This is a genomic window from Streptomyces cyaneofuscatus (assembly GCF_042718795.1).
GTDB lineage: Bacteria > Actinomycetota > Actinomycetes > Streptomycetales > Streptomycetaceae > Streptomyces > Streptomyces cyaneofuscatus_A.
Genome location: NZ_JBHXOX010000011.1, coordinates 57,672 through 171,169 on the forward strand (window position 1 = coordinate 57,672; position 113,498 = coordinate 171,169).

Genomic DNA, 113,498 nt, shown 5'->3' on the forward strand with positions numbered 1-113,498 from the left:
CATCAACGCGGGCGCGTCCGTCGCCGTCGTCTGCTCGATCACGCTGTTCGGCTTCACCGTGGCCACCCAGTTCATCTGGTTCGGCTTCCTCGGCGCGCTGCTCGCCGCCCTCCTCGTCTACGGGGTCGGCTCGCTCGGGCGGGAGGGGGCGACGCCCGTGAAGCTGGCCCTGGCCGGGGCCGCGACCGCCGCCGTCCTCTCCTCCATCACCAGCGCGATCCTGCTCCAGGACCGGGGGAGCTACGACCAGTTCCGGTTCTGGCAGCTCGGGGCGCTGACCGCCCGCTCCTCCGAGGTGCTCTGGCAGGTCTCCCCGTTCATCCTCGTCGGGGCCGTCCTCGCGCTCGCCCTCGGGCCGCAGCTCAACGCCCTCTCGCTCGGCGACGACCTCGCGCGCGGCCTCGGCCAGCGGGTCGGGGTCGCGCGGATGGTCTCGGCCGGTGCCGTGGTGGTGCTCTGCGGCGCCGCCACCGTCGTCGCCGGGCCCATCGGCTTCGTCGGCCTCGCCGTCCCGCACGCCGCCCGCCTCATCACCGGGCCCGACTACCGCTGGGTGCTGCCGTACAGCATGGTGCTCGCCCCGATCATGCTGCTCGTCGCGGACATCATCGGCCGCGTGATCGCCCCGCCCGGCGAGGTGCAGGTCGGCGTGATCACCGCCGCGATCGGCTGCGTGCCCTTCATCTGGCTCGTCCGGCGCAGGAAGCTGGTGGAACTGTGAGCCTCGTCGCCAAGGACGCCGGCGTGGACCGGCTCGCCGACGCCGTACGGCAGGTGAACGCCGTACGCGGACGGGGGCGCCGGCGGTCCGTCACCGTCGCGGCCGCCCTGTTCGTCGCCGTGGTCGCCGTCTTCGGCCTCTCGCTCAGCGTCGGCGACATGGTCATGCCGATCGGGAAGGTCGTCGAGACGCTCCTCGGCGGCGGCGACGGCGGCTCGCAGTTCGTCGTCCTGGAGCTGCGACTGCCCCGCGCCCTCCTCGCGGTCCTCGTCGGCGCCGCGTTCGGCCTCTCCGGCGGCGTCTTCCAGACCGTGCTGCGCAACCCGCTCGCCAGCCCGGACCTCATCGGCATCAGCGCCGGGGCCAGCGCCGTCGCCGTCACCGCCGCGCTGCTCTTCCAGGTCAGCGGACTCGCGCTCTCCGTGAGCGCGCTGACCGGCGCGATCGGCGCCGGCGCCGCGATCTACCTGCTCGCCTGGCGGCAGGGCGTCGCCGGGCAGCGGCTCGTCCTCGTCGGGATCGGCGTCGGCACGGGCCTCTCCAGCGTCGTCTGGTACGTGATGGCGCGCTCCGACGTCACCGACGCCCAGGAGGCCTTCCGCTGGCTCGCCGGCAGCCTCAACGGGCGCTCCTGGGGCCAGTTCTGGCCGATCCTCGGGGCGCTCGCCCTCCTCGTCCCGCTCACCGCCGTCGCCGCGCACGCGCTGCGGCCCCTCCAGCTCGGGGACGACGCCGCCGCCGGACTCGGTACGAAGGTGGAGCCGAGCCGGCTCGCCCTGCTCGGGTGCGCCACGGCGCTGGCGGGGGTCGCCACGGCGGCGGCCGGGCCCGTCGGGTTCGTGGCCTTCGTCTCGGCGCCGATCGCCCGCCGCCTGGTCCCGGGCCGGGGCGCCGCCCTGCCCCAGGCGGCCCTGACCGGCGCCCTGCTGGTCCTCGTCGCCGACTTCGCGGCCCAGCACCTGCTGCCCTCCGTCCAGCTACCGGTGGGCGTGGTCACCAGCATCATCGGGGCGCCGTACCTGCTGCTGCTCCTGGCCCGCGCCAACCGCGTGGGGAGTGGCGGCTGAGATGACGGCGTACGAGAAGAACGAGACGCAGGACGACAACGAAAGGCATGGCCCGGTCGTGGCTGAGCACACTCTTCAAGCCCGGGACGTCCGGCTCGGCTACGGCGACCGGGAGATCGTCCCCGGCCTGAGCGTCACCGTCCCGCCCGGCAGGATCACGGTCATCGTCGGCCCCAACGCCTGCGGCAAGTCCACCCTGCTGCGGGCCATGGCCCGGCTGCTCGCCCCCTCCGCCGGCGCGGTGCTCCTGAACGGCCGGTCCATCCAGGAGATGCCGACCAAGGAGGTCGCCGCCGTCCTCGGCATCCTGCCGCAGAGTCCCACCGCGCCCGAGGGCATCACCGTCTCCGACCTGGTCGGCCGCGGCCGCTACCCCCACCAGGGCTGGTTCCGCCGCTGGGGCGCGGAGGACGACGAGGCGGTCGCGCAGGCGCTGCTCTCCACCGACGTCCTGGAGCTGGCCGACCGGCCGGTGGACGAGCTGTCCGGCGGTCAGCGCCAGCGGGTGTGGATCGCGATGGCGCTGGCGCAGCGTACGGACATCCTGCTGCTGGACGAGCCGACGACGTTCCTGGACGCCAGCCACCAGCTCGACGTCCTCGACCTGCTCACCGACCTCAACCGCGAGCGCGGCGTCACGATGGTGGCCGTCCTGCACGACCTGAACCTGGCCTGCCGGTACGCGGACCACATGATCGCCATGAAGGCCGGGCGGATCCTGGCCGAGGGGCGGCCGGTCGACATCGTGACGGAGGAGCTGGTCGGCGAGGTCTTCGGGATGCGCTGCTCGGTGATCGAGGACCCGGCGTCGGCCACCCCGATGGTGGTGCCGCTGGGCCGCCACCATGTGAAGGACCCAGCGGCCTGATTCCCGTACGCACGCGGGAGGGCCGACCCGATGGCACCGTTGTCATAAGGTGAGGCTAACCTAAAGGGTATGAACCCCTCCGCTTCCCGGCGCCCCCGCCGCACCCCCGTCCTGATGGCCGGCGCCGTCGCCGCCCTCCTCGTCGGCGTCTCCGCCTGCGGTACGTCGGACGACTCCTCCGACACGTCCGGCTCCGCCTCCTACGCCGCCTCCGAAGGCGCCTTCCCCGCCAAGGTCGCGACCAAGTTCGGCGAGGTCACCGTCGACAAGCAGCCCAAGCGCATCGTCGCGCTCGGCTGGGGCGACGCCGAGACCGTGCTCGCGCTCGGCGGCCAGCCGGTCGGGGCGAGCGACTGGCTGCCGTTCGGCGGCGAGGGCGTCGGCCCCTGGGCCAAGGGCATGTACGACAAGGCCCCCGAGCTCATCGGCACGATGGAGCCGGAGTTCGAGAAGATCGCCTCTCTCCAGCCGGATCTCATCGTGGACACCAAGTCCAGCGGCGACCAGACCCGTTACGACACCCTGAAGAAGATCGCCCCGACCGTGGGCGTGCCCAAGGGCGGCGACCAGTACACGATCTCGTGGGAGCAGCAGACCACGATGATCGCCGCCGCCATGGGCGTGCCCGAGAAGGGCAAGGAGCTGATCGCGGAGACCGAGAAGAAGTTCGAGGCGGCGGCGAAGGCGCACCCCGAGTTCAAGGACGCCACGATCGTGCTCGGCTCGCGCACCTCCGAGGGCTACGGCGCGTACGTCGGCGGCACCGGCCGCGTCAACTTCGTGGAGCGCCTCGGCTTCAAGAACAGCCCGGCCGTCGAGGCCGAGGCCGGCGAGGGCTTCTCCGTCTCCATCTCCAAGGAGAACCTCGAACTCCTCGACGCCGACCTCACGGTGATGACCCCGATCGGCATCCCCGCCACGGACATCAGCAACGACCCGCTGTACAAGGCGGTCCCGTCGGTGAAGGCCGGGAACTCCCTGATCTTCGACGACCAGATCATCTCGCAGGCGTTCGCCACGGACTCCGTGCTCTCCGTCCCGTACGCCCTGGAGAAGGTCGTCCCGCTCTTCGCGGAGAAGGTCAAGAAGTAACCCCCGTACGCCCGCAGTCCCGTACGCGTATGTACGACAGCGCGCCCCGGACCTCCGGGGCGCGCTGTTTTTTTGCGTACGGCCCCGGATCAGCCGGCGTGAGCCAGCGCGTACCCCCACCACACGCCGTGCTCGCGGGCCAACTGGACGCGGAGGTGCTTGCCGTCGGCCAGGGTCAGATCGGCCTGCGAGGTGCCTCCGCCGGGCGCCTTGAGCCGCTGGGGCAGTGACCGTGCGTCCTCCACCCCGGCCACCTTCGCCGTGACCTTCCCGGCCGCCGCCGACGCGGCGAGCGGACGCAGGAAGTCCGAGGACTCCCGCGTCGCACCGGACCCGTCCGGATAGCCGTCGGCGAGGGCGTCGACGCCCTTCACGTCCCCGGCGGCCAGCCGCTGGACGAAGACGGTGAGGAACGTGGCGACGTCGTCGTCCGGCCGCTCGCCGTCGTAGGCGAGCGTCACCCGTGGGCCGTCGGCGGAGACGGCGTACGGGGCGTCGTCGGTGCGGTCGAACCACCACAGGGCGGTGGCGCACAGGACGACGAGAACCAGTGCGGTCCCGGCGAGAAACGCCGTGCGCTTACCAACGCGGAGTGACATGGGCGATCCAGACCTTGCTCGGACGGTTGCGGCTGCGTGCGGACGACATGGTGGTCGTCCGGTGCTTGCTGGTGTGCTGGGCGATGGTGACCTTGCTGCCGGACTTGGCGATGACCATCGAGGCGTGCTGGATGGGCTTGTTGCTCTTCCACTGCCAGAACACCACGTCACCCGGGGTGGCCTGGGTGTCGTACTTGCGCCACGTCACCTTCGCCTCCTTGTTGAAGAACGAGTAGAGGTGGTTGGAGGCCGCCCAGGAGAACGTCTGGTTCCCCAGGAAGCCGTACGAGCGCCACCAGTAGTGGTCGCTGCGATACCAGCCGGGCCGCTTCATCGCCATCTTGCCGCCCCGGTTGAGGGCCTTGGAGACGAAGTTGGTGCAGTCGGCACCGAACTCGTCCTTGTCCTTGGCGTGCTTCTTGGCCCACGCGGCGGCGCCGGAGCGGTTGAGCGAGGCACGGGCCGCGAGGGGCGCCGGGGACGGGTCGGCGAGGGAGAACCCGTCGGCGTCCATGGCGACAGCCGGCGCGTCGAAGGCCTCGGGCACGTCCGCACCGTCGGCGTTCTCCGACGTCACCGCGGTCCGTACGCTCTCGTCGGACGGCAGTTCGCCGTAGACGTCCCGGTCGTCGCTGATCCGCTGGAGGACCGGCGGCTTTCCGCCGCCCGGCAGCGAGAACACGTACTCCTCGTCGGTCTCCTCCTCGATCGGCTCGGACGGCGTGCCGTCCGCCACCTCCGTAAGGGTTCCGGTCCGGGTGAGCCGCAGCGTCGCGGTGGAGCCGGAGCCGCTGATCACGGCCTCCGCCAGGGAGCTGGTGAAGTCCCGGTAGGCGAGGCCGTGCCGGTTGTTCGCGGCCCGGTCGGCCAGGATCGAGGCGGCCCGGGCGCGCAGCAGCGTCTCGAAGGACGCGGCACGCGGAGCGGCCGCCAGAGCCGCGTCGACGGTGGAGTAGGTGCCTGAGAGCAGTCCGTCCGAAGCGGTGGTGAACTGCTTCACCACCTCCTTCAGCACCGTGGCGTCCGCCGCCGCCGCGCCGGGGCGGACCAGGGAGGACCTGGTCTGCGGACCGGTGGCGTGCGGGTTCACCGCGGTCACCGAGACGGTGTAGCCGGTGCCGTTGGCGAGGGAGCCGAAGACGGCCCGCCGGTCGGCGGTGGTGACCTCGGCCACCTGGGCGTCACCGCTGTCGCGGACGGTCACCCGGTAGGTGAGCTCCTCGGGGACGGAGGTGCCGGTGTCCTGCGGGGCGTTCCAGGTGGCGACCAGGCTCCGGTCGCCCGGCACGGCCTGCACGCCGGACGGCTTGCCCGGGGCGGCCGCCGGAAGGTAGGCGACCCGGAGCCGGGGCCGGGTCTGCGGGGCTTCGGCGGACCGCGAGGAGCGGTAGGCGACCCCGGTCCCGGTGTCGCTGTCCTCGTCGTCCGCGCGCAGGGCGAGACCGTGGTTCGACTCGGGGTCCGAGAACCAGTGCGCCACGGCCTCGGTCACATCGAGTGCGGCCGGGTCGGCGGCGGAGGTCGCGTGGGCCTCCACGCTCTCCACCGAGTTCAGCGAGTCGAAGTCCCCGGCGGCCGAGTCCCATGCCTCGTTGAGCGGGTGGGCCTCGATCTGGTGGGCCTCGCACGCACCGAGGCAGCGGTCCGCGTCCAGGGACAGCGTTGCGCCGGTGATGCGGGCCCCGGTGGGCAGCGCGGACAGGTCGGGCTTCAGATACGACCGCCAGCGGTCCGTGCCCTCGCCGCCGACGCGCAGCAGCTCGTCCCGGACCGGCGCCGGAGCCCCGCTCCGTACGGCGGTGTCCTCGGCCACCGGCAGGGTCACCGTCACCGGCGACGGGTCGGGCAGGGGAGCCGGCACCCGGACGGTGAAGGCGGTGGGAGCGGTGTAGGCGGAGCAGCCGCCGGCCGTGCACGCGCGCATCTGCCAGGTGTACGAACCCCCGTCCACGACGGTGCCGTCACCGATCTCCAGCGCCGCGCGCTTTCCGCTCTCCACGTCGACCGAGCCGAGCGGGTTCGAGCCGACCACCGCGCCCGCCGCCGTCCGCAGGACGAACTCGGCGGTGGGCGAGCCGCCCCCGGGAGCGGTGATCACTCCGGACAGGATCGGGTTGACCGTCTCCGTGCCACCGGTGAGCGGCGCCTGCGGCAGGTCCGCCGGGGCCGGCGGCGCCTTGGACAGGTCGACCTCGAACGCGGTGGAGGCGGACCAGGCCGAGGTGTCGGTGCCGTCGGACGTGCGGACCCGGAAGCCGTAGCTCCGGCCGTTCACCAGCTTTCCGGCCGGGATCTTCACGCTCACCGTGGAGCCTGCCGCAGTGGAGGCCGTCGTTCCGGTGGCCACGGAGGCCGATCCCTCGGTGACCTCCCAGGAGCCGGTCAGCGCGTTGTTGTCGGCGTCCGAAGTGCGGAAGGTGAAGGTGGGCGTGGTGGAGGTGACGTACACCTGGCTGCCCGCCGCGCCGCCCGGCGTGGGCGCGCCGACGGCGGGAGCGCCGGGCGCGGTGTTGTACGTGACCGACAGATAGGGGTCGTTGCTGGTGGCGTCCGAGGAGTTGAACCGCTTCCAGCCGTACGAGTCCTTCTCGTCGGCGGCGCGCAGGCCGAGGGTGCCGACGGTGACGTTCTTGGCGGCCCACTCCTTGACGAGCGCAGTGGTGTCGGCGCTGACGTAACCGGCCGCGCACGAGGAGGAGAACCCCTTGGTCGCCGTCGAGGACGCGAACCTGGCGTTCAACTTGGGCTGGTTGGCCCAGCGGGTGGCCGCCGAAGCCGCACCGGCCGACCACACCTCCCAGGCCTGCGGGGAGCAGGACCAGGAGTGGTACGCGTACAGGCTCAGCGAGGAGGACAGGATGTGTTTGCCGCGCAGGCTGCCGGTCGGGAAGCTCATGAACGAGCGGGCGACCTGGCCGGAGCCGTTGTTGCCGAGCTTCAGCTCGGTGGTGTGCGACTGGTCGGTGCCGTAGCCCTGCTGCACGAAGGTGTCGAAGGTGTCGCCCAGCTTGACCGCCGGGTCGATGGTGACCGGGTAGCGGGTCCGCTCGTCCTTCAGGAACGCCGGGTCGGCGGTGAACTTCAGCTCGACGCTGTCGCCGTTCTGCACGACGTCCATCGTGACCTCGCCCCGGCGCAGATGGTCGCCGGAACGTTCGTCCTTGGAGGCGTCCCACATCACCGGTGCCGGGACGGAACCGACCGGCAGACCGCTGGTGCGGTCCAGGAAGGAGACGCTGCCGTCCAGCCCGCGCCGGGCGGTCAGCCCCGGGGCGTCCAGCGGGAGCGTGAACGTCCCGTTCTCCGTGGCGGTGCGGTCCTTGAGGACGACGTACTGCTCGGCCCCGGTGCGGGTGGCCTCCACCACGACATCCGTGGCGGGCAGGGCGTCGCTGTAGGTGGCGGTGTCACCGTCGATCGACGGCTCGGGCAGCGGGCCACGCCAGCCCAGGGTCAGCGACTGGTCGCCTGAGCCCATCCGGATCAGCGGGGCGGTGCCCCGGCCGGTGTACTTGCCGGCGAGCCGCAGCTCGGCCGGGTGCGCCTTGGCGGCGAAGGTACCCCTCGCGGCGCGGACCAGGTTCGCGTCCACCGGACGCCAGCCCCCGGCGGCGTCCTCGTCGGGCAGCCGGACCGGTGCGCCGTGGTAGTCCACGGTCACGGTGCCGTCGGCGTTGGCCCAGGTGGTGGTCGTCGCGGTGCGTTCGCCGACCGCCTCCGCCCGGTGGCCGCTGCGGGCCGCGGTCTGCTGGGCCGAGGCCAGTCCGTCGACCGGCACGGCGGCCGCGGTCGGCTCGGCGGCGCGCTCCGGCCGGAGCGCGGCGGCGGATGGGGTGGTGCCGATGAGGCTCATGGCGCAGGCCGCTATGAGGGCGGCGCGGAATCTTCGTCTGGTGAGCATCGTGCTCTTCCCCCGGATGTCTGTCATGTCCCCCCATATGGGCGGGCGCTGGAATCTAACAGTCCGGCGGGCCGCCGATCCGACGGGAAGTTCCGGTCTGACCAGGCGTTACGTGTTCGCCGGGTGACCTGCGGACAGTTGTTACACCTTCGCCGGGCCACCGAAACACCGCACGGGCGGCCCGGCCACCCGAAGGTGCCGAACCGCCCGTGCGGTGATGATTCGTGGTGCTGCGGTATTGCCGTCGCGGTCAGGTGCGGGTCACGCCTGCGGCGCGGCCGCCTTGATCGCGGAGATGTCGAAGTTCAGCTTGACCTTGTCGCTGACCATGACCCCGCCGGTCTCCAGCGCCGCGTTCCAGGTCAGGCCCCAGTCGGAGCGCAGGATGTCCGTGCTGCCCTCGAAGCCGACGCGCTCGTTGCCGTAGACGTCGGTGGCGGCGCCGTTGAACTCCAGGTCGATGGAGAGCGGGCGCGTGACGTCCTTGATGGTCAGGTCGCCGGTGACCCGGTACGCCTCGCCGCCGAGCTGCTCGGCGCGCGTCGAGCGGAACGTCATCAGGGGGAACGTCTCGGCGTCGAAGAAGTCACCGCTGACCAGGTGGCCGTCGCGGTCGGCGATGCCGGTGTCGACGCTCGCGATCTTCACGTCGATGGCGGCGGAGGAGTTCGCCGGGTCGGTGCCGTCCAGGGTCAGGGTGCCCTCGTGCTCACCGAAGGAGCCGCGGACGTTGGTGACCATGGCGTGCCGCACGGTGAAGCCGATGCTGCTGTGGGCCGGGTCGATGGTGTAGACGCCGGTCAGGGCGGCCAGTGCCGGGTCCACCGCGGGGGCCTCGGCGACGGTGGTCGGGGTGGCGGCGGTCGACTTGCGGGTGAACAGAGCCATGGCTCCTCCTCGGGGGACGTGTGCGAGCGGTGCTGTGCGGGGGTGGCACAGGTGCAAGCGGTGTGCGGTCGGTGCTGTCGTCGATGTTGTTTAACCTTCAACGAGATTGACTCTAACTCCATCTTGTTCAAGTTTCAACCTTTCCTCGCGCCGGGTGTCCCGATCCCCGGATCGCCCTCTGGCGGACGCGCGTAGAACTCGGGCACTATCTCCCTGCCCGGCGTGCGCGGCCCCGCGCCCGTACGCCCTCTGTTTTGTCATGAGCAGGAGGAAAATCCCCCATGGTGAACCGCCCACGACTCCGCTCCGCCCTCACCGCCCTGGCCCTCGTCCTCGGCGCCCTCTTCGTCCCCGGCGTCGGTGCCCTCGGCAGCGGCGCCACCGAGGCGCACGCCGTGACCAAGCTGACCCACGCGCAGGCGACCTCCCGGTTCAGCTCCTCCGGGATCACCTGGTCGTCCTCGGGCGGCTGCTCCAACCGGAACAACCCCACCTGCACGTCGTTCGACCAGCTCAACCTGCCGACCGCCCAGGGTGCCCAGACGCTCAAGAGCGCCACCGGCTGCGCGCTCAGGATCACCGGCGGTACGGAGACCGGGCACGCCGGCGGCACGTACTCGCACTGGAACGGCTACAAACTCGACTTCGCCAAGAGCACCTGCCTGAACAACTACGTCACCGGCGTCTTCACCTACATCGGCGTACGCGGCGACGGCGCCCGCCAGTACCAATCCGGCTCCGGCAACATCTACGCCGACGAGGGCAACCACTGGGACGTGACCTACTACAACTGCGGAGGCTGCTGACCCCCTCGGTGCGGGCCGCCCCTCCGAAGGGGCGGCCCGCACACCCGGGCGGCCCGCTCACTCCCGAGGACTCAGTCCACCGGGTCCACCGTCGGCCCCTCCCGCTCCAGCAGGTCCCGGGCGAAGCCCTCCCACTGCGCGTACCGGTCCGGGTGCGCCGACCGCTGCACCGCCTGGCACGCCTTGCCCGGCTCCATCGACTCCCAGCCCTCGATCTGGAGCAGCCCCGGGTTGCTGGTCGGCGACGGCAGGCCGTAGAAGGACTTCGACGCGGTCGGGACGTGGGTGATCTGCTTCGCCGTGCCCCAGCCCATGCTCGGGCGCTGCTGGAAGATCCCGAGCGAGTCGTGGTCCACCGGGGTCGTGTAGTTGACGAACGTCGACTCCTGCATGGCCGTCATCAGGGCGATCACCTGCCCCTCCTCCGGGATGTCCGCCCCCTTCCCGACGCCGATGACCGTACGCGCGTGCGCGAGCTGTTCCGGGCCGAGGTCCGACGGGTCGGCGAAGGCCGCGCGCAGTTCGCCGTCCGGGGCCGTCCTGAGGAGGTGGGCCGTCGCGGTGTCCACCTGGCCGGTGGGGGCGAGCCCGTAACTCTGCTGGAAGGCGCGCAGGCCCTGGGCTGTGGCGGGCGGCGGCGGGGGTGCGGTTGCGGCGTGGGCGGTGGTGGGGGCCGCGAGCAGGAGTACGGCGGCGAGCGCCGCGAGCGTACGGCGGGGGAGTCCGGCCTTTCGGCTGCGGATGTTCTTTCGCATACGGAACGGTTCCGGGACACCGAAGCGAAAGTCAAGAATGCCGCGAATAGTATGAATTGATGGTGTGTCGCGATTCTGAGGGCCGCCCACCCCAGGATCGTCGGACACACGCGTGCCCTCCGCCGGCCGGGTCCGGCGAAGGGCACGCACCCGCTGGTCGCGACGGCCGTCAGGCCCCCACGCTCACCGTGAAGCGGCGCGGGTTCCCGTCGTGCGCCGCGCCCGAGACGTCGGGCTCACCGTCCGGGCGGACGTCGTCGTACGGGAACGCGTAGCCGATCGGGCTGTTGGCGTGGACCACGCGGGACCAGTGGTTGGTCACCGGCGTCCTGTAGTAGTCCGACACCGACGTGCCGTTCGGCTGGCTCGGGTGGCTCAGCATGATCGACCGGTTGAAGCCCGCCGCCAGCCGGGCCAGGATCGCCTTCTTGTCGTCGGAGTCGCCCGGGTTGTTGGTGAACGGCCCGTGGTTGCAGGTGAAGATGTCCTTCGACTCCGGCTTGGTGAACGTGTGGCCGCCCTCGAAGGTGAGGGTGTCACCGCTGACCCGGCCTGCCAGCGTGCCCCGGCCGCCCTGGAGGTCGATGCGCAGGTCCTCGGAGCGGTACTTCTCCCAGACCTCGTCGATCTGGGCGGCGAACAGGTCCCGGAACGGCATCTCGGCGGGCCGGTCGAAGTACGGCGCCATGATGTTCTGCGGCGAGACGACCCGCAGCACCTTGCCGTCGTCGCTCCGGGTGACCAGCTTGTCCCACGGCTGCCCGTCGGCGGCGGCCTGGGCGACGAGGTCCTCGGCGATCCGCTCCGCCGCGCCCTCGGGGTGCGGGGCCACGACATGCGTCCCGTCGCCCTCCAGCGTGATGCCGATGGGGAGGGCGGTGATCAGGTCCACGTAACTGATGTTGGAGTACAGCTGCTCGGTGTTGAAGGTGAACTCGGCGAACGCCCAGGTCCGCCCGTAGTTCGGGTCCGTCGGCGTCGCGAAGGCGGGCTCCACCAGCGAGGGGCCCGGGTTGAGGAAGAAGTCCAGCTTGTCGTCGCGGACGAAATAGACCCGCGCCCCGTACATCTGCGGCAGGGTCAGCACCACCGGGGCCGCGCCGGCGCCGTTGAGCGGGATGGCGCAGTCCACCGGGAGCGGGGTCTGCGGGGCGCCGGGGGAGTCGGGGCGGTACACCTCGCCGTTCGGCCGGAGCAGCACCCAGCGGTCGGTGCCCAGCTCGTGGCCGGTGACGTACGCGTGCACCGTGCCCGGCAACGACTTGTTCTCCAGGGCGATTTCGCAGGTGGCGGGCGCGGCCGAGGCACGCGGGGAGAGGGCGGTGCCCCAGGCGGGGTACGTCAGCGCGGCGGCCGACGCGGCGGCGCCGGTCAGGAACATTCGGCGTGAAATCACGAGGGAACTCCCGAGTGTGTGGGGGCCGCAGACAGGTCGTGGGGTCAGGTCGTGGGGTGGGGTGGGGAAAGACCGGACGGTGGGGTGTCTGCGGGAGTGCGCACCACTCTCGCCAGGGGTGCAGCGGCCGTCAAGACTTAGGGCTGAGAGCGCTCTCAAAAACTCCGGGTCTTCACAACTCGACGCCCGGAAGCGGTACTTGCCGGAACCGAGCGGGTGCGAACCGTGACTGTACGGAGGCGGCGGCGGCCAAAAGGTGAACGGGAAGCCGGTCGTGGCCGACGCCCAGGCCACTTGGACTAACGGACCACGGTTGTTGGACGGAGACGGCCCCCGGGACCGCCATGCGTTGACGGTGTCCCGACACGGCGACTACTCAGGGGCCATGTCGCCAAGATTCCCCTCCGCCGGCTCGGTCGCCGTCGCCTCAGCCGCCGTCCTGGCGTTCGTGGGGACCGCCCTCCCCGCCGCAGCCGCCGATCCGTCCCCCACACCACCGGCCGTGGCGGCGAAGCCCATCGGCTCCGCCACCATCGGCTCCCCCCACCTCACCGTCGCCGTGGCCGACGACTTCCCGCGCGTCCTCTCGTACACCGACCGGGCCAGTGGCAAGAGCCTCCTCGGCAGTACGCGCCCGGTCACCGCCGTCACCCTCAACGGCACCGCCCACCCGGTGAAGCTCAAGGCCGCGCCGAAGGTCGACGGCTCCTCCGCCCGCTACACCCTCACCTTCCCCGGCCTGCCCGGCGTCGAGATCGACGCCGCGCTCTCCGTCTCCGGCCGGACCATCACCTTCAAGGTGACCGCCGTCCGCGACACGGCCGCCTTCCGGGTGGGGACCATCGACATCCCCGGGCACGACCTCATCTCCGTCGGCTCCACCGATCCCGGCGCCGCCACCGCGTTCACCACGCTGGACCCGGACTCCACCCGTACCGCCGACGTCTTCGGAAAGGTCACCGCCGCCACCAAGCCCGACCCCGCCCCCGTCGGCGCCACCTACGCGATCCTCAACACCTCCACCCTCGCCGCCGCCGTCGAGTCCAACTCCTCCTACGACAAGCCCTCGGGCCCCACCGGCGGCGACGACGCCCGCCTCTGGCGCCAGGCCCGCACCGAGGCCGACGGAAGCGGAGTGCGGGTCGGCGTCAGCTCCGGCCAGTGGACCTACCGGGGCGAGGGCGCACCGAAGCCGGAGAGCGGCGAGGACCTGCCCTGGGCCAAGGTCGTCATCACACCGGACGCCAACGGCGACCGGGCCGTCGACTGGCAGGACGGGGCCATCGCCTTCCGCTCCATCGGCATCACCGCCCCGGGCAGCGAGGAGACCGCCGACCGGGTCGTCACCCACATCCCGTTCAACTTCGCCAGCCAGGCCACCCACCCCTTCCTGCGCACCCTGGACGACGTCAAGCGGATCGCGCAGGCCACCGACGGCCTCGGCCAGCTCGCCGTCCTCAAGGGGTACGGCTCCGAGGGCCACGACTCCGCCCACCCGGACTACGGCGGCAACTACAACAAGCGGGCCGGCGGGCTCAAGGACCTCAACACCCTCCTCAAGCAGGGCGAGAAGTGGGGCGCCACCTTCGGCGTCCACGTCAACGCCACCGAGTCCTACCCGGAGGCCAAGGCCTTCAGCGAGCAGCTCGTGGACAGGACCAAGCCCGGCTGGAACTGGCTCAACCAGAGCTACTACATCGACCAGCGCCGCGACCTCAACAGCGGCGACCTGGCCAAGCGCTTCCAGCAGCTCCGCGACGAGACCGACAAGAACCTCGGCTTCCTCTACATCGACGTCTACTACACGCACGGCTGGATCGCCGACAGGACCATCCGGTCCGTGCAGAAGCAGGGCTGGACCGTCGGCACCGAGTGGGCCGACAAGTTCGAACGCGCCTCGCTCTGGTCGCACTGGGCGAACGACCTGAACTACGGCGGGGCCACCAACAAGGGCCTCAACTCGCAGATCATCCGCTTCATCCGCAACGGCGAGAAGGACATCTGGAACAACCACCCGGTCCTCGGCCAGAGCGTCCTGGAGGAGTTCGAGGGGTGGACCGGCGAGACCGACTGGAACGCCTTCACCGCCGCCATCTGGCAGAAGAACCTCCCCGCCAAGTACCTCCAGCAGCAGCGGATCACCCGCTGGGACGGCAACGACATCACCTTCACCGGCGGAGTGCGCGGCACGGTCGAGGACGGCAAGCGGACCTTCTACGCCCAGGGCCGCAAGGTGCTCAGCGGGACCGACTACCTGCTGCCGTGGGACGGCGGGAAGAAGCTCTACCACTACAGCGAGACCGGGGGCACCAGCACCTGGGAGGTGCCCGGGAAGGGCCCCTACACGGTCTACGAACTGACCGACAACGGCCGTGAGAAGACCGCCACCGTACGCCCGTCCGCCGACGGGACGATCACGCTCACCGCCACCGCCGGACAGCCGTACGTCCTCTACCCGGACCGTGCTCCGAAGAAGGCCTCCGCCGAATGGGGCCAGGGCACCCCCCTCAAGGACCCCGGCTTCAACGACCGTGACCTCACCGGCTGGACGAAGACCGGCACGGTCGTACGGGACACCGACGACCAGGGCCGCAACAGCGCCGCCCTCTCCGGCACCGCCACGGCCGCGCTCTCCCAGCCCCTCACCGGCCTCAAGCCCGGCACCCGCTACACCGGCTCCGCCCTCATCGAGGTGGAGCCCGGACGGTCCCGCCGTACGGTGCTGAGCGCGGGCGGGATGTCCGTGGCCGTCGAACGCTCCACGGCCGAGGACTTCGTCGCCGCGTCCGACTGGCACGGCACCCGCTTCCAGCGCGCGAAGGTGAACTTCACCGCCCCGGCGAACGGCCGCACCACCTTCCGCATCGAGGCGGCGGCGGGCTCCCCGGCGACCGTCCGCGCCGATGACGTACGGATCGTCGAGAACGCCCCCGCGACCCGACCCGGCACAGTGGCGTACGAGGACTTCGAGGCGGTCGACCAGGGCTGGGGCCCCTTCCTCAAGGGCGACGCGGGCGGCTCCACCGACCCCCGCACCCACATCTCCCAGCTGAACGTCCCGTACACGCAGTCCGGCTGGAACGGGAAGCTGACCGACGACGTGCTCGGCGGCAAGGAGTCCCTCAAGTCCCACGAGGAGAACACCGGGCTCGTCTACCGCACCGCCCCCTGGACCGTCCCGATGAAGGACGGCCACCGGTACGCGATCGCCTTCGACTACCAGTCCAGCCACGCCGGCGCCTACACCTGGGTCGACGGCTACGACCGCGTCGCGGACGGCAAGGCCACCTCCACCGAGACCCGCGCCACGCCCATCGGGCAGCAGCGCACCACCGGCCGCTTCACCCAGACCCTCACCGCGGGCTGCGGCGACACCTGGACCGGGCTGCGCAAGCGGGCCGGAGCCCCCGAGGGCGCGGACTTCGTCCTCGACGGGTTCACCGTGACCGACCTCGGGCCCGCACCGGCCGGCCAGGAGGCGGTCTGCGGCACGCTCGGGGTGGCCGCCGACGCGGAGACCCTGGAGCCGGGCGCCCCGAACACCGTGAAGGCCACCTTCGGCAACGGCGAGGCGAGCGCCGCCACCGGAGTGAAGCTGGCGCTGACCGTGCCGGAGGGGTGGCGCGCCGAACCCGCCGGTCCGGTGGACTTCGCCTCCGTCGCCCCGGGCGCCGAGGTCACCGGTAGCTGGCGGGTGACCCCGCCGGTGGACGCCCCGTACGAGACGTACCAGCTCGGCGCTCAGGCCGCGTACGCCGTGGCAGGCTCCCCGCGCACGCTCGGCGCGCAGACCTCCGTACGGACCCTGCCGCCGCCGCCCACCAAGGACAGTTGGGCCAGTGACCTCGACTGGACGGCCTCCCAGAACGGCTGGGGGCCCGTGGAGCGCGATCAGTCCAACGGGGAGACCGGGACCGGCGACGGCAGGCCGCTGACCATCGGCGGGGTCGCGTACGCCAAGGGGATCGGCACCCACGCCCCGGCGAAGATCCGCTACTACCTGGGCGGGACGTGCACCTCCTTCACCGCCGAGGTCGGCGTGGACGACGTCCAGACCACGCGCGGCAGCGTGCGGTTCTCCGTCACCGCCGACGGGACGGAGAAGGTGACGTCACCGGTCCTGGGGGCCGCCGACCCGGCCTGGAAGCTCACCGCCGACGTCACCGGAGCGCGGTACGTCGAGCTCGTCGTCGACGACGGCGGTGACGGCAACGGAAACGACCACGCCGACTGGGGCAACGCCCGCTTCCACTGCGGAGGTTGAACCTCCGCCGCCTGGACGCGACGTGGCGGTGGAGCCGAGCCGAACAGCGCTGGTCCATACTGAGGGGGCCTTCGGGCCCCCTCAGGCGCATGTGGCCCACAGCACATCGCCCCTTTGTGGGCTTCCCACAACGTGGAGCGGCGTTTCGCTGGTGGATCGCGTGCCCGGCGGGATGGTTCTGTTCACACCCACCACGAAACCGGGCAGGAGACTGTACGGAGTCGACGGCACGATTTCTGGGTCGGGGTTCGTAGGGTCGATGCATGACCGTTGTGGACGAAACCCAGGGTGAGCCGAGCGACACGCGTGGCCGGGTGGCCGAACTGCTGGCCCTGCGCGAGGAGGCCCGGCGCGGCCCCAGCGAGCGCGCCACCCAGGCGCAGCACGCCAAGGGCAAGCTGACCGCGCGCGAGCGCATCGAGCTGCTGCTGGACCCGGGCTCGTTCAAGGAGGTCGAGCAGCTCCGCCGGCACCGCGCGACCGGGTTCGGCCTGGAGACCAAGAAGCCGTACACCGACGGGGTCATCACCGGCTGGGGCACGGTCGAGGGCCGCACGGTCTTCGTCTACGCGCACGACTTCCGGATCTTCGGCGGGGCGCTGGGCGAGGCCCACGCCACGAAGATCCACAAGATCATGGACATGGCCATCTCGGCCGGTGCCCCGCTGGTCTCCCTGAACGACGGCGCCGGCGCCCGTATCCAGGAGGGCGTCTCGGCGCTCGCCGGCTACGGCGGCATCTTCCAGCGCAACACGCGCGCCTCCGGTGTCATCCCCCAGATCAGCGTGATGCTCGGCCCGTGCGCGGGCGGCGCGGCCTACAGCCCGGCGCTCACCGACTTCGTCTTCATGGTCCGCGAGACCTCGCAGATGTTCATCACCGGACCGGACGTCGTCAAGGCGGTCACCGGCGAGGAGATCACCCAGAACGGCCTCGGCGGCGCGGACGTGCACGCCGAGACGAGCGGTGTCGCGCACTTCGCGTACGACGACGAGGAGACCTGCATCGCCGAGGTCCGCTACCTCATCGGGATGCTGCCCTCCAACAACCGCGAGAACCCGCCGACCGCTCCGAGCGACGACCCGGCCGACCGGCGCGGCGACGTGCTGCTGGACCTGGTCCCGGCCGACGGCAACCGCCCGTACGACATGCACCAGGTGATCGAGGAGCTCGTCGACGACGGCGACTACCTGGAGATCCACGAGCGCTGGGCTCGCAACATCATCTGCGCGCTGGCCCGCCTGGACGGCCAGGTCGTCGGCATCGTCGCCAACCAGCCGCAGGCGCTGGCCGGGGTGCTGGACATCGAGGCGTCCGAGAAGGCCGCCCGCTTCGTCCAGATGTGCGACGCCTTCAACATCCCGATCATCACCCTTCTGGACGTCCCCGGCTTCCTGCCCGGCGTGGACCAGGAGCACGGTGGGATCATCCGGCACGGCGCCAAGCTGCTGTACGCCTACTGCAACGCCACCGTGCCCCGGATCTCGCTGATCCTGCGGAAGGCCTACGGAGGCGCGTACATCGTCATGGACAGCCAGTCCATCGGGGCCGACCTCACCTACGCCTGGCCCACCAACGAGATCGCGGTGATGGGCGCCGAAGGTGCCGCCAACGTCATCTTCCGCCGCCAGATCGCGGACGCCGAGGACCCCGAGGCCATGCGCACCCGCATGGTCAAGGAGTACAAGGCCGAGCTGATGCACCCCTACTACGCGGCCGAGCGCGGCCTCGTCGACGACGTCATCGACCCCGCCGAGACCCGCGAGGTGCTCATCGCCTCGCTCGCCATGCTCCGCAACAAGCACGCCGACCTGCCGTCCCGCAAGCACGGCAACCCCCCGCAGTAGTCGCCCTCCCGCAGCGGCGCGATCCGCCGCACGGTCCACGACAGCCTGCCGAGAAGACGGAGACACCCCACATGAGCCTCACTGCCGCCGAGTCCGTCCTGCGCGTCGAGAAGGGGCACGCCGACCCCGAGGAGCTGGCGGCCATCACCGCCGTCCTGATGGCCCGCGCCGCCGCCCAGCCGTCCGCCCCCGCCCACCGCGGCCGCGACACGGCCGGCTGGCGCCGCCTGGAGCGCACGCCGGGCTTCCGCGCGCCGCACAGCTGGCAGGGCTGACCCGCCGCACGCCTTATGCGCGAAGGGCCCCGCACTCCTCAGGAGTGCGGGGCCCTTTCGGTACGTCCTAGCGCAGGCGCGCCATCAGGGCGTGCTCGACCAGCGTGATGAGCGCGCTCTTGGCGTCGGCGCGGTGCCGGGCGTCCGTCGTCAGGATCGGGGTGTCCGGCCCGATCTGGAGCGCCTCACGCACTTCGTCGGGGGTGTAGGGCTGGTGTCCGTCGAAGCCGTTGAGGGCGATGACGAAGGGGAGGCCGCTGTTCTCGAAGTAGTCGACGGCGGGGAAGCAGTCGGCGAGGCGGCGGGTGTCGACGAGGACGACGGCGCCGATGGCGCCGCGGACCAGGTCGTCCCACATGAACCAGAAGCGGTCCTGGCCCGGCGTACCGAACAGGTACAGGATCAGGTCCTGGTCCAGGGTGATACGTCCGAAGTCCATGGCCACCGTCGTGGTGGTCTTGTCCCCGGTGTGGGTCAGATCGTCGATGCCCGCGGACGCGGACGTCATCACGGCTTCGGTGCGCAGCGGGTTGATCTCCGAGACGGCACCGACAAACGTGGTCTTACCCACGCCGAAGCCCCCTGCCACCACGATCTTCGCCGAGGTAGTGGAGCGGGCCGCTCCGCCGCTAGAGCTTGCGAAGTCCACTGAGCACCCTTTCGAGCAGTGTCACATCTGGCTGGCCGCCGGCGGCCTCGTCGCCGCCGGGCTGATGGATAGCGACGAGTCCGGCCTCGGCCAGGTCGGCGACGAGGATCCGGGCAACGCCGAGGGGGATCGAGAGAAGGGCCGAAACCTCGGCGACCGACTTGATCTCGATGCAGAGCCGGCAGATCCGCTGGTGCTCGGGCAACTGCCCTTGCAGCCGGGACGGATCGGCCGTCGTGCTGACCAGCGCCTCGATGGCGAGCTGGTAGCGCGGCCGGGTCCGGCCGCCGGTCATGGCGTACGGGCGGACCAGCGGATTGTGCGCCGCCGGCTTGGCGGGCTCGGGGGCCCGCCGCTGCTGCACCGGCTGGACACGCTGCTGGTGCTGCTGCGGCGCGTCGTACCTCTGCTGTGGCTGCTGCTGGGGCCACGGCGAGCCCGGCTGCTGCTGGGGCCACTCGGACCCCTGCGCACCGTGGGCGCCGTGCTGCTGCTGCGGCTGCTGGTATGGCTGATATGCGTTCCCCGGGGCCTGGCCGCCGGATCCTGCGGGGTAGCCGAACCGGTTGTCACCGTGCTCACCCGGAACCCTCTGTTCACCCTCGTAGGGGTGTCCGCCTGTGGGTGCTGTCACGTTTCCTCCTCCGACTGCCGGTCGCCGATCCCAGTGGGGCCGCGCCACCGCACCTTATGGCGCGGTGGCGAGAAACGCACTGTCTGTCTACTAGTTAAGAAGACTTCCCTGAAGTTCGGCGCGGAGATCCGGGGTCAGGACACTGCCCGCGCGGTCGACCAGAAGTGCCATTTCGTACCCGACCAGACCGATATCGGCATCCGGGTGGGCGAGAACGGCGAGTGACGAACCGTCCGAGATGGACATGATGAAGAGGAATCCCCGCTCCATCTCCACCACGGTCTGGTTCACCGCCCCGCCCTCGAAGATCCGCGAGGCGCCCGCCGTCAGTGACGTCAGACCGGAGGCCACGGCCGCCAGTTGGTCGGCGCGGTCGCGCGGGAATCCTTCGGACATCGCCAGCAGGAGTCCGTCGGCGGAGACCACCACCGTGTGCGACACCCCGGGGGTGTTGTCCACGAAGTTGGTGATCAACCAGTTGAGATTCTGCGCCGCCTGGCTCATCGGGCTCACACTAACGCTCCTGGTTGTAGGTGGTACTGGTGTCCGACCCCGCGTTGCGTCCCCGCTGGACACCGCGCCGCAGCTTGCTCAGCCTGCCGCGGACGTCCTCGGGAGCGCGGGAGACCTGTGGGCCGCCCTGCTGGGTCTGCTCCGCCGTGCCCTCGACCAGGTTGGCCTTGGGCACGCGCCGGGGGAGACCGGAGGGGGTGATTCCGCCCGCCTTCGGCTCACGGAGCTTCTCGGCCCGCTCCCAGCGCTCGTCATTCGTCGAGCGCCAGTCATCGGTGCCGTCCCCGTCCGGCTGCGGGGCCTGCCGCTCCTGCTGCTGCGGCTGCCGCTGCGGAGCCGGAGCGGGCTGGTCGTTGCCGCGGCCGCTCGGCTGCCAGTGCTGCGCACCGCCACGGCGAGGCAGACCGGCTTCGGTCAGCTCGTGGCCGACGTTCGGGGCGGACCCCGGACGGTCGAAGCCTACGCGCTCCTGCGACGGTGCGGGAACGCTCGGAACAGATTCCGCCTCAGCCTGCCGAACCGGCTCAAAAGTGTTCTGCGAACCGCTCTGAACAGGCCAGTCGTCCTGGTGGGACTGGTCGGTCGGGGCAGCGTACCGGTCGGCGGCGTACGGGTCCTGCGGGTTCTCCGGAGCGGCATATGCCGCTTCCGCGTAGCCCTGCTGCGGCTGCGCCTGGGACCCGTTCGGCCCCTGCTGCTGCGGGAAGCCGTTCCCGGTCCCGTAGCCCTGCTGCTCGTAGGAGCCGGCGTACGGGTCCTGCTGCGGCTGCTGGGCGGGGTCCTGGGCGTACTGGTCCTGGCCGTAGGGCTCCTGCGCGTAGCCCTGCTGACCGTTGTACGCGTCCTGCCCGGCGTACCGGTCCTGCGCGTAGCCCTCCTGTCCGTAGCCCTGCTGCTCCGGGGAGCCGTCCGGGAACGGGGAGCCGGAGCCGGTCTGGGCCTCCAGCGCCGCCCGGCGCTCCTCGCGCATCAGTGAACGGTTGACCGGGTCCAACTGGCCCGGGTCTGCCGGGACCTCGTAGCGCGAGTCGTCGAAGCCGAGCTCCGCCGCCGTACGCATCTGGCCGTGCTGCGGCGCCGGTTCGAAGGCGCTCTGCTGCTCGGGAATGATCGAGGAGACGGTGAAGTCGTCCTGCCCGTGCCCGGTCTCGCCACCGCCACCGTGGGTGATCGCGTCCGGGAGCATGACCAGCGACGTCGTGCCGGCCTGCTCGCCCGAGGGGCGGAGCTGGACCCGGATGCCGTGCCGGTCGGCCAGCCGGCCGACCACGAACAGGCCCATGCGCTGCGAGACGGCGGCGTCCACCGTCGGCGGGTTGGCCAGCTTGTGGTTGATGTCGGCGAAGTCCTCGGCGGTGAGGCCGATGCCCTTGTCGTGGATCTCGACCATGACGCGGCCGTCGGGCAGCCGGGTCGCGGTGACCCTGACCTTGGTCTGCGGCGAGGAGAACGTGGTGGCGTTCTCCAGCAGCTCGGCCAGCAGGTGCACGAGGTCGGTGACGGCCCGGCCGTGGATCTCGGCCTCGGGGACGCCGGACAGCTCGATGCGCTCGTACGACTCCACCTCGGAGGAGGCGGCCCGCAACACGTCGACCAGCGGCACCGGCTGGTCCCAGCGGCGGCCGGGCTCCTCGCCGGAGAGGACGAGCAGGTTCTCGCCGTTGCGCCGCATACGGGTGGCCAGGTGGTCCAGCTTGAAGAGGCTCTCCAACTGGTCCGGGTCCGCCTCGTTGTTCTCCAGGTCGGTGATGAGGGTCAGCTGGCCCTCGATGAGCGACTGGTTGCGGCGCGAGAGGTTGGTGAAGATCGCGTTGACGTTGCCCCGCAGCATGGCCTGCTCGGCGGCGAGCCGGACGGCCTCGCGGTGCACCTGGTCGAAGGCGCGGGCGACCTCGCCGATCTCGTCCTGCGTGGTGATCGGGATGGGCTGCACCCGGGTGTCGACCCGGCCCGGGTCGGTGCGGGAGAGCTGGTCGACGAGGGAGGGCAGCCGCTGCTCGGCGATGGAGAAGGCGGCGGTACGCAGTTGGCGCATCGCACGGCTCATCTGGCGGGCCATGAGCCCGGCCAGGACGAAGGCGGCCAGCAGGGCGATGACGACGATCAGACCGTTGACGATGGCGTCGGACTTGGCGTCGGCGGAGATGTTCGCGGCCTCGTCCACCGCCTTGTCGACGAGCTCCTTCTCGACGGTCGCGTACCCCTCGAACTTGGCGGTCGCGGCGGCCATCCAGGTCTCCGGCGTGATGCCCTTCTTCGCCAGCTCCTCGGGCTCCTGGCCCCGGCCGATCTCCTGCACCATGCCGTCGAAGACCGAACCGTCGATGCTCGGCGGCGCGACGAAGGGCTGACCGGCGGCGTCGGCCTGCTCGCGGGCGGCCTTGAGCTGCCGGGCGCCCTCGGCGGCCTTGCCCGCCATGACCTGCTTGAGGCGGTCCACGTCGGCCTGGGTGCCACCGGCGTTGAACTCGGCGAGGGCGATCTGCTCCAGGTAGTTGTACGAGCCGAAGGCCTTGACCTGCTCGTCGTAGACGGCGGACTTCTTGCTCGGGCGCACCAGCAGGTGCATGCCGATCGAGCGCTGAAGCGATTCTGCAGCCTTGGACAGCTCGATCGCGTAGACGGTACGGCCGTAGCTGGTGACGTTGCCGGTACCGAGGCCGAGCTCGTTGGCGAACTGCATCAGCGAGTGCTGGACCTGGGTGTAGCCCTCTTCGGTCTTCACCGGGTCGAGCGCCTGCGAGTAGGCGGCCTTGCGCAGCTCGGGGAGCCCCGGCTCATCCACCTTGAAGAGCTTCAGGCGGCGCTCCAGACCCGGCTTGGCGGGCATGTCCTTCACCGCGGCGTCGAAGGCCGCACGCGCCTCGTCCGTGGTGGCCCGGGTCTCCTCGACGATGCCGGCCTCCCGGTCGCCGGAGAGCAGCGGCTGAGCAGTCCGGTCGCGCTCGTTGAGCAGGGCCTGCCCGTAGTCCGAGGCGGCGCGGACGATGCGCGCGATCTTCTCGGCCTCCTGGGCCTCGCTCCAGGTGTCGATGGACCCCTTCACCTGGAAGCCGCCCATGATCAGGCCGATGATGACCGGGATCAGGAGGATCGCGTTCAGCCGGGTGGCCACCCGCCAGTTGCGCGGGGAGAACCGGCTGGTGCTGCCACCGGCCGGCTCCGGCTCGGGCGCCTGTGCAGGGGACGCCGCAGCGTGCGACGGCGGGGTGAAGTTGCCCCGCTCGGGCTGCACCGCGGAGCCCTCGTTGCTTCGCCTCACTCGACCAACAACCTCTCGGCGTCGGCACCTACGTTGTGCCGGATCATTCGTTCAGGGCCGTAACTACTCGGGAGTTCGACGCATTGCAGCACGGGTGCGGGCCCCCCTCCAAACACTCGGAATCGATCATTCCGAGTGGCCCACGCCTCAGATAAAACGGGCATAAAGAGCGAGCCCCGTCAAAAGGCGGGGCTCATGTGAGCGCAGTGGCACCGGATGGATGCGTCGGGTGGTGGCGCGGAGCCAATTCTCTGTCGAAATGTTATGAACGCGGGGGCGGACCGTGTCAAACGACACAGGCCGCCCCCGCGTGACTACAACAACTTCCGTATGCCGAAAACGACTTACGCCTACTTGTCAGGACTACTTGAGACGTGCCATCAGCGCGTGCTCGACCAGCGTGATCAGGCCGCTCTTGGCATCCGCACGGTGCCGCGCGTCCGTCGTGATGATGGGCGCGTCCGGCCCGATCTGGAGCGCTTCGCGGACCTCGTCGGGGGTGTAGGGCTGGTGTCCGTCGAAGCCGTTGAGGGCGATGACGAAGGGGAGGCCGCTGTTCTCGAAGTAGTCGACTGCGGGGAAGCAGTCGGCGAGGCGGCGGGTGTCGACGAGGACGACGGCGCCGATGGCGCCGCGGACCAGGTCGTCCCACATGAACCAGAAACGGTCCTGGCCCGGCGTACCGAACAGGTACAGGATCAGGTCCTGGTCGAGCGTGATGCGGCCGAAGTCCATGGCGACGGTGGTCGTCGTCTTGTCCCCGGTGTGGGTCAGGTCGTCGATGCCCGCGGACGCGGACGTCATCACGGCCTCGGTACGCAGCGGGTTGATCTCCGACACCGCACCGACGAACGTGGTCTTGCCCACGCCGAAACCGCCCGCCACCACGATCTTCGCGGAGGTAGTGGAGCGGGCCGTACCGCCGCTAGAGCTTGCGAAGTCCACTGAGCACCCTTTCGAGCAGTGTCACATCCGGCGCGCCGCCGGCCTCTCCGTTGCCCGGCTGGTGGATGGCCACCATGCCGGCTTCCGCCAGGTCCGCTACGAGGATGCGGGCGACGCCGAGCGGCATCGACAGCAGCGCGGAGACCTCGGCCACCGACTTGACCTCACGGCACAGGTGGCAGATCCGCTGGTGCTCGGGGAGCAGCGTCCCCAGATGCGCCGGGTCCGCGGTCGTGCTGACCAGTGCCTCTATCGCGAGCTGGTAACGCGGCCGGGTCCGGCCACCGGTCATGGCGTAAGGACGAACCAGCGGCTGGTCGCCTCCCTCGTCGTACGACGCGTGGTGCAGTGCGCCGTACGGATCGGGTGAGGCGGGTGGCGGGGTCATGAATCCTCCGGGCGTGACAGCAGGTTCTCGGCTTGCCGTCTGCAAGGGGCCGGTGAGGGGACTAAGGCGGCCTGGCGGGTGAGGGTTGTGGGCATTACCTGGGGGGATCGTGTCGTGAATCCGCAGGACGGCCGCCTAGTGGAGCAGACTGCCCTGGAGTTCGGCGCGGAGGTCGGGCGTGAGGACGGTGCCCGCACGGTCGACCAGGAGGGCCATCTCGTAACCGACCAGACCGATGTCGGCGTCCGGGTGGGCGAGAACGGCGAGTGAGGACCCGTCGGAGATGGACATGAGGAAGAGGAATCCCCGCTCCATCTCCACGACGGTCTGGCTGACGGCGCCGCCCTCGAAGATCCGCGAGGCGCCGGCGGTCAGCGACGTCAGCCCGGAGGCCACGGCCGCGAGCTGGTCGGCGCGGTCGCGCGGGAAACCTTCGGACATCGCCAGCAGCAGGCCATCCGCGGAGACCACCACCGTGTGCGACACCCCTGGGGTGTTGTCCACGAAGTTGGTGATCAGCCAGTTCAGATTCTGCGCGGCCTGACTCATGGGGCTCAACTAACGCTCCTGCTGGTGAGTGGGGCCGAGATGGATACTGCCGGTCGACGGGCCGTTGTTGGCCTGCCGTCCCTGCTGGATGCCCCGGCGGAGATTGGTCAGACGACCGCGTACGTCATCGGGCGCACGCGAAACCTGAGGTCCGGACTGGTGATTCTGCTGCTGAGCGGTCCCCGGAACCAAATTGGCGCGGGGAACCCGGCGAGGCAGCCCGGAAGTGGTGACCCCGCCGGCGGCCGGCTTCTTGACCCGCTCGGCCTGGCGTACGAGTTCGTCGTTGGGCGAGGCCCGCCACGAGCTGGTCACCGGAGCCTCGGCCGCACCACGCTGCGGCATGGACGGAACGGGTACGCCGGTGGGCTCGGGAGCGGCCGGCGCCTGCGGCTCGGCGCCCTGCTGGCCGCCCTGGCCCGGGCCGTGGAACCAGTTGGTCTCCAGGGTGTCGTACAGCGGCGTACGCCCGTCCCCGGGACCGGCCGGCGGCAGGGCCTCCGGCTGCTGGGGGAGCGCCGGACGGTACGGGGGCTCGCCCGCCGGGGACGCCGACGGACGCGGGGCGCCGAAGCCGTTGCCCTCCGGGCCGCGCTGACGCGGCGCGGGCAGGCCCTGGTGCTGGTTCTGCTGGAGCGGCGCGTTGAAGTCGGGCCGCGCGAACTGCGCGGTGGCCGCCGGGTCCTGGGCCTGCTGGCCGTAGGCCTGGTGCTGGTTCTGCTGGAGCGGCGCGTTGAAGTCCGGCCGGGCGAACTGCGAGGTCGCGCCCGGGTCCTGGTTCAGCGGAGCGAACGCCTGGTCCTGGCCGGGGCCCGTCGGCCGGGCGAACTGCCCGGTCGCGTCGTGCTCCTCGTGGCCGCGCGGGGCGTCGGCGCCCCAGTTGGCGGCCTGGGGGCGCTGCTGCGGGCTGCCGCCGGGCAGCTCGGCCCGGGGACCGCCGGTCGGCGGGAGCTGACGGCCGGGGCCGCCAGGCTGCTGGAAGCCGCCTGGGCCGCCGGGGCCGTTCTGCTCGTGGCGGGCCTGCTGGGGCTGCGGCTGGGGTCGGCCCTGCTGACCCTGGTGCTGTCCGGGCTGGCCCGGGCCCTGCTGGCCCGGCTGATTCTGCTGGTTCTGCGGGGCGAACGCGTTGGAGCGGCCGTTCTGGCCGGGGGCGGCCGGAGCGCCGTGACCGAACAGGTTGGGCTGACCCGGCTCCGTACGTCCGGGAGCGTCGCCCTGACCGCGCGCGCCGAGCCGGGCGCCGTTGCCGAAGGCGCCGGAGAGGCCGCCACCGCCCTGGCGCTGCGGCTCCTGGCCCGGGAAGGGCTGGTTCGGGTTGCCGGGGCTCTGCTGGCCGTTGCCCTGGGGCCCGTTGCCCTGGCCCTGGCCCTGCGGGCGGCCGCCGGGGCCATTGTCCCGCGCGGGGAGGGCGGCGCGCGGACCGGAGCCCGCACCGACCTGGCCGCGCTGGGCGCCGGGGCCCGAGCCGAGGCTCTTGGCACCCGGTCCGCCCGGACCGCCGCCGATCCCGGGACGCTGGCCGGAGCCCGCACCGTTGCCGTTGCCGGCGAGCAGGCCGCCGGGGGCGGAGCCGTTCTGCTGGCCGGAGCCCTGCTTGGACGGGGGCTGCTTGCCGCCGTGGGCGACATCGACGGGCAGCATGACCAGCGCGGTCGTGCCGCCGGAGTCGGAGGGGCGGAGCTGGATCCGGATGCCGTGACGCAGCGACAGCCGGCCGACCACGAACAGACCCATGCGGCGGGAGACCGAGACGTCCACGGTGGGCGGCTGCGCCAGCCGCTCGTTGATCGCGGCGAGGTCCTCGGGCGAGAGGCCGATACCGGTGTCGTGGATCTCGACGAGCACCCGGCCGTCGGGCAGTGCGTGACCGGTGACCCGGACCTTCGTCTGCGGCGAGGAGAACGACGTGGCGTTCTCCAGCAGCTCGGCGAGGAGGTGCACGAGGTCGTTGACGACGCGGCCGGCGACCTCAGTGGCGGGCACCGCGGAGAGCTCGATGCGCTCGTACTGCTCCACCTCGGAGGCGGCGGCACGGAGCACGTCGACCAGCGGGACGGGGCGGGTCCACCGGCGGCCCGGCTCCTCACCCGCGAGGACGAGGAGGTTCTCACCGTTACGGCGCATACGGGTCGCGAGGTGGTCGAGCTTGAAGAGCGAGGAGAGCTGGTCCGGGTCGGCCTCGCGCGACTCCAGCTCGGAGATGAGCGAGAGCTGGCGCTGGATGAGGCCCTGCGAACGGCGCGAGAGGTTGGTGAACATCGCGTTGACGTTGCCTCGCAGGAGGGCCTGCTCGGCGGCGAGGCGGACGGCCTCGCGGTGCACGTCGTCGAAGGCCGCGGCCACCTGGCCGATCTCGTCCCGGGAGTGGACACCGACCGACTCGACGGAGGTGTCGACGTCCTGCGGGTCGGTCTCGGAGAGCTGCTTGACGAGCTCGGGCAGCCGGTCCTGGGCGACCCGGGTGGCGGTGTCCTGGAGGCGCCGCAGCGAGCGGATCATGGACCGGGCCACCACGAAGGCGCCGACCAGCGAGACACCGAGGACGAGGAGGATGACCGCACCGTTGATGATCGCCTCACGCTGGGAGGCCTCGCGCAGCTCGCGCGCCTTGGCCTCCATGTCGCTGAGGAGGGTGGTCTCGATCGTCTTCATCGCGTCGATCTTGGTGGACGACTGGTCGTACCAGTCCATGTACGAGCGCACCTTCGCCCCGTCGATCCCGTTCGGGGTGTCGAGGATGTGCTTGGCGTACATGTTCGCCGCGTTGATCTCGGGGTTGTTCCCGTTGTCCAGCGGAGCCATCAGGTCCACCGCGCTCTCGCCTGTCGACCCGTAGATCGACTTGAACGAGCTGATCGCGCGGGTTTCCTTGTCGAGGGCGTTGGAGCCGAACTGCTTGTCGTTCTCGTTGAGGTGCGGTTCCTTGACCGAGCCGCCGGGCAGCGCCGCCGCGATGACCGCGCGCTGGATCGAGGCGTACTCCTTGGCGGAGGAGAACGCCGCCAGCGCACGGGTGCGCTTGATCATGTCCGGGTTGCTGGTCGCCTGGGCCATGTCCTGGGACAGGCTGAGCAGCGAGGTGATCAGCTGGCTGTACTGGTCGATGGTGTTGAGGGACGGCGCGCCTTCCTCGTACGCCGACTTGCGGATCGACCGGATGTCGCCGAGCTGGGAGGCGATCTGGGCGACGCTCGCGTGGATGCTCTCCAGCGCGTCGTCGTTCTCGAAGTCGCCGATCTCGTTGGTCGCGTCCAGGAACGAGTCCTTGGCCCGGTCGGTCTTCTCCCGGGGCTGGGAGACCTTGTAGTCGGTCGCCTTGGAGCCGTTGGAGAGCGGACCGGCGGACTGGTCGCGTTCCACCTGGAGGGCCTGCGCGAGCGAGGTCGCCTGCTTGGTCATCTGGGTGAGCAACTGCATGTGTTCCAGCTGCTGCATGTCCGTCATGGACTCGTTGATCCGCAGACCGCCCAGGCTGGTCGCTGCGACCACGGGGAGGGCGAGGAGGGAGACCAGTCGCGTACTGATGCGCCAGTTACGGAGCGCTATTCGCGACCCCGTGTCGACCGGACCGCGGGAAGCGGGAGGCGTGCTCGGCTCGGCTCCACCGCTCGGTGCGGAGCCCGGGCGCTGGGCACGGTCGCTGTTGTCGCCGGCAGCGGCCGGCCCGGGGTTCTGGGCGTGCTGGGGCGAGGAACCGCGGTCGGTCCCGCCGCGCGGCTCCTGTTCCGCCGGAGCGCTGCCATCCCTCTTGAAACGTCCCTGCACTAGCGTCGCAACCTCTGGACCAGGCGTTCCGTCCGGATAAGGACAGAACGGTGTCGGCGTCGTGGGGCGCTGGACGCGCCCCATGGTGGTCGTTGAGTGACCGGCGTACTTCCCCCTCCCGCCGCCGCTCGGCGCTGCGTTGCGCCCCGGTGCGCCGGTCTGAAACCCGCGGCGGTGCGTGGAATTCCAGCACAGTGCAGGATCTCCAACAAGGGCCGTGTACCGGGCTGTGACCTGGGTGACACGTTGTGATGAACGAGTAACAAGCAGTGCAGACTGTTCGTGGGTAAAACGGACTATCGGGGATGAGTCGCTGAGGGGTGGGGGGTGTCCCAGTCGCGATGATCAGGAGCGGAATGATGGATTCAGGAAGGTAATGTCCGTTTTCGGAACCCCGATTCCCTGTCCGTAATGGGCCAATTGCCTCTTACTTCGTGAGCAAACTCACATGATGATCGTCGCCTCATCCCGGCTCCGGCGGGGAATCGGATGTTTAGCCTGACGCTTTACAGGGATGGCGCATCCGACAAGCAGGCACCGCCGAGGCGGCGCCCCTACCGACAAGGTCCTGACGGCAGATGAAGACGACGACGATCCGCAACATTGCCAACCCCCGGCGCACCACGCTGGCGCACCTCAAGGACGCCGAGGCGCTGCAGACGCCCTTCCTGCCGGAGCACGCCGCCGACCTGCCGACCGTCACGGCCAACCCCCGCCGCACCATCCTCATGGAAGCCCCGGTCGCGGCCGCTCTGTAGCGCCCCCGCGATGGGCGAGGCTGTGCCCCCTCACCGCGTTAGCCTGGAGCGTCAGTCTTCAGCCAGCCAGCAAGTGAGGGGCGACAGCATCCCGTGCGCATCGCCAGGTTCTCCATCGACGGCAATGTCGCCTTCGGCGCCGTCGAGGGACAGGGCACCGTGGAATCCGGTGACCTCGTCCTCGACATCATCAAGGGCATCCCGTACGCCGACTTCGAGCTCTCGGGCACCAAGGTCCCGCTGAACAAGGTCCGGCTGCTGCCCCCCGTGCTCCCCAACAAGGTCGTGGCGATCGGCCGCAACTACGCGGAGCACGCCGCCGAGCTCGGCCACGAGGTCCCCGACGCGCCGATCACCTTCTTCAAGCCCACCACCTCGGTGATCGGCTCCGGCGACGCGATCGAGTACCCCTCCTTCTCCAGCGACCTCCACCACGAGGCCGAGCTGGCCGTGGTCATCGGCCGCATGTGCCGCGAGGTCCCCCGCGAGCGCGTGAAGGACGTCATCCTCGGCTACACCTGCGCCAACGACGTCACCGCCCGCGACGTGCAGGCACGCGAGAAGCAGTGGGCCCGCGCCAAGGGCTTCGACACCTCCTGCCCGCTGGGCCCCTGGGTGGAGACCGACGTGGACCCCCACGACCTCACCATCCAGGCGACGGTCAACGGCGAGCAGCGGCAGCTCGGCCGCACGAGCGACATGGTCCGCTCGATCGAGGACCTGATCGTCCACATCACGGAGGCCATGACCCTCCTCCCGGGCGACGTCATCCTCACGGGCACCCCCGCAGGGGTCGGACCCCTGCACGTCGGCGACGAGGTCGCCGTCACCATCGAAGGCATCGGCACTCTCACCAACAAGGTGATCAAGCGTGGCTAACGCATCTGTACGCGTCCGTTTCTGTCCCTCCCCGACCGGCAACCCGCACGTGGGCCTGGTCCGCACGGCCCTGTTCAACTGGGCCTTCGCCCGGCACCACCAGGGCACCCTGGTCTTCCGGATCGAGGACACCGACGCCGCGCGCGACTCCGAGGAGTCGTACCAGCAGTTGCTCGACTCGATGCGCTGGCTCGGCCTGGACTGGGACGAGGGCCCCGAGATCGGCGGCCCGCACGCCCCCTACCGCCAGTCGCAGCGGATGGACCTGTACAAGGACGTCGCCGAGAAGCTGCTCGCCGCCGGATACGCGTACCCCTGCTACTGCACCACCGAGGAGCTGGACACCCGCCGCGACGCCGCCCGCGCCGCAGGCAAGCCCTCCGGCTACGACGGCCACTGCCGCGACCTCACCGCCGAGCAGAAGGCGGCGTACGAGGCCGAGGGCCGCACCTCGATCGTCCGCTTCCGGATGCCCGACGAGGCCATCACCTTCACCGACCTGGTCCGCGGCGACATCACCGTCCAGCCGGAGAACGTCCCGGACTACGGCATCGTCCGCGCCAACGGCGCCCCCCTCTACACGCTGGTCAACCCGGTCGACGACGCCCTGATGGAGATCACCCACGTCCTGCGCGGCGAGGACCTGCTCTCCTCCACCCCGCGCCAGATCGCCCTGTACCGGGCGCTCATCGAGCTGGGCATCGCCAAGGACACCCCCGCCTTCGGCCACCTGCCGTACGTCATGGGCGAGGGCAACAAGAAGCTCTCCAAGCGCGACCCGCAGGCCTCCCTCAACCTCTACCGGGAGCGCGGCTTCCTCCCCGAGGGCCTGCTGAACTACCTCTCCCTGCTCGGCTGGTCGATCGCCGAGGACCGCGACATCTTCTCGGTGGACGAGCTGATCGCGGCGTTCGACATCAAGGACGTCAACGCCAACCCGGCCCGCTTCGACCTCAAGAAGGCCGAGCACATCAACGCCGAGCACATCCGCATGCTGGACGTGAAGGACTTCACCGAGGCCTGCGGCCCCTGGCTGAAGGCCCCGTTCGCGCCCTGGGCCCCGGAGGCCTTCGACGCGGAGAAGTGGACGCGGATCGCGCCGTACGCCCAGACCCGGGTCACGGTGCTCTCCGACATCACCGACAACGTCGACTTCCTCTTCCTCGACGAGCCGGTGGAGGACGAGGCGTCCTGGACCAAGGCGATGAAGGGCGACCCGGTCGCGCTCCTGACCACGGCCCGCACCAACCTGGATGCGGCGGTCTGGAGCGACCCGGAGTCGCTCAAGAACGCCGTCCTCACCGCCGGCGAGGCCCACGGCCTCAAGCTCGGCAAGGCCCAGGCCCCGGTCCGCGTCGCCGTGACCGGCCGCACGGTCGGCCTGCCGCTCTTCGAGTCCCTGGAGATCCTGGGCCGGGAGAAGAGCCTGGCCCGCATCGACGCGGCGCTGGCCAAGCTGACCGCGTCAGTGGCGTAAGTAGTCAAGTCACCTCCTAGGAGGGCCGCAGCCGACCGGCTGCGGCCCTCCTAGGCCTTTGCCCCGGCGCGGGCGCCCGCAGACGGCTAACGTGACGTACATGCCGATCCGCGCCGTGCTCTGGGACATCGACGACACGATCTTCGACTACGCGGGCGCCGACCGCACCGGGATGCGGCTCCACCTGGAGGGCGAGGGCCTGCCCGAGGCGTACGCGTCGGTCGACGAGGCCCTCGACGCCTGGAAGGCGATCACCGTCCGGCACTGGGCGCGCGTCGCCGCCGGGGAGACGGACTTCCACGGACAGCGCCGGGACCGGGTGCGGGAGTTCCTCTCACGGGCCATGGAGGACGCCGAGGCCGACGCCTGGTTCGCCGGGCACCTGTCCCACTACGAGGCCGCCTGGACGCTCTTCCCGGACGTGCTCCCGGTCCTGGACCGGCTGGTGCCCGACTACCGGCACGCGATCCTCTCCAACTCCAGCACCGACCACCAGCACCGCAAGCTCACCGCGCTCGGCATCCGGGACCGGTTCGAGGCGATGGTCTGCGCGGTGGAGCTGGGCGTCTCCAAGCCCGAGGCCGGCGCCTTCCACGCGGCCTGCGAGGAGCTCGCCCTGGACCCGCACGAGGTGGCGTACGTCGGTGACGAGCCGGACATCGACGCGCGCGGGGCCGTCGCCGCCGGGCTGACCGGCATCTGGCTCGACCGGCGGGGGAGGGGCGGGAGGCCGGATCTCGTGACGATCACCGGGCTCGACCAGCTCCCCGCCCTGCTGTCCGGCCAAACCCGTTTTGGAGCGCCGGACACCTTCGGGTAATGTTCTTTCTGCGCCGCCCGAGCGGGACGGAAGATCCGGCCGGGAAGCGCAGACAGAAGTGAAGCCCTCACCAGGGGTTGCATTTCAGTGGGCTATGGTGTAATTGGCAACACTACGGTTTCTGGTACCGTCATTCTAGGTTCGAGTCCTGGTAGCCCAGCGCAGTACATGTAAGACCAGCAGGACAAGCCCCCGTTGTGTAGCGGCCTAGCACGCTGCCCTCTCACGGCAGTAGCGCCGGTTCGAATCCGGTCGGGGGTACAGATCCTTCCCGCGAGAACATCTGGGTCGCACCCACGTTCTTGATGCAGGATCGCTAGGGCCCCCGTTGTGTAGCGGCCTAGCACGCTGCCCTCTCACGGCAGTAGCGCCGGTTCGAATCCGGTCGGGGGTACTTGTCACACCATGGGCTATGGTGTAATTGGCAACACTACGGTTTCTGGTACCGTCATTCTAGGTTCGAGTCCTGGTAGCCCAGCGCAAGTCAGCAGTAACCACGCCCCCGTTGTGTAGCGGCCTAGCACGCTGCCCTCTCACGGCAGTAGCGCCGGTTCGAATCCGGTCGGGGGTACAACAGAGCGGTACGGGAAGGCCCTTCACTTCGGTGAGGGGCCTTTTCGCTTGCCCGGGTCGCGGCACCCCAGGCCAAGTCGCCGACGTCACAACGCTGTTGGCCGCAGGAAAGAAAAAGGGCCGCCACGGCGCTGGGGCGGCCTTCCGGAAGAGGGGGAGAGAAGTTCGTACGGGCGTGGGGTCAGCCCGTGCGGCGCAGGGCCTCGCTCAGCCGTGCCGCCGAGTCGATGACGGCCTGGGCGTGCATCCGGCCCGGGTGACGGGTCAGCCGCTCGATCGGTCCGGAGACCGAGACGGCGGCGACCACCCGGTTCGACGGTCCGCGCACCGGGGCCGAGACGGAGGCGACGCCCGGCTCCCGCTCGCCGATCGACTGGGCCCAGCCCCGCCGCCGTACGCCGGAGAGCGCCGTCGCCGTGAACCTGGCCCCCTGGAGGCCGCGGTGCAGGCGCTCCGGCTCCTCCCAGGCCATCAGGATCTGGGCCGAGGAGCCGGCCTTCATGGTGAGCGTGGAGCCGACCGGCACCGTGTCCCGGAGTCCGGACAGCCGCTCCGCCGCCGCCACGCAGATGCGCATGTCGCCCTGCCGGCGGTAGAGCTGGGCGCTCTCACCGGTGATGTCGCGCAGGTGGGTGAGTACCGGTCCGGCCGTGGCCAGCAGGCGGTCCTCGCCCGCCGCAGCGGCCAGTTCCGACAGCCGGGGGCCGAGGATGAACCGGCCCTGCATATCCCTCGCCACCATCCGGTGGTGTTCCAGTGCCACGGCCAGACGGTGGGCCGTGGGCCGTGCGAGCCCGGTCGCCGCGACCAGCCCGGCGAGGGTGGCCGGACCGGACTCCAGGGCGCTCAATACCAGAGCTGCCTTGTCGAGAACGCCGACGCCGCTAGAGTTGTCCATACGACGATACTCCCGTCTCACTCTGTGAAACGCAAGTTCAATTTTCGGCGGAAGTTGCGAACCTGTAGGGGCGGCCGCACAACGGCCCGTGGCCACCGCCCCGCAGGGGATCCGGACGGCGGCGCACCGAATCTCTAGTTGGGCCGGCGAAGACGCCGGCCGGAGGGAAAGCGATGGGTAGGACACTCGCGGAAAAGGTCTGGGACGACCATGTCGTCCGGCGCGCGGAGGGCGAGCCCGACCTTCTCTTCATCGATCTGCACCTGCTGCACGAGGTGACCAGCCCGCAGGCCTTCGACGGTCTGCGTCAGGCCGGACGTCCGGTGCGACGCCTCGACCTCACCATCGCCACCGAGGACCACAACACCCCGACCCTCGACATCGACAAGCCGATCGCCGACCCGGTCTCCCGCGCCCAGTTGGAGACCCTGCGCAAGAACTGCGCGGAGTTCGGCGTCCGGCTGCACCCGCTGGGCGATGTCGAGCAGGGCGTCGTGCACGTGGTCGGCCCGCAGCTCGGCCTGACCCAGCCCGGCACCACCGTGGTCTGCGGCGACTCCCACACCTCCACGCACGGGGCGTTCGGCGCGCTGGCCTTCGGTATCGGCACCAGCCAGGTGGAGCACGTCCTGGCCACCCAGACGCTGCCGCTGGCCCGTCCCAGGACCATGGCCATCACCATCGACGGCCAACTGCCCGAGGACGTCACCGCCAAGGACCTGATCCTCGCGATCATCACCCGGATCGGGACCGGCGGCGGCCAGGGCTACATCCTGGAATACCGCGGCTCCGCCATCGAGAAGCTCTCGATGGAGGCCCGGATGACCATCTGCAACATGTCGATCGAGGCCGGCGCCCGCGCGGGCATGATCGCCCCGGACGAGACCACCTTCGCCTACCTGGAAGGCCGCGACGCCGCCCCCAAGGGCGAGGAGTGGGACGCCGCCGTCGCGTACTGGAAGACGCTGCGCTCGGACGACGACGCGGTCTTCGACGCCGAGGTCGTCATCGACGCCACCGAGCTGGCCCCGTTCGTCACCTGGGGCACCAACCCGGGCCAGGGCGCGCCGCTCTCCGCGCACGTCCCCGACCCTGCTTCGTACGAGGACGCCTCGGAGCGCCACGCCGCCGAAAAGGCCCTGGAGTACATGGGGTTGACCGCCGGGCAGCCGCTGCGCGAGATCGGTGTGGACACCGTCTTCGTAGGTTCGTGCACCAACGGCCGCATCGAGGACCTGCGCAACGCCGCCGCCATCCTGGAGGGCCGCAAAGTCGCCGACGGTGTGCGGATGCTGGTCGTCCCGGGCTCGGTCCGGGTCGCGCTGCAGGCCGTCTCCGAGGGCCTGGACAAGGTCTTCACCGGGGCCGGCGCCGAATGGCGGCACGCGGGTTGCTCGATGTGCCTCGGTATGAACCCCGACCAGCTCGCCCCCGGCGAGCGCTCCGCCTCCACCTCGAACCGCAACTTCGAGGGACGGCAGGGCAAGGGCGGCCGCACTCACCTGGTCTCGCCCCAGGTCGCCGCCGCCACCGCCGTACTGGGCCATCTGGCCTCGCCCGCCGACCTGTCCGACACCCGTACCCCCGCCGGAGTCGCATAGCCATGGAAGCCTTCACCACCCACACCGGCCGGGCCGTCCCGCTGCGTCGCAGCAACGTCGACACCGACCAGATCATCCCCGCCCACTGGTTGAAGAAGGTCACCCGCGACGGGTTCGAGGACGGCCTCTTCGAAGCCTGGCGCAAGGACCCGGACTTCGTCCTCAACCGCCCGGAGCGCCAGGGTGCCTCGGTCCTGGTGGCCGGCCCCGACTTCGGTACCGGCTCCTCGCGCGAACACGCGGTCTGGGCCCTGCAGAACTACGGCTTCAAGACCGTCATCTCCGCCCGCTTCGCCGACATCTTCCGGGGCAACTCGCTGAAGAACGGCCTGCTGACCGTGGTCCTGGACCAGAAGACCGTCGACGCCCTCTGGGAGCTGACCGAGGCCGACCCGACCGCCGAGATCACCGTCGACCTGGAGACCCGCCAGGTCCGTGCCGAGGGCATCACCGCCGGCTTCGAGCTGGACGAGAACGCCCGCTGGCGCCTGCTCAACGGCCTCGACGACATCAGCCTCACCCTTCAGAACGAAGCGGACATCGCGGCTTACGAGGCGGCCAGGCCGACCCACAAACCGCGTACAATTGACGCCTGAGCAGCGCTTTTCCATGACTGCGCCCCCTGCCTCCAGGCAGGGGGCGCAGTCGCTTGTTGAGCCCCCCTCGGGCGACAACTCGCCCCAGATGGCACAATCGGTGCATGGAACGCGACAGCCAACTCAAGCTCTATGGCCAAGTCGCCGACCGATTGAAGGAAGCGCACGCGAAGGTGCGTGCACTGCAAGTCCCGGAGGGCGTACGGATGGCGCTCTCCCGGAAGCTGCTGGTCGTCACGGCCGCGGCGAAGCACGATCTCCCGGACGCGGCAAGGCGTCTGGACCGGTTGATGAAGGACCTCGATGAGGGCCGATTCCCCGAAGGTGACTGACACGTGGAACTGCGCATCGGTCGACTTCGTTGCGGCACTAGGGTGATTAGCCCGTTTCGTGTTTGATTTGCGGTATATATCTGCCTAACGTGCGAAAAAGCCTGAACACTTTCGTTCCGGCAATGTCTCCGAAGGGGAAGACGTGAACAAGGCGCAGCTCGTAGAAGCGATTGCCGACAAGGTCGGCGGCCGCCAGCAGGCCGCAGACGCCGTCGATGCGGTACTCGACGCGATCGTCCGTGCCGTTGTCGCCGGGGACCGTGTCTCGGTCACCGGCTTCGGCTCGTTCGAGAAGGTCGACCGCCCCGCCCGGTACGCCCGCAACCCGCAGACGGGTGAGCGCGTCCGGGTCAAGAAGACCTCGGTGCCCCGCTTCCGCGCGGGTCAGGGGTTCAAGGACCTGGTGAGCGGCTCCAAGAAGCTCCCCAAGAACGACGTGGCCGTGAAGAAGGCCCCCAAGGGCAGCCTCTCGGGCGGATCTTCCGCCGCCCGTACGACGGTCAAGGCCGCCGCCGCCAAGAAGTCGGCCGCCAAGAAGGCCACGGCGAAGAAGGCCACCGCCACGAAGGCCGTGGCACCGGCGAAGAAGACCACCGCCACCGCCAAGAAGGCCGCCGCCAAGAAGGCGACCGCCACGGCGAAGAAGGCCACGCCGGCCGCGAAGAAGGCGTCCCCGGCGAAGAAGGCCACCGCGACCGCCAAGAAGACCGCGCCCGCCAAGAAGGCCACGGCGAAGAAGGCGCCCGCGAAGAAGACCACGGCGCGCACCACCACGGCCAAGAAGGCCACCGCACGCAAGAAGTGAGACCGGGTAACCGCTCGCTTCGAGGAAACGCGCCGGGCCGGGCTCCCCTCCGGGGGAGCCCGGCCCGCGGGCTGTCCGGGAGACCTGCCGGGAGCACTTCACCCCCCGTACGGTCTAGAACGTCTGCAGCGTCACCAGCGTGATCCGCAGGGCGGCGCCTTCGCCCTCGCCCTCGATCCGCACCCGCTGCCCCGGACGCAGCAACAGCAGACCGCCCGCGTCGAAGGCCGGGGCGTCGAACCCCACCGGGGTGCCGTCGTCCAGCAGCACGCTGCCGGTCCGGGTCTCGGGGTCGTACGTGTACGAGGTCGCCTGCATGGGCGGCAGCCTATCGGTCCGGAGCCAGGGCCGGCGCGGCCGTCAGACTCTCCGTGTACGGGCCCACTCCGAGGCTCACGGCCACCGCCAGGTCCTCGCCCGTATCCACGTCCCGGCGCACCGAGTCGACCCCGGGCAGTGTTATTTCCACCGCGCCCGAAGCCAGATGCCGGGCGGCGGAGGGGCCACCGAAAACGGGGCGCAATTCCGTACCCCCGGCACAGGACAGAAATGTCGTTCCGATTCCCGCCGCGTCCCGGAGAAATGCCCGGGGAAAAGCGGAGGCAAAATCAAGCACCCGAGCCAATTCTCCGGCGCGCAGGGCCGGCAGATCCGCGTTGAGAGCGGCCACCGGGACGTCGGGCGCGAGGGCCCGCACCGAGAGCGCCCCGTACGCCAGCGCGGCGTTGAGCCCGGCCGCCGGGACGTCCGGCACGATCCGGGCGCCGAGTGCCGAAAGGGCCGCCCCGGCCGCCGTATCGTCCGTGACGACCACCACATCCCGCACCCGGGAACAGGAGAGCGCCGCCGCCACCGTGTCCTGGGCGAAGGCCAGAGCCAGGCGCGGCCGGGCGAGCTCGCCCGCGGCCCGCCCCAGGCGGCTCTTGGCCCGCGCGAGCGGCTTCAGCGGAACGACCAGGGACCAGAGCCCCGCCGGATCGGTGTTCGTGGCGATCTCCCCCTCCGTGACCATGAGGACCTATTCTCGCCTGCCGGTACGACAACCCGGAGGCCCGGCCCCGAGGGCGAGGCGTACGGTGTTCTCGACAGAGGAGGGGCCTGGGGCGAGACTTGACCGTCGGTAGCCGGCAACAGGTCGAAAGTTCCGATGACGTCCTTAGAGGAAGGTGTCCGAGTGTCCCGCCGCAGAATCGGCTTCTGGTACCGCCTGGCGGCGGTTATCGCCAAGCCGCCACTGGTGGTTCTGTTCAAGCGCGACTGGCGGGGGACGGAACACATTCCGGCCGACGGCGGATTCATCACCGCCGTCAATCACAACTCCTACCTGGACCCGCTCTCCTACAGTCACTTCCAGTACAACACCGGACGCGTGCCCCGGCTCCTGGCCAAGGCCGGCCTCTTCCGTACGCCGTTCGTCGGGATGATGCTGCGCGGCACCGGCCAGATCCCCGTCTACCGCGAGACGACCAACGCCCTGGACGCCTTCCGGGCCGCCGTCGACGCCATCGAGCGCGGCGAGTGCGTCGCCTTCTACCCCGAGGGCACCCTCACCCGCGACCCCGACATGTGGCCGATGGCCGGCAAGACCGGCGCCGCCCGGGTCGCCCTGATGACCAAGGCCCCCGTCATCCCGGTCGCCCAGTGGGGCGCCAACCTCGCGATGCCGCCGTACGCCAAGGAGAACAAGCTCCGGCTGTTCCCGCGCAAGACGCTGACGGTCCAGGCAGGCCCGCCCGTCGACCTCAGCCGCTTCTACGATGTCGAGCCGACGCCTGACGTCCTGCGCCAGGCGACCGAGGTCATCATGGCCGCGATCACCCGCGAGCTGGAGGACGTCCGCGGGGAGAAGGCCCCCGCCGAGCTCTACGATCACCGCAAAGCCCGCGCTGAACAACGGCGCAGGGCGCAGGGAAAGGGATCCACGTGACGCACCCCGTAAAAGCAGCCGTCTTCGGAACCGGCTCATGGGGTACGGCGTTCGCCGTGATCCTCGCCGACGCGGGGTGCGAGGTCACCCTCTGGGGACGCCGCGCCGAGGTCGCCGAGGCCGTCAACACCACGCACACCAACCCGGACTACCTGCCGGGCATCGAGCTCCCCGCCTCGATCCGCGCCACCACCGACGCCGCCGAGGCGCTGCGCGGCGCCGAGTTCGCCTTCCTCGTCGTGCCCTCCCAGACGCTGCGCGCCAACCTCGCCGCCTGGGCCCCGCACCTGGAGCCGGACACCGTCCTGGTCTCCCTGATGAAGGGCGTCGAGCTGGGCACCGCCGAGCTGATGAGCGAGGTCATCGCGGACGTCACCAAGGTGAGCGCCGACCGCATCGCCGTCGTCTCCGGACCCAACCTCGCCAAGGAGATCGCCGAGCGCCGCCCCGCCGCCGCCGTCGTCGCCTGCGTCGACGAGTCCGTCGCCCAGCGCCTCCAGGCCGCCTGCCACACCCCGTACTTCCGGCCCTACACCAACACCGACGTCGTCGGCTGCGAGCTGGGCGGCGCCGTGAAGAACGTCATCGGTCTCGCCGTCGGCATCGCCGACGGCATGGGCCTCGGCGACAACACCAAGGGCTCCCTCATCACCCGCGGTCTCGCCGAGACCACCCGGCTGGGCGTGGCCATGGGCGCCGACCCGCTGACGTTCTCCGGACTCGCGGGCCTGGGCGACCTGGTGGCCACCTGCTCCTCGCCGCTCTCGCGCAACCACACCTTCGGCACCAACCTCGGCCGCGGCATGACGCTCCAGGAGACGATCGCCGTCACCAGGCAGACCGCCGAGGGCGTCAAGTCCTGCGAATCGGTCCTCGACCTGGCGCGTCGGCACGGGGTCGACATGCCCATCACGGAGACCGTCGTCTCGATCGTCCACGAGGGCAAGTCGCCGGTCGTCGCGGTCAAGGAGCTGATGTCGCGGAGCGCCAAGGCCGAGCGGCGCTGACTCCTCCCTTACCAGCAGGTACGCTCATCGCGATATGAGCAGCGAGAACCTCCCCCAGAGCCCTGAGCGCCCCGAGAGCCCTGAGCAGCAGCGCCGCAAGCCGCGTGTGGCTGTCGTGTTCGGCGGCCGCAGCTCCGAACACGGCATCTCGGTCGTCACGGCCGGCGCCGTCATGAAGGCCATCGACCGGACGAAGTACGACGTCCTGCCGATCGGCATCACGACGGACGGCCGCTGGGCGCTCACCGCGGACGATCCCGAACGCATGGCCATCACCGACCGCAAGGTCCCCGACGTGGACCGGCTCACCGAGTCCACCGAGGGCAGCGTCGTCCTCTCCGTGGACCCGGGCAGCCGCGAGGTCGTCTACACCGAGCCCGGCTCGGTGCCCAAGGCGCTCGGCGAGGTCGACGTCGTCTTCCCGGTGCTGCACGGCCCGTACGGGGAGGACGGCACCCTCCAGGGGCTGCTCGAACTCTCCGGTGTGCCCTACGTCGGCGCGGGCGTCCTCGCCTCCGCCGTCGGCCAGGACAAGGAGTACATGAAGCGCGTCTTCCTCTCCTTCGGGCTGCCGGTCGGACCGTACGAGGTCGTCCGGCCCCGCGAGTGGGACCGCGACCCCTCCGCCGTACGCAAGCGGATCGTGGACTTCGCCGGTGAGCACGGCTGGCCGCTGTTCATCAAGCCCGCCCGCGGCGGCTCCTCCATGGGCATCACCAAGGTCGACGAGCTCTCCGGCCTCGACGCGGCGATCGAGGAGGCCCGCCGCCACGACCCCAAGTTCCTGGTGGAGTCGCTGCTGCGCGGCCGCGAGATCGAGTGCGGCGTGCTGGAGTTCGAGGACGGCCCGCGTGCCAGCGTGCCCGCCGAGATCCCGCCGGTCACCGCGCACGAGTTCTACGACTTCGAGGCGAAGTACATCGACTCGGCCGCCGGCCTGGTGCCCGCGCCGCTCACCCCGGAGGAGACCGCCGAGGTCCAGCGGCTCGCCGTCGCCGCCTTCGACGCCACCTCCTGCGAAGGCCTGGTGCGCGCCGACTTCTTCCTCACCGAGGACGGCACCTTCGTCATCAACGAGATCAACACCCTGCCGGGGTTCACCCCGATCTCCATGTACCCGCGCATGTGGCAGGAGAGCGGCGTGAGCTACCCGGAGCTGGTCGACCGGCTGATCCAGGCCGCGTTGACCCGCTCCACCGGACTGCGCTGAGAGACCCGGAAGGCCGGGACGGCGGTGGCCGTCCCGGCCTTCCGGGCGTGGGGGTATGCGGTCATCGTGGACGGGGGAGCGGCCGTAGCGCAGTACGATCGCCCCGTCAGCGCGCGGACAGCACGGTGCGGGGGCGGGAGAACCGCGGTCACAGGCCGCGCGTCCCACGCGCGGCACCGGACGGGGGTCAGAGGTGGACGACCGGACAGGTCAGGGTGCGCGTGATGCCGTCCACCTGCTGCACTTTGGCGACCACCATGCGGCCGAGCGCGTCGACCGTGTCGGACTGGGCCCGCACGATCACGTCGTACGGACCGGTGACGTCCTCTGCCTGGATGACTCCCGGAATCTTGGAAATGGTCTCGGCGACGATCGACGCCTTGCCCACCTCGGTCTGGATGAGGATGTACGCCTGTACCACGGAACCTCCAGGGCGGCCACGAGGATCATGTGGGGGAAAGGGACGCCACGTTATCGCGTCGCCGAGGGTGACGGGGAGACCTACGGGCCGTGTGACGTCCACAGCGTGGCGTGCGGAGTGCGGAAGTTGACGTATCCCTTGACGGTGCCGGCAGCTCTCCTGACGGTACCGACAGCAGTGACGGCTCGCGACCGGGGGCCCGGACGGGTGTCCGGGGCGATAAATGAGAGGTGAGACTCGGTGAAGGGAACCGTGGGCGAGTTGGGGGAGTTCGGGCTCATCAGAGAGCTCACGTCCCGGCTCACCACCACTCCGGCGGTACGGCTGGGGCCCGGCGACGACGCCGCGGTCGTGACCGCTCCCGACCGCAGGGTCGTGGCCAGTACGGACATCCTGCTGGAAGGGCGGCACTTCCGCCGCGACTGGTCGACGGCGTACGACGTCGGCCGCAAGGCGGCGGCGCAGAACCTCGCCGACATCGCCGCCATGGGCGCCGTGCCCACGGCGCTGCTCCTCGGCCTCGTCGTCCCCGCCGACCTCCCGGTCACCTGGGCCGCCGAGCTGATGGACGGGCTCCGTGACGAGTGCCAGGTGGCGGGGGCGGCCGTGGTCGGCGGCGACGTGGTCGGCGGTGACACCATCACCGTCGCCATCACCGCCCTCGGCGACCTGCGCAACCACGAACCGGTCACCCGCGCCGGCGCACGCCCCGGCGACGTCGTCGCCGTCACCGGCTGGCTCGGCTGGTCCGCCGCCGGATACGCCGTGCTCTCCCGCGGCTTCCGCTCGCCCCGCGCCTTCGTGGAGGCCCACCGCCGCCCCGAACCGCCGTACCACGCGGGCCCCGCGGCCGCCGGACTCGGCGCCACCGCGATGACCGACGTCAGCGACGGTCTGGTCGCGGACCTCGGGCACATCGCCGAGGCCAGCAAGGTCCGCATCGACCTGCGCTCCGGCCTCATCGACATCCCCTCGCAGATGTCCGACATCGGCCAGGCCGTCGGCGTCGACCCGCTCCAGTGGGTGCTGACCGGGGGAGAGGACCACGCGATCGTGGCGACCTTCCCGCCCGACGTGAAACTCCCCGCCCGCTGGAAGGTGATCGGCGAGGTCCTGAACCCCTCCGCCCTGCCCCAGGTCACCGTGGACGGGGCGCCCTGGACCAGCAAGGGCGGCTGGGACCACTTCGGGGCTATCGAGGACACGTACTAGAGAGTCGCGGGGGAGCGCAGGGTCCACGCGTGAACCCTTGGCTCATGCGTGGACCCGTAGCTCACGCGGGCGCGTACTAGATTGCTGCGCATGCCCATACGTACCGCTGTACCGCCCCGCGTCCTCACCGTCGCCGGATCCGACTCCGGCGGCGGTGCGGGGATCCAGGCCGACCTGAAGACCATGCTCGCCCTCGGCGTCCACGGCATGAGCGTGCTCACCGCCGTCACCGCGCAGAACTCCCTGGGCGTCCACGGCGCGTGGGAGCTCCCGGTGGACGCCGTACGCGCCCAGTACCGCAGCGTCGTCGACGACATCGGCGTGCAGGCAGTGAAGACCGGGATGCTCGCCTCGGCCGCGCTCGTGGAGACCGTCGCCGAACTCCTCGCCGGGACCGACGCCCCCGTCGTCGTGGACCCGGTCGGGGTCTCCAAGCACGGGGACGCGCTGCTTGCCGCCGAGGCGCTCGACTCCGTACGGACGAAGCTGCTGCCCGTCGCCACGGTGGCCACCCCGAACCTGGACGAAGTGGCCCAGCTCACCGGCGTACTGGTCACCGACGAGGACGGCATGCGGCGGGCCGCCGAGGAGATCCTCGCGTTCGGACCGCGCTGGGCGCTCATCAAGGGCGGGCACCTGCCCGGCGACGCGGTCGACCTGCTCACCGACGGGAGCGCGGAAACCTGGCTGCGCGCCCCCCGCTACGACAACCGGCACACCCACGGCACCGGCTGCACCCTCGCCTCCGCCATCGCCTCCGGGCTCGCGCTCGGCCAGGACGTGCCGACGGCGGTGGAGGGCGCGAAGGCGTACGTCACCGGCGCGATCCGGGCCGGATTCGCGCTGGGGGGCGGCATCGGCCCGGTCGACCACGGCTGGCGGACCCGCCAGGCCGGATGACCACCGCCGGATGAGCACAGCAAAAAGCCGGTCCACCGAGGTGGACCGGCTTTTTGGGCAACCGGAAGGCTGCGCTACGACGGAGACGTCAGCGCGCGACCTTGCCGGCCTTGATGCACGAGGTGCAGACGTTGAGCCGCTTCGGCGTCCGACCGACCACGGCACGCACGCGCTGGATGTTGGGGTTCCAGCGACGGGACGTACGGCGGTGCGAGTGCGAAATGCTGTTGCCGAAGCTCGGCCCCTTGCCGCAAACGTCGCAGTTGGCAGCCACGGGTCACTCCAAAGACTTCAGATGCACTTACAGTGAATTCCGGCGCGCCGGAATCATTGAATGAAGTGGCGGTACCGGAGGAATGGCCCGACTCTCATCGGGCAACCGAAGCAGCATACAACGCCTGCTCCGGAGATACGAAACTACCACGGGTTGGCCCACCGCCCTCCCGCCCCCTGTCCCTGCCCGGACCCCGGCAGGCGGGCTAACCTGCGGTGCAGCCCGTTGCCACGGCCGCTTCAAGGAGGACCATCGGTGCCGCAGCTCCCCGACGACCTGGACGCCGTCGCGGTGCGCAACTGGTGCTCACTGGCCCTGGAGGCCCTGGGCCGGGAGCGCGCGGAGATCGACGCGATCAACGTCTATCCCATTGCCGACGGGGACACCGGCACCAACCTCTATCTGACCGTCGAGTCCGCCGCCGCGGCCGTCGAAGCGGTCTTCGCCGCCCATGAGACCGGCGCCACCGCACCCGCCACCGCCGACGCCGTCCGCGCCATGGCGCACGGCGCCCTGATCGGCGCCCGGGGCAACTCCGGCACCATCCTGGCCCAGCTCCTGCGCGGCATGGCCGGGGTGCTGGCCGACGGAGGTGACGCGGCCCGTCTGCGCCTCGCCCTGACCCGGGCCGCCGCCGCCGCCCGGCAGGCCGTCGCCCACCCGGTGGAGGGCACGGTGCTGACCGTCGCGACGGCGGCCGCCGAGGCCGCGCAGGGCGATGAGCGGGAGCTGCGCGCGGTGGTGGGCGCCGCGTACGAGGGGGCGCGCGCCGCCCTGGCGAAGACCCCGGAGCAGCTCGCCGTGCTCGGCCGGGCCGGGGTCGTGGACGCCGGGGGACGGGGGCTGGTGGCGGTCCTGGGGGCGCTGGTGGAGGCGGTGACCGGGCAGGCTCCGGTACGGGGGCCCGGCGCCGGGTCCGGCAAGGTGCCCGCGCCCGTGGACGGCGGGTCGGTGGTGGGGCTGCCGGTGGGCGGGGTTCCGGTTCCGGCGGGCGGTGCTGCCGTGGAGGGCCCGCTCGACTACCCCGAGGACCTCGACGGCGGTGGGCCCGCCTTCGAGGTGATCTACCTCCTGGAGGCCCGTGACGAGCAGGTGGACCGGCTGCGGGCCCGGCTCGACGCGCTCGGCGACTCCCTGGTCGTGGTCGGCGGCGACGGGCTCTGGCACGTGCACGTCCATGTCGACGACGCCGGGGCCGCCGTGGAGGCGGGCGTCGAGGCCGGGCGGCCGTACCGGATCCGGATCACCCACCTCGCCACCGAGAGCGGCCACGACGTCCGCGTCCAGGCCGAACCCGCCCAGCGCGCCGTCGTCGTCGTCGTCCCCGGCGACGGCCTCGCCGGGCTCTGCACCGAGGCCGGCGCCACCACCGTGATCGCCCGCCCCGGCGAACCCCCCGCCAGCGGCGAACTCGTCGACGCCATCCGCCGCGCCCACGCCCGCGAGGTGGTGCTGCTGCCCAACGACGCGGCCCTGCGCCACACCGCGGCCGCCGCCGCCGAGCAGGCCAGGACCGAGGGGGTCAGGGTCGCCCTCGTCCCCACCCGCGCCGCCGTCCAGGGCATCGCCGCCCTCGCCGTCCACGAACCGGACCGCGGCTTCGACGAGGACGTGGTCGCCATGACCGCCGCCGCCGGCGCCACCCGCTACGCCGAACTGGCCGTCGCCGAGCGCCAGTCGTGGACCATGGCGGGCATCTGCCAGGCCGGTGACATCCTCGGCCTGATCGACGGGGACGTGGCCGTCATCGGCGCCGACGTCCCGGCCACCGCCCGCACCGTGCTGGACCGGATGCTGGCGGCCGGCGGCGAACTGGTCACCCTCGTCCTCGGCGAGGACGTCCCGGACGCGCTGGCGGACGCGCTGGAGGAGCACGTACGCGAGGGCCATCTCGCCGTCGACACGGTGGTCTACCGGGGCGGCCACCAGCGGGCGCCGCTGCTGATCGGCGTCGAGTAGCAGACCTTCCGCCGTGCCCGGCCGACGGTTGTCAGTGCCGTGGTGTGCAATGGATCGCGTGTCCTCGTTCGATGAACCACTGAAGAAGCTGCTCGGCGGAGCCACCGCGAAGGTGATGGCCGAACACCTCGACCTGCACACGGTCGGTGATCTGCTGCACCACTACCCGCGGCGGTACGAGGAGCGCGGTAAGCTGACCGCGCTGGCCGACCTCCCGCTGGACGAGCACGTCACGGTCGTCGCCCAGGTCGCCGACGCCCGCATCCTGATGTTCAACAACGGCCGGGGCAAGCGGCTTGAGGTCACGCTCACCGACGGCAGCGGCCGCCTCCAGCTCGTCTTCTTCGGCCACGGTGTCCACAAGCCGCACAAGGAGCTGCTCCCGGGCCGCCAGGCGATGTTCGCGGGCAAGGTCTCCGTCTTCAACCGGAAGATGCAGCTCGCCCACCCCACGTACCAACTGCTCGACGCCTCCGACGCCGACGAGGCGACCGAGGCCGTGGACGCCTTCGCCGGACGGCTGCTGCCGATCTACCCCGCCTGCAAGCAGCTCGACTCCTGGCGGATCGCCAAGGCAGTCGACGCCGTACTGCCCAGCGCACAGGACGCGGTGGACCCGCTGCCCGCCTCCCTGCGCGAGGGCCGGGGCTTCACCCCGCTGCCCGAGGCCCTGCTCAAGGTCCACCGGCCGCAGACGAAGGCGGACATCGAGGACGCCAAGGCCCGGCTCAAGTGGGACGAGGCGTTCGTCCTCCAGGTCGCCCTGGCCCGCCGCCGGTACGCCGACACCCAGCTCCCCGCCGTGGCCCGCCGCCCCGTCGCCGACGGCCTGCTGGACGCCTTCGACGCCAAGCTGCCGTTCACCCTCACCGAGGGCCAGGAGAAGGTCAGCAAGGAGATCTTCGACGACCTGGCCACCGAGCACCCGATGCACCGCCTCCTCCAGGGGGAAGTCGGCTCCGGGAAGACGATGGTGGCCCTGCGCGCCATGCTCACCGTGGTCGACGCGGGCGGCCAGGCCGCGATGCTCGCCCCCACCGAGGTGCTCGCCCAGCAGCACCACCGCTCCATCACCGAGATGATGGGCGAGCTGGCCGAGGGCGGCATGCTGGGCGGCTCGGACCAAGGCACCAAGGTCGTCCTGCTCACCGGCTCCATGGGCATGGCGGCCCGTCGGCAGGCCCTGCTCGACCTGGTCACCGGCGAGGCCGGAATCGTCATCGGCACCCACGCCCTCATCGAGGACAAGGTCCAGTTCCACGACCTGGGACTCGTGGTCGTCGACGAGCAGCACCGCTTCGGCGTCGAACAGCGCGACGCCCTCCGCTCCAAGGGGAAGCAGCCGCCCCACCTCCTCGTCATGACCGCCACCCCCATCCCCCGTACGGTCGCGATGACGGTCTTCGGTGACCTGGAGACCTCCGTCCTGGACCAGCTCCCGGCCGGCCGCTCCCCGATCGCCAGCCATGTCGTCCCCGCCAAGGACAAGCCGCACTTCCTCGCCCGCGCCTGGGAGCGCGTCCGTGAGGAGGTGGAGAACGGCCACCAGGCGTACGTCGTCTGCCCCCGCATCGGCGACGACGCGGAGGAGACCGAAGGGAAGAAGGGGAAGGCCGCGAAGAAGGCCGCCGCCAAGGCTTCCGAGGAGGACCCCGAGAAGCGGCCGCCGCTCGCCGTCCTCGACATCGCCGACGAGCTCCGCAGGGGCGCGCTGGCCGGACTGAGCGTCGAGGTGCTGCACGGCAGGATGCACCCCGACGAGAAGGACGACGTGATGCGCCGGTTCGCCGCCGGCGACGTCGATGTCCTGGTCGCCACCACCGTCATCGAGGTCGGCGTCAACGTCCCCAACGCCACCGCCATGGTGATCATGGACGCCGACCGGTTCGGCGTCTCCCAGCTCCACCAGCTCCGAGGCCGCGTCGGCCGTGGCTCGGCACCCGGGCTCTGCCTGCTGGTCAGCGAGGCCCACGAGGCGAGCCCCGCCCGCGCCCGCCTCTCCGCCGTCGCCGCCACCCTGGACGGCTTCGAGCTCTCCCGTATCGACCTGGAGCAGCGCCGCGAGGGCGATGTGCTCGGCCAGGCCCAGTCCGGGGTGCGCTCCTCGCTGCGGATGCTCACCGTCATCGACGACGAGGAGGTCATCGCCGCCGCCCGCGAGGAGGCCGTCGCGATCGTCGCCGCCGACCCGGAGCTGGAGCACCTGCCGGAGCTGCGCACGGTGCTGGCGGCGCTGCTGGACAAGGACCGGGAGGAGTACCTGGACAAGGGCTGAGCGCACGGGGCCGTCCTGCCGGGGCGGGCCGCACGCCATATCGTGGACGGACAGCCTGTACCCATCGGCGTACGGGCGGCACGCGCCCACGCGTGAGCCCCTGTGCCCGCCCCGACCCCGAGGACCCGACACCCATGACCCGCGTGATCGCCGGATCGGCCGGCGGACGCCGCCTGGCCGTACCTCCGGGCACCGGCACCCGCCCCACCTCCGACCGTGCGCGGGAGGGCCTCTTCTCCACCTGGGAAGCGCTGCTCTCCACCCTCGAAGGCGTCCGCGTCGCCGATCTGTACGCCGGATCCGGCGCCGTCGGCCTCGAAGCGCTCTCCCGGGGCGCGGCGCACGCCCTGCTCGTCGAGGCGGACCAGAAGGCGGTGCGCACCGTCCGGGACAACGTCCGCACCCTCGGCCTGACCGGCGCCGAGGTCCGTACCGGCAAAGCCGAGCAGATCGTGACAGGACCGGCGCCCTCCGACCCGTACGACATCGTCTTCCTGGACCCGCCGTACGCCGTCACCGACGACGATCTTCGCGAGATCCTGCTCACACTCCGTGCTCAGGGGTGGCTCACGACCGACGCGCTCGTCACGGTGGAACGCAGCACCCGGGGCGGAGAATTCGGCTGGCCCGCCGGATTCGAGCCACTGCGGGCCCGTCGCTACGGCGAGGGAACGCTTTGGTACGGTCGCGCCGCCGCTACGTGCGAAGACGCACGATGACCGGACCGGAGAGCGAGGGAATCACAGTGCGCCGCGCCGTCTGTCCGGGGTCTTTCGACCCCATCACCAACGGACATCTCGACATCATCGGACGAGCCTCCAAGCTGTACGACGTGGTGCACGTGGTGGTGATGATCAACCAGTCCAAGAAGGGGCTGTTCGCCGTGGACGAGCGGATCGAGCTGATCCGCGAGGTCACCGCCGACTTCAGCAACATCGAGGTGGAGTCCTTCCACGGCCTGCTGGTCGACTTCTGCAAGCAGCGGGAGATCCCGGCGATCGTGAAGGGCCTGCGGGCCGTCAGCGACTTCGACTACGAGCTGCAGATGGCCCAGATGAACAACGGCCTCTCCGGCGTCGAGACGCTCTTCATGCCGACCAACCCGACGTACAGCTTCCTGTCGTCCTCGCTGGTCAAGGAGGTGGCGGCCTGGGGCGGCGACGTCTCCCACCTGCTGCCGCCGACCGTCCACGAGGCGCTCGTGAAGCGGCTCGGCGAACGCTGAGGCGCTGACGGACCGTCACCAGGTGTCGGACGGCCGCCGACTGGCCTTACAGTCGTCCCGTCCGTCTCCAACGGAGCAGCAGCTTCGACAGAGCAGCAGAGAGTGGCGAGCACACGGTGGACGTGCAGAAGAAGCTCGACGAGATCGTCGACGCGGTCGGGAACGCCCGCGCCATGCCCATGTCGGCCTCGTGCGTGGTCAACCGCGCCGAGCTGCTCGCCATGCTCGAAGAGGTACGCGAGGCCCTGCCCGGCTCGCTCGCCCACGCCCAGGAGCTGATCGGCGGCCAGGAGCAGTTCGCCGAGCAGGCCCGGCAGGAGGCCGAGCGGATCATCCGGTCCGCGCACGCCCAGCGCTCCTCGCTGATCGCCGAGACCGAGATCGCCCGCCAGTCGCAGAGCGAGGCCGACCGGATCCTCTCCGAGGCCCGCCGCGAGGCCGAGGAGGTCCGGGCCGAGGCCGACGACTACGTCGACAGCAAGCTCGCCAACTTCGAGGTCGTCCTCACCAAGACCATCGGCTCCGTCGACCGCGGCCGCGAGAAGCTGCTCGGCCGGGGCCAGGGCCTGGACGAGCAGGGCTACCAGGACCCCGACTTCGCCGAGGCCCCCGAGCGCAGCGCCGACCCCGAGACGCTGAAGCAGCGGGCCGACGCGTACGTGGACGCCAAGTTCGGCGCCTTCGAGGCGGTCCTCGCCAAGACCCTGGAGGCGGTCGGCCGCGGCCGGCAGAAGCTGCACGGCCGGGTCGCCTCCGACGACCTAGGGGCCCACATGGCCGCCCAGGACGCGGCGGGTGCCCAGGGCCACACCAGCGACGCCGACTACCTGGCCGGCCTCGCGGAGCTGGCCACGCCGGCGCCGCCGCAGGCCGCCCAGCCGCCGCTCTACCAGGAGCGGCAGCCGGAGTACCCGGCCCAGCCGCCGCAGGCCGAGCCGGGCTACGCGCAGGCGGAGTACGGCCAGGGCGAGTACGGCCAGGCCGAGTACGCGCAGGCGTCGTACGGCTACCAGGAGCAGCAGCAGCCGCACCAGCAGGGCCAGGACCCGTACGGCTACCAGCAGGTGCCGGACCCGTACGCGGCCTATCAGCAGCCCGCCTACGACCCGAACCAGTACCCGCCCCCGCCGCAGGCCCAGCCGGAGTACGACTGGCAGCGGCAGCGCCAGGTGCCCGCCCAGCAGAACCAGGGCGCGCTGGACGAGACCAGCCTCTTCGACACCAGCATGATCGACCTGGAGCAGTTGCGCCGCTACGAAGAGGGCCGCTGACCGCAGAGGCTCGGGCCAGGGGCTCGGGGGAGGTCCTGGGCCGATTGGGTGCTGAGCGGTCCGTCCAGTATCCTGAATCCTCGGTCGCACATAGGTCCGCGATCTCGGCTGCCCGTTTCGTCTGCGAATCGGGACGATTTGACTCCGGACCGCAGACGGCCTCTCCCCTTGCAGCACCGCACCCCATGATTTCGAAAGCAGGAAGAGCCCTGAACGGCAACCTCGACCACCGCAACCCTCTCGTGTTCGATACGCGCGAGCTGGGCCGGCGTCCTGGTGCCATGAAGCGGCTCTCCCGCACGGTGGACGCACCCGGTTCACCGGTTCTCGGTATCGACGGCGTCATCGGTGTGCCGGAAGGCGCACCCCTGGAGCTGGACCTCCGACTCGAATCGGTCATGGAAGGGGTGCTCGTCACAGGTACCGCCCGTGCGAGCGCCGAAGGGGAGTGCGTAAGGTGTCTGGAGCCGCTGACCGTCGAGGTCGACGCGGATTTCCAGGAGATGTTCTCGTACCCTGACGCCGATGACCGGGGCCGCAGCAGTGCGGCGGACCCGGCCGACGACGCCGAGGACGACGAGGACAGGTTCTTCCTCGAGGACGGCTTGTTCGACCTCGAGTCAGTGCTGCGTGACGCGGTAGTGCTCGCACTGCCCATGCAGCCGGTGTGCAAGGAGACCTGTGCCGGTCTGTGTTCCGAATGCGGAATCAGGCTGGACGAGAACCCGGGCCACCACCACGACGCCGTCGACATCCGTTGGGCGGCACTGCAAGGACTCGCCGAGACCGTTCAGGACGGCGAGAAGGACAACATGGGCGGCGCCGAACCTGGCGTCGACGAGAAGCAGGAGAAGTAGCCGTGGCTGTTCCGAAGCGGAAGATGTCGCGCAGCAACACGCGCCACCGCCGGTCGCAGTGGAAGGCTGCGGTCCCCACCCTGGTTTCGTGCGAGCGTTGCCAGGAGCCGAAGCTCCAGCACATTGCGTGCCCGAGCTGCGGCACCTACAACAAGCGCCAGGTCCTCGAGGTCTGAGCGGCTGGTGAGAGGCCCGATGTCTGAGTTGTCCAGCGCCAAGAAGCAGGCAGACAACGTCAACACAGCCTCGTCCCACACGCTTCTGGAAGGGCGGCTCGGGTATCACCTCGAGTCCGCCCTTCTGGTGCGTGCGCTGACCCACCGTTCGTACGCGTACGAGAACGGCGGTCTGCCCACCAACGAGCGGCTCGAATTCCTCGGGGATTCGGTGCTCGGCCTGGTGGTCACGGACACGCTGTACCGCACCCACCCCGACCTGCCCGAAGGCCAACTGGCCAAGTTGCGGGCCGCGGTGGTCAACTCGCGTGCGCTTGCGGAAGTGGGCCGCGGCCTCGAACTCGGCTCCTTCATCCGGCTCGGCCGCGGTGAAGAGGGCACGGGTGGCCGGGACAAGGCTTCCATCCTCGCCGACACACTGGAAGCAGTGATCGGCGCGGTCTATCTCGACCAGGGCCTCAGCGCGGCCTCGGAGCTGGTCCACCGGCTCTTCGACCCGCTGATCGACAGGTCCTCGAACCTCGGTGCCGGCCTGGACTGGAAGACCAGCCTCCAGGAGCTCACCGCGAGCGAGAGCCTCGGAGTCCCCGAGTACCTCGTCACGGAGACCGGCCCGGATCACGAGAAGACCTTCACTGCTGCTGCTCGCGTCGGTGGTGTCTCGTACGGCACCGGCACCGGCCGTAGCAAGAAGGAAGCGGAGCAGCAGGCGGCCGAGTCCGCCTGGCGTGAGATCAGCGCCGCCGCAGAGGCACGGCAGGCCGCGGAGAAGTCCGCGGCCGACGGAGGGGCCGCCGACACCCCTGCCGACCCGTCGCCCGACACGGACGCCGCTCCGGCCTGAAGCAGAACGTCGAACCCCTCGGTGCCCCGCGCACCGGGGGGTTCGTCCCTGTCCCGGGGAGCGGCTTCCGGTAAGAGGCGCCCCCGTACTACCGTCGTCGTGTCTGGAGTGGTCCACCGTGCCCGAGCTGCCCGAGGTCGAAGTCGTACGCCGGGGCCTGGAGCGCTGGGTCAGCGGCCGGACCGTCACCGAGGTCGAGGTCCTGCACCCGCGCTCGGTCCGCCGGCACCTCGCGGGCGGCGTGGACTTCGCGGCCCGGCTGCGCGGGGTCCGGTTCGGTACGGCGATGCGGCGCGGCAAGTACCTCTGGGTGCCGATCGACGAGGCCGCCTCCTCGCTGCTCGGCCACCTCGGCATGAGCGGACAACTGCTGGTGCAGCCCGCGGACGCGCCCGACGAGAAGCACCTGCGGATCCGGCTGCGGTTCGACGACGCGCTCGGCACCGAGCTGCGCTTCGTCGACCAGCGCACCTTCGGCGGCCTCTCGCTCCACGACCTCACCGCCGACGGGCTGCCCGACACCATCGCGCACATCGCCCGGGACCCGCTCGACCCGCTCTTCGACGACGCCGCGTTCCACACGGCCCTGCGCCTGCGCCGTACGACGGTCAAGCGCGCGCTCCTGGACCAGTCGCTGATCAGCGGCGTCGGCAACATCTACGCGGACGAGGCGCTCTGGCGCGCCAAGCTCCACTACGACCGCCCCACCGCGACCCTCGCCCGCCCGAAGTCCGCCGAGCTGCTCGGCCACGCCCGGGACGTGATGAACGCGGCCCTCGCCCAGGGCGGCACCAGCTTCGACAGCCTGTACGTCAACGTGAACGGCGAGTCCGGATACTTCGACCGCTCGCTCGACGCGTACGGCAGGGAGGGCGAGCCGTGCCGCCGCTGCGGGACGCCGATGCGCCGCCGCGCCTGGATGAACCGGTCCAGCTACTTCTGCCCGCGCTGTCAGCGCCCGCCGCGCGCCTCGTCGTAACGCGACCGTGCGGCGAGTACGTCGTCCATCCGGCCCTCGACGAGATGGATCAGCCCGAGGAGCCTGCCCGCGACCTCGCGGCCGAGCGGGGTCAGCTCGTAGTCGACCCGGGGCGGGTTGACCGGCTGCGCCTCCCGCAGGACGAGGCCGTCGCGCTCCAGGGCGTGCAGCGTCTGGGAGAGCATCTTCTCGCTGACCCCGTCGACCCGGCGGCGCAGCTCGTTGAACCGGAGGCTCTCCTCGTACAGCGCGCCCAGCGTCAGGCTGCCCCAGCGGCCGGTGGCGTGCTCCAGCGTGGAGCGTGAGGGGCACTGCCGGGAGAAGACGTCGAAGGCGAGGTCGTCCGTGTCGCTGGCCATATCAGCAGCTTACGCCCGTACAGCGCTCACCTGGAGGGAGTGCTGCACGGGCGTAAGTGGTGGTCGGGTGTCTGCGCCTGCGGGTCAGAAGCCGAAGTTCTGGGTCCACCACGGGCCGCCGGAGCCCTCGTGGACGCCGATGCCGATCGTCTTGTAGTCGCAGTTGAGAATGTTCGCGCGGTGGCCGTCGCTGTTCATCCAGCCGTCCATCACGGCCTGGGCGTCGGCCTGGCCGCGGGCGATGTTCTCCGCGGCGAGTCCCTGCACACCGGCCTGGGCGGCCCGGTCCCAGGGCGTGTCGCCGTCCGGGTCGGTGTGGTCGAAGAAGCCACGGGCCGCCATGTCCTCGCTGAAGTTCTGGGCGAGCGAGGTGAGCGGGGCGCTGGTGGTCAGCGGGGAGCAGCCGACCTTCGCGCGCTCCTGGTTCACCAGGGCCAGCACCTCGGCGCGGGCCGAGGTGTCGGAGGGGGCGGGGGCGGGCTTCTTGCTCGGCGGCGGGGCCACGGTCTTCTTCGGCGGGGCCGGGGCCTTGCTCGCCGGGGCGGTGCTCTTCTCCGGGGCCGTGGCGGGTGCCTTCGACTCCTTGGACGGCGTGGCGGCCGGCTTCTTGGAAGGCGTCACGGAGGAGGGCGCGGCCGACTTCGACGGGGTCTTCGAGGCGCCGGCGGAGGGCGACTTCGAGGGCGTCGTGGACGGGGTCTTCGACGGCGACGTCGAGGCAGCCTTCGACGGAGCCTCGGGACGCTCGCTGCCCCTGCTGGCGGGGGAGGAAGAACGGTCGGCCGGGGCGCTGGAGCCGCCCTGCTGCGTCAGCAGGTCGGGAGCGCCGCCGGTGCGGACCTGGTCGGCCGCGGTGGAGCCACCCGACGTGTAGGTGTCGCCGCCGGGGAGCAGGCCCGAGGCGACGGCGACCGCGCCGACCGCCATCGCGGCCGACGCTCCGAGGAGCCCGGTGCGCACCGGCACCGCGGACTTCTTCTTCCGGCGCGTGCCCCGGTGCCGCGAGGCCGCACCGGCCGCGGGTTCTTCAGCGGCGGGGCCTGCGGCGGATCGTCGGTGGCGTCCCATGCGCTGTGCCTTCCTGATGCTCCGGACGTCGCAGCGACGTCACCGATGACCGGTTGATTCACCGGTCGATCTTGGTCCCCGTACTCACCCGAACGGGTGAGGCTATTGCGACGGGACTGTACGCCATGGCTCAAAGGGGCCGCCGTGCTCTTGGAGCAATTGGCCGGTTAGCGTTCGGGCATGAACGAAGAGGCACGGCTGGTCATCTGGGTACGCGGCCGAGTACAGCAAGTAGGGTTCCGCTGGTTCACCAGGGCAAATGCTTTGGAGATCGGCGGACTCGTGGGCTTTGCACTCAATCTGGACGATGGCCGGGTACAGGTGGTCGCCGAAGGATCACGTGACAATTGCCACCGTCTGCTGGATTGGCTGCGCTCCGACGACACACCCGGGCGTGTGGACGGAGTCACTGAGATCTGGGACACCCCGCGCGGCGGTTACGACGGATTCGCCATCCGCTGATACGGGCTCGCGCCGACGCCTCCGATCCGCTCGGTGAACGCGCCGGAGCCAACGGTCACGAGCCGGCCCCGTCGGGCCCCACACCCGAAATGACCTGCGAAAGGACCGTGCGGCGACCGATGGTTGCCAGATGCGGGATGTCGTGCAAGGCTGCGGCATTGACGAAGATCCCCACACCCGTCGGGGTTCCGCAGGAGAGTCGCGCCGCATGATCGTCGGGCCGCGCACCCCCGGGACACCCGGCTCCACGGGGTGTGATCGTGTTGACCGTCAAACTTTTTGGTGAGACGCTGAAAACCCCGCGCACCTTAGCTGTTCGGTAGAGCTGGTATGCAGCAGAACCGCAGTGGTGACAGAGCCCTGCCGAGCACCGCGGGTGCGATCCCCTGACGACCCACACCGCATCGGTCGGTCACTCATTGTGGAGGACCATCCATCATGGCAAAGGCGCTTCTCGGTTACGTCGGCGGTTCCGACCCGCGACTCCTCGCCGAGATGCGACGGCTCCAGCAGCGCGTCCAGGACCTGGAATCCGAGCTCAACCGGATCCAGGACGAGAACGACGCGCTCAACGCCGCCGCTCAGCACCAGGAGTCGTTGCTCGACAGCATCGACATCGACGTACCCCAGGGCGAGCCTGCGCTGACCTGACCGGTGGCCCCTCGGGGCCGGTCGGGCTGAGCAGTCTCATCAGCCTCGGAACATCTCTTCATATCTGATCTGATCCGTCCTGCGTCACGGATCGCCGTCCCCGGACGACCGGCTCCCTGACCGACAGGGCCGCCTGTGTCCGGATCACCGGCAACGCATCGCCCGGTCGCCGTGGCGGTGCGCCGTGCAGGACCGCACCAAGATCTACAGGGACGCCTCGGCGTCCCTTTTTTCTTTGCCCGGACCCCCCGGCCCCCGCCGTACCCCCCTCGCTTACCGTCTGATGTGCCCTGCACCTTCATGACCGAAACCGAGAGGGAAAGGTAGAGTCCGGCGGCGTGCACCTCAAGGCCCTGACCCTGCGTGGTTTCAAATCGTTCGCGTCCGCCACCACCCTGCGGTTCGAACCGGGGATCACCTGTGTCGTCGGGCCCAATGGGTCGGGCAAATCCAATGTGGTGGACGCCCTCTCCTGGGTCATGGGAGAACAGGGAGCCAAATCCCTGCGCGGCGGCAAGATGGAAGACGTGATCTTCGCCGGGACCACCGGACGGCCTCCGCTCGGCCGCGCCGAAGTGTCGCTCACCATCGACAATTCCGATGGCGCATTGCCCATCGAGTACGCCGAAGTGACGATCACTCGGATCATGTTCCGCAATGGCGGCAGTGAATACCAGATCAATGGTGACACCTGCCGGCTGCTGGACATCCAGGAACTCCTCTCCGATTCCGGTATCGGCCGGGAGATGCACGTCATCGTCGGCCAGGGGCAGTTGGACTCCGTCCTGCACGCCGACCCGATGGGCCGCCGGGCCTTCATCGAGGAGGCCGCGGGCGTCCTCAAGCACCGGAAGCGGAAGGAGAAGGCGCTCCGGAAGCTGGACGCGATGGGCGCCAACCTGGCCCGCGTACAGGACCTCACCGACGAGCTGCGCCGCCAGCTCAAGCCGCTCGGCCGGCAGGCCGCCGTCGCCCGCCGCGCCGCCGTGATCCAGGCCGACCTGCGCGACGCCCGGCTCCGGCTCCTCGCGCACGACCTGGTGACCCTGCGGGACGCGCTGCGCGACGAGATCGCCGACGAGGCCGAGCTGAAGAAGCGGAAGGACGCGGCGGAGGCCGAGTTGAAGGCCGCGCTCGCCCGGGAGGCGGAGCTGGAGGGCGAGGTGCGCCGCCTGGCGCCGCGGCTCCAGCGCGCCCAGCAGACCTGGTACGAGCTCTCGCAGTTGGCCGAGCGGGTACGCGGCACGGTCTCGCTGGCCGACGCCCGGGTCAGGAGCGCCACCGAGGCCCCCGCCGAGGAGCGCCGGGGCCGCGACCCCGAGGACCTGGAGCGCGAGGCCGCCCGGATCCGCGAGCAGGAGGCGGAGCTGACGGCGGCCCTGGAGGCGGCCGAGCACGCGCTGGAGGACACCGTCGCCCACCGCGCCGACCTGGAGCGCGAGCTGGCCGCCGAGGAGCGCCGGCTCAAGGACGCCGCCCGCGCCATCGCGGACCGCCGCGAGGGCCTGGCCCGGCTGAACGGCCAGGTCAACGCCGCCCGCAGCCGGGCCGGTTCGGCGCAGGCCGAGATCGACCGGCTGGCCGCATCGCGCGACGAGGCCCAGGAGCGGGCCGTCACCGCCCAGGAGGAGTACGAGCAGCTCAAGGCGGAGGTCGAGGGGCTGGACGCGGACGACGAGGAGCTGACCGCCCGCCACGAGGAGGCCAAGCAGGCCCTCGCCGGCGCCCAGGCCGCCCACAGCGCCGCCCGCGAGGAGGCGACGGCCGCCGAGCGCAGGCGGGCGGCGGTGGCGGCCCGGCACGAGGCGCTGGCCCTGGGGCTGCGCCGCAAGGACGGTACGGGCGCGCTGCTCGACGCCCGGGACCGGCTGGCCGGCCTCCTCGGCCCCGCCGCCGAACTGCTCACCGTCCGGCCCGGCTACGAGGTCCCGGTCGCCGCCGCCCTGGGAGCCGCGGCGGACGCGGTGGCGGTGAAGGACCCGGCCACGGCCGCCGAGGCCATCCGGCTGCTGCGCGAGCGGGACGCGGGGCGGGCGGTGATGCTGCTGGGGGAGGCGGCGCCGGCGGAGGGCGTCCGGCCCGGTCACGTACCGGGGCAGTCGGCGGACGGCGCCGTGTCCGGCCACGTACCGGGGCAGGGCGGCGAGCACGCACAGGACGAGGCTCCTGGGGCGACCTCAGGCCCGCTGCCCGCACAGGGTGGCGCATCCGGCGGTACGGGGTCCGCGCCCGGCGGCCCCGATGTCCTCGCACTGTCCCACGGGGCTGCCGAAAGCCTCACCACCGTCACCACCACCGCCCCCGCCGTGGCCGACCTGCTCACCGGCCCCGCCGCCCTCATGGCCGCCGTACGCCGCCTCGTACGGGACACCGTCGTCGTCGCCACCCTGGAGGACGCCGAGGCCCTCGTCGCCGCGCACCCCGGGCTGACCGCCGTGACCGGTGAGGGCGACATGCTCTCCGCCCACTTCGCGCACGGCGGCTCCGCCGGGGCGCCCAGCCTCCTGGAGGTGCAGGCCTCCGTGGACGAGGCCGCCGCCGAGCTGGCCGACCTCGCCGTGCGGTGCGAGGAGCTGGCGGAGGCGCAGCGGTTGGCGGGGGAGCACCGCACGGAGGGCGCCGCGCTCCTCGAGGATCTGGGGGAGCGGCGGCGGGAGGCCGAGCGGGAGAAGTCGGGCGTCGCCCAGCAGCTCGGGCGGCTCGCCGGGACGGCCCGGAGCGCGGCGGGCGAGGCCGAGCGGATGACCGCCTCCGCGGCCCGCGCCCAGGAGGCCCTGGAGCGGGCGATGGAGGAGGCCGAGGAGCTGGCCGAGCGGCTGCTGGTGGCCCAGGAGGCGCCGGTGGAGGAGGAGCCCGACACCTCCGTACGGGACCGGCTCGCCGCCGACGGGGCCAACGCCCGCCAGACCGAGATGGAGGCCCGGCTCCAGGCCCGTACCCACGAGGAACGCGTCAAGTCGCTGGCCGGGCGCGCCGACGGGCTCGACCGGGCGGCCCGTACCGAACGCGAGGCCCGCGCCCGCGCCGAGCAGCGCCGGGCCCGGCTGCGCCACGAGGCCGCCGTGGCCTTCGCCGTCGCCTCGGGCGCCCGTCAACTGCTGGCGCACGTCGAGGTGTCCCTCGTACGGGCCGATCGGGAACGCGCCTCGGCCGAGGCGGCGAAGGGCGAGCGGGAGCGCGAGCTGGCCGCCGAGCGGGGCCGGGGCCGCGACCTCAAGGGCGAGCTGGACAAGCTCACCGACTCGGTCCACCGGGGCGAGGTGCTGGGCGCCGAGAAGCGGCTGCGTATCGAGCAGCTCGAGACGAAGGCCCTGGAGGAGCTGGGCGTGGAGCCCGCCGGGCTCGTCTCCGAGTACGGCCCGGACCAGCTCGTGCCGCCGTCGCCGCCCGCCGAGGGCGAGGAGCTGCCGGAGGACCCGGACCATCCGCGTAACCGGCCGAAGGCGTATCTGCGTACCGAACAGGAGAAGCGGCTGCGGTCGGCCGAACGGGCGTACCAGCAACTCGGGAAGGTGAATCCGCTCGCCCTGGAGGAGTTCTCGGCGCTGGAGGAACGGCACCAGTTCCTCTCCGAGCAGCTCGAAGACCTGAAGAAGACCCGGGCCGATCTGCTCCAGGTGATCAAGGAGGTCGACGAGCGGGTCGAGCAGGTGTTCACGGAGGCGTACCGGGACACGGCCCGTCAGTTCGAGGGCGTCTTCGCCCGGCTCTTCCCCGGGGGCGAGGGGCGGCTGATCCTGACCGATCCGGACAACATGCTCACCACCGGGGTGGACGTCGAGGCCCGTCCGCCGGGCAAGAAGGTGAAGCGGCTCTCGCTGCTCTCGGGCGGTGAGCGGTCCCTGACGGCCGTGGCGTTGCTGGTCTCCATCTTCAAGGCCCGCCCCAGTCCCTTCTACGTGATGGACGAGGTCGAGGCGGCGCTCGACGACACCAACCTGCAGCGGCTGATCCGGATCATGGAGGAGCTCCAGGAGAGCTCCCAGCTGATCGTCATCACCCACCAGAAGCGGACGATGGAGGTCGCCGACGCGCTGTACGGCGTCTCCATGCAGGGTGACGGCGTGTCGAAGGTGATCAGTCAGCGGCTGCGCTGACCCGGACGGCGGATCCGCCGACTCTTTACCGAATCGTCAGAGGTTCGACGCACCTTTCGCGCGCACCTGGGTACATGCGCTGGGACCCGCTGTTTGACTTCGTTTCTTGAACGCATAACCTCTGCGAAGTTGATTTCACCTTCAAGTGGTGGCGGGCCGGATGTTGTGCCCCACTGGGAAGGCTCACCCCCCCACGTCTGACTTGCGGCCAGGCATCAGGAGTTCATGTGACCAGCGCAGCGAACGGACCGGCGTCCGGAGCCCGAGCGGCCCATCCGGACCACCTCGGCCATGTCATCTTCATCACGGCTGCCGCGGCGATGGGCGGCTTCCTCTTCGGCTACGACAGTTCCGTCATCAACGGGGCCGTGGAGGCGATCCGCGACCGGTACGACATCGGCTCCGGAACGCTCGCCCAGGTCATCGCCATCGCGCTGATCGGCTGTGCCATCGGCGCCGCCACCGCAGGCCGGATCGCGGACCGGATCGGCCGCATCCGCTGCATGCAGATCGCCTCGGTGCTCTTCACCGCCAGCGCCATCGGCTCCGCGCTGCCGTTCGCGCTCTGGGACCTGGCGATGTGGCGCATCATCGGCGGCTTCGCCATCGGCATGGCCTCCGTCATCGGCCCCGCCTACATCGCCGAGGTCTCCCCGCCCGCCTACCGGGGCCGGCTCGGCTCCTTCCAGCAGGCCGCGATCGTCATCGGCATCGCCATCTCCCAGCTCGTCAACTACGCCGTCCTCCAGATCGCCGACGGCGACCAGCGCGGCGAGATCCTGGGGCTGGAGGCCTGGCAGTGGATGCTCGGTGTGATGGTCGTCCCGGCCATCCTCTACGGGCTCCTCTCCTTCGCCATCCCCGAGTCCCCGCGCTTCCTCATCTCGGTCGGCAAGAAGGCCGAGGCCCGCAAGATCCTCGAAGAGGTCGAGGGCGACAAGATCGACCTCGACGCCCGCGTGGCCGAGATCGAGACCGCCATGCACCGCGAGCACAAGTCGTCCTTCAAGGACCTGCTCGGCAACCGCTTCTTCTTCCTGCCCATCGTCTGGGTAGGTATCGGCCTGTCGATGTTCCAGCAGCTCGTCGGCATCAACGTGGCGTTCTACTACTCGGCGACGCTGTGGCAGTCCGTCGGCATCGACCCGACCGACTCGTTCTTCTACTCGTTCACCACCTCGATCATCAACATCATCGGCACGGTGATCGCGATGGTGCTGGTGGACCGGGTGGGGCGCAGGCCGCTCGCCCTCGTCGGCTCCTTCGGTATGGCGATCGCGCTGGCCGTCGAGGCCTGGGCCTTCTCCGCCGACCTGGTCGACGGCAAGCTGCCCACCACCCAGGGCGTCGTCGCCCTGGTCGCCGCTCACGTGTTCGTGCTCTTCTTCGCGTTGTCGTGGGGTGTCGTCGTCTGGGTCTTCCTGGGCGAGATGTTCCCGAACCGGCTGCGGGCCGCCGCCCTCGGTGTCGCCGTCTTCGCGCAGTGGATCGCCAACTGGGCGATCACCGCCAGCTTCCCGAGCCTGGCCGACTGGAACCTCTCGGGGACGTACATCATCTACGCCTGCTTCGCCGTGCTCTCGATCCCCTTCGTGCTCAAGTTCGTGAAGGAGACCAAGGGCAAGACGCTGGAGGAGATGGGTTAGCCCATCTCCTTCATGTTCACGCGCTGCCCTAGTTCATGGCTGAGCCGGGGCAGCCGGCGTTTCGAGCGCCGCGCAGAACAGCCGCAGACTCCGCCACCCCTCCTCCACCGGCATCCCGCCACAGAGCGGATGCAGCACCAGCGAGTCCGCGTCCAGCGCCGTGAGCTCCTCCGGCGTGACGATCCGGTACACCCCCTCCTCGCGCAGCTCCGCCACCGTCGTGGCCGCCGACCGCACCGCCGAGCGGATGTCCTCGGACTGCCAGGAGGCGTACGTCCGCGCCTCGTGCAGCAGGTGCTCCCCGTACAGCCCCCACGTCCGCTCCGGGTCCTCGGAGACCTGGAGCAGCGGCGTCCGGGCCGCGGGCATCATGCAGAACCCCTCCGTCCCGTACGCCTCCCGCTGCTGGTGGTAGTACGCCTCCAGCTCCGGCAGATGCGCGCTCGGGAAGAGCGGCAGCCCCAGCCGGGCCGCCCGCCGTGCCGCCGCCCGTGAGCTGCCGCCGACCAGGAGCAGCGGATGCGGCCGGGTGTACGGGCGCGGGGTGACGCGCACCGTACGCCCCCGGTACGGGAACGGCTCCCCGGTCCACGCCGCCAGCAGCGTCTCCAGCAGCTCGTCCTGGAGCCTGCCGCGCCGCCCCCAGTCCACGCCCGCCCGCTCGTACTCCTCGGGCCGGTAGCCGATCCCCGCGACCGTGACCAGCCGCCCCGCGCTCAGCAGGTCCAGTACCGCGATGTCCTCCGCGAGCCGCAGCGGGTCGTGCAGCGGGCCGATGATCGCCGAGACGGTCACCGCGATGCGCTGCGTGGCACCGAAGACCGCACCGGCGAAGGTGAGGGGGGAGGGCAGCCAGGAGTTCGCCACCCCGTGGTGCTCCTCGGTCTGCACCGTGTCGACGCCGTGCTCGTCCGCGTACGCCGCCATCTCCAGGGTGGCGCGGTAGCGGGCCGAGAGGGTTACGGGGGTGGCTTCGGGATCGATGAGATTGAACCGGACCACGGTGAAGGCCATGACGGGTGTCCCCTTTCGCCGGGTGGGCAGGGCGGGGCGCACAGTAGCTGACGTACCGTCAGAAGGGTAGGGATCCGCATGGGTCATTACCGCTAAAAGGTGCATACGGGGTCGGTGGCTCAGCGGGCGGCGTGCGGGGCCGTGCCCGGGCGGCGGCCGTGGCCGATACTGGACGGGTTATGGAACTCGTCGAAATCGTCATCCTCGCTGTAGTCATCGCCCTGGCCGCCGTCGGCCTGGTCGGCGGGCTCGTGGTCGGCAGCCGCAAGAAGCGGAAGCTGCCGCCCCCGCCGCCGTCCACGCCGACCATCACTCCTCCCGCCGAGCCGAAGGTCGGCGAGGAGGCCGAGACGCCGCGCGACGAAGCGCGGCGCACCATCGACGAAGTCGCCCTCCCGGACGCCACCGCGCCCGCCGAGGAGGCTCCGGTGGTCGAGGCTCCGGCGCCGCCCGCGCTGGAGATCCCCGAGCCCACCGAGGGGCGGCTCGTCCGGCTCCGGGCCCGGCTCGCCCGCTCGCAGAACTCGCTCGGCAAGGGGCTGCTCACGCTGCTGTCCCGGGACAACCTGGACGAGGACACCTGGGAGGAGATCGAGGACACCCTCCTCACCGCCGACGTCGGCGTCGCCCCCACCCAGGAACTGGTCGAGCGGCTCCGCGAGCGCGTCCGGGTGCTCGGCACCCGTACCCCCGAAGACCTCCGCGCCCTGCTGCGCGAAGAGCTGATCACCCTGCTCGGCCCGGACTTCGACCGTGAGGTCAAGACCGAGGGCGGCGCCGAGACGCCGGGCGTCGTGATGGTCGTCGGCGTCAACGGCACCGGCAAGACCACCACCACCGGCAAGCTGGCCCGCGTCCTCGTCGCCGACGGCCGCAGCGTCGTCCTCGGCGCGGCCGACACCTTCCGCGCCGCCGCCGCCGACCAGCTCCAGACCTGGGGCGAGCGCGTCGGAGCCCGTACGGTCCGCGGACCCGAGGGCGGCGACCCGGCCTCGATCGCGTACGACGCGGTCAAGGAGGGCATCGCGGAGGGGGCCGACGTGGTCCTCATCGACACCGCCGGCCGGCTGCACACCAAGACCGGGCTCATGGACGAGCTGGGAAAGGTCAAGCGGGTCGTGGAGAAGCACGGTCCGCTGGACGAGGTCCTGCTCGTCCTGGACGCCACCACCGGGCAGAACGGCCTCGTCCAGGCCCGGGTCTTCGCCGAGGTCGTGGACATCACCGGCATCGTCCTCACCAAGCTCGACGGCACCGCCAAGGGCGGCATCGTCATCGCGGTCCAGCGCGAGCTGGGCGTACCGGTGAAGCTGATCGGGCTCGGCGAGGGGGCGGACGACCTGGCTCCGTTCGAGCCGGGCGCCTTCGTGGACGCCCTGATCGGCGACTGACGCGCCTCACCCCGTACGGCGGACGGGCGGCGGCTCCCACCAGGAGCCTGCCGCCCGTCCGCCGTTTCCGTACTCCTGCTGACCGCTCCCTGCTCACGACCGGTGGCAGACGTACGCCAGCGTCCCCAGCAGCAGCCGCGCCTGCGGGGGAGCGGCGGCCGTGTCCAGCACCGGGGGCCGCAGCCAGCGGACCGGGCCGAAGCCGCCGAGGTCGGAGGGCGGGGCGGTGATGTGCGCGCCCGGGCCCAGCGCCCGCAGGTCCAGGTCCGCGTCGTCCCAGCCCATGCGGTAGAGCAGGCCGGGCAGCTCGGCGGCGGCCCCGGGGGCGACGAAGAACTGCGCCCGGCCGGTCGGCGTCACCGCCACCGGGCCCAGCGGCAGCCCCATCCGCTCCAGCCGCACCAGCGCCCGCCGCCCGGCCTGCTCCGCGACCTCCAGGACGTCGAAGGTCCGGCCCACCGGCAGCAGCATCGAGGCGCCCGGGGTCTCGGCCCAGGCGTCCGCCGCGCTGTCCAGGCCGGTGCCCGCCGGGACCTCCCGGGCGAAGCCCAGCGGGTGGGCGCCCGGGGCGGGGCAGGCCCGCTGCCCGCACGAGCAGGCGCCGTCGCGGGCACGGGTGCCCGGCGCCACGGCCCAGCCCCAGAGCCCGGTGTACTCGGCCACCGCGGTGGCCTCGGTGCCGCGGCCTCGCCGCCGTACGCCGGAACGTTTCTCGCGGATGCCGCCGATCGTGAAGCCCATGCCCCCTCCAACGGGTCCGACTCATCGGTGGTTACGACCCGGAGTGCTCGGGTAACCCTCCGTCGCTGCAACTCGATCGAGTGGCGTGCGCCGTGGTGCGCGAGGTGGTGCGTCCCGGTGCGTGCGCCCCCGAGTGCTTCCGTACGCTCGTCCATCGGTCGTGGTGTCCCAAGTCAAGCGCGCCAGGCGGCAGTCGGGTTCATTCGAGGGGGTGGCGAATGGTGGCGTTTCCGCAATCCCCTCGCGAGAGGGGTGATCGTAGGATTACCGTCGGTACACGAACCCTGGGAGCATGTGCGGCCACGGGTATGCCTCGGGCAACCCGGTTTCCTGTTCGGCGTTTCGACGGAGTCCACCTCCCGGACGGACAGCGGCAGGCACGGCATTCTGATAGTGGTTCGCACGATGAAGGATTCAGCGGGGATGACGACGGGGAACGGGGGCCTTCCGGTGAGCGGCAGCGGCGCAGGCGATACGGAGGCCGGCAAGCGTCCCAACGCGCAGTTGGGGTCGTGGTTCGTACGCAGTGGCTGGTCCAAGGGCGAGCTGGCACGCCAGGTGAACCGGCGGGCGCGGCAGATGGGCGCCCACCACATCAGCACCGACACCTCCCGGGTGCGGCGCTGGCTCGACGGCGAGCAGCCGCGGGAGCCGATCCCGCGCATCCTCTCCGAGCTGTTCTCCGAGCGCTTCGGCGCGGTGGTCGCCGTCGAGGACCTCGGCCTGCGCACCGCGCACCAGTCACCCTCGGTGGCCGGCGTGGACCTGCCCTGGGCGGGCCCGCAGACCGTCGCCCTGCTCAGCGAGTTCTCCCGCAGCGACCTGATGCTCGCCCGGCGGGGCTTCCTCGGCAGCTCGCTCGCGCTGGCCGCCGGGCCCGCCCTGATCGAGCCGATGCAGCGCTGGCTGGTGCCCGTCCCGGCCAAGGGTCCCGGCGAACCGGAGTCGGAGGCCGCCGCCCGCAGGCCCTCCCGGCTCTCCGGCCCCGAGCTGGACCTGCTGGAGTCCACCACCGCGATGTTCCGGCAGTGGGACGCCCAGTGCGGCGGCGGCCTGCGCCGCAAGGCCGTCGTCGGGCAACTCCACGAGGTCACCGACCTGTTGCAGGAGCCGCAGCCCGGGCCGACCTCGAAGCGCCTCTTCCGCTGCGCCGCCGAACTGGCCGAGCTGGCGGGCTGGATGAGCTACGACGTAGGCCTCCAGCCCACCGCCCAGAAGTACTTCGTGCTCGCCCTGCACGCCGCGAAGGAGGCCGGTGACAAGCCGCTCGGCAGCTATGTGCTCTCCAGCATGAGCCGCCAGATGATCCACCTGGGCCGCCCCGACGACGCCCTGGAGCTCATCCACCTCGCGCAGTACGGCAGCCGCGACTGCGCCACCCCCCGTACACAGGCCATGCTGTATGCGATGGAGGCCCGCGCGTACGCCAACATGGGCCAGCCCAGCAAGTGCAAGCGAGCCGTCCGGATGGCCGAGGACACCTTCCAGGACGCCGGACTGGACGGCGAGCCCGAGCCCGACTGGATCCGCTTCTTCTCCGAAGCCGAGCTCAACGGCGAGAACGCCCACTCCTACCGTGACCTGGCCTATGTCGCCGGCCGCAGCCCCACCTACGCCTCGCTCGCCGAGCCCGTCATGGAGAAGGCCGTCGAGCTGTTCGGCGAGGACGACGAGCACCAGCGCTCCTACGCGCTCAACCTGATCGGCATGGCTACCGTCCATCTGCTCCAGCGCGAGCCCGAGCAGTCCACCGTGCTCGCCGGACAGGCCCTGAAGATCGCCAAGAAGGTCCGATCCGAGCGCGTCAACACCCGGCTGCGCAAGACCGTCGACACCGCTGCCAGGGACTTCGGCGATGTCGCCGACGTCGCCCGGCTCACCGATCTGCTCAGCGAACAGTTGCCGGAGTCCGCCGAAGCGGTCTGACCCGGCACCACCGGCCCCGGCCGCGGCCCCTCCTCCGTACAGCCCGACTCGGCTCCCCCATCGCCTGGTCATCCGGAGGGGAGCCGTGGCCGGTTCGCGTCGTACCGCCCTCGGAGGGACCCGGCGGCGTTTCAACCGAACCGTATGCGGCGTGGGCTGCATGGTAGGCAGCGCACCGGACCCGCCACCCGGGATTCATTCCGACGTAACACGCACCACCTCTTCGTCACGCTCGCGAAACATCGTGCGGCATCCCCGGAAACGGCGCTCCGCCAATCTCATGGCGCACAGGCGGTCTCCGGCCATGATCCGCCGGACCCCCTGACCGGCCCGCACCTTTGCCCAGTGGTCCCGCAGCTTTCCCCCGCACGCCGCGGCCGCTCCGACGACGAGGAGACGCCGATGCCCCCAGGCATCACGACGCTTGCCGCAGACGCCCCTGAGCTGTCTGCCGCCAACACCGGGTTCATGCTCATCTGCTCGGCCCTGGTGATGCTCATGACCCCCGGCCTCGCCTTCTTCTACGGAGGCATGGTCCGCGTCAAGAGCACCCTGAACATGCTGATGATGAGCTTCATCAGCCTCGGGATCGTCACGATCCTGTGGGTGCTCTACGGATTCAGCCTCGCCTTCGGCTCCGACGTCGGCTCGGTCATCGGCTGGAGCTCCGACTACGTCGGCTTCAGCAACATCGGCGTCACCGAACTCTGGGACGGCTACACCATCCCGGTGTACGTCTTCGCCGCCTTCCAGCTGATGTTCGCCATCCTCACCCCGGCCCTGATCAGCGGTGCGCTCGCCGACCGCGTGAAGTTCTCCGCGTGGGCGCTGTTCATCGTCCTGTGGGTCACCATCGTCTACTTCCCCGTCGCCCACTGGGTCTGGGGCGCGGGCGGCTGGCTCTTCGAGATGGGCGTCATCGACTTCGCCGGCGGTACGGCGGTCCACATCAACGCCGGTGCCGCGGCCCTCGGCGTGATCCTCGTCATCGGCAAGCGCATCGGCTTCAAGAAGGACCCGATGCGGCCGCACAGCCTGCCGCTCGTCATGCTCGGCGCGGCCCTCCTGTGGTTCGGCTGGTTCGGCTTCAACGCCGGATCCTGGCTCGGCAACGACGACGGCGTCGGTGCGGTCATGTTCCTCAACACCCAGGTCGCCACCGCGGCCGCCGTCCTCGGTTGGCTCGCCTACGAGAAGCTGCGCCACGGCTCCTTCACCACCCTCGGCGCCGCCTCCGGCGCGGTCTCGGGCCTGGTCGCCATCACCCCGGCGGGTGGTTCGGTCTCCCCGCTCGGCGCCATCGCGGTCGGCCTCATCGCCGGTGTCCTGTGCGCCATGGCCGTCGGCCTGAAGTACAAGTTCGGCTACGACGACTCCCTGGACGTCGTCGGCGTCCACCTCGTCGGCGGCATCATCGGCTCCATCCTGGTCGGCTTCTTCGCCACCGGCGGCGTCCAGTCCGACGCCAAGGGCCTCTTCTACGGCGGCGGTGTCGACCAGCTCGGCAAGCAGGCCGTCGGCGTCGTCGCGGTCCTCGCGTACTCTCTGCTCGTCTCCGGCCTCATCGCCCTGGTGCTCCACAAGACCATCGGGATGCGGGTCTCCGAGGACGACGAGATCTCCGGCATCGACCAGGTCGAGCACGCCGAGACCGCATACGACTTCAGCGGCGCCGGCGGCGGCACGGTCTCCCGCACCACCGCCACCGCACCCGACACGACGGCAGCACCGAAGGCAAAGAAGGTGGACGCATGAAGCTCATCACCGCGGTCGTGAAGCCCCACCGGCTGGACGAGATCAAGGAGGCCCTCCAGGCCTTCGGCGTCCAGGGGCTCACCGTCACCGAGGCCAGCGGTTACGGGCGTCAGCGCGGCCACACCGAGGTCTACCGGGGCGCCGAGTACACCGTCGACCTCGTCCCCAAGATCCGCATCGAGGTCCTCGTCGAGGACGAGGACGCCGAACAGCTCATCGAGGTCGTCGTCAAGGCCGCCCGTACCGGCAAGATCGGTGACGGGAAGGTCTGGAGTGTCCCGGTCGACACCGCCGTCCGCGTCCGGACCGGCGAACGCGGCCCGGACGCCCTCTGACCGAGGCTCCCGCCGGGTGCCGGACCTCCTCCGGCGCCCGGCCCGACGCCCCCGGCGGACGGCCCGCACAGCGGACGGGCGCCCCTGACCGAGGCCCCACCGAACGGAAGGCACCTGGGTGACGAGCACCGAAGCGATCACCGAAAGCGAAGACTCGGGACCCAGCGGCTATGCGGCGGCCCGGCTGCGCCTCCTCCAGCAGGAGGCGCGGTCCGGGCCGCCGCGCCGTACGGCCCTCGCCCGCCTCACCGACGACTGGCTCACCGGCCTGTTCACGTCGGCGGCCGAACACGCCGGGGTCCGCGGCGCCGCCCTCGTCGCCGTCGGCGGCTACGGCCGCGGCGAACTCTCCCCGCGCAGCGACCTCGACCTGCTCCTCCTGCACGACGGCACCGCCGACGCGGCCGCCATCTCCGCCCTCGCGGACGGCATCTGGTACCCGGTCTGGGACCTGGGCCTCGCCCTCGACCACTCCGTACGCACCCCCGGCGAGGCCCGGAAGACGGCCGGTGAGGACCTCAAGGTCCAGCTCGGCCTGCTGGACGCCCGGCCGATCGCCGGAGACCTCGGCCTGGTCGCCTCCCTGCGCACCGCGATCCTCGCCGACTGGCGCAACCAGGCGCCCAAACGCCTCCCCGCCCTCCACGAGCTCTGCCAGGAGCGCGCGGAGCGGATGGGCGAGCTCCAGTTCCTCCTGGAACCCGACCTCAAGGAGGCCCGCGGCGGCCTCCGCGACGCCACCGCCCTGCGCGCGGTCGCCGCGTCCTGGGTCGCCGACGCTCCCCGCGAAGGCCTCGACCAGGCCCGCCGCACCCTCCTGGACGCCCGCGACGCCCTCCACCTCACCACCGGCCGCGCCACCGACCGCCTCGCCCTCCAGGAACAGGACCAGGTCGCGGAGGCGCTCGGCCTGCTCGACGCCGACGCACTGCTGCGCCAGGTGTACGAGGCCGCGCGCACGGTCTCGTACGCCTCCGACGTCACCTGGCGCGAGGTCAACAGGGTGCTGCGCGCCCGCTCCGTACGCCCCCGGCTCCGGGCCATGCTCGGCGGCTCGCTCGGAGGAGCCAAACCCGCCCCCGAGCGCGCCCCGCTCGCCGACGGCGTGGTGGAGGCCGACGGCGAGGTGGTCCTCGCCCGCGCCGCCCGCCCCGACCGCGACCCCGTCCTCACCCTGCGCGCCGCCGCGGCCGCCGCCGAGGCCGGACTGCCGCTCTCCCGCCACCTCGTACGCCACCTCGCCACCACCGTCCGGCCGCTGCCGGTCCCGTGGCCGCCCGAGGCCCGTGAGGAGCTGGTCACCCTGCTCGGCGCGGGGGAGTCCACCGTCGGCGTCTGGGAGGCGCTCGAAGCGGAAGGGATCATCACCCGGCTGCTGCCCGACTGGGAACGCGTCCACTGCCGCCCCCAGCGCAACCCCGTCCACACCTGGACCGTCGACCGGCACCTGGTCGAGACCGCCGTCCGCGCCGCCAACCTCACCCGCCGCGTCCACCGCCCCGACCTCCTCCTGGTCGCCGCCCTCCTCCACGACATCGGCAAGGGCTGGCCCGGCGACCACTCGGTGGCCGGCGAGGTCATCGCCCGCGACATGGCCGCCCGGATCGGCTTCGACAAGCACGACGTGGGCGTCATCGCCACCCTCGTACGCCACCATCTGCTGCTCGTGGAGACCGCCACCCGGCGCGACCTGGACGACCCCGCCACCGTGCGGTCGGTCGCCGAGGCCGTCTCCACCGCCTCCACCCTGGAGCTGCTGCACGCCCTCACAGAGGCCGACGCGCTCGCCACCGGGCCCGCCGCCTGGTCCGCCTGGCGGGCCTCCCTCGTCACCGACCTGGTCAAACGCGTCGCCGCCGTCCTCGCGGGGGAGGCCCCCGAGGAGCCGGAGGAGGCCGCGCCCAGCGCCGAGCACGAACGCCTCGCGATCGAGGCCCTGCGCACCGGCGAACCCGCCCTCACCCTGCACACCCACCCCGAGGAGCCCGCCGGGGACGGGGAGGTCGAACCGGTCGGCGTCGAGCTGCTCATCGCCCTGCCCGACCGGCCCGGTGTGCTGCCCGCCGCCGCCGGAGTCCTCGCCCTGCACCGCCTCACCGTGCGCGCCGCCGACCTGCGCGCGGTGGAGCTGCCCAACGAGGTGGGGGAGCGGGCGGACCTGCTGCTGCTCAGTTGGCGGGTCGCGGCCGAGTACGGGGCCCTTCCGCAGGCCGTCCGGCTCCGCGCCGACCTCGTACGCGCCCTGGACGGCTCCCTGGACATCCGGGCCCGGCTCGCGGAGCGGGAGGCCGCCTACCCGCGCCGCAGAGGCGTGAAGGCCCCGCCGCCCCGCGTCACCGTCGCGGCGGCCGGCTCCCGCCGCGCCACCGTCATCGAGGTCCGTGCCCAGGACGCCCCGGGGCTGCTGCACCGGATCGGCAACGCCCTGGAGGGATGCGCGGTACGGGTGCGGAGCGCCCATGTCTCCACCCTCGGCGCCAACGCGGTGGACGCCTTCTACGTCACCGGGACCGGCGGCGAACCGCTGCCGGAGATCCGGGCCGCCGAGGTGGCCCGGGAGGTCGAGAAGGCCCTCGGCTGACGCGTACGACGCTTTTGTCCTGCCCTCGCTCGGCACCAGATCCGGGCGAGGGCTTGGTGTTCTCCGGGGGCCGGATACCCTGGAGGGCGATTGACCTGCCCCGCCCCCGACCCTGAGGACCGACGAGCGCCGTGTTCGATACTCTCTCCGACCGCCTTAGCGCGACTTTCAAGAACCTCAGGGGCAAGGGCCGCTTGTCCGAGGCGGACATCGACGCCACGGCACGCGAGATCCGTATCGCCCTGCTGGAAGCCGACGTCGCCCTGCCCGTGGTCCGGGCCTTCATCGCCAACGTGAAGGAGCGGGCGCGCGGCGCCGAGGTCTCCCAGGCGCTGAACCCCGCCCAGCAGGTCGTCAAGATCGTCAACGAGGAGCTCGTCGCCATCCTCGGCGGCGAGACCCGGCGCCTGCGGTTCGCCAAGACCGCCCCCACCGTGATCATGCTCGCCGGTCTCCAGGGTGCCGGTAAGACGACGCTGGCCGGAAAGCTCGGCCTCTGGCTCAAGGGCCAGGGCCACTCCCCGCTGCTCGTCGCCTGCGACCTCCAGCGCCCCAACGCCGTCAACCAGCTCAGCGTCGTCGCCGAGCGCGCCGGCGTCGCGGTGTACGCCCCCGAGCCGGGTAACGGCGTCGGCGACCCGGTCCAGGTCGCCAAGGACTCCATCGAGTTCGCCAAGGCCAAGGTCCACGACATCGTCATCGTCGACACCGCGGGACGCCTCGGTATCGACCAGGAGCTGATGCGGCAGGCCGCGGACATCCGCGACGCCGTCAGCCCCGACGAGATCCTCTTCGTCGTCGACGCGATGATCGGTCAGGACGCGGTCAACACCGCCGAGGCCTTCCGCGACGGCGTCGGCTTCGACGGCGTGGTCCTCTCCAAGCTCGACGGTGACGCCCGTGGTGGCGCCGCCCTGTCGATCGCCCATGTCACGGGCAAGCAGGTCATGTTCGCGTCGAACGGCGAGAAGCTGGAGGACTTCGACGCCTTCCACCCGGACCGGATGGCCTCCCGCATCCTCGACATGGGTGACCTGCTCACCCTGATCGAGCAGGCGGAGAAGACGTTCAGCCAGGAAGAGGCCGCCAAAATGGCCTCGAAGCTCCAGTCGAGCAAGGGTGGAAAGGACTTCACCCTCGACGACTTCCTGGCCCAGATGGAGCAGGTCCGCAAGATGGGCTCCATCTCCAAGCTGCTCGGGATGCTGCCCGGCATGGGGCAGATCAAGGACCAGATCAACAACATCGACGAGCGCGACATCGACCGCACCGCCGCGATCATCAAGTCGATGACGCCCAAGGAGCGCGCCGAGCCCACGATCATCAACGGCTCGCGCCGGGCCCGTATCGCCAAGGGTTCGGGCGTCGAGGTCTCCGCCGTCAAGAGCCTGGTGGAGCGCTTCTTCGAGGCCCGCAAGATGATGTCGAAGATGGCCCAGGGCGGCGGCATGCCCGGGATGCCGGGGATGCCGGGCATGGGCGGCGGCCCCGGCCGCCAGAAGAAGCAGATCAAGCAGGCCAAGGGCAAGCGCAAGAGCGGCAACCCGATGAAGCGCAAGGCCGAGGAGGCCGCCGCCGCGGAGCGCCGCGAGCAGGCGGCCGCCCAGGGCGGCGCGTTCGGGGTTCCGGCGCAGGAGGACAAGAACTTCGAGCTGCCGGACGAGTTCAAGAAGTTCATGGGCTGATCGGCTTACCTGAAACGCGCGTAAGGGGCGCCCTCTCTCAGGGGCGCCCCTTACGCGCGTTCGCAGCGGCTTCTTTCAGGAAACGTTCCAGGACACGCGAACGCTCACGTCGTGCACACCAGGTAACGGAAGACGTTCGGCATCCACACCGTGCCGTCCGGCCGCCGGTAGGGATGCAGCGCCTCCGCGACCTCCTTCTCCACCTGGGAGCGGTCGGTGGCCCGTACGGCGGCGTCGAAGAGCCCGGTCGACAGCAGCCCGCGCACCGCGCTGGCCGGATCCGCGTACCCGAACGGGCAGGAGACCCGCCCCGAACCGTCCGGCTTCAGCCCCGACCGCGCGGCCACGTCCTCCAGATCGTCCCGGAGCGTCGGCCGCCACCCGCCGGGCCGCGGCGGACGCGCGGACTCCGTCAGCCGGGCCGCGACCCGCAGCACCGGCGCCGTGGCACACCGCTCCGGCGGGCCCCAGCCGGTCAGCACCACCGTCGCGCCCCGGGCCGCCAGCGGCAGCGCCGACTCCAGAGCCGGCACCAGCCCCTCGGAGTCACCGGCCGCACAGCCGATCGGCTCGAACACGGTGATCAGGTCGTACGGTGCCCCGTCCGCGCCGGCGCCCGCCGGGAGCCCCTCGTCGTGCAGCCGGGCCCGGCGCGCGGGCGCACCTTCCGCGCCCTCCGCACCCTCTGTGCCTTCGTCGGGTAGCAGCCGCGCACGCGCCAGCGCCAGGCGCTCGCGGTCGGAGTCCACACCCGTCACCTGCGCCCCCCGGGCCGCCGCGACGAGCAAGGCGAGCCCGGAGCCACAGCCGAGCGACAGCATCCGGGTGGCGGGTCCGACTTCGAGCCGGTCGTACACCGCCTCGTAGAGCGGTGCCAGCATGCGTTCCTGGATCTCGGCCCAGTCGCGGGCACGGGTACCGGAGTCCGCCGACGCGGAGGGATCCGCGTCCCGGAGGTTCCGGACGAGCGTCGGTGTCATGGAAAGCGCCCCAATCCGCCAAGAGGTCGATCTTGCCCGAGTGGACGGCCCCCCGCATGCGTATGTCCGCACCCCCCGTATGCCAGGGAACTGCGCATCGGCCGTTCCGTCCAGGGGGCATGGGGCACTGTTTGCGTGCCCCGGTCGTGCGCCTCTCCGGATCAGTCTTACCCGACACCGGGCACCGGGCACGTCGAGCGGTCCGCCGGGTACCCTCTCCGGCGGGCCCGTAAGTGGCACCGGGCGCCGGTGCACCGCACATCCCGTGCGCCGGGCGCACCGCGCGCTGTGCACCACCTTGGTGCGAGCTGTGCGTCTTCTCCGCAGTTCGGCGCACCCGCCCGCCTCCGGACGCATCCAGGTCACATCACGAGCAACTGACTGGTACGTGCAAATTATTTGGGATGCCCCGGAATAGGAACACCGGGGCACTCGGACTCGTTGTCACGACGTGAGCACGACACCACCTGTACTTGCCGCAGAGCTGGCACAGGCGTGGGCCGACATTCAGCGGTACCACCCCGAGCTGCCCGATCTAGCCGCGCCCGAGTCCCTGATCGGAGAGTCCTCGTCCGCCTGTGGCGCCGAGCTCTCCTTCGAGCGACTGCTCCACGAGGCAGTCCACGGCATCGCTGCCGCGAGAGGAGTCCGTGACACTTCCCGCGCCGGCCGCTACCACAACCGACGCTTCCTCGCGATCGCCGAGGAGCTGGGCCTCGACCATGCCGAGGAGCCCCACCCCAGCAGCGGATTCTCGCTGGTCACGCTGAATCCGGAGGCCAAACGCCGGTACCGCCCGACCACCGAACGGCTGCAGCGCGCCCTCAAGGCGCACACGGTCGCCACCGCCGCCGACACCAAGCGCTCCTTCCGGGGCCCTGCCGCCCGGCACGGTTCCTCCGGAGGCGGTGTCCGGGTCAAGGCCGTCTGCGACTGCGGACGCAACGTCCGCGTCGTCCCCTCGGTCCTGGCCCAGGCCCCGATCGTCTGCGGTGGCTGCGGCAAGCCGTTCCAGATCCCGGAAGCGGCGGTCGCGGTGGGGTGAGGTGAAGTGGTGTGGCACAATGGCTAGCTGTACTCGACAGTCGCATAGGACCCCTCTCTCCTCCGGCTGACGCGTCCATCGGGCACTTACGAGTACCGCAACCCCACGTGGCATCTAGTTGTGCCCAACCACGTCAGAGACCAGGAGACACCACTTCCGTGGCAGTCAAGATCAAGCTGAAGCGTCTGGGCAAGATCCGTTCGCCTCACTACCGCATCGTCGTCGCCGACTCCCGTACCCGCCGTGACGGCCGGGCCATCGAGGAGATCGGCCTGTACCACCCGGTGCAGAACCCCTCGCGCATCGAGGTCAACGCAGAGCGCGCGCAGTACTGGCTGTCCGTCGGCGCCCAGCCGACCGAGCCGGTCCTCGCGATCCTGAAGCTCACCGGTGACTGGCAGGCCCACAAGGGCCTCCCGGCCCCCGCGCCGCTCCTGCAGCCGGAGCCCAAGGCTGACAAGCGCGCCCTGTTCGAGGCGCTGTCCTCGGACGGCGACGAGGCCAAGGGTGAGGCCATCACCCCCAAGGCCAAGAAGGCCGACAAGAAGGCGGACGAGGCGGCTGACGCTGCCGCGTCCACCGAGTCGACCGAGGCCTGAGCATGCTCGAGGAGGCTCTCGAGCACCTCGTGAAGGGCATCGTCGACAACCCCGACGACGTGCAGGTTGCCGAGCGCACCCTGCGCCGCGGGCGCGTGCTGGAGGTCCGGGTCCACCCCGACGACCTCGGCAAGGTGATCGGCCGTAACGGCCGTACCGCCCGCGCTCTGCGGACCGTCGTGGGCGCCATCGGCGGTCGTGGGATCCGTGTCGACCTCGTCGATGTGGACCAGGTCCGCTGACCGCAGTTGAACACCGGCCAGGGCCGGGGAGGGCCTTCGGGCCGTCCCCGGCCTTTGTCGTCGGCCACCCCGGGCTCTCCCGCGTCCGGCCGGCCCCCGGGTCCCCAGGTCCCCACCCCATCAATCGGAGAACAGCGTGCAGTTGGTAGTTGCGCGGATCGGCCGCGCCCATGGCATCAAGGGCGAGGTCACCGTCGAGGTACGAACGGACGAGCCGGAGCTGCGGCTCGGGCCCGGTGCCGTCCTGGCCACCGACCCGGCGGCCACCGGACCGCTCACCATCGAGTCGGGACGGGTGCACAGCGGCAGGCTGCTGCTGCGCTTCGAGGGCGTACGTGACCGCACCGGCGCCGAGGCCCTGCGCAACACCCTGCTGATCGCCGACGTGGACCCGGAGGAGCTCCCGGAGGACGAGGACGAGTTCTACGACCACCAGCTCATCGACCTGGACGTCGTGCTCGCCGACGGCACCGAGATCGGCCGGATCACCGAGATCTCCCACCTGCCCTCGCAGGACCTCTTCATCGTGGAACGCCCCGACGGCAGCGAGGTGATGATCCCCTTCGTGGAGGAGATCGTCACCGAGATCGACCTGGCGGAGCAGCGCGCGGTCATCACCCCGCCGCCCGGCCTGATCGACGAGAGCGAGGCCGTGGTGGCCTCCTCCCGTGATGAGAATGAGGCTTCCGGGGCCGACGAGGCGCCGAAGGGCGACGCCTGATGCGGCTCGACGTCATCACGATCTTCCCCGAGTACCTCGACCCGCTGAACGTCTCCCTGGTCGGCAAGGCCCGCGCCCGCGGGGTGCTGGACGTCCAGGTCCACGACCTGCGGGAGTGGACGTACGACCGGCACAACACGGTCGACGACACCCCCTACGGCGGCGGCCCCGGCATGGTCATGAAGACCGAGCCCTGGGGCGACGCGCTGGACCAGACGCTGGCCGACGGGTACGAGTCCGGCGCGCACACCCCGGTCCTCGTCGTGCCCACGCCCAGCGGCCGCCCCTTCACCCAGGAACTGGCCGTGGAGCTGTCCGCCAGGCCGTGGCTGGTCTTCACCCCGGCGCGGTACGAGGGCATCGACCGCCGGGTGATCGACGAGTACGCCACCCGCATCCCGGTCGTCGAGGTCTCCATCGGCGACTACGTGCTGGCCGGCGGGGAGGCGGCCGTCCTGGTGATCACGGAGGCCGTGGCCCGGCTGCTGCCCGGCGTCCTCGGCAACGCCGAATCGCACCGGGACGACTCCTTCGCCCCCGGCGCCATGGCCGACCTCCTGGAGGGGCCCGTCTACACCAAGCCGCCGGAGTGGCGCGGTCGAGGGATCCCGGACGTCCTGCTCAGCGGCCACCACGGGAAGATCGCGCGCTGGCGGCGGGACCAGGCGTTCGCCCGGACCGCCCTCAACCGGCCCGATCTGATCGAGCGGTGCGAGGCGGGCGCCTTCGACAAGAAGGACCGCGAGATCCTCTCCATCCTCGGCTTCGCGCCGGAGCCCGGCGGCCGATTTTGGCGCAGGCCCCCGGCCGTGGAAGAATAGGCCGCTGCTGTACGTCCGGTGTGCGCCCCTGCCACAGGGGGAAAGACGCCCGCCCGACGCGATCAGCACTCCTTCACTCCTCTCGACATCCCGTCGATGACCTGTGGCATCGGCGAAGAAAGCAGAACTCATGTCTTCCCTGCTCGATGGCGTCAACGCCGCCACCCTCCGGTCGGACGTCCCGGCGTTCCGCCCCGGTGACACCGTCAACGTCCACGTGCGAGTGATCGAGGGCAACCGCTCCCGTATCCAGCAGTTCAAGGGCATCGTCATCCGCCGTCAGGGCTCGGGCGTCAGCGAGACCTTCACGGTCCGCAAGGTCTCCTTCAGCGTCGGCGTCGAGCGCACCTTCCCCGTGCACAGCCCGATCTTCGAGAAGATCGAGCTCGTCAGCCGCGGTGACGTCCGTCGCGCCAAGCTGTACTTCCTCCGTGAGCTCCGCGGCAAGGCCGCGAAGATCAAGGAGAAGCGCGACAACTGAACTGCTTCGGGGGTCACCTCCCCGGCGTGACCGGTCAGGCACCCCCTGGCGTCCACAGCGCGGCCGGATAGGATTCGGCCGCGATGGACACGCAAGCAGAGCACTCGGAGCGCGATCGCTCCTCGGAACCCCGTGCCGGGTCCGAGGAGGGGTCGCGCTTCTCGCGTGTCCGGGGCGCCCTCACCGCCGTACGGCCCTGGCGGCGGCGCATCCTCGTCGCGGGGGTGGCGGGCACGGCCGCGCTGCTGCTGTTCAGCGCCTTCGTGGTCCAGCCCTTCCTGATCCCCAGCGGCTCCATGGAGCCCACTCTGCGGGTCGGGGACCGGGTGCTCGTCAACAAGCTGGCGTACCGGTCCGGCGCCGAGCCCCGGCGCGGGGACGTCGTGGTCTTCGACGGGACGGGCTCCTTCGTACGGGAGGACCTGGACGCGAACCCGCTGGCCGCGCCGGCGCGCTGGGCGGCGGCCTCCCTGGGCCTGGCCGAACCCCCGGACACCGACTTCGTGAAGCGGGTGGTGGGCGTGGGCGGTGACCGGGTCGTCTGCTGCGACGCGCGGGGCAGGCTCCGGGTGAACGGGGTGCCGGTGGACGAGACGTACCTCCATCCCGGGGACACCGCCTCCGAGGCCCCGTTCGACATCGTCGTCCCGCAGGGCACGCTCTGGGTGCTGGGTGACCACCGCAGCCGCTCCAGCGACTCCCGCGACCACCTGGGGTCGCCCGGGGGCGGGATGGTCCCCGTCGAGCGCGTGATCGGCCGGGTGGACTGGCTGGGCTGGCCGCCCGCCCGGATCGGCGGACTGGAGGGAACCGGCGCCTTCGACGGCGTACGGGCACCCGGCAGGGCGCATGGGTAACCGCGGGCGCCCCCGCGGCGCCCCAGCCCCCGACGCGTCGCTGCCGACCGGGAGCCGGCCCACCACGCCCCGCTCGCTGCCGACCCGGGCCGAGCGCCGCAGGCTCGCCAAAAAGGTCCGGCGCAAGCGGCGCAGATCCGCGGTGAAGGAGATACCGGTCCTCATCTTGCTGGCGCTGCTGATCGCGCTCGTCCTGAAGACCTTCCTCGTCCAGGCGTTCGTGATCCCGTCCGGCTCGATGGAGCAGACCATCAAGATCGGCGACCGCGTCCTGGTGGACAAGCTGACGCCGAACTTCGGGTCGAAGCCGCAGCGCGGGGACGTCGTCGTCTTCAAAGACCCCGGCGGCTGGCTCCAGCAGGAGAACGCCGCGGGCAAGGAGGATCCGCCCATCGGCGTCAAGCAGGCCACCGAGGCGCTCAAGTTCATCGGCCTGCTGCCCTCCGACGACGAGCAGGACCTGATCAAGCGGGTGGTGGCCGTCGGCGGCGATACCGTGAAGTGCTGCGGCACGGACGGCCGCGTCACCGTCAACGGCGTACCGCTGAACGAGCCCTACCTGCACCCGGACGACCGGCCCTCGACCGTGCGGTTCGAGGTGGAGGTTCCGGCGGGCCGCCTCTTCATGATGGGCGACCACCGGTCCAACTCCGCCGACTCCCGCTTCCACCTCGACGAGCCCGGCAAGGGCACCGTCTCCGAGGAGGAGGTGGTGGGGCGGGCCGTCGTGATCGCCTGGCCCTTCTCCAACTGGACCACTCTGGAGGAGCGCGAGACCTTCGCCGCGGTGGCGCGGGCGAGCGGCTCGGAGGCGGCGGTCGTGGGGCCGTCGCATAGGGTTGCCACTCCGGATCGGGACGGAATGGTCCGGCTCCCGACCCCTGCGGAACTCCCGCTCGTTATGGGAGTGGTGGGCCTGCACCGGATCGGGCGCGGGCAGTGGCACGTATTGAGGAGTGGATGTGGGGGATTTGGCGGTCGGCGCACGATCCGGACACGACGAACCCGAGGACCGGCCGGGGCGCGACGAGTCTCCCGAAGGCGGGGCGGCGGTGCCGCCGGGCGGTGACGGCGGTACACCGGGCGACGACGACGGCACTCCGGGCGGCGGCAGGCCTCCCCGGAAGCAGCGCTCCTTCTGGATGGAGCTGCCGCTGCTCGTCGGTATCGCCCTGATCCTGGCGCTGTTGATCAAGACCTTCCTGATCCAGGCGTTCTCGATCCCCTCGGACTCGATGCAGAACACCTTGCAGCGGGGCGACCGGGTGCTGGTCGACAAGCTCACCCCCTGGTTCGGCGCCGAGCCGGAGCGCGGCGAGGTCGTGGTCTTCCACGATCCGGGCGGCTGGCTGGAGGGCGCCGCGGCCCCGGAGCCCAACGTGGCGCAGAAGTTCCTCAGCTTCATCGGTCTGATGCCCTCCGCCGAGGAGAAGGACCTGATCAAGCGGGTCATCGCGATCGGCGGCGACACCGTGGAGTGCAAGGAGAACGGGCCGGTCACGGTCAACGGCAAGGCGCTCGACGAGAAGTCGTTCATCTTCCCGGGGAACACCCCGTGCAACGACAAGCCCTTCGGCCCGATCAAGGTCGGGGAGGGCCGGATCTTCGTCATGGGCGACCACCGGCAGAACTCCCTGGACTCCCGCTACCACCAGGAGCTCCCCGGCCAGGGCACCGTCTCCAACGACGAGGTCGTCGGCCGCGCCATCGTCGTCGCCTGGCCGGTGGGCCGCTGGGCGACCCTGCCCATTCCCAGCACGTTCGACCAGCCCGGGCTGAACGCTGCCGCCGCGCTGGCCCCGGCCGCACTGGGGGTGGCCGGAGCACTGCCCCTCGTGTTGTGGCGCCGCAGGAGGCTGACTGCCGGGCGTACCGCCGGGTAGGGTGCCGACTCGGATCAGCGATAGTCGATCTCCGATGGGGGAGCGCTGGGATGAGTGGTACGCAACGCGACGATGACGGCCGCGGCCGGGCCGGCACCATGGTGTCGGGTCTGGCCGTGGCCGTCGGCTGTGTGCTCTTCCTCGGGGGGTTCCTCTGGGCAGCCGTGGTGTACAAGCCGTACGCCGTCCCCACCGCCTCCATGTCCCCCACGGTGAACGCCGGGGACCGGGTGCTCGCGGAGCGGATAGACGGCGGCGACGTCCGCCGCGGTGACGTGGTGGTCTTCCGCGACAGCGTCTGGGGCGACACCCCGATGGTGAAGCGCGTGGTCGGCGTCGGCGGGGACACGGTCGCCTGCTGCGACGAGGAGGGGCGGCTCACCGTCGGCGGCACCCCCGTCGAGGAGCCCTACATCGACCGCGGCGCGGCCGCAGCGGGGAAGCGGGCGCCCGCCTCGCCGCAGGACTTCTCCGCCAAGGTGCCGAAGGGCCAGATCTTCCTCCTCGGGGACGAGCGGTCCACCTCCCTGGACTCCCGGGTCCATCTGGAGGACGCCGGGCAGGGCTCCGTACCCCTGAGCGCCGTCCAGGCCCGGGTCGACGCGGTGGCCTGGCCGATGAACGGCATGATCGGCCGCCCCGAGGCGTTCGCCGCGCTGCCGGGCGGGGTCTCCGCCGACGGCCCGCTCCCGTTCCAGGTGGGGGCGGTGCTGGTGGGCGTGGTCCTCATCCTCGGAGGAGCGGCGTACGGACCCGTCGCCGCCCGCTCCGCCCGCCGCCGGGCCGCCGGGTGACCGGCGCCGTACGCAGGGTCGCCCGGGTGGTCCTCCTCGACCCCGACGACCGCATCCTCCTGCTCCACGGCCATGAGCCGGGCGACCCCGGGAACGACTGGTGGTTCACGCCCGGCGGCGGCCTGGAGGGCGAGGAGACCCATGGGGAGGCGGCCCGCCGCGAGCTGGCCGAGGAGACCGGGATCACCGACGTCGAGCTGGGCCCGGTGCTCTGGAAGCGGATCTGCTCCTTCCCGTTCGACGGGCGGCGCTGGGACCAGGACGAGTGGTACTTCCTCGCCCGCACGACACAGACCGCCACAGACCCCCAGGGCCTCACCGAGCTCGAATTGCGCAGCGTCTCCGGTCTGAGGTGGTGGACTTCCGCCGAACTTCTCGCGGCGCGTGAGACGGTGTACCCGACCAGACTCGCCGAGCTGCTGCGCACGCTCCTCGACGAGGGTCCCCCGCCTGTGCCGTTGGTCCTCGCCGCCGAAACCGCCTGATCGTCCAGGGGCGCCGGAGGCTGACGCACAATGGGGGGACGCACGGCTGAAGGGGAAACATGCCATGAGCGCCGAGGACCTCGAGAAGTACGAGACCGAGATGGAGCTGAAGCTCTACCGGGAGTACCGCGATGTCGTCGGTCTGTTCAAATATGTGATCGAGACCGAACGGCGCTTCTACCTCACCAACGACTACGAGATGCAGGTGCACTCCGTCCAGGGTGAGGTTTTCTTCGAGGTGTCCATGGCGGACGCCTGGGTCTGGGACATGTACCGGCCCGCGAGGTTCGTCAAGCAGGTCCGCGTGCTGACCTTCAAGGACGTCAACATCGAAGAGCTCAACAAGAGCGATCTGGAACTTCCGGGAGGCTGACCCCGCGCGGTCCTCAGGGCACGGGGCCGCCGACTCGTGCGAGATGCGGTACAGACCCGGTCACCCGTATGGGTGGCCGGGTTTTCCACATCGGGAGGGTTGTCCACCAAGATCCACAACTTCTGTCCGGCCGGGTCAGAGTCGGTGCCGGAGGTGGTGGAGAGATGAACGCACGGGGGGCACTCGGGCGGTACGGCGAGGATCTGGCGGCACGGCTGCTGACCGACGCCGGAATGGCCGTGATCGAGCGCAACTGGCGCTGTCGCGCCGGAGAGGTCGACATCGTCGCCAGGGACGGCGACGCACTGGTCTTCTGCGAGGTGAAGACCCGCAGGCCGAACGGGTTCGAACATCCGATGGCCGCGGTCACCCCGGTCAAGGCGGACCGGCTGCGCCGGCTCGCCGAGATCTGGCTGGAGCGGCACGGCGGACCGCCGCCCGGCGGGGTCCGGATCGATCTGATCGGGGTGATCGTGCCCCGGCGCGGCGCCCCGGTCACCGAGCACGCGCGGGGGGTGTCCTGATGGGGTACGCGCGGGCGTGTTCCGTGGCGCTGGTCGGCGTCGAAGGCGTGGTGGTGGAGGTCCAGGCGGACCTGGAGCCCGGGGTGGCGGCGTTCACGCTGGTCGGGCTGCCGGACAAGAGCCTGATCGAGAGCCGGGACCGGGTGCGGGCGGCGGTGGTCAATTCCGGGGCGGAGTGGCCGCAGAAGAAGCTCACGGTGGGCCTCTCCCCGGCCTCGGTCCCGAAGAGCGGTTCGGGTTTCGATCTCGCCGTGGCGTGTGCGGTGCTCGGCGCGGCGGAACGGCTGGACCCCGCCGCCATCGCCGATGTCGTGATGATCGGCGAGCTGGGGCTGGACGGCCGGGTCCGTCCGGTACGGGGGGTGCTCCCGGCCGTCCTCGCGGCGGCCGAGGCCGGGTACCAGCAGGTCGTGGTCCCCGAGCAGACGGCCGGGGAGGCGGCCCTGGTGCCGGGCGTCTCGGTCCTCGGCGTCCGGAGCCTGCGCCAGCTCATCGCGATCCTCTGCGACGAACCGGTCCCCGACGAGCCCGTCGACGACCGGGGGCGCCCGGACGCCCTGCTCGCGGGGCTCATGGTCCCGGGCACGGGCCTCGGCGCCGGGCTTGCCCCGGCCTCCTCGCGCGGTGAGGGGCACACCCCGGACCTGGCGGACGTGGCGGGACAGCCGCGGCCCCGCAAGGCCCTGGAGGTGGCGGCGGCCGGGGGACACCACTTGCTGTTCTCGGGCCCGCCAGGTGCGGGCAAGACCATGCTGGCCGAGCGGTTGTCGGCGGTCCTGCCGCCGCTGACCCGGCAGGAATCCCTCGAAGTGACGGCGGTCCACTCCGTGGCGGGCATCCTCCCCCCGGGTGAACCGCTCGTCGCCCGGGCGCCGTACTGCGCCCCGCACCACTCGGCGACCATGCAGTCGCTGGTGGGCGGGGGCAACGGGATGCCGAGGCCGGGCGCGGTCTCGCTGGCTCATCGCGGCGTACTTTTCCTGGACGAAGCACCCGAATTCTCCGGAAAGGCGCTGGACGCGCTGCGCCAGCCGCTGGAGTCGGGCCATGTGGTGGTGGCGCGGGCGGCGGGGGTGGTGCGGCTGCCCGCCCGGTTCCTGATGGTGCTGGCCGCCAACCCGTGCCCTTGCGGCCGGCACTCCCTCACCGGCGCGGGCTGCGAGTGCCCGCCCTCGGTGGTCCGCCGCTACCAGGCACGGTTGTCCGGCCCCCTCCTGGACCGGGTGGACCTGCGGGTCGAGGTGGAGCCGGTCGACCGGGCGGATCTGCTGGAGCAGGGCGGGCGGGGCGAGTCGACGGCCGTGGTCGCCGCGCGGGTGCGGGAGGCCAGGGCGCGGGCGGCGGAGCGGCTGGCCGGGACGCCGTGGACGACCAACAGTGAGGTGTCCGGCCATGAGCTGCGGACCCGGCTGCTGACGGCCCCCGGCGCGCTGGCCGCGGCGGAGCGGGACCTGGAGCGCGGGCTCCTCACGGCCCGGGGGCTGGACCGGGTGCTGAGGGTGGCCTGGACGGTGGCCGACCTCAGGGGCGCTCCCCGGCCGGAGGACCGTGACATCGCGGTCGCCCTGGAGCTGCGGACCGGCATCCAGCGCGGGGCGCCGATGGAGATGGGGGCGCTATGAGCGGGGTCGACGCGCAGATGTTGCCCCTGGGGCCGGCGGCCGAGGGGCTGGAGCGGGGCCCGGCGCTGGGCCCGGAGCCCGAGCGGCTGGCGCGGGCCGCGTTGACGCGGGTGCTGGAGCCGGGGGACGAGCGTGCGGGGGCCTGGCTGCGGCAGGTTGGGGCCGTGGAGCTGCTACGGGCGCTCCGCGTCGCGGACGGCTCCGCGGAGAGGCTGCCGGGGATGACCGCCGTACGGCTGGAGGGCTACCGGCTCCGGGCTGCGGCGGCCGAGCCGGCGCGGGACCTGGCGGCGGTGGCCGCCCTGGGCGGGCGCCTCGTCTGCCCGGGGGACCGGGAGTGGCCGAGCCAGCTCGACGACCTGGGGGACGCTCGGCCCGTCGGGCTCTGGGTGCGGGGTCGGCCGGACCTGCGGCTGTGGGCCCTGCGCTCGGTGGCGGTGGTCGGTGCGCGGGCCTGCACGCCGTACGGGGCGCACATGGCGGGCGCCCTCGGCGCCGGGCTCGCGGAGCGCGGCTGGGTGGTGGTGTCGGGTGCCGCCTTCGGCGTGGACGGGGCGGCGCACCGCGGGGTCCTGGCCGTGGGCGGCGCGACGGCGGCGGTGCTGGCCTGCGGTGTCGACGTCCCCTATCCGCGAGGCCACGCGGAGTTGATCGGGCGGGTGGCCCAACAGGGCCTGGTGGTGGCGGAGTTGCCGCCGGGCTCGCATCCCACCCGCAGCAGGTTCGTCCTGCGCAACCGCGTGATCGCCGCCCTGACCAGGGGAACGGTCGTGGTGGAGGCCGAGTACCGCAGCGGCTCCCTCGTCACCGCCCGTCAGGCCCAGCGGCTCGGCCGGTTCGTGATGGGGGTGCCGGGACCCGCCACCAGCGGACTGTCGGCCGGTGTCCACGAACTGCTCCGCGGCGAGGGGGTGCTGGTCACCGACGCGTCCGAAGTCGCCGAGATGATCGGGGGGATCGGTGACCTCGCACCGGAACGGCGCGGCCCGGTGCTGCCCCGGGACCGGCTGGACCTGGTGGCGGCGAGGGTCCTCGACGCCCTCCCGTACCACGGCCCGGTCAGCCCCCGTGACCTCGCTCGCGCCGCCGGGACGTCCGCCGACGAAACGCTCGCGCGACTGTACGAGCTGCACTCACTGGGGTTCGTCGAACGCGAGGGCGACGGCTGGCGGTTGACGCACCCGTCACCCCGCGACGGCGACGCGCGGCGAGGCGGTTCTTGACCTGGAGCATTCGGGTGAAAAGGTAAGGCCAATGACCTCGCACGATCGATCGGTGACCTGCCCGGGGCCCTCGCCCAAGGCGACGGCCCCGACTCCCGGCAGGTGCGGGCGGCGTGAACGGCAGAGCGCAATCACGCAGCCCGGATCTCCGCTCCTGTGCGGACTGCGACGCCGCAGTCACGCTACGCTCACAAGGATTCCGCCCCAGACAGAAGTCCCCCAGCACTTCACGGCAGAACGGCTCAAGGCACCACATGCCCCAGCACACCTCCGGGTCTGACCGCGCGGCAGTACCACCGGTTGCGCGTGGCACTGTGCGCCCTCCCGCCCCCTCCTCGCTCGACGAACTGTGGCGTTCGTACAAGACCACCGGTGACGAGCGGCTGCGGGAGCAGCTGATCCTGCACTACTCGCCGCTCGTCAAGTACGTCGCGGGCCGGGTGAGTGTGGGGCTGCCGTCCAACGTAGAGCAGGCGGACTTCGTCTCCTCCGGGGTTTTCGGACTGATCGACGCCATCGAGAAGTTCGACATCGAGCGGGCCATCAAGTTCGAGACGTACGCGATCACCCGGATCCGCGGCGCGATGATCGACGAACTGCGGGCGCTCGACTGGATCCCCCGCTCGGTGCGGCAGAAGGCGCGGAACGTGGAGCGCGCCTACGCCACGCTGGAGGCGCAGTTGCGGCGTACCCCGTCCGAGTCCGAGGTCGCCTCGGAGATGGGCATCGCCCTGGAGGAACTGCACGCGGTTTTCAGCCAGTTGTCCCTGGCCAACGTGGTCGCCCTGGAGGAGTTGCTGCACGTCGGCGGCGAGGGCGGCGACCGGCTGAGCCTGATGGACACCCTGGAGGACACCGCCGCCGACAATCCGGTGGAGGTCGCCGAGGACCGCGAGCTCAGACGGTTGCTCGCACGTGCCATCAACACGCTCCCCGACCGGGAGAAGACGGTGGTGACCCTCTACTACTACGAGGGCCTCACCCTCGCGGAGATCGGCAACGTCCTCGGCGTCACCGAGAGCCGGGTCAGCCAGATCCACACCAAATCCGTGCTCCAGCTCCGGGCCAAACTGGCCGACGCCGGACGCTGAAAGTCCCCTTCCGGCCATCTGGGCCGAGGTTGATCCCTTCCCTCCGGCCAGCCGGACCGACGCTCTGCCCTTCCCTCCGGCAGCCGCCGCCGTAGAGTGGATACGTGCCCAGGATTCGAGCGGCCTCCGTGGCCGAGCACCGGACCATGCAGCGCGGCGCCCTCCTGGACGCCGCGCGCTCCCTGCTGTCCGAGGGCGGTACGGAGGCGCTGACCTTCCCCGCACTCGCCGAGCGCACGGGCCTCGCCCGGTCCTCCGTGTACGAGTACTTCCGCTCCCGTGCCGCCGTCGTCGAGGAGCTCTGCGCCGTCGACTTCCCGGTCTGGGCGGCCGAGGTCGAGAACGCGATGGAGCGCGCCGAGACCCCCGAGGCGAAGATCGAGGCGTATGTGCGCCGACAGCTCGACCTCGTCGGGGACCGCCGCCACCGGGCGGTCGTCGCGATCTCCGCGAGTGAGCTCGACGCCGGTGCCCGGGAGAAGATCCGGGCCGCGCACGGCGGCCTGATCGCCATGATCGTCGAAGCACTGGGCGACCTCGGCCACACGCAGCCGAGGCTCGCCGCGATGCTGTTGCAGGGATCGGTGGACGCCGCCGTGCGCCGTATCGAGCTGAGCGTGGCGGAGCAGCCCGGCGTCATCGCGGACACCGCTGTCGCGATGATCCTGCGCGGCGTACGCGGCTGAGCGCTGCGGCCGCCGGCGCTCCACCAGGGTCCGCCGGCGCCGCCTCTTCCGGCGCCGGACCCTCTTGCGGTTCCGGCACCCCGAAGACCGGCAGCAGCCGTGACGGCCCGCGCCGCAGGAGTGCGGGCGGCAGCAGCGAGAGCGGGTCGAGGTAGGTGTCGCCCCGCCGCAGCCCCCAGTGCAGACAGCCCCCGGAGCAGTGGAACGGCCCTGCCTCCAGCACCCCGACCGGCTGCCCCGCGACGACCTCGTCGCCCTTGGCCACCAGCGCCCACACCGGCTCGTACGTCGTGCGCAGCGGGGGCGCCCCGCTCCCGGCGAGTTCGATGACCAGCACCCCGCGCCCGGCCACCCGCCCCGTGAACGAGACCCTGCCGGTGGCGGCGGCCACCACCGCCTCACCCGGCCGGGCGGCCAGGTCCACGCCGCGGTGGCCGGGCCCGTACGGGGTGACGGGCGGCTCCCACCCCCGTAACACCGCGGGCCTGCCGGCCAGCGGCCAGACCGGCCCCCCGTCCAGCTCCGCGAACGTCGGGCGGCCTGCACCCGCACCCGCATCCGTACCCGCGCCCGTATTCGCGCCCGCGTCCGGCCCGGCCGTCGGCGGGGGCGCCTCCGCCTCCGCATCCGGCTCCGTCGGCGGCGGCGCCTCCCCGGTCCGGGCGGCGGGCAGGAACCGGGCACCGGCCGATGCCACCGGCAGGGCCGCCGCCAGCAGGGCCACGGCCAGCAGGAACATCGGCACCCGGTACCGGCGCGGGCCTGGTACAGGGCGAGGTGAGAGCAGGAATCGCATGGATCAACGCTCCCCCGGAGGTCCGGATTCCGGGGATCTTGGTCCGCGCCTGTGGACTACTCGTCGGTTGTGGATATCGCCGTCACCCGGCACCCGGCGGGTCCCGTACACTTCTTACGGCGATCCGGGTCACCGGGTCGACTTCGCACGCCCCGCCACCTCCCTCTTTCGAGATGGTGGCCGCGCTCCTCGGTCCCTTGTGGCACGGCGCGTCGGGGCGTCAGGCGCGAACGCAAACCTGCGGTCGCGATAACCGAGCACCTCAAGGAGTACGGCCATGGCCGTCGTCACGATGCGGGAGCTGCTGGAAAGCGGCGTCCACTTCGGTCACCAGACCCGTCGCTGGAACCCGAAGATGAAGCGCTTCATCTTCACCGAGCGCAACGGCATCTACATCATCGACCTGCTCCAGTCGCTGTCGTACATCGACCGCGCCTACGAGTTCGTCAAGGAGACCGTCGCCCACGGCGGCTCCATCATGTTCGTGGGTACGAAGAAGCAGGCCCAGGAGGCCATCGCCGAGCAGGCGACGCGCGTCGGCATGCCGTACGTCAACCAGCGTTGGCTCGGTGGCATGCTCACCAACTTCTCCACCGTCTACAAGCGCCTTCAGCGTCTGAAGGAGCTCGAGCTCATCGACTTCGAGGACGTGGCCGCCTCCGGCCTCACCAAGAAGGAGCTCCTGGTCCTCTCGCGTGAGAAGGCCAAGCTGGAGAAGACCCTCGGTGGTATCCGCGAGATGCAGAAGGTGCCCAGCGCCGTCTGGATCGTCGACACCAAGAAGGAGCACATCGCCGTCGGTGAGGCGCGCAAGCTCCACATCCCGGTCGTCGCGATCCTCGACACCAACTGCGACCCCGACGAGGTCGACTACAAGATCCCGGGCAACGACGACGCGATCCGCTCCGTCACCCTGCTCACCCGCGTGATCGCCGACGCCGTCGCCGAGGGCCTCATCGCCCGCTCCGGTGCCGCCACCGGTGACTCGAAGCCGGGCGAGAAGGCCGTCGGCGAGCCGCTGGCCGAGTGGGAGCGCGACCTGCTCGAGGGCGACAAGAAGGACGAGACCGCGGCTGCCGCCGAGGTCCAGTCCTCCGCCGAGACCGAGAAGGTCGCCGACGCCGAGAAGCCGGCCGAGGCCGTCGCCGAGGCCGAGGCCGCTGTCGAGGCTCCGGCCGCCGACGCGGACGCCGAGCAGGCCTGACACCCGTCACGGCTGCTGACGGCGGGGGCCGGCGCCACAAGCGCGGCCCCCGCCGTTCACCCGTAGATCTTTCAGACTTCGAGAGAGACATACAGACTCATGGCGAACTACACCGCCGCTGACGTCAAGAAGCTCCGCGAGCTCACCGGCGCCGGCATGATGGACTGCAAGAAGGCGCTCGACGAGGCCGACGGCAGCGTCGACAAGGCCGTCGAGGCGCTCCGTATCAAGGGCCAGAAGGGCGTCGCCAAGCGCGAGGGCCGCTCCGCCGAGAACGGTGCCGTCGTCTCCCTCATCTCCGAGGACAAGACGTCCGGCGTCCTGCTGGAGCTGAAGTGCGAGACGGACTTCGTCGCCAAGGGTGACAAGTTCCAGGCCGTCGCCAACGCGCTGGCCGCGCACGTCGCCGCCACCTCCCCGGCCGACATCGCCGCGCTCCTCGCCTCCGAGATCGAGCCCGGCAAGACCGTCCAGGCGTACGTGGACGAGGCCAACGCCAACCTCGGCGAGAAGATCGTTCTGGACCGCTTCGCGCAGTTCACCGGCGACTTCGTCTCCGTGTACATGCACCGCACCATGCCCGACCTGCCCCCGCAGATCGGTGTCCTGGTCGAGCTGGACAAGGCCGACGCCGACCTGGCCAAGGGCATCGCCCAGCACATCGCCGCCTTCGCCCCGAAGTACCTCTCCCGTGAGGACGTCCCGGCCGAGGTCGTCGAGGCCGAGCGCCGCGTCGCCGAGGAGACCACGCGCGCCGAGGGCAAGCCCGAAGCCGCCCTCCCGAAGATCGTCGAGGGTCGCGTCAACGGCTTCTTCAAGGAGGCCACGCTTCTCGGCCAGCCGTACGCGCTGGACGCCAAGAAGTCCGTCCAGAAGGTCCTGGACGAGGCCGGTGTCACCCTGAAGCGCTTCTCGCGCATCAAGGTCGGCATCTGAGTCCGTCCGGGCGAACAGCGCCGGACCCGATAGGGTCTGGTGCAGTCGACGGCCGCACCCACGCCGGACGACCGCAGATCTGACGAGGAGGCCATTGCCGCTGTAGGGACACCAGACCCACCGGCAATGGCCTTCTTCGTATGTGCACGAGGAGAATTTCCATGGACAAGGGCGCGGACGCCATTCAGGCCGACGACAAGCGCGACGACGACAAGGGTTCCGGGCGCTTCATGCTGAAGCTCTCCGGTGAGGCTTTCGCCGGTGGCGGCGGTCTGGGCGTCGACCCCGACGTCGTGCACACCATCGCCCGCGAGATCGCCGCCGTCGTACGCGACGGCGCCCAGATCGCGGTGGTCATCGGGGGAGGCAACTTCTTCCGCGGGGCCGAGCTCCAGCAGCGCGGCATGGACCGGGCCCGGTCCGACTACATGGGCATGCTCGGCACCGTCATGAACTGCCTGGCGCTCCAGGACTTCCTGGAGAAGGAGGGCATCGACTCGCGCGTCCAGACCGCCATCACCATGGGCCAGGTCGCCGAGCCGTACATCCCCCTCCGGGCCGTGCGGCACCTGGAGAAGGGGCGCGTCGTCATCTTCGGCGCCGGCATGGGCATGCCGTACTTCTCCACCGACACCACCGCCGCCCAGCGCGCCCTGGAGATCGATGCCGAGGCGCTGCTCATGGGGAAGAACGGCGTGGACGGGGTCTACGACTCCGACCCGAAGACCAACCCCGACGCGGTGAAGTTCGACGCGCTGGAGTACGGCGAGGTGATCACGCGCGACCTGAAGGTCGCCGACGCCACCGCCATCACGCTCTGCCGCGACAACAAGCTCCCGATCCTCGTCTTCGAGCTGACCGTCGAGGGCAATATCGCCCGCGCGGTCAAGGGTGAGAAGATCGGCTCGCTCGTCAGCGATCAGAGCACCCGGGCCTGACGGCCCCCCAGGATGGACAACGGCCTGCCGGTCGGACACCGTGCAGGTGAGGACGCGACGCAGGACCCGCAGGGCCCGTCGGTGACGGGCCCGCTCAAGACACGCAGGAGCACGTGGTGATCGAAGAAATCCTCCTCGAGGCCGAGGAGAAGATGGAGAAGGCCGTCGTCGTCGCGAAAGAGGACTTCGCCGCGATCCGTACCGGCCGTGCGCACCCGGCGATGTTCAACAAGATCGTCGCGGACTACTACGGCGCGCTGACCCCGATCAACCAACTCGCCTCGTTCTCGGTTCCCGAGCCGCGGATGGCCGTCGTGACGCCGTTCGACAAGACCGCGCTGCGCAACATCGAGCAGGCGATCCGCGACTCCGACCTCGGCGTCAACCCGAGCAACGACGGAAACATCATCCGGGTGACCTTCCCCGAGCTCACCCAGGACCGCCGCAAGGAGTACATCAAGGTCGCCAAGACCAAGGCCGAGGACTCCAAGATCTCGATCCGCTCCATCCGCCGCAAGGCCAAGGAGGCCCTCGACAAGCTCGTCAAGGACAAGGAGTCCGGCGAGGACGAGGTGCGCCGCGCCGAGAAGGAGCTCGACGACACCACCGCGAAGTACGTCGCGCAGGTGGACGAGCTGCTCAAGCACAAGGAAGCCGAGCTGCTCGAAGTCTGATGAACGACTCTTCCTGGGGTGCACCGCAGGGAGCCGGTCACCGGGGTGCCCCCGAGATGGGGGTCGCCCCGGCGGGTCCCGCCTACGATGCGCATGAAGCCCAGCAGACTCGGCCCATGCCCAACGTGCCGGACGTCCCCGACGCAGGTAGAGACGCACAGAGCCGCGCCAACCGGGATGGGGACGCCGCGCACGTCGGCGGCCCCCTGTTCCGTGACGAGATGCCGCAGGAGCCCATGTCCACCCCGCTGCCGTCCCCGCCGCAGAAGAAGCGTGCGGGGCGTGATCTGCGCGCCGCCATAGGGGTCGGCGTGGGGCTCGGCGCCGTCATCGTCGCCTCGCTGTTCATCGTGAAGGCCGTCTTCGTCGGCGTGGTCGCGCTCGCCGTCGTCGTCGGCCTCTGGGAGCTCACCTCCCGCCTCCAGGAGCAGAAGGGCATCAAGGCGCCCCTGATCCCGCTGGCCGTCGGTGGGGCCGCGATGGTCGTCGCCGGCTACGCACGCGGGGCGGAGGGCGCCTGGGTCGCCATGGCCCTGACCGCCCTGGCGGTGCTGGTCTGGCGGATGACCGAGCCGCCGGAGGGTTACCTCAAGGACGTCACGGCGGGCGTCTTCGCCGCGTTCTACGTCCCGTTCCTGGCCACCTTCGTCGCCCTGATGCTGACGGCGGACGACGGGCACTGGCGGGTCCTCGTCTTCCTCGTCCTCACGGTGGTCAGCGACACCGGGGCGTACGCGGTCGGCTGGCGCTACGGCACCCACAAGCTCGCCCCCCGCATCAGCCCCGGCAAGACCCGCGAGGGCCTGCTCGGTGCCGTGGCCTTCGCGATGGTCACCGGCGCGCTGTGCATGGAGTTCCTGATCGACGGCGGCGCCTGGTGGCAGGGTCTGCTGCTCGGTCTCGCGGTCGCCGTCAGCGCCACCCTCGGTGACCTGGGCGAGTCCATGATCAAGCGGGACCTCGGGATCAAGGACATGGGAACCCTGCTCCCCGGCCACGGCGGCATCATGGACCGGCTGGACTCGCTGCTGCCGACCGCGCCGGTGTTCTGGCTGCTGCTGGTGCTGTTCGTCGGCTCCGGATGAACCGCTAGGCACCACGTCCCACCTGCACGTTCTTCGAGTGAGGGTCCGTTGTCCACAGGGCGGCGGGCCCTCACCCGTCTGTCTGCGACACTGGATGAACCATGCCTAAGCCCGGAGAACTCACTTTCGTCGCGCCCCGCGGAGCCAAGAAGCCGCCGCGGCACCTCGCCGACCTCACGCCCGCCGAGCGCAAGGAAGCGGTCGCCGCGACCGGCGAGAAGCCGTTCCGCGCCCAGCAGCTCTCGCAGCACTACTTCGCGCGGTACGCGCACGACCCGGAGCAGTGGACCAACATCCCCGCCGGGTCCCGGGAGAAGCTCGCCGAGGCGCTGTTCCCCGACCTGATGTCCGTGGTCCGCCACATCAGCTGTGACGACGACACCACCCGTAAGACGCTGTGGAAGCTGCACGACGGGACGCTCGTCGAGTCCGTCCTGATGCGCTACCCCGAGCGCGTCACGATGTGCATCTCCTCCCAGGCCGGCTGCGGGATGAACTGCCCGTTCTGCGCTACCGGGCAGGCCGGGCTCGACCGCAACCTGTCGACCGCCGAGATCGTGCACCAGATCGTCGACGGCATGCGTGCCCTGCGTGACGGCGAAGTCCCCGGCGGTCCGGCCAGGCTCTCCAACATCGTCTTCATGGGTATGGGCGAGCCGCTCGCCAACTACAACCGTGTCGTCGGAGCGATCCGCCGGCTCACCGACCCCGAGCCGGACGGCCTCGGCCTCTCCCAGCGCGGGATCACCGTCTCCACGGTCGGGCTCGTCCCGGCGATGCTGCGCTTCTCCGACGAGGGCTTCAAGTGCCGCCTCGCCGTCTCGCTGCACGCCCCGGACGACGAGCTGCGCGACACCCTCGTCCCGGTCAACACCCGGTGGAACGTCCGCGAGGTGCTGGACGCCGCCTGGGAGTACGCGGAGAAGTCCGGCCGCCGCATCTCCATCGAGTACGCCCTCATCCGGGACATCAACGACCAGGCCTGGCGCGGCGACCTCCTCGGCCGGCTGCTCAAGGGCAAGCGGGTGCACGTCAACCTGATCCCGCTGAACCCGACGCCCGGCTCCAAGTGGACCGCCTCACGCCCCGAGGACGAGAAGGCGTTCGTCGAGGCCATCGCGGCCCACGGTGTGCCCGTCACCGTCCGGGACACCCGCGGCCAGGAGATCGACGGGGCCTGCGGGCAGCTTGCGGCCTCCGAGCGCTGAGGCGCTGGTGACCTTGGCCAACCCGGCTGAAATCCGCCGGTGTAGCCTGGGCGCGAAATCAACTTCATATTCCGACAGGGGAGCGCCACAGCGCTGAGAGTGCGGCACCAAGGACAGGTTGGCCGCAGACCCTCTGAACCTCGCCCGGGTCATTCCGGGTAGGAAGTTCGGACCTTACTCAAGCTGTTGCGCCCTGCCCGCTTCCGGTACGTCTGTTGCGTCTCCGGGGGCGGGCAGGGCCGCGTCTCTTCCTGGTCACCTCCAGGAGGAATCACATGAACACCACCAAGAAGTACGCCGCCACCGCGCTCGCCGCGGCGCTCGGCGTCACCGTCCTCGCGGGCTGCGGCGACTCCGGCGACGACACCTCGGCCGGATCCGGTGCGTCCAAGGGCAGCGGATCCAAGACCGTCACTCTGGTCACCCACGACTCCTTCAACGCCTCCGAAGACGTACTGAAGCAGTTCACCAAGGAGAGCGGCTACACCGTCGAGCTTCTCAAGAGCGGTGACGCCGGTGCCGCCCTCAACCAGGAGATCCTGACCAAGGGCTCCCCGCGCGGCGACGTCTTCTTCGGCGTCGACAACACCCTGCTCTCCCGCGCCCTCGACAACGGCCTCTTCACCGCGTACGAGGCCAAGGGCCTGGACCGGGTCGCGAAGGGCACCGAGCAGGACGACCAGCACCGCGTCACGCCCGTCGACACCGGTGACATCTGCGTCAACTACGACAAGAAGTACTTCGCCGACAAGAAGCTCGCGCCGCCGCAGACCTTCGAGGACCTGCTGAAGCCCGCGTACAAGAACCTCCTCGTCACCGAGAACGCGGCGAACTCCTCGCCCGGCCTCGGCTTCCTCCTCGGCACCATCGCCTCGCAGGGCGAGGACGGCTACCAGGACTACTGGAAGAAGCTCAAGGCCAACGGCGTCAAGGTCGTCGACGGCTGGGAGCAGGCCTACAACGAGGAGTTCTCGGGCTCCGCGGGCGGCAAGAAGGCCAAGGCGGACCGGCCGCTCGTCGTCAGCTACGCCTCCAGCCCGCCCGTCGAGGTCCTCTACGCCGACCCGCAGCCGAAGGAGGCCCCCACCGGCGTCTCCACCGGGACCTGCTTCCGGCAGACCGAGTACGCCGGGCTGCTGAAGGGCGCGAAGAACGAGGCGGGCGGCAAGGCGCTACTCGACTTCCTGATCAGCAAGACGTTCCAGGAGGACGTGCCGCTGAACATGTTCGTCAACCCGGTCGTGACGGACGCGAAGCTGCCGGAGATCTTCACCGAGTTCGGCGAGACCGTCGACAAGCCGGCCACCGTGGCCCCGGAGAAGATCGCCGCCAACCGTGAGCAGTGGGTCCAGGCGTGGCACTCGATCGCCGTGAAGTAGACGGCCCGGTCAAGGCCGCCGAGTCCGTCGCCGGGCCCCGGTCCGGCGGCGGATGGTCCGGCGGCGGACGGCCCGGAGGCGGGCGGCGTGGAGCGGTGGTGCGGCTCGGCCTGATGGCCGTGCCCGTCGCGTTCTTCGCCGTCTTCTTCGCCTACCCCGTCTCCGCGATCGTCGGGCGCGGGCTGAAGACGGACGGCGGCTGGCAGTTCGGGCGGATCGGCGACGTGCTGTCCCGCCCGGACATCCTGGACGTCCTCTGGTTCACCACCTGGCAGGCGCTCGCCTCCACCGCGCTCACCCTGCTGATCGCCCTGCCCGGCGCGTACGTCTTCGCCCGCTTCGACTTCCCCGGGAAGCAGGTGCTGCGCGCGGTCGTCACCGTGCCGTTCGTGCTGCCCACCGTCGTCGTCGGTACCGCGTTCCTGGCCCTGCTCGGGCGCGGCGGCTTCCTCGACGAGCTGTGGGGCGTACGGCTGGACACCACGGTGTGGGCGATCCTGCTCGCGCACGTCTTCTTCAACTACGCGGTGGTCGTCCGGACGGTGGGCGGTCTCTGGTCGCAGCTCGACCCGCGCCAGGAGGAGGCCGCCCGGGTGCTCGGCGCCGGACGGTTCGCCGCCTGGCGGCGGGTGACGCTGCCCGCGCTCGGCCCTGCGGTGGCGGCAGCCGCGCTGATGGTCTTCCTCTTCACGTTCACCTCTTTCGGTGTCGTGCAGATCCTCGGCGGGCCCGCCTACTCCACCCTGGAGGTGGAGGTCTACCGCCAGACCGCCCAGCTCCTCGACCTGCCGACGGCCGCCGTGCTGACCATGGTCCAGTTCGTGGCGGTCGGCGCGATCCTCGCCCTGCACGCCGCGACCGTACGCCGCCGGGAGCGGGCGCTGAAGCTCGTCGACCCCGCGCAGACCTCCCGCCGGCCGCACGGCGCCGGGCAGTGGGCGCTGCTCGGCGGGGTGCTGCTCACCGCGCTGCTGCTGATCCTGCTGCCGCTCGGGGTGCTGGTGGAGCGGTCGTTCGACGGGCCGGAGGGGTACGGCCTCGGCTACTACGAGGCCCTCCAGTCGGCCGGCGGCAGTGGCTCCACCTTCCTCGTACCGCCGCTGGAGGCGGTCGGCAACTCCCTCCAGTACGCGTTCGTCGCCACCCTCATCGCCCTCGTCGTCGGCGGTCTCGCGGCGGCGGCCCTGACCCGGCGGGCGGGACGGCTCGTACGCGGCTTCGACGCGCTGCTCATGCTGCCGCTCGGGGTCTCCGCCGTCACCGTCGGCTTCGGCTTCCTCATCACCCTCGACAAGCCGCCGCTCGACCTGCGCACCTCCTGGATCCTGGTCCCGCTGGCCCAGGCGCTGGTGGGCGTCCCCTTCGTCGTACGGACCATGCTCCCCGTGCTCCGCGCGGTGGACGACCGGCTGCGCGAGGCGGCCGCCGTGCTCGGAGCCTCGCCGCTGCGAGCCTGGCGCGAGGTCGATCTGCCGCTGGTGCGGCGCGCGGTGCTGGTCGCGGCGGGCTTCGCGTTCGCCGTGTCGCTCGGGGAGTTCGGCGCCACCGTCTTCATCGCCCGGCCCGACAACCCGACCCTGCCGGTCGCGGTCGCCCGGCTGCTGGGCCGGTCCGGGGAGCTCAACTACGGGCAGGCGATGGCCCTCAGCACGATTCTGATGCTCGTGTGCGCAGTGTCGCTGCTGCTCCTCGAACGCATCCGTACCGACCGATCCGGGGAGTTCTGACCACCATGCTGAGCCTGCAGGCAGCCACCGTACGGTTCGGGAAGCGGACGGCCCTCGACGCGGTCGACCTGGAGGTCGCAGACCACCGCATCGTCTGTGTGCTCGGCCCCAGCGGCAGCGGGAAGTCCACCCTGCTCCGGGCCGTCGCCGGGCTCCAGCCGATGGACGGCGGCCGGGTGCTGCTGGCCGGGCAGGACCAGGCGGGCGTCCCGGTGCACCGGCGCGGCCTCGGCCTGATGTTCCAGGACCACCAGCTCTTCCCGCATCGCGATGTCGGCGCCAACGTCGCCTTCGGGCTGCGGATGCACGGCACGGGGCGGGCGGAGTCCGAGCGCCGGGTTTGCGAACTCCTCGACCTGGTGGGCCTTTCCGGCGCCGGACGCCGCGCGGTCGCCGCCCTCTCCGGCGGGGAGCAGCAGCGCGTCGCCCTGGCCCGCGCCCTCGCCCCGCGCCCCAAGCTCCTGATGCTGGACGAACCCCTCGGCCAGCTCGACCGCAGCCTGCGCGAACGGCTCGTCATCGAACTGCGCACCCTGTTCCAGGAGCTGGGTACGACGGTGCTCGCCGTCACCCACGACCAGGGCGAGGCGTTCGCGCTCGCCGACCGGGTGGTGGTGATGCGGGACGGCCGGATCGCCCAGGAGGGCAGCCCGCTGGACGTGTGGCAGCACCCCGCCTCCGCGTTCGTCGCCCGCTTCCTCGGCTTCGACAACGTGACCCCGGCGACGGTGACCGGCCAGGCCGCCGCGACCGCCTGGGGCAAGGTGCCGGTCCCCGAGGGCTCCCCCCAGGGCGAGGTCGACCTGCTGGTGCGGCCCGCCGGAGTGCTCATCGGGGCCGAGAAGGACGGGCTGCGCTGCACGGTCGGCGTCCGCACCTTCCGCGGCAACCACGTGACCGTGCGGCTGACCCCCGAGAACGCGCCGGTGCTGGAGGCCGAATGCGCCCTGCGGGACACCCCGGACGAGGGCGCGGTGGTGGGCGTCCGGTTCGACGCGGCGGAGACGGTGGTGCTGGCGGGGGAGTAGGGGTACGCGCACCTGCCGCCCCGGCACCGTACCCCCGCTGACCGGCGCGACAGGACCGGGCGGGGCGGGCAAGGTGGGAACCGGACCCCCGGACCGGCGACCGCGAGACGAGGACCCCGACCATGAACGGTGGCACCCGCCAGGGCATCGACCTCACCCGCGTGCTGAACGCCCCGCAGCGGCGGGTCTTCGCGGCCTGGACGTCACCGGAGGACTTCGCCGCCTGGTACGGCGGCGAGGCCGAGGTCCCGCTGGACCGGGTGTCGATGGACGTACGGCCGGGTGGGGCGTGGAGCCTGGTCATCGTGATGCCCGGTGTCGAGATGCCGTTCCACGGGGTCTACCGCGAGGTGAGCGAGCCCGACGGTCTCGTCCTCACGCTCAAGGACGGTTCCGCGCCGAAGGAGGCGGAGGGCGAGACCATCACCGTCACCTTCACCGACCTCGGCCACGGAACCACCGAGCTGGCCTTCCAGCAGCGCGGCGGCAACCTCACACCGGAGCAGTACGCGGCGGCCGAGGACGGCTGGGAGGCCTTCTTCGACGCGCTGGCCACCCGCGTCGCCACCCATCCCTGAGCCGCCCCGCTCCTGAAGGCCCCCGAGCCCCCCGCGACCTACTTCGCCAGCGGCAGCGCCGCCAGCTCCGCGATCACCCAGGTCAGCGGGGCGAACAAGGCCAGCAGAGCCGCAGCCCGCAGTGCGGTCGCGGCGCGGAGTACGGAGGCGGGGGCGCCCATCCGCAGCAGCGCCTCGGCGGTGTGGGCGCGGGCCTGCTTCGCCTCCAGTGCCGAGGTCAGCAGCGTCGCCGCCGTGCAGCCGAGGACCACCACCGCACCGAGCGCGGTGAGCGGCCCCCAGGGGCGCTCGTCGCCCCCGTACAGGGCCGACGCGGCGATCACCGCGGCGAACACGGCGCAGACGATCCCCAGCGGGCGGCCGATCCGGCGTGCCTCGTCCATCAGGACCCGGCCCGCCAGCAGCCGTGCGGCACCCGGGCGCACCGCCTGGAGCGCCCGCCCGCACAGATACGTCAGACCGGGACCGGCCACGGCCAGGCCGGCCGCGGCCAGCGTCCAGCCGGCCAGCACCGCCACCGGGGTCGCCTCGAACCGGCCGGGCAACGGGAACGCGCTCCCGGCCGCCCCCCGGGACGCGTACGCCTCGACCGCCAGTCCCAGGGCCACCAGCGCCACACCCCACGGGAGGCCGCTCGGCGCGGGGGCGGGCTCCGGCAGCTCCTCGGAGCCGAAGGTGTCCCGCGCCGGGTCGGGCCGCGACCGCAGCGCCACCGCGCTCGCCGTCGCCGAGAGGATCGGGACGAGGGCGAGCAGCATCAGCGCCGCCGCCAGCGGCAGCGGAGTGCCCGCCCCGAGGAACTCCGCCGCTCCGCCGTCGAACGGCATCCCGGTCAGATCGCCCCGCAGATGCAGGAAGAACAGCAGCGCCACCATCGAGCCGAGCGTGGTGGAGACGGCCGTGGAGACCGCCGCCAGCACCGAGAGCCGCACCGGGCCGAGGCCCATCGAGGAGAGACCGGGCCGGGGCCGTGTGCTCGGATCTGTGCGGGCCACCGCCACGGCGAACATCACGGTGGCGGCGAGCGGAACGAAGCACCACAGCAGCCGCAGCACCGAACCGGCGGACGCGGGATGCGCGGAGGCGTACCCGAGCGAGCACAGGAGGAGGAAGCCGACACCGGCGGAGGCGGCGGCGACGAGCAGCCGCCGGACCAGGACGAGGGGATGCGTACCGCGGGTCAGACGGAGAGCGAGCACGCCGCGCTGCCCTCCGTATCGGCGGGGACGCCGGGCAGGGCGACGGTGGCGACGCGGCGGCCGTCCAGCAGAGGCACGGTCCGGTCGGCGAGGGCGGCGACCTCGGCGTCATGGGTGGCCAGGACCACCGTGATGCCGTGCGAGCGGGCCGCGGCGGTCAGGGTGCGCAGGAGCTGGGAGCGCTCGGCCCGGTGCAGGGTCGCGGTGGGCTCGTCGGCGAAGAGCACCGTCGGCTGCCCGCACAGGGCCCGGGCGACGGAGACCCGCTGGCGTTCGGCCTGGAGGAGGGCGTGCGGGCGCTTCCTGGCGAGGGCGGCGATGTCCAGGCGCTCCAGCCACTCCGTGGCGGCCTTCTTCGCGGCCCGGTGCGAGGCGCCGCGCAGCAGCAGCGGCAGCGCCGCGTTCTCCCAGGTGGTCAGCTCGGGGACGAGCTCCGGGTCGGCGCCGATCCAGCCGAACCGTTCCCTCCGTAGCTGCTCGCGCACCCGGGGAGCCATCGTGTGTACGGGGACGCTGTTGAACCAGACCTCGCCCTGCTCGGGCACCAGCCGGCCCGACAGGCAGTGCAGCAGCGTCGTCTTCCCGCTGCCGCGCGGGCCGGTCACGGCCAGGATCTCGGCGTCGCGGACGGAGACGGAGACACCGCCGAGACCGGGCGATCCGTTGTGGGAGTGGTGCAGGGAACGCGCCCAGATCACGTCGTTGTCCGGCGGGGCCACCATGGCGTACACCTCGGTTCGGATGAGTTTTCCCGTTCCCCCGTACGGGGGAACGAGGACGCGGCCGATCGGTCACTGGGCACCGTAGATAGTCGGACCGGGGTGTACGCACAGCACGCGGCCCGGACGCTCCCCTTCTCACTCGAAAGGGCGCATCCGGGCCGGGTGGACCGTATGAAATGACCGCTGAATGATGATCATCCAGAGGGCGTGGTGACGGTCAGAGCTTCGTCCACGCCTCCGTCAGCACGGCCCGCAGAATGCCCTCGATCTCGTCGAACGTCGACTGGTCCGAGATCAGCGGCGGTGCGAGCTGGACGACCGGGTCGCCGCGGTCGTCGGCCCGGCAGTACAGGCCGTTCTCGTACAGGGCCTTGGAGAGGAAGCCGTACAGGACGCGCTCGGTCTCCTCGTCGGTGAACGTCTCCTTGGTGGCCTTGTCCTTCACCAGCTCGATGCCGTAGAAGAAGCCGTTGCCGCGGACGTCGCCGACGATCGGCAGGTCGTGCAGCTTCTGCAGCGTGGTGAGGAAGGCGTTCTCGTTGTCCAGGACGTGCTGCGTGAGGTTCTCACGCTCGAAGATGTCCAGGTTGGCGAGACCGACCGCCGCGGAGACCGGGTGGCCGCCGAAGGTGTAGCCGTGCAGGAAGGTGTTGTCGCCCTTGTAGAACGGCTCGGCGATCTTGTCCGAGACGATGCAGGCACCGATCGGGGAGTAGCCGGAGGTCATGCCCTTCGCGCAGGTGATCATGTCCGGTACGTAGCCGAACTTGTCGCAGGCGAAGATCGTGCCGAGGCGGCCGAAGGCGCAGATGACCTCGTCCGAGACGAGCAGCACGTCGTACTGGTCGCAGATCTCGCGGACCCGCTGGAAGTACCCGGGCGGCGGCGGGAAACAGCCGCCCGCGTTCTGCACGGGCTCCAGGAAGACGGCCGCGACGGTCTCGGGGCCCTCGAAGAGGATCTCCTGCTCGATCTGGTCGGCTGCCCAGCGGCCGAAGGCCTCCGGGTCGTCGCCGAAGAGCGGGGCGCGGTAGATGTTGGTGTTCGGCACCTTGTGCGCGCCGGGGACCAGCGGCTCGAAGGGGGCCTTCAGAGCGGGCAGGCCGGTGATGGACAGGGCGCCCTGCGGGGTGCCGTGGTAGGCGACCGCACGCGAGATGACCTTGTACTTGGTCGGCTGGCCCTTGAGCTTGAAGTACTGCTTGGCCAGCTTCCAGGCGGTCTCGACGGCCTCGCCGCCACCGGTGGTGAAGAAGACCTTGTTGAGGTCGCCCGGGGCGTAGTCGGCGAGCCGCTCGGCCAGCTCGACGGCCTTCGGGTGGGCGTAGGACCACACCGGGAAGAAGGCGAGCTCCTGGCCCTGCTTGTACGCCGTCTCGGCGAGCTCGTGACGACCGTGGCCGGCGTTGACCACGAACAGGCCGGAGAGACCGTCCAGGTAGCGCTTGCCCTTGTCGTCGAAGATGTACGTTCCCTCGCCACGCACGATGGTGGGAACGGGCGCGTTCTCGTAGTCCGACATGCGGGTGAAGTGCATCCACAGGTGGTCGTACGCGGTTCGGCTGAGGTCCTTGCTCACGGCTATCGGGTTCCCCACATATAGGTCTGCTTCTTGAGCTTGAGGTAAACAAAGCTCTCGGTGGAGCGCACGCCGGGAAGGGTCCGGATGCGTTTGTTGATCGTCTCCAGCAGGTGGTCGTCGTCCTCGCAGACGATCTCCACCATCAGGTCGAAGGAGCCCGCGGTCATCACCACGTACTCGCACTCGGCCATGGCCGACAGGGCTTCGGCCACCGGGTCGAGGTCGCCCTCGACATTGATGCCGACCATCGCCTGGCGCCGGAATCCCACGGTGAGCGGGTCCGTGACGGCGACGATCTGCATCACGCCCTGGTCGAGCAGCTTCTGGACGCGCTGGCGCACAGCCGCTTCGGAGAGGCCGACGGCCTTGCCGATCGCGGCGTACGGACGCCGTCCGTCCTCCTGGAGCTGCTCGATGATTGCGAGGGAGACGGCATCGACCGCTGGCGGTGATCCGTTCCCGGTCCTGGAGTCTGCGCTGCGACTGGCCACACGTCCACTCTGCACCGCACTCGCCTGTCTCGCAACCCCAGATCGATGAAATTCGTTGAGTTGGTGCGCAGAACCGACTGAATCCGAAGCTGGGGGTGGTTGCCTATGTCGAAAGCGACACCGGAACGATTAGGGTGGGTGTCTCACCCATCGGACAGCCGACAGGAGGGGTGGTCATGACCACCGAGGTGCGCCGTCTGCGCAACTACATCAACGGGGAGTTCCGGGACGCCGCGGACGGGCGGACCATCGATGTGGTCAGCCCGGTGACGGAAGAGGTCTACGCGACCTCGCCGCTCTCCGGCCAGGCCGATGTCGATGCCGCCATGGAGGCCGCCGCGGCCGCCTTCCCGGCCTGGCGCGACACGACGCCCGCCGAGCGCCAGAAGGCCCTGCTGAAGATCGCGGACGCCTTCGAGGAGCGCGCGGAGGACCTGATCGCGGCCGAGTCGGAGAACACCGGCAAGCCGATCGGGCTCACCCGCAGCGAAGAGATCCCGCCGATGGTGGACCAGATCCGCTTCTTCGCCGGTGCCGCGCGCCTCCTGGAGGGCCGCTCGGCCGGCGAGTACATGGAGGGCCTGACCTCCATCGTGCGCCGCGAGCCCGTCGGCGTATGCGCGCAGGTCGCGCCGTGGAACTACCCGATGATGATGGCCGTCTGGAAGTTCGCCCCGGCGCTCGCCGCGGGCAACACCGTGGTGATCAAGCCGTCCGACACCACCCCGGCCTCCACCGTGCTGATGGCCGAGATCATGGGCCAGATCCTGCCCAAGGGCGTCTTCAACGTCCTGTGCGGCGACCGTGACACCGGCCGCGCGATGGTGGAGCACCCGACCCCGGCGATGGCCTCCATCACCGGCTCCGTCCGGGCCGGCATCCAGGTCGCCGAGTCCGCCGCCAAGGACGTCAAGCGCGTCCACCTGGAGCTCGGTGGCAAGGCGCCCGTCGTCGTCTTCGACGACGCCGACATCGCCAAGACTGTCTCCGGCGTCTCCGAGGCCGGCTTCTTCAACGCGGGCCAGGACTGTACGGCCGCGACCCGCGTCCTGGTCCACGAGTCCATCCACGACGAGTTCGTGACCGCGCTCGCCAAGGCCGCCGCCGACACGAAGACCGGGCAGCCGGACGACGAGGACGTGGCGTACGGCCCGCTCAACAACGCCAACCAGCTGAAGCAGGTCAGCGGCTTCATCGAGCGGCTCCCCGCCCACGCCAAGGTCGAGGCGGGCGGCCACCGGGTCGGCGACAAGGGCTACTTCTACGCTCCGACCGTCGTCTCCGGCCTCAAGCAGGACGACGAGATCATCCAGAACGAGGTCTTCGGGCCCGTCATCACGGTCCAGTCGTTCAGCGACGAGAAGCAGGCCGTGGAGTACGCGAACGGCGTCGACTACGCCCTCGCCTCCTCGGTCTGGACGACGAACCACTCCCGCGCGATGCGCATGTCCAAGAACCTCGACTTCGGCTGCGTGTGGATCAACACCCACATCCCGCTGGTCGCCGAGATGCCGCACGGCGGATTCAAGAAGTCCGGCTACGGCAAGGACCTCTCCGCGTACGGCTTCGAGGACTACACCCGCGTCAAGCACGTCATGACGTCCATCGAGGACTGACCGCCGCGCACGTCGTACGCATACGGCCCCGGGCTCCGCGCCCGGGGCCGTATGCGCTCTGGACAAGGTGTGCGGAACGGTCCGCTCCCGCTGGACGCTTGGTCCATTGCCCGCTGCCGTGGCCGACCGGCATCCTGCGCGGGTGCGAGCGATCAGGAAGAACCCCATGTCCCGCCGTTCCCTGCTGCGCGCCCTCGGGGCGGGAGCGGCCGGCGCCACCCTGGCCGGCTGCGGGGTGCCCGCGGCCTTCGTCGAGCCGGGGGACCGGGCCGGACACGACAGCTCCGCCACCGACCACACGCTGCACTTCGCCAACTGGCCGCTCTACATCGACACCGACGACGACCACGAGTCGAAGCGGCCCACCCTGGACGCCTTCTCGCAGCGGACCGGGATCTCCGTCACGTACACCGAGGAGATCAACGACAACGACGAGTTCTTCGGGAAGATCAGCCCCGCGCTGATGAACCGCCAGCAGACCGGCCGGGACCTGATCGTCATCAGCGACTGGATGGCGGCCCGCTTCGTCCGGCTCGGCTGGGTCCAGGAGATGGACCGGGCGAAGCAGCCCAACGTGGCCAAGTACCTGGACCCGCAGCTACGTTCGCCCGCCTTCGACGAGGGCCGACTCCACAGCGTCCCCTGGCAGTCCGGGATCACCGGTATCGCGTACAACCGGAAGCGGCTCGGCCGTGAGATCCGGTCCACCGGCGACCTGTGGGCGGACGACCTGCGGGGCCGGGTCACCCTGCTCTCCGGCCTCGACGAGTCGTTCGCGCTGCTGATGCAGGGCAACGGCGTCGACATCACCCGCTGGACGTCCGACGACTTCCACGAGATCTGCGAGCAGACGGAGCGCCGGGTCCGCTCCAAGCACATCCGCCGCTTCACCGGCAACGACTACATCAAGGACCTCGCCACCGGCGATGTGCTCGCCTGCCAGGCCTACTCCGGCGACGTCATCCAGCTCCAGGCCGACAATCCCGACATCGAGTTCGTCGTTCCCGAGGAGGGCGCCGAGCTGTGGGCCGAGTCCCTGATGATCCCCAACCTCGCCCGCCACAAGCGCAACGCCGAGCGGCTGATCGACCACTACTACGACCCCGAGGTCGCCGCCGAGCTCGCCGCCTGGGTCAACTACGTCTGCCCGGTCCCCGCCGCCCGGGACGTCCTGGCCTCCTCGAAGGACGAGGAGGCGGCGGCGCTCGCCGAGGATCCGCTGATCTTCCCCGACGACACGATGCGTCAACGGCTCGCCATCGCCCGCGACATCACCTCCGAGGAGCGGACGGACTTCGCCAAGAAGTGGAACTCCATCGTCGGCTTGTGAACCCGTAACAGGGGCGGCGTGAAGATGGCGTAAAGGCGGGCATACGCTGCGGATATGAGCGAGCGACACGCCCTCACCCGGCGTATACGCAGGTGGCTGGTCTTCTTCATCGTCTGTCTGGTGCTGAGCGGCATCACGGCTTTCCCGCTCGTCACCGAACTCCGCTGGGGCGAGGAGCTGCTGAGGTCCACGCCGGTCCCCGAGCACCTTCCGGGCCTGATGGAGTGGATCACCCGGGTCCGCGAAGGGCTCGCCACCATCGAACGCGACACGCCCTTCATGCTGTACGGCACCGACTGGCTGGCCTTCGCCCACCTGGTCATCGCCGTCGCCTTCTACGGGCCCTACCGCGACCCGGTCCGCAACATCTGGGTCATCGAGTTCGGCATGATCGCCTGCGCCGGGATCATCCCGCTCGCGCTGATCTGCGGCCCGATCCGGGGCATCCCGTTCTGGTGGTCCGTGATCGACATGTCCTTCGGGGTCTTCGGTGTCATCCCGCTGCTGATCGTGCGGCGCATGATCAAGCGGCTGGAGGGGTTGGAGCAGGCGGTCGCCCCTGCAGCCCCCGTCCCGGCGGGCGCCTGAGCCTCACGGCTTCCGGGCCACCGCACCGGAACATCACGGCTTCCGGGCCACCGCACCGGAACATCACGGCTTCCGGGCCACCGCACCCGAACATCACGGCTTCCGGGCCACCGCACCCGAACATCACGGCTTGCGGGCCACCACCCCGAACTGCGCCACCTCCGGCTCCCGCGGGTTCGTACGCCAGCGGGAGCAGGAGACGATGCCGGGTTCCAACAGGTCGAGGCCGTCCAGGAACGACGCGCACTCCTCCCGGCTGCGGGCGGTGATCGGCGGGGTGGCGTTCTCGTTCCAGAAGCGCATCGCCGCCTCGTTGCCCTCGCCGCCCAGCTCCAGCGTCGGGTGGGTCAGCACCAGGTGGCTGCCGGACGGGACGGCCGCCATCAGCGTACGGACGATGGACCGCGCCTCGTCCGTGTCCAGTACGAAGTTGAGGATGCCGAGCATCATCACCGCCACCGGCCGCCCCAGATCCAGGGTGGGCTCGGCCGCCTTCAGGATCTGCTCCGGGTGGTGCGCGTCGGCGTCGACGTACTCGGTGGCGCCCTCCAGCGAACCGCTGAGCAGGGCCCGCGCATGGGCCAGCACGATCGGGTCGTTGTCGACGTAGACGACCCGGGCGTGCGGGACGGTGTGCTGGGCGATCTCGTGGGTGTTGTCGGCCGTCGGCAGACCGGTGCCGATGTCCAGGAACTGGTCGACGCCCACGTCCCCGGCCAGATGCCGCACCACCCGGCCGAGGAACGCCCGGTCCGCGCGGGCCACTTCACCGATGATCGGGTACATCCCCGTCACCTGGTCGCCCACCGCCCGGTCCACCGGGTAGTGGTCCTTGCCGCCCAGCCAGTAGTTCCAGACCCGGGCGTTGTGCGCGACGTCGGAACGTATCCGGGCAGGGGCCTCGGCCTGCGGTCGGCTCTCACTCACGTCTGCTGCTCCTCGGTACCCGTCCGGCACTTCACGGCACCGACCATCATGCCGGACCGATCAAGAACCCCTCAGCGCGCGGGAGTTGGAGCGCAGCTTGTGCAGGGCGTCGATTCGGTTGGTGGTGATCGAGTCGACGCCCCGCTCGATCAGCTTCCGCATCGTGCGCTTGGTGTCGGCCGTCCAGGCGGAGACGAGGAACCCGTCCCGGTGTGCCCGGTCGGCCAGTTCGCGGCTGACGAGCCCGAAGCGGTAGTTCAGCCAGCGCGGTTTCACCGCCTCCAGCAGGACCGGGCGCGGCGGGGCGAGCGTGTTCCAGGTCAGCGCGATCTCCGCGGCCGGGTTCGCGGCGCGCACCCGCAGCATCGCGTCCGCGCCGGCGCAGTAGTACGCCCGCTCGCCCGCGCCGCACTCCAGGACCGTACCGACGATCTTCTTCACCGACGCGTCCGTGGAGCCGGGCAGGTCCACCATCACCCGGTGCCCGTCGGTGGCGTCCAGCGCCTCGCGCAGGGTCGGCACCCCGCCGCCGGTCAGCTCCAGCACCTCCTGGTGGGTGAGCCGGTCGACGCGCCGGTCATGGCCCCACAGCCGCTCCAGCGTCGTGTCGTGGAGCAGGACGGGCACCCCGTCGCGGGTGACGCGTACGTCGATCTCGACCGCGTCCGCCCCCCGGTCGAGGGCGGAGCGGATCGAGGGCAGCGTGTTCTCGCGGGCCCGGTACGGGTCGCCGCGATGCGCGACGGCGGTGAAGCGGGTGGTGGTGTCGGCCATGGGGCCATTGTGACGACCGGGGCCGGCAGGCGCGGCTCCGGAGGCGGTTTTCCGGGTACGTGTCCGGGTCGGCGGGGCGGTTACGTGTCCGGGTCAGGGACGCGGTTACGTGGCCGGGGCAGCGACGCGGTTACGTGGCCGGGGCAGCCAGGCGGTTGTGTGTCCGGGTCAGCGGGCGGGGCCCCGGAGCCAGTTCGCCGTGTACGTGTCGATCTCCTCGGCCAGCCGGCGCTTGCCGGTGGGGTCCAGGAACGAGGCCTCCACCGCGTTCTTCGCGAGGCCGGCGATCCCCTGCTCGTCCAGCTTCAACAGCCGGGCGGCGACCGCGTACTCGTTGTTCAGGTCGGTGCCGAACATGGGCGGGTCGTCGCTGTTGACGGTGACCAGGACACCGGCCTGCACCATCTCCCGGATCGGGTGCAGCTCGATGTCGGTGACCGCGCGGGTGGCGATGTTCGACGTCGGGCAGACCTCCAGGGCGATCCGGTGCTCGGCCAGGTGCTCCAGCAGCTTCGGATCCTGGACGGAGCTGGTGCCGTGGCCGATGCGCTCGGCCCGCAGCTCGGTGAGCGCGTCCCAGACGGTCTGCGGTCCGGTGGTCTCCCCGGCGTGTGGCACCGAGTGGAGGCCCTCGGCGATCGCCCGGTCGAAGTAGGGCTTGAACTGCGGGCGCTCCACCCCGATCTCCGGTCCGCCGAGCCCGAAGGAGACGAGCCCGTCGGGCCGCCGCTCCACCGCCAGCCGGGCCGTCTCCTCGGCGGCCTGGAGCCCGGCCTCGCCCGGGATGTCGAAGCACCACCGCAGGATGACGCCCAGCTCGGCCTCGGCCGACTTGCGGGCGTCCTCGATGGCCTCCATGAAGGCCACCTCCGGGATGCCGCGCCGGGTCGAGCTGAACGGGGTCACGGTCAGCTCCGCGTACCGGATGTTCTGCCGGGCCATGTCCCGCGCCACCTCGAAGGTGAGCAGCCGGACGTCCTCGGGGGTGCGGATCAGGTCCACCACCGAGAGGTAGACCTCGATGAAGTGCGCGAAGTCGGTGAAGGTGAAGTAGTCGGCCAGCGCCTCCGGGTCGGTCGGCACCTTGGAGTCCGGGTGCCGGGCGGCCAGTTCGGCGACGATCCGGGGCGAGGCGGACCCGACATGGTGGACGTGGAGCTCGGCCTTGGGCAGCCCGGCGATGAAGGGGTGTGGATCGGTCATGTGTCTGTCTCCCACAGTTCGGCGTGTACATCGGCGGAGGCCCAGGGGTGGTCCGGGGACGGAGGCCCAGGGGTGGTCCGGCCGGCTGCACCGATCATCGTAGGCGGGGTGAGACGGCGGGGAGCCGGGCCGTAGCATGACGGAACCACGATGGGGGAGGCCCATGTCAGACAACACAGAGCAGCCCGGGGGCGGGGCCGCGCCGCGCGATCCGTGGGCACCGCCGGACAGCAGGGTGGACCTGGGCAAGCAGGACGCGGCCCCGCCGCCGCCCGCCGTCCACAACCAGCCGACCGTGACGTCGATGCCGAGCGCGGGGCCGGCGCCGGAGGGCACCGGACCGATACCGACGGGCGGCGGCTTCGGCCCGCCGCCCTCGGCCGTACCGCCTCCGCCGATCGGCCCGGGCGGCCCCGGCCACCAGGCACCGCCGCCGCCCACCACCGGGCACTACGGCTACCCGGCCCCGCCGGCGCAGCCGTACGGCGGCTATCCGGGGTACGACGCCTACGGCGGCCAGCAGCCCTGGGGGCCGCAGCCCTCGAACGGCCTCGGCACGGCCGCGCTGGTGCTCGGCATCATCTCGATCGTCGGCTTCTGCATGTACGGGGTGAACATCATCCTCGGCATCCTCGCGCTGATCTTCGGCATCATCGGCCTCGGCCGGGCCAAGCGCGGCGAGGCGACCAACCGGGGCATGGCGCTCGCCGGGATCATCACGGGCTCGGTCGGCATCGTGATCGGGTCCGTGATCCTCGGCTTCATCATCTGGGCCGTCGCCAACGGTGATTCCAGCTTCGACGAGACCTACGAGGACGACCCGTTCGCCACGTCGCTGGTCATCGAGGGCCGCGGCTAGCCCCGAGGACGTACCGCATCCGCCGCCCGGTCCGGCAGGGAACCACTCCCCGCCGGACCGGGCGGCGCTGTCGTACCCGCCGCCTACAAGGCCCTCAGCCGCTCCCGCGCCTCCATCAGCGCGAACCCCAGCAGATTCAGCCCCTGCCACTCCTGCGGCCGCTCCACCCGCTCGTCGTCCGCCGCCAGCCCGATCCCCCAGATCCGGTCCAGCGGGGACGCCTCCACCAGGACCCGGTCGCCCGTGGACAGCAGATAGCCGGCCAGCTCATGGCTCTGCCCGAACTTGTGCGCGCTGCCCTCCACGACCAGGGCGAACCGCTCCCGTATCCACAGGTCCTCGTCGAAGCCGCGCACCAGCCGCCCGGCCTTCTTCGCCGCCGCCGGGCTGCTCGCCGCAAGGGCTGCCCGCTCCGCCTCCGCGTCCCCGAAGAGGCGCGCCTTGCCGGCCATCATCCAGTGCTCCGCGCTGGCATAGGTGACCCCGTCCACCGTGAACGGCGACGGCCACCACTGGCTCAGGCAGCTCGGCCCGATCCGGCCGTCCGGGCGCGGGCGGTGGCCCCAGAACGGCAGATACTTCACCCGCCTGCCCCGCGCCACGTCGGCCAGAAGCTCATCGATCGGTCCCATGGCATGTGAGTGTGGCATCCGCCACTGACACTCCGTACGGGGATTTCCGCACCGACACGACACATAGTCGACAGATTCCGTCGCGTAACCAAAAGGCAACAACGGAATCACTTGTTGGGCCTGGACCCCTCTGTCAGGATCGGCACTCAATTCACGAAGAGGCTACGCCGACCCCGCACAGCGGGTACAGCGGCGGAGGAGAGCGTCATGAGCAACGGCTTCCAGGTTCAGGACCGCTTCGCGGAAGGTGCGCAGTACATCGGCGGCAAGCTGCTCCCGGGCACGTCCGGCCGCCACCACGACATCGTGAACCCCGCGACCGGCGAGAGCGTCCTGCGGTACGAGCTGGCCGGCACCGACGACGTCGACGCGGCGGTCGCCGCCGCTCGGGCCGCCTTCCCCGGCTGGTCGGGCGCCACCCCCGGTGAGCGCTCCGAGGCCCTGCACCGGTTCGCCGCCGTCCTCGCCGAGCAGGCCGACGACTTCGCGTACGCCGAGTCCCTCCAGTGCGGCAAGCCCATCAAGCTCTCCACCGAGTTCGACGTGCCCGGCACCGTCGACAACGCCGCCTTCTTCGCGGGCGCCGCCCGCCACCTGGAGGGCAAGGCCGCCGCCGAGTACGACGGCGACCACACCTCGTACGTACGGCGCGAGGCGATCGGTGTCGTCGGCTCCATCGCCCCCTGGAACTACCCGCTCCAGATGGCCGCCTGGAAGATCCTCCCGGCCGTCGCCGCGGGCAACACCATCGTCCTCAAGCCCGCCGAGCTGACCCCGCTGACCTCGCTGATGTTCGCCCAGGCCGCCACCGAGGCGGGCATCCCCGACGGCGTCATCAACATCGTCACCGGCGCGGGCAAGGACGCGGGCGAACACCTAGTCGGCCACCCGGACGTCGTCATGACCTCCTTCACCGGCTCCACCGCCGTCGGCAAGCGCGTCGCCGAGATCGCCACCGCCACCGTCAAGCGCCTCCACCTGGAGCTCGGCGGCAAGGCCCCCTTCGTGGTCTTCGACGATGCTGACCTGGAGGCCGCCGTGCACGGCGCGGTCGCCGGATCGCTCATCAACACCGGCCAGGACTGCACCGCCGCCACCCGCGCCTACGTCCAGCGCCCCCTTTACGACGCCTTCGTCCGCGACGTCGCCGCCCTCATGGAGACCGTCCGCCTCGGCGACCCCTTCGACGCGTCCACCGACCTCGGCCCCCTCATCAGCCACGCCCAGCGCGACCGCGTCGCCGCCTTCGTCGAGCGGGCCCGGGGCTACGCCCAGGTCGTCACCGGCGGCGAAGCACCCGGCGGCGACCTCGCGGGCGGCGCGTACTACCGGCCGACCCTCGTCGCGGGCGCCGCCCAGGACAGCGAGATCGTCCAGTCGGAGATCTTCGGCCCGGTCCTCGTCGTCCTCCCCTTCGACACCGA

General features: G+C 71.0%; 104 protein-coding genes and 5 tRNA genes (2 of these 109 cut by a window edge). 77 read left to right on the top strand and 32 right to left on the bottom strand.

Annotated elements, in window-relative coordinates:
• The 4 genes from ACFWRT_RS14740 to ACFWRT_RS14755 all read left to right on the top strand — a co-directional run.
• A protein-coding gene (locus tag ACFWRT_RS14740; RefSeq protein WP_380950884.1) for a FecCD family ABC transporter permease crosses the window boundary here: on the top strand, positions 1-721 show its 3' portion. Its footprint begins 350 nt before the window's first position; the window shows 721 of its 1,071 coding nt (coding positions 351-1,071); its start codon lies off the left edge, out of view; it ends in the stop codon at positions 719-721.
• Positions 718-1,788 (top strand): FecCD family ABC transporter permease, encoded by a 1,071-nt coding sequence (locus ACFWRT_RS14745; protein WP_380950883.1) that lies wholly within the window; start codon positions 718-720, stop codon positions 1,786-1,788. The genes ACFWRT_RS14740 and ACFWRT_RS14745 overlap by 4 nt, the downstream gene beginning before the upstream one ends.
• Position 1,789: 1 nt before the next feature.
• Positions 1,790-2,656 (top strand): ABC transporter ATP-binding protein, encoded by an 867-nt coding sequence (locus tag ACFWRT_RS14750; RefSeq protein ID WP_380950882.1) that lies wholly within the window; start codon positions 1,790-1,792, stop codon positions 2,654-2,656.
• 69 nt (positions 2,657-2,725) lie between these two features.
• A complete protein-coding gene (locus tag ACFWRT_RS14755; RefSeq protein ID WP_380950881.1) occupies positions 2,726-3,748 on the top strand; it encodes an iron-siderophore ABC transporter substrate-binding protein in 1,023 nt (340 codons plus the stop codon).
• Positions 3,749-3,837: 89 nt separating this feature from the next.
• On the opposite strand, the gene ACFWRT_RS14760 is transcribed toward ACFWRT_RS14755, so the two are convergent.
• The 3 genes from ACFWRT_RS14760 to ACFWRT_RS14770 all read right to left on the bottom strand — a co-directional run bounded on the left by ACFWRT_RS14760 (position 3,838) and on the right by ACFWRT_RS14770 (position 9,136).
• A complete protein-coding gene (locus ACFWRT_RS14760) occupies positions 3,838-4,347 on the bottom strand; it encodes a hypothetical protein (protein WP_380950880.1) in 510 nt (169 codons plus the stop codon).
• Entirely contained in the window at positions 4,328-8,275 is a 3,948-nt protein-coding gene (locus ACFWRT_RS14765) for a DNRLRE domain-containing protein (RefSeq protein ID WP_380950879.1), read from the bottom strand. Before ACFWRT_RS14765 ends, ACFWRT_RS14760 begins: the two co-directional genes overlap by 20 nt.
• A gap of 234 nt (positions 8,276-8,509) precedes the next feature.
• Positions 8,510-9,136, bottom strand: a complete 627-nt coding sequence (locus ACFWRT_RS14770) for a YceI family protein (protein ID WP_380950878.1) — start codon at positions 9,134-9,136, stop codon at positions 8,510-8,512.
• 281 nt (positions 9,137-9,417) lie between these two features.
• Here ACFWRT_RS14770 and ACFWRT_RS14775 point away from each other — a divergent pair, with 281 nt between their 5' ends.
• Positions 9,418-9,942, top strand: a complete 525-nt coding sequence (locus tag ACFWRT_RS14775) for a hypothetical protein (RefSeq protein WP_380950877.1) — start codon at positions 9,418-9,420, stop codon at positions 9,940-9,942.
• A 71-nt stretch (positions 9,943-10,013) separates the two neighbouring features.
• On the opposite strand, the gene ACFWRT_RS14780 is transcribed toward ACFWRT_RS14775, so the two are convergent.
• Positions 10,014-10,697: a peptidoglycan-binding domain-containing protein gene (locus tag ACFWRT_RS14780; protein WP_380950876.1), complete on the bottom strand. Its 684-nt coding sequence runs from the start codon at positions 10,695-10,697 to the stop codon at positions 10,014-10,016.
• Between the two features lie 169 nt (positions 10,698-10,866).
• Positions 10,867-12,078 carry a glycoside hydrolase family 64 protein gene (locus ACFWRT_RS14785; protein ID WP_380950997.1) on the bottom strand — a complete coding sequence of 404 codons (1,212 nt, stop codon included), beginning with the start codon at positions 12,076-12,078 and terminating at the stop codon, positions 10,867-10,869.
• A 400-nt stretch (positions 12,079-12,478) separates the two neighbouring features.
• On the opposite strand from ACFWRT_RS14785, the gene ACFWRT_RS14790 reads away from it, so the two are divergent.
• The 3 genes from ACFWRT_RS14790 to ACFWRT_RS14800 all read left to right on the top strand — a co-directional run bounded on the left by ACFWRT_RS14790 (position 12,479) and on the right by ACFWRT_RS14800 (position 18,479).
• Entirely contained in the window at positions 12,479-16,357 is a 3,879-nt protein-coding gene (locus ACFWRT_RS14790; protein ID WP_380950875.1) for an endo-alpha-N-acetylgalactosaminidase family protein, read from the top strand.
• 263 nt (positions 16,358-16,620) lie between these two features.
• Complete coding sequence (locus tag ACFWRT_RS14795) at positions 16,621-18,204, top strand: acyl-CoA carboxylase subunit beta (RefSeq protein ID WP_380950874.1); 1,584 nt, start codon at positions 16,621-16,623, stop codon at positions 18,202-18,204.
• 71 nt (positions 18,205-18,275) lie between these two features.
• The gene (locus ACFWRT_RS14800; RefSeq protein ID WP_380950873.1) at positions 18,276-18,479 is read left to right on the top strand and encodes an acyl-CoA carboxylase subunit epsilon; all 204 of its coding nucleotides are present in this window, start codon (positions 18,276-18,278) and stop codon (positions 18,477-18,479) included.
• Positions 18,480-18,546: 67 nt separating this feature from the next.
• Here the strand turns inward: ACFWRT_RS14800 and ACFWRT_RS14805 are convergent, their stop codons facing one another.
• The 8 genes from ACFWRT_RS14805 to ACFWRT_RS14840 all read right to left on the bottom strand — a co-directional run bounded on the left by ACFWRT_RS14805 (position 18,547) and on the right by ACFWRT_RS14840 (position 29,184).
• On the bottom strand, positions 18,547-19,128 hold the full coding sequence (locus ACFWRT_RS14805; protein ID WP_014048542.1) for a GTP-binding protein: 582 nt from the start codon (positions 19,126-19,128) through the stop codon (positions 18,547-18,549).
• Positions 19,109-19,762, bottom strand: a complete 654-nt coding sequence (locus tag ACFWRT_RS14810) for a DUF742 domain-containing protein (protein ID WP_380950872.1) — start codon at positions 19,760-19,762, stop codon at positions 19,109-19,111. Before ACFWRT_RS14810 ends, ACFWRT_RS14805 begins: the two co-directional genes overlap by 20 nt.
• A 90-nt stretch (positions 19,763-19,852) precedes the next feature.
• The gene (locus ACFWRT_RS14815) at positions 19,853-20,266 is read right to left on the bottom strand and encodes a roadblock/LC7 domain-containing protein (RefSeq protein WP_006127847.1); all 414 of its coding nucleotides are present in this window, start codon (positions 20,264-20,266) and stop codon (positions 19,853-19,855) included.
• Between the two features lie 10 nt (positions 20,267-20,276).
• Complete coding sequence (locus ACFWRT_RS14820; protein ID WP_380950871.1) at positions 20,277-23,537, bottom strand: sensor histidine kinase; 3,261 nt, start codon at positions 23,535-23,537, stop codon at positions 20,277-20,279.
• A gap of 363 nt (positions 23,538-23,900) precedes the next feature.
• Positions 23,901-24,482 (bottom strand): GTP-binding protein, encoded by a 582-nt coding sequence (locus ACFWRT_RS14825; protein WP_014153856.1) that lies wholly within the window; start codon positions 24,480-24,482, stop codon positions 23,901-23,903.
• A complete protein-coding gene (locus ACFWRT_RS14830) occupies positions 24,463-24,870 on the bottom strand; it encodes a DUF742 domain-containing protein (protein ID WP_015611637.1) in 408 nt (135 codons plus the stop codon). The genes ACFWRT_RS14825 and ACFWRT_RS14830 overlap by 20 nt, the downstream gene beginning before the upstream one ends.
• Positions 24,871-25,005: 135 nt before the next feature.
• Complete coding sequence (locus tag ACFWRT_RS14835; protein ID WP_006127850.1) at positions 25,006-25,419, bottom strand: roadblock/LC7 domain-containing protein; 414 nt, start codon at positions 25,417-25,419, stop codon at positions 25,006-25,008.
• Between the two features lie 9 nt (positions 25,420-25,428).
• A complete protein-coding gene (locus tag ACFWRT_RS14840) occupies positions 25,429-29,184 on the bottom strand; it encodes a sensor histidine kinase (protein ID WP_380950870.1) in 3,756 nt (1,251 codons plus the stop codon).
• Between the two features lie 578 nt (positions 29,185-29,762).
• Here ACFWRT_RS14840 and ACFWRT_RS14845 point away from each other — a divergent pair.
• From ACFWRT_RS14845 to ACFWRT_RS14885, 9 genes are all read left to right on the top strand, one after another.
• Entirely contained in the window at positions 29,763-29,942 is a 180-nt protein-coding gene (locus tag ACFWRT_RS14845) for a hypothetical protein (protein WP_380950869.1), read from the top strand.
• A gap of 93 nt (positions 29,943-30,035) precedes the next feature.
• Positions 30,036-30,821 carry a fumarylacetoacetate hydrolase family protein gene (locus ACFWRT_RS14850; RefSeq protein WP_380950868.1) on the top strand — a complete coding sequence of 262 codons (786 nt, stop codon included), beginning with the start codon at positions 30,036-30,038 and terminating at the stop codon, positions 30,819-30,821.
• On the top strand, positions 30,814-32,298 hold the full coding sequence (gltX, locus tag ACFWRT_RS14855) for a glutamate--tRNA ligase (protein WP_380950867.1): 1,485 nt from the start codon (positions 30,814-30,816) through the stop codon (positions 32,296-32,298). The genes ACFWRT_RS14850 and gltX overlap by 8 nt, the downstream gene beginning before the upstream one ends.
• 100 nt (positions 32,299-32,398) lie before the next feature.
• Complete coding sequence (locus tag ACFWRT_RS14860; protein WP_380950866.1) at positions 32,399-33,118, top strand: HAD family hydrolase; 720 nt, start codon at positions 32,399-32,401, stop codon at positions 33,116-33,118.
• An 88-nt stretch (positions 33,119-33,206) separates the two neighbouring features.
• Positions 33,207-33,278 (top strand) — tRNA-Gln (locus ACFWRT_RS14865).
• 28 nt (positions 33,279-33,306) lie between these two features.
• Positions 33,307-33,379: transfer RNA gene (locus ACFWRT_RS14870), tRNA-Glu, on the top strand.
• Between the two features lie 60 nt (positions 33,380-33,439).
• A tRNA-Glu gene (locus ACFWRT_RS14875) sits at positions 33,440-33,512 on the top strand.
• A gap of 12 nt (positions 33,513-33,524) precedes the next feature.
• Positions 33,525-33,596, top strand: a tRNA-Gln gene (locus ACFWRT_RS14880).
• Positions 33,597-33,616: 20 nt separating this feature from the next.
• A tRNA-Glu gene (locus tag ACFWRT_RS14885) sits at positions 33,617-33,689 on the top strand.
• Positions 33,690-33,872: 183 nt separating this feature from the next.
• On the opposite strand, the gene ndgR is transcribed toward ACFWRT_RS14885, so the two are convergent.
• Positions 33,873-34,589: an IclR family transcriptional regulator NdgR gene (gene ndgR / locus ACFWRT_RS14890; RefSeq protein ID WP_003966003.1), complete on the bottom strand. Its 717-nt coding sequence runs from the start codon at positions 34,587-34,589 to the stop codon at positions 33,873-33,875.
• Between the two features lie 173 nt (positions 34,590-34,762).
• Between ndgR and leuC the strand changes: the two genes are divergently transcribed.
• The 4 genes from leuC to ACFWRT_RS14910 all read left to right on the top strand — a co-directional run bounded on the left by leuC (position 34,763) and on the right by ACFWRT_RS14910 (position 37,923).
• Positions 34,763-36,190 (top strand): 3-isopropylmalate dehydratase large subunit, encoded by a 1,428-nt coding sequence (gene leuC / locus ACFWRT_RS14895; RefSeq protein ID WP_380955428.1) that lies wholly within the window; start codon positions 34,763-34,765, stop codon positions 36,188-36,190.
• 2 nt (positions 36,191-36,192) lie between these two features.
• A complete protein-coding gene (gene leuD / locus ACFWRT_RS14900; RefSeq protein WP_380955426.1) occupies positions 36,193-36,786 on the top strand; it encodes a 3-isopropylmalate dehydratase small subunit in 594 nt (197 codons plus the stop codon).
• Positions 36,787-36,890: 104 nt separating this feature from the next.
• Positions 36,891-37,118: an SCO5555 family protein gene (locus ACFWRT_RS14905; protein WP_030569672.1), complete on the top strand. Its 228-nt coding sequence runs from the start codon at positions 36,891-36,893 to the stop codon at positions 37,116-37,118.
• 142 nt (positions 37,119-37,260) lie between these two features.
• Positions 37,261-37,923 carry an HU family DNA-binding protein gene (locus ACFWRT_RS14910; protein WP_380955425.1) on the top strand — a complete coding sequence of 221 codons (663 nt, stop codon included), beginning with the start codon at positions 37,261-37,263 and terminating at the stop codon, positions 37,921-37,923.
• Positions 37,924-38,037: 114 nt separating this feature from the next.
• Here ACFWRT_RS14910 and ACFWRT_RS14915 read toward each other — a convergent pair whose 3' ends face one another.
• Together ACFWRT_RS14915 and cofC are read right to left on the bottom strand one after the other, a co-directional pair.
• On the bottom strand, positions 38,038-38,241 hold the full coding sequence (locus ACFWRT_RS14915) for a hypothetical protein (protein ID WP_366387681.1): 204 nt from the start codon (positions 38,239-38,241) through the stop codon (positions 38,038-38,040).
• 10 nt (positions 38,242-38,251) lie between these two features.
• Complete coding sequence (cofC, locus tag ACFWRT_RS14920; RefSeq protein ID WP_380955423.1) at positions 38,252-38,935, bottom strand: 2-phospho-L-lactate guanylyltransferase; 684 nt, start codon at positions 38,933-38,935, stop codon at positions 38,252-38,254.
• 162 nt (positions 38,936-39,097) lie between these two features.
• On the opposite strand from cofC, the gene ACFWRT_RS14925 reads away from it, so the two are divergent.
• The 3 genes from ACFWRT_RS14925 to ACFWRT_RS14935 are packed head-to-tail and all read left to right on the top strand — an operon-like array spanning position 39,098 to position 42,067.
• Positions 39,098-39,850, top strand: a complete 753-nt coding sequence (locus tag ACFWRT_RS14925; RefSeq protein WP_380955421.1) for a lysophospholipid acyltransferase family protein — start codon at positions 39,098-39,100, stop codon at positions 39,848-39,850.
• On the top strand, positions 39,847-40,857 hold the full coding sequence (locus tag ACFWRT_RS14930; protein ID WP_380955419.1) for an NAD(P)H-dependent glycerol-3-phosphate dehydrogenase: 1,011 nt from the start codon (positions 39,847-39,849) through the stop codon (positions 40,855-40,857). Before ACFWRT_RS14925 ends, ACFWRT_RS14930 begins: the two co-directional genes overlap by 4 nt.
• A gap of 34 nt (positions 40,858-40,891) precedes the next feature.
• Positions 40,892-42,067 carry a D-alanine--D-alanine ligase family protein gene (locus ACFWRT_RS14935; RefSeq protein ID WP_380955417.1) on the top strand — a complete coding sequence of 392 codons (1,176 nt, stop codon included), beginning with the start codon at positions 40,892-40,894 and terminating at the stop codon, positions 42,065-42,067.
• A gap of 187 nt (positions 42,068-42,254) precedes the next feature.
• Here the strand turns inward: ACFWRT_RS14935 and ACFWRT_RS14940 are convergent, their stop codons facing one another.
• A complete protein-coding gene (locus tag ACFWRT_RS14940; RefSeq protein WP_018488685.1) occupies positions 42,255-42,488 on the bottom strand; it encodes an Lrp/AsnC ligand binding domain-containing protein in 234 nt (77 codons plus the stop codon).
• 240 nt (positions 42,489-42,728) lie between these two features.
• Between ACFWRT_RS14940 and ACFWRT_RS14945 the strand changes: the two genes are divergently transcribed.
• Positions 42,729-43,700 carry a thiamine-phosphate kinase gene (locus ACFWRT_RS14945; protein WP_355880052.1) on the top strand — a complete coding sequence of 324 codons (972 nt, stop codon included), beginning with the start codon at positions 42,729-42,731 and terminating at the stop codon, positions 43,698-43,700.
• Positions 43,701-43,790: 90 nt separating this feature from the next.
• Positions 43,791-44,600, top strand: coding sequence for a bifunctional hydroxymethylpyrimidine kinase/phosphomethylpyrimidine kinase (gene thiD, locus ACFWRT_RS14950; protein ID WP_380955416.1), 810 nt, complete (start codon positions 43,791-43,793; stop codon positions 44,598-44,600).
• Between the two features lie 88 nt (positions 44,601-44,688).
• Here the strand turns inward: thiD and rpmB are convergent, their stop codons facing one another.
• Positions 44,689-44,874, bottom strand: coding sequence for a 50S ribosomal protein L28 (gene rpmB / locus ACFWRT_RS14955; protein WP_003965989.1), 186 nt, complete (start codon positions 44,872-44,874; stop codon positions 44,689-44,691).
• Positions 44,875-45,129: 255 nt separating this feature from the next.
• Here rpmB and ACFWRT_RS14960 point away from each other — a divergent pair, with 255 nt between their 5' ends.
• The 9 genes from ACFWRT_RS14960 to mutM all read left to right on the top strand — a co-directional run bounded on the left by ACFWRT_RS14960 (position 45,130) and on the right by mutM (position 54,460).
• Positions 45,130-46,833: a DAK2 domain-containing protein gene (locus tag ACFWRT_RS14960; protein WP_380955414.1), complete on the top strand. Its 1,704-nt coding sequence runs from the start codon at positions 45,130-45,132 to the stop codon at positions 46,831-46,833.
• 49 nt (positions 46,834-46,882) lie between these two features.
• The gene (gene recG / locus ACFWRT_RS14965; protein WP_380955412.1) at positions 46,883-49,108 is read left to right on the top strand and encodes an ATP-dependent DNA helicase RecG; all 2,226 of its coding nucleotides are present in this window, start codon (positions 46,883-46,885) and stop codon (positions 49,106-49,108) included.
• Positions 49,109-49,242: 134 nt separating this feature from the next.
• Positions 49,243-49,827 (top strand): 16S rRNA (guanine(966)-N(2))-methyltransferase RsmD, encoded by a 585-nt coding sequence (gene rsmD / locus ACFWRT_RS14970; protein ID WP_380955411.1) that lies wholly within the window; start codon positions 49,243-49,245, stop codon positions 49,825-49,827.
• A gap of 26 nt (positions 49,828-49,853) precedes the next feature.
• The gene (gene coaD / locus ACFWRT_RS14975) at positions 49,854-50,333 is read left to right on the top strand and encodes a pantetheine-phosphate adenylyltransferase (RefSeq protein WP_380955430.1); all 480 of its coding nucleotides are present in this window, start codon (positions 49,854-49,856) and stop codon (positions 50,331-50,333) included.
• A gap of 116 nt (positions 50,334-50,449) precedes the next feature.
• Positions 50,450-51,604: an ATP synthase F0 subunit B gene (locus ACFWRT_RS14980; RefSeq protein WP_380955409.1), complete on the top strand. Its 1,155-nt coding sequence runs from the start codon at positions 50,450-50,452 to the stop codon at positions 51,602-51,604.
• Positions 51,605-51,789: 185 nt separating this feature from the next.
• The gene (locus ACFWRT_RS14985; protein ID WP_380955408.1) at positions 51,790-52,461 is read left to right on the top strand and encodes a YceD family protein; all 672 of its coding nucleotides are present in this window, start codon (positions 51,790-51,792) and stop codon (positions 52,459-52,461) included.
• Between the two features lie 2 nt (positions 52,462-52,463).
• A complete protein-coding gene (gene rpmF / locus ACFWRT_RS14990) occupies positions 52,464-52,637 on the top strand; it encodes a 50S ribosomal protein L32 (protein WP_003965982.1) in 174 nt (57 codons plus the stop codon).
• A gap of 19 nt (positions 52,638-52,656) precedes the next feature.
• On the top strand, positions 52,657-53,481 hold the full coding sequence (gene rnc / locus ACFWRT_RS14995) for a ribonuclease III (RefSeq protein WP_026241021.1): 825 nt from the start codon (positions 52,657-52,659) through the stop codon (positions 53,479-53,481).
• A 118-nt stretch (positions 53,482-53,599) separates the two neighbouring features.
• Positions 53,600-54,460, top strand: a complete 861-nt coding sequence (mutM, locus tag ACFWRT_RS15000) for a bifunctional DNA-formamidopyrimidine glycosylase/DNA-(apurinic or apyrimidinic site) lyase (RefSeq protein WP_380955407.1) — start codon at positions 53,600-53,602, stop codon at positions 54,458-54,460.
• Here the strand turns inward: mutM and ACFWRT_RS15005 are convergent.
• On the bottom strand, positions 54,433-54,819 hold the full coding sequence (locus ACFWRT_RS15005; RefSeq protein WP_380955406.1) for a winged helix-turn-helix transcriptional regulator: 387 nt from the start codon (positions 54,817-54,819) through the stop codon (positions 54,433-54,435). The two genes, mutM and ACFWRT_RS15005, sit on opposite strands and share 28 nt — an antisense overlap.
• Positions 54,820-54,903: 84 nt before the next feature.
• On the bottom strand, positions 54,904-55,887 hold the full coding sequence (locus ACFWRT_RS15010) for a CAP domain-containing protein (RefSeq protein ID WP_380955404.1): 984 nt from the start codon (positions 55,885-55,887) through the stop codon (positions 54,904-54,906).
• Between the two features lie 180 nt (positions 55,888-56,067).
• On the opposite strand from ACFWRT_RS15010, the gene ACFWRT_RS15015 reads away from it, so the two are divergent.
• The 4 genes from ACFWRT_RS15015 to ACFWRT_RS15030 all read left to right on the top strand — a co-directional run bounded on the left by ACFWRT_RS15015 (position 56,068) and on the right by ACFWRT_RS15030 (position 62,743).
• Positions 56,068-56,349 carry an acylphosphatase gene (locus ACFWRT_RS15015; protein WP_076968486.1) on the top strand — a complete coding sequence of 94 codons (282 nt, stop codon included), beginning with the start codon at positions 56,068-56,070 and terminating at the stop codon, positions 56,347-56,349.
• Positions 56,350-56,787: 438 nt separating this feature from the next.
• Complete coding sequence (locus ACFWRT_RS15020; protein WP_003965973.1) at positions 56,788-57,000, top strand: hypothetical protein; 213 nt, start codon at positions 56,788-56,790, stop codon at positions 56,998-57,000.
• A gap of 338 nt (positions 57,001-57,338) precedes the next feature.
• A complete protein-coding gene (locus ACFWRT_RS15025; protein ID WP_380955402.1) occupies positions 57,339-61,097 on the top strand; it encodes a chromosome segregation SMC family protein in 3,759 nt (1,252 codons plus the stop codon).
• Between the two features lie 227 nt (positions 61,098-61,324).
• A complete protein-coding gene (locus ACFWRT_RS15030) occupies positions 61,325-62,743 on the top strand; it encodes a sugar porter family MFS transporter (RefSeq protein ID WP_380955401.1) in 1,419 nt (472 codons plus the stop codon).
• Between the two features lie 33 nt (positions 62,744-62,776).
• Here the strand turns inward: ACFWRT_RS15030 and ACFWRT_RS15035 are convergent, their stop codons facing one another.
• Positions 62,777-63,757, bottom strand: a complete 981-nt coding sequence (locus tag ACFWRT_RS15035; protein WP_380955400.1) for an LLM class flavin-dependent oxidoreductase — start codon at positions 63,755-63,757, stop codon at positions 62,777-62,779.
• Positions 63,758-63,936: 179 nt separating this feature from the next.
• On the opposite strand from ACFWRT_RS15035, the gene ftsY reads away from it, so the two are divergent.
• Entirely contained in the window at positions 63,937-65,148 is a 1,212-nt protein-coding gene (ftsY, locus tag ACFWRT_RS15040) for a signal recognition particle-docking protein FtsY (protein ID WP_359526826.1), read from the top strand.
• 93 nt (positions 65,149-65,241) lie between these two features.
• Here ftsY and ACFWRT_RS15045 read toward each other — a convergent pair whose 3' ends face one another.
• Entirely contained in the window at positions 65,242-65,889 is a 648-nt protein-coding gene (locus ACFWRT_RS15045) for a bifunctional DNA primase/polymerase (protein WP_380951890.1), read from the bottom strand.
• Between the two features lie 450 nt (positions 65,890-66,339).
• Between ACFWRT_RS15045 and nsdA the strand changes: the two genes are divergently transcribed.
• From nsdA to ffh, 5 genes are all read left to right on the top strand, one after another.
• A complete protein-coding gene (gene nsdA / locus ACFWRT_RS15050; protein ID WP_380951899.1) occupies positions 66,340-67,815 on the top strand; it encodes a transcriptional repressor NsdA in 1,476 nt (491 codons plus the stop codon).
• A gap of 402 nt (positions 67,816-68,217) precedes the next feature.
• Positions 68,218-69,570, top strand: coding sequence for an ammonium transporter (locus ACFWRT_RS15055; protein WP_380951889.1), 1,353 nt, complete (start codon positions 68,218-68,220; stop codon positions 69,568-69,570).
• On the top strand, positions 69,567-69,905 hold the full coding sequence (locus tag ACFWRT_RS15060; protein WP_006127894.1) for a P-II family nitrogen regulator: 339 nt from the start codon (positions 69,567-69,569) through the stop codon (positions 69,903-69,905). The genes ACFWRT_RS15055 and ACFWRT_RS15060 overlap by 4 nt, the downstream gene beginning before the upstream one ends.
• A gap of 118 nt (positions 69,906-70,023) precedes the next feature.
• On the top strand, positions 70,024-72,486 hold the full coding sequence (locus ACFWRT_RS15065) for a [protein-PII] uridylyltransferase (protein ID WP_380951888.1): 2,463 nt from the start codon (positions 70,024-70,026) through the stop codon (positions 72,484-72,486).
• Between the two features lie 131 nt (positions 72,487-72,617).
• Positions 72,618-74,171 (top strand): signal recognition particle protein, encoded by a 1,554-nt coding sequence (ffh, locus tag ACFWRT_RS15070; RefSeq protein WP_380951887.1) that lies wholly within the window; start codon positions 72,618-72,620, stop codon positions 74,169-74,171.
• Positions 74,172-74,275: 104 nt separating this feature from the next.
• Here ffh and ACFWRT_RS15075 read toward each other — a convergent pair whose 3' ends face one another.
• Entirely contained in the window at positions 74,276-75,151 is an 876-nt protein-coding gene (locus ACFWRT_RS15075; RefSeq protein WP_380951886.1) for a methyltransferase domain-containing protein, read from the bottom strand.
• A gap of 451 nt (positions 75,152-75,602) precedes the next feature.
• Here ACFWRT_RS15075 and ACFWRT_RS15080 point away from each other — a divergent pair, with 451 nt between their 5' ends.
• The 17 genes from ACFWRT_RS15080 (at position 75,603) to ACFWRT_RS15160 (ending at position 88,598) form a co-directional block, all read left to right on the top strand.
• Positions 75,603-76,196 carry a hypothetical protein gene (locus tag ACFWRT_RS15080; RefSeq protein WP_018509633.1) on the top strand — a complete coding sequence of 198 codons (594 nt, stop codon included), beginning with the start codon at positions 75,603-75,605 and terminating at the stop codon, positions 76,194-76,196.
• Positions 76,197-76,354: 158 nt separating this feature from the next.
• Complete coding sequence (rpsP, locus tag ACFWRT_RS15085; protein WP_030569580.1) at positions 76,355-76,795, top strand: 30S ribosomal protein S16; 441 nt, start codon at positions 76,355-76,357, stop codon at positions 76,793-76,795.
• Between the two features lie 2 nt (positions 76,796-76,797).
• On the top strand, positions 76,798-77,037 hold the full coding sequence (locus ACFWRT_RS15090) for an RNA-binding protein (protein ID WP_003965959.1): 240 nt from the start codon (positions 76,798-76,800) through the stop codon (positions 77,035-77,037).
• A gap of 136 nt (positions 77,038-77,173) precedes the next feature.
• Positions 77,174-77,758: a ribosome maturation factor RimM gene (gene rimM, locus ACFWRT_RS15095; protein WP_380951885.1), complete on the top strand. Its 585-nt coding sequence runs from the start codon at positions 77,174-77,176 to the stop codon at positions 77,756-77,758.
• Positions 77,758-78,579 (top strand): tRNA (guanosine(37)-N1)-methyltransferase TrmD, encoded by an 822-nt coding sequence (gene trmD / locus ACFWRT_RS15100; protein WP_380951884.1) that lies wholly within the window; start codon positions 77,758-77,760, stop codon positions 78,577-78,579. Before rimM ends, trmD begins: the two co-directional genes overlap by 1 nt.
• Before the next feature lie 130 nt (positions 78,580-78,709).
• A complete protein-coding gene (gene rplS / locus ACFWRT_RS15105; protein WP_019763533.1) occupies positions 78,710-79,060 on the top strand; it encodes a 50S ribosomal protein L19 in 351 nt (116 codons plus the stop codon).
• Positions 79,061-79,143: 83 nt separating this feature from the next.
• Entirely contained in the window at positions 79,144-79,917 is a 774-nt protein-coding gene (lepB, locus tag ACFWRT_RS15110) for a signal peptidase I (RefSeq protein WP_380951882.1), read from the top strand.
• Entirely contained in the window at positions 79,910-80,986 is a 1,077-nt protein-coding gene (gene lepB, locus ACFWRT_RS15115; RefSeq protein ID WP_380951881.1) for a signal peptidase I, read from the top strand. The genes lepB (ACFWRT_RS15110) and lepB (ACFWRT_RS15115) overlap by 8 nt, the downstream gene beginning before the upstream one ends.
• A complete protein-coding gene (lepB, locus tag ACFWRT_RS15120) occupies positions 80,889-81,800 on the top strand; it encodes a signal peptidase I (protein ID WP_380951897.1) in 912 nt (303 codons plus the stop codon). Before lepB (ACFWRT_RS15115) ends, lepB (ACFWRT_RS15120) begins: the two co-directional genes overlap by 98 nt.
• Before the next feature lie 50 nt (positions 81,801-81,850).
• A complete protein-coding gene (gene lepB / locus ACFWRT_RS15125; protein WP_380951880.1) occupies positions 81,851-82,594 on the top strand; it encodes a signal peptidase I in 744 nt (247 codons plus the stop codon).
• Positions 82,591-83,079 carry an NUDIX hydrolase gene (locus tag ACFWRT_RS15130; protein ID WP_380951879.1) on the top strand — a complete coding sequence of 163 codons (489 nt, stop codon included), beginning with the start codon at positions 82,591-82,593 and terminating at the stop codon, positions 83,077-83,079. The genes lepB (ACFWRT_RS15125) and ACFWRT_RS15130 overlap by 4 nt, the downstream gene beginning before the upstream one ends.
• A gap of 64 nt (positions 83,080-83,143) precedes the next feature.
• The gene (locus tag ACFWRT_RS15135) at positions 83,144-83,452 is read left to right on the top strand and encodes a DUF2469 domain-containing protein (protein ID WP_003965949.1); all 309 of its coding nucleotides are present in this window, start codon (positions 83,144-83,146) and stop codon (positions 83,450-83,452) included.
• A 164-nt stretch (positions 83,453-83,616) separates the two neighbouring features.
• Positions 83,617-83,976: a YraN family protein gene (locus ACFWRT_RS15140; protein WP_380951877.1), complete on the top strand. Its 360-nt coding sequence runs from the start codon at positions 83,617-83,619 to the stop codon at positions 83,974-83,976.
• The gene (locus ACFWRT_RS15145; protein ID WP_380951876.1) at positions 83,976-85,598 is read left to right on the top strand and encodes a YifB family Mg chelatase-like AAA ATPase; all 1,623 of its coding nucleotides are present in this window, start codon (positions 83,976-83,978) and stop codon (positions 85,596-85,598) included. The genes ACFWRT_RS15140 and ACFWRT_RS15145 overlap by 1 nt, the downstream gene beginning before the upstream one ends.
• A 110-nt stretch (positions 85,599-85,708) precedes the next feature.
• On the top strand, positions 85,709-86,821 hold the full coding sequence (gene dprA / locus ACFWRT_RS15150) for a DNA-processing protein DprA (protein WP_380951896.1): 1,113 nt from the start codon (positions 85,709-85,711) through the stop codon (positions 86,819-86,821).
• 254 nt (positions 86,822-87,075) lie between these two features.
• On the top strand, positions 87,076-87,912 hold the full coding sequence (gene whiG, locus ACFWRT_RS15155) for an RNA polymerase sigma factor WhiG (RefSeq protein WP_026241016.1): 837 nt from the start codon (positions 87,076-87,078) through the stop codon (positions 87,910-87,912).
• A 128-nt stretch (positions 87,913-88,040) separates the two neighbouring features.
• A complete protein-coding gene (locus ACFWRT_RS15160; protein ID WP_380951895.1) occupies positions 88,041-88,598 on the top strand; it encodes a TetR/AcrR family transcriptional regulator in 558 nt (185 codons plus the stop codon).
• Here ACFWRT_RS15160 and ACFWRT_RS15165 read toward each other — a convergent pair.
• On the bottom strand, positions 88,549-89,337 hold the full coding sequence (locus ACFWRT_RS15165) for a murein hydrolase activator EnvC family protein (protein WP_380951875.1): 789 nt from the start codon (positions 89,335-89,337) through the stop codon (positions 88,549-88,551). The genes ACFWRT_RS15160 and ACFWRT_RS15165 overlap by 50 nt on opposite strands.
• 334 nt (positions 89,338-89,671) lie before the next feature.
• On the opposite strand from ACFWRT_RS15165, the gene rpsB reads away from it, so the two are divergent.
• The 10 genes from rpsB to ACFWRT_RS15215 all read left to right on the top strand — a co-directional run bounded on the left by rpsB (position 89,672) and on the right by ACFWRT_RS15215 (position 100,151).
• Positions 89,672-90,598 carry a 30S ribosomal protein S2 gene (gene rpsB / locus ACFWRT_RS15170; RefSeq protein WP_380951874.1) on the top strand — a complete coding sequence of 309 codons (927 nt, stop codon included), beginning with the start codon at positions 89,672-89,674 and terminating at the stop codon, positions 90,596-90,598.
• A 99-nt stretch (positions 90,599-90,697) separates the two neighbouring features.
• Positions 90,698-91,534: a translation elongation factor Ts gene (gene tsf, locus ACFWRT_RS15175; protein WP_030569540.1), complete on the top strand. Its 837-nt coding sequence runs from the start codon at positions 90,698-90,700 to the stop codon at positions 91,532-91,534.
• 161 nt (positions 91,535-91,695) lie between these two features.
• The gene (gene pyrH / locus ACFWRT_RS15180; RefSeq protein WP_015611768.1) at positions 91,696-92,472 is read left to right on the top strand and encodes a UMP kinase; all 777 of its coding nucleotides are present in this window, start codon (positions 91,696-91,698) and stop codon (positions 92,470-92,472) included.
• A gap of 116 nt (positions 92,473-92,588) precedes the next feature.
• The gene (frr, locus tag ACFWRT_RS15185) at positions 92,589-93,146 is read left to right on the top strand and encodes a ribosome recycling factor (protein WP_018509617.1); all 558 of its coding nucleotides are present in this window, start codon (positions 92,589-92,591) and stop codon (positions 93,144-93,146) included.
• Positions 93,146-94,231: a phosphatidate cytidylyltransferase gene (locus ACFWRT_RS15190; protein ID WP_380951873.1), complete on the top strand. Its 1,086-nt coding sequence runs from the start codon at positions 93,146-93,148 to the stop codon at positions 94,229-94,231. Before frr ends, ACFWRT_RS15190 begins: the two co-directional genes overlap by 1 nt.
• Positions 94,232-94,332: 101 nt before the next feature.
• Positions 94,333-95,439, top strand: a complete 1,107-nt coding sequence (gene rlmN / locus ACFWRT_RS15195; protein WP_030569530.1) for a dual-specificity RNA methyltransferase RlmN — start codon at positions 94,333-94,335, stop codon at positions 95,437-95,439.
• Positions 95,440-95,714: 275 nt separating this feature from the next.
• Positions 95,715-96,818 carry a thiamine ABC transporter substrate-binding protein gene (locus ACFWRT_RS15200; RefSeq protein WP_380951872.1) on the top strand — a complete coding sequence of 368 codons (1,104 nt, stop codon included), beginning with the start codon at positions 95,715-95,717 and terminating at the stop codon, positions 96,816-96,818.
• Positions 96,819-96,931: 113 nt separating this feature from the next.
• Entirely contained in the window at positions 96,932-98,545 is a 1,614-nt protein-coding gene (locus tag ACFWRT_RS15205; protein ID WP_380951894.1) for an ABC transporter permease, read from the top strand.
• Positions 98,546-98,550: 5 nt separating this feature from the next.
• Entirely contained in the window at positions 98,551-99,573 is a 1,023-nt protein-coding gene (locus tag ACFWRT_RS15210; RefSeq protein ID WP_380951870.1) for an ABC transporter ATP-binding protein, read from the top strand.
• 122 nt (positions 99,574-99,695) lie between these two features.
• Entirely contained in the window at positions 99,696-100,151 is a 456-nt protein-coding gene (locus ACFWRT_RS15215) for an SRPBCC family protein (protein ID WP_380951869.1), read from the top strand.
• Between the two features lie 38 nt (positions 100,152-100,189).
• Here the strand turns inward: ACFWRT_RS15215 and ACFWRT_RS15220 are convergent, their stop codons facing one another.
• The 4 genes from ACFWRT_RS15220 to ACFWRT_RS15235 all read right to left on the bottom strand — a co-directional run bounded on the left by ACFWRT_RS15220 (position 100,190) and on the right by ACFWRT_RS15235 (position 104,145).
• A complete protein-coding gene (locus ACFWRT_RS15220) occupies positions 100,190-101,350 on the bottom strand; it encodes a hypothetical protein (RefSeq protein ID WP_380951868.1) in 1,161 nt (386 codons plus the stop codon).
• On the bottom strand, positions 101,332-102,072 hold the full coding sequence (locus tag ACFWRT_RS15225; protein WP_026241009.1) for an ABC transporter ATP-binding protein: 741 nt from the start codon (positions 102,070-102,072) through the stop codon (positions 101,332-101,334). The genes ACFWRT_RS15220 and ACFWRT_RS15225 overlap by 19 nt, the downstream gene beginning before the upstream one ends.
• 217 nt (positions 102,073-102,289) lie before the next feature.
• Positions 102,290-103,669, bottom strand: a complete 1,380-nt coding sequence (locus ACFWRT_RS15230) for an aspartate aminotransferase family protein (protein WP_380951866.1) — start codon at positions 103,667-103,669, stop codon at positions 102,290-102,292.
• On the bottom strand, positions 103,654-104,145 hold the full coding sequence (locus ACFWRT_RS15235; RefSeq protein WP_012378816.1) for an Lrp/AsnC family transcriptional regulator: 492 nt from the start codon (positions 104,143-104,145) through the stop codon (positions 103,654-103,656). Before ACFWRT_RS15235 ends, ACFWRT_RS15230 begins: the two co-directional genes overlap by 16 nt.
• Before the next feature lie 176 nt (positions 104,146-104,321).
• On the opposite strand from ACFWRT_RS15235, the gene ACFWRT_RS15240 reads away from it, so the two are divergent.
• The 3 genes from ACFWRT_RS15240 (at position 104,322) to ACFWRT_RS15250 (ending at position 107,679) form a co-directional block, all read left to right on the top strand.
• Positions 104,322-105,761: a gamma-aminobutyraldehyde dehydrogenase gene (locus tag ACFWRT_RS15240; protein WP_319174478.1), complete on the top strand. Its 1,440-nt coding sequence runs from the start codon at positions 104,322-104,324 to the stop codon at positions 105,759-105,761.
• A gap of 166 nt (positions 105,762-105,927) precedes the next feature.
• Positions 105,928-107,091, top strand: a complete 1,164-nt coding sequence (locus ACFWRT_RS15245) for a polyamine ABC transporter substrate-binding protein (protein ID WP_380951865.1) — start codon at positions 105,928-105,930, stop codon at positions 107,089-107,091.
• 54 nt (positions 107,092-107,145) lie between these two features.
• Positions 107,146-107,679, top strand: a complete 534-nt coding sequence (locus tag ACFWRT_RS15250) for a hypothetical protein (protein ID WP_380951864.1) — start codon at positions 107,146-107,148, stop codon at positions 107,677-107,679.
• A gap of 123 nt (positions 107,680-107,802) precedes the next feature.
• On the opposite strand, the gene ACFWRT_RS15255 is transcribed toward ACFWRT_RS15250, so the two are convergent.
• The 3 genes from ACFWRT_RS15255 to ACFWRT_RS15265 form a co-directional block, all read right to left on the bottom strand.
• Complete coding sequence (locus ACFWRT_RS15255; RefSeq protein ID WP_380951863.1) at positions 107,803-108,606, bottom strand: SAM-dependent methyltransferase; 804 nt, start codon at positions 108,604-108,606, stop codon at positions 107,803-107,805.
• A 60-nt stretch (positions 108,607-108,666) separates the two neighbouring features.
• Positions 108,667-109,380: a glycerophosphodiester phosphodiesterase gene (locus ACFWRT_RS15260; protein ID WP_380951862.1), complete on the bottom strand. Its 714-nt coding sequence runs from the start codon at positions 109,378-109,380 to the stop codon at positions 108,667-108,669.
• Between the two features lie 168 nt (positions 109,381-109,548).
• A complete protein-coding gene (locus ACFWRT_RS15265) occupies positions 109,549-110,583 on the bottom strand; it encodes an adenosine deaminase (protein ID WP_380951861.1) in 1,035 nt (344 codons plus the stop codon).
• 163 nt (positions 110,584-110,746) lie between these two features.
• Here ACFWRT_RS15265 and ACFWRT_RS15270 point away from each other — a divergent pair, with 163 nt between their 5' ends.
• The gene (locus tag ACFWRT_RS15270; protein WP_380951860.1) at positions 110,747-111,442 is read left to right on the top strand and encodes a DUF4190 domain-containing protein; all 696 of its coding nucleotides are present in this window, start codon (positions 110,747-110,749) and stop codon (positions 111,440-111,442) included.
• Positions 111,443-111,525: 83 nt separating this feature from the next.
• Here ACFWRT_RS15270 and ACFWRT_RS15275 read toward each other — a convergent pair whose 3' ends face one another.
• Positions 111,526-112,074, bottom strand: coding sequence for an NADAR family protein (locus ACFWRT_RS15275; RefSeq protein WP_380951859.1), 549 nt, complete (start codon positions 112,072-112,074; stop codon positions 111,526-111,528).
• 207 nt (positions 112,075-112,281) lie between these two features.
• Between ACFWRT_RS15275 and ACFWRT_RS15280 the strand changes: the two genes are divergently transcribed.
• A protein-coding gene (locus ACFWRT_RS15280) for a gamma-aminobutyraldehyde dehydrogenase (RefSeq protein ID WP_380951858.1) crosses the window boundary here: on the top strand, positions 112,282-113,498 show its 5' portion. It continues 298 nt past the right edge of the window; only the first 1,217 of its 1,515 coding nucleotides appear in the window; its start codon is at positions 112,282-112,284; its stop codon lies beyond the right edge, outside the window.

Coding starts and splice junctions, on each gene's coding strand:
- ACFWRT_RS14750 (WP_380950882.1), top strand. CDS start 1,790: ATGACGGCGTACGAGAAGAACGAGACGCAGGACGACAACGAAAGGCAT.
- ACFWRT_RS14755 (WP_380950881.1), top strand. CDS start 2,726: ATGAACCCCTCCGCTTCCCGGCGCCCCCGCCGCACCCCCGTCCTGATG.
- ACFWRT_RS14760 (WP_380950880.1), bottom strand. CDS start 4,347: ATGTCACTCCGCGTTGGTAAGCGCACGGCGTTTCTCGCCGGGACCGCA.
- ACFWRT_RS14765 (WP_380950879.1), bottom strand. CDS start 8,275: ATGACAGACATCCGGGGGAAGAGCACGATGCTCACCAGACGAAGATTC.
- ACFWRT_RS14770 (WP_380950878.1), bottom strand. CDS start 9,136: ATGGCTCTGTTCACCCGCAAGTCGACCGCCGCCACCCCGACCACCGTC.
- ACFWRT_RS14775 (WP_380950877.1), top strand. CDS start 9,418: ATGGTGAACCGCCCACGACTCCGCTCCGCCCTCACCGCCCTGGCCCTC.
- ACFWRT_RS14780 (WP_380950876.1), bottom strand. CDS start 10,697: ATGCGAAAGAACATCCGCAGCCGAAAGGCCGGACTCCCCCGCCGTACG.
- ACFWRT_RS14785 (WP_380950997.1), bottom strand. CDS start 12,078: ATGTTCCTGACCGGCGCCGCCGCGTCGGCCGCCGCGCTGACGTACCCC.
- ACFWRT_RS14790 (WP_380950875.1), top strand. CDS start 12,479: ATGTCGCCAAGATTCCCCTCCGCCGGCTCGGTCGCCGTCGCCTCAGCC.
- ACFWRT_RS14795 (WP_380950874.1), top strand. CDS start 16,621: ATGACCGTTGTGGACGAAACCCAGGGTGAGCCGAGCGACACGCGTGGC.
- ACFWRT_RS14800 (WP_380950873.1), top strand. CDS start 18,276: ATGAGCCTCACTGCCGCCGAGTCCGTCCTGCGCGTCGAGAAGGGGCAC.
- ACFWRT_RS14815 (WP_006127847.1), bottom strand. CDS start 20,266: ATGAGCCAGGCGGCGCAGAATCTCAACTGGTTGATCACCAACTTCGTG.
- ACFWRT_RS14830 (WP_015611637.1), bottom strand. CDS start 24,870: ATGACCCCGCCACCCGCCTCACCCGATCCGTACGGCGCACTGCACCAC.
- ACFWRT_RS14835 (WP_006127850.1), bottom strand. CDS start 25,419: ATGAGTCAGGCCGCGCAGAATCTGAACTGGCTGATCACCAACTTCGTG.
- ACFWRT_RS14845 (WP_380950869.1), top strand. CDS start 29,763: ATGAAGACGACGACGATCCGCAACATTGCCAACCCCCGGCGCACCACG.
- ACFWRT_RS14860 (WP_380950866.1), top strand. CDS start 32,399: ATGCCGATCCGCGCCGTGCTCTGGGACATCGACGACACGATCTTCGAC.
- ndgR (WP_003966003.1), bottom strand. CDS start 34,589: ATGGACAACTCTAGCGGCGTCGGCGTTCTCGACAAGGCAGCTCTGGTA.
- leuC (WP_380955428.1), top strand. CDS start 34,763: ATGGGTAGGACACTCGCGGAAAAGGTCTGGGACGACCATGTCGTCCGG.
- leuD (WP_380955426.1), top strand. CDS start 36,193: ATGGAAGCCTTCACCACCCACACCGGCCGGGCCGTCCCGCTGCGTCGC.
- ACFWRT_RS14905 (WP_030569672.1), top strand. CDS start 36,891: ATGGAACGCGACAGCCAACTCAAGCTCTATGGCCAAGTCGCCGACCGA.
- ACFWRT_RS14915 (WP_366387681.1), bottom strand. CDS start 38,241: ATGCAGGCGACCTCGTACACGTACGACCCCGAGACCCGGACCGGCAGC.
- cofC (WP_380955423.1), bottom strand. CDS start 38,935: ATGGTCACGGAGGGGGAGATCGCCACGAACACCGATCCGGCGGGGCTC.
- ACFWRT_RS14935 (WP_380955417.1), top strand. CDS start 40,892: ATGAGCAGCGAGAACCTCCCCCAGAGCCCTGAGCGCCCCGAGAGCCCT.
- thiD (WP_380955416.1), top strand. CDS start 43,791: ATGCCCATACGTACCGCTGTACCGCCCCGCGTCCTCACCGTCGCCGGA.
- recG (WP_380955412.1), top strand. CDS start 46,883: ATGGATCGCGTGTCCTCGTTCGATGAACCACTGAAGAAGCTGCTCGGC.
- rsmD (WP_380955411.1), top strand. CDS start 49,243: ATGACCCGCGTGATCGCCGGATCGGCCGGCGGACGCCGCCTGGCCGTA.
- ACFWRT_RS14985 (WP_380955408.1), top strand. CDS start 51,790: ATGATTTCGAAAGCAGGAAGAGCCCTGAACGGCAACCTCGACCACCGC.
- rnc (WP_026241021.1), top strand. CDS start 52,657: ATGTCTGAGTTGTCCAGCGCCAAGAAGCAGGCAGACAACGTCAACACA.
- ACFWRT_RS15005 (WP_380955406.1), bottom strand. CDS start 54,819: ATGGCCAGCGACACGGACGACCTCGCCTTCGACGTCTTCTCCCGGCAG.
- ACFWRT_RS15010 (WP_380955404.1), bottom strand. CDS start 55,887: ATGGGACGCCACCGACGATCCGCCGCAGGCCCCGCCGCTGAAGAACCC.
- ACFWRT_RS15015 (WP_076968486.1), top strand. CDS start 56,068: ATGAACGAAGAGGCACGGCTGGTCATCTGGGTACGCGGCCGAGTACAG.
- ACFWRT_RS15020 (WP_003965973.1), top strand. CDS start 56,788: ATGGCAAAGGCGCTTCTCGGTTACGTCGGCGGTTCCGACCCGCGACTC.
- ACFWRT_RS15035 (WP_380955400.1), bottom strand. CDS start 63,757: ATGGCCTTCACCGTGGTCCGGTTCAATCTCATCGATCCCGAAGCCACC.
- ftsY (WP_359526826.1), top strand. CDS start 63,937: ATGGAACTCGTCGAAATCGTCATCCTCGCTGTAGTCATCGCCCTGGCC.
- ACFWRT_RS15045 (WP_380951890.1), bottom strand. CDS start 65,889: ATGGGCTTCACGATCGGCGGCATCCGCGAGAAACGTTCCGGCGTACGG.
- ACFWRT_RS15055 (WP_380951889.1), top strand. CDS start 68,218: ATGCCCCCAGGCATCACGACGCTTGCCGCAGACGCCCCTGAGCTGTCT.
- ACFWRT_RS15060 (WP_006127894.1), top strand. CDS start 69,567: ATGAAGCTCATCACCGCGGTCGTGAAGCCCCACCGGCTGGACGAGATC.
- ACFWRT_RS15075 (WP_380951886.1), bottom strand. CDS start 75,151: ATGACACCGACGCTCGTCCGGAACCTCCGGGACGCGGATCCCTCCGCG.
- ACFWRT_RS15090 (WP_003965959.1), top strand. CDS start 76,798: ATGCTCGAGGAGGCTCTCGAGCACCTCGTGAAGGGCATCGTCGACAAC.
- trmD (WP_380951884.1), top strand. CDS start 77,758: ATGCGGCTCGACGTCATCACGATCTTCCCCGAGTACCTCGACCCGCTG.
- rplS (WP_019763533.1), top strand. CDS start 78,710: ATGTCTTCCCTGCTCGATGGCGTCAACGCCGCCACCCTCCGGTCGGAC.
- lepB (WP_380951882.1), top strand. CDS start 79,144: ATGGACACGCAAGCAGAGCACTCGGAGCGCGATCGCTCCTCGGAACCC.
- lepB (WP_380951881.1), top strand. CDS start 79,910: ATGGGTAACCGCGGGCGCCCCCGCGGCGCCCCAGCCCCCGACGCGTCG.
- lepB (WP_380951880.1), top strand. CDS start 81,851: ATGAGTGGTACGCAACGCGACGATGACGGCCGCGGCCGGGCCGGCACC.
- ACFWRT_RS15135 (WP_003965949.1), top strand. CDS start 83,144: ATGAGCGCCGAGGACCTCGAGAAGTACGAGACCGAGATGGAGCTGAAG.
- ACFWRT_RS15140 (WP_380951877.1), top strand. CDS start 83,617: ATGAACGCACGGGGGGCACTCGGGCGGTACGGCGAGGATCTGGCGGCA.
- ACFWRT_RS15145 (WP_380951876.1), top strand. CDS start 83,976: ATGGGGTACGCGCGGGCGTGTTCCGTGGCGCTGGTCGGCGTCGAAGGC.
- whiG (WP_026241016.1), top strand. CDS start 87,076: ATGCCCCAGCACACCTCCGGGTCTGACCGCGCGGCAGTACCACCGGTT.
- ACFWRT_RS15165 (WP_380951875.1), bottom strand. CDS start 89,337: ATGTTCCTGCTGGCCGTGGCCCTGCTGGCGGCGGCCCTGCCGGTGGCA.
- rpsB (WP_380951874.1), top strand. CDS start 89,672: ATGGCCGTCGTCACGATGCGGGAGCTGCTGGAAAGCGGCGTCCACTTC.
- tsf (WP_030569540.1), top strand. CDS start 90,698: ATGGCGAACTACACCGCCGCTGACGTCAAGAAGCTCCGCGAGCTCACC.
- pyrH (WP_015611768.1), top strand. CDS start 91,696: ATGGACAAGGGCGCGGACGCCATTCAGGCCGACGACAAGCGCGACGAC.
- ACFWRT_RS15190 (WP_380951873.1), top strand. CDS start 93,146: ATGAACGACTCTTCCTGGGGTGCACCGCAGGGAGCCGGTCACCGGGGT.
- rlmN (WP_030569530.1), top strand. CDS start 94,333: ATGCCTAAGCCCGGAGAACTCACTTTCGTCGCGCCCCGCGGAGCCAAG.
- ACFWRT_RS15200 (WP_380951872.1), top strand. CDS start 95,715: ATGAACACCACCAAGAAGTACGCCGCCACCGCGCTCGCCGCGGCGCTC.
- ACFWRT_RS15205 (WP_380951894.1), top strand. CDS start 96,932: ATGGCCGTGCCCGTCGCGTTCTTCGCCGTCTTCTTCGCCTACCCCGTC.
- ACFWRT_RS15210 (WP_380951870.1), top strand. CDS start 98,551: ATGCTGAGCCTGCAGGCAGCCACCGTACGGTTCGGGAAGCGGACGGCC.
- ACFWRT_RS15215 (WP_380951869.1), top strand. CDS start 99,696: ATGAACGGTGGCACCCGCCAGGGCATCGACCTCACCCGCGTGCTGAAC.
- ACFWRT_RS15225 (WP_026241009.1), bottom strand. CDS start 102,072: ATGGTGGCCCCGCCGGACAACGACGTGATCTGGGCGCGTTCCCTGCAC.
- ACFWRT_RS15240 (WP_319174478.1), top strand. CDS start 104,322: ATGACCACCGAGGTGCGCCGTCTGCGCAACTACATCAACGGGGAGTTC.
- ACFWRT_RS15245 (WP_380951865.1), top strand. CDS start 105,928: ATGTCCCGCCGTTCCCTGCTGCGCGCCCTCGGGGCGGGAGCGGCCGGC.
- ACFWRT_RS15250 (WP_380951864.1), top strand. CDS start 107,146: ATGAGCGAGCGACACGCCCTCACCCGGCGTATACGCAGGTGGCTGGTC.
- ACFWRT_RS15260 (WP_380951862.1), bottom strand. CDS start 109,380: ATGGCCGACACCACCACCCGCTTCACCGCCGTCGCGCATCGCGGCGAC.
- ACFWRT_RS15265 (WP_380951861.1), bottom strand. CDS start 110,583: ATGACCGATCCACACCCCTTCATCGCCGGGCTGCCCAAGGCCGAGCTC.
- ACFWRT_RS15270 (WP_380951860.1), top strand. CDS start 110,747: ATGTCAGACAACACAGAGCAGCCCGGGGGCGGGGCCGCGCCGCGCGAT.
- ACFWRT_RS15275 (WP_380951859.1), bottom strand. CDS start 112,074: ATGGGACCGATCGATGAGCTTCTGGCCGACGTGGCGCGGGGCAGGCGG.